We start from the raw sequence: 115,343 nt of genomic DNA, 5'->3' as shown, positions 1-115,343 counted from the left end.
AAAATGACAAGGGTTGGACCAAAGAATTGAACCGTGTGAGTTTTAATGGTGCTCCTGCTAAGTATGATATCCGGACCTGGAGTCCCGACCATACAAAAATGGGGAAAGGCATTACACTCACAAACGAAGAGTTCCAAGTCATGCGCGATGCATTTAAAAATTAAGAAAAGGGGTCCTTCAAGGACTTCTTTTTTTGTTATAGTCTAAGGCTATATAGATATCAAAGATATTAGATTATCCCAAACCCTTGTTTATCAGGTGTTGGACTGCTATAATGGTTGCATTGATGAATTAATGTAAAACTTATAGGAAAGAGGGAATCATATTGACACATACACATGCACCTTATCGCGTAGACCATGTTGGTTCATTTCTTCGTCCAGCTACTTTGGTTCAGGCTCGTGAAGATTTCGCAGCTGGAAAAATCAGTCAGGCTGACTTAACAAAAGTAGAAGATCAGGCGATTCGTGACCTCGTTGAAAAAGAAATTGCCGCTGGTCTGAAGTCAGTAACTGATGGAGAATTCCGCCGAGCTTATTGGCATTTGGATTTCTTCTGGGGCTTTGGGGGCATTGATCATGTCCAAGCTGCTCAAGGCTATCAATTCCATGATGAAACAACCAAGGCGGACTCAGCGCTTGTCGTTGGAAAAATCACAGGAGCCAATCATCCATTTGTAGAGCATTACAAGTTCTTGCGGGATCTTGTGGCAGATGTAGATGGTGTAGAGGCTAAATATACCATTCCAGCACCTGCACAATTCTATTTTGAATTGATCCGTGATGCAGAACATGTAGAACAATTGAATACCATCTATCCTGATTTTGCGGCTGTTCGTGAAGACATCAAGCAAGCCTATCTTCAAGTGATTCAAGATTTGTATGATGCAGGTCTTCGGACTCTTCAAGTAGATGATTGTACTTGGGGTGTCTTGGTAGATGATAATTTCTTGACGGCTTGGGGAGCAGCTCAAGGCAAGTCAAAAGATGAGGTTCGCCGGGAACTCGCTGATCTCTTCTTGACCTTTAACAACGATGTCTACCAAAATGTTCCAGCTGGTTTGACCGTCAATACGCACGTTTGTCGTGGGAACTTCCATTCCACTTGGGCTTCATCAGGTGGCTATGCGCCGATTGCCAAAGAACTCCTTGGAGAAGAAGCCGTTAATGCTTACTTCCTAGAGTTTGATACCGATCGGGCTGGTGGTTTTGAACCACTTGCAGAAGTAACCCCTGGTAAAGGAGTGGTGTTAGGCCTCTTGACATCTAAGAGTGGTCAACTGGAGAATAAGGACGAAGTGATTGCTCGTATTAAAGAAGCGAGTCAGTATGTACCGTTGGAAAATCTTTACCTGTCTACTCAGTGTGGCTTTGCTTCGACAGAAGAAGGAAACATTTTGACAGAAGAAGACCAATGGAAAAAAATCGGTTTGATTAAGGAAATTGTCGCTGAAGTTTGGGGCGAATAAGGAGGAAGAAACATGTCAGATTTACTAAGTATTTATAAAGAATTGCAAGCTAAAAAATGGGTGGACTTGAGTCACCAAATCAATGCGGAAAGTCCACACTTCCCAGCCCTTCCTGCTTTGCAACAAGAAGATCTTTTCACATTAAAAGATGGTTTCCATGTTCAAAAATTTACAGTGGTTGGTCAATACGGAACGCATATTGATGCACCGATTCACTTTGTAGAAGGTGGTCGTTGGTTGGATGAGATTGACCTCAAAGATCTCCTCTTGCCACTTTATGTTATCGACAAGTCTAAAGAAGTTGCTGCCAATCCAAACTTTATCTTGAGTAAACAAGATATCTTAGACTTTGAGGCAGAGCATGGACAAATTGTTGAGGGTGCTTTTGTTGCCTTCCGTAGTGATTGGTCAAAACGTTGGCCAGATCAAGATGCTATGCGTAACCTAGATGAAAATGGGGTTCAACAAAGTCCAGGATGGAGCCGTGAAGCCTTGGAATTCTTGATTCATGAACGCCATGTCAAGGCTGTGGGTCATGAAACCTTCGATACCGATGCAGGTATTCCAGCAGCAGAGCATGGCTTGGTCAATGAATACTACCTCTTGGAACAAAATATCTACCAAGTTGAAGTCTTGAACCAATTGGACCAAGTGCCAGCTGTAGGTGCTTTGATTTCGATTGCTTTCCCTCACTGGGACAAGGCAACTGGTTCACCTGTCCGTGCCATTGCCATCTTACCATAAACAAAGAAATAAGCTTGAAGTGTAAGGACTTCAAGCTTATTTTTTATCTCATTGTCACAAATTCTTCGGATCCGGTTGGGTGAATGGCGACAGTTGCGTCGAAATCGGCTTTTGTCGCTCCCATCTTGATAGCAACTGCAAATCCTTGGATCATTTCATCGACTCCGTAGCCAAGACCATGAAGGCCAACTACCCTTTCTTCGTGACCAGCAGTGATGAGTTTGAATTTTGCTTGCTGGCGGTGTTGGGTAACAGCGGTGTACATGGAAGCAAATTGAGAAGTATAGACTTTGATATTCTCTTTACCATAAGTTTGCTGTGCTTCTTCCTCCGTTAGGCCAACGGTTCCAATAGCAGGGTGAGAAAAGACAACGGTTGGGATGTTTGTATAATCCATTTTGGCATTGACTTTTCCATTGAATAGTCGTTCAGAAAGAGTGCGTCCAGCTTTAATAGCGACAGGAGTTAATTCTTTTTCTCCTGTAACATCCCCAAGAGCATAGATTCCTGGAATAACTGTATTCTGGTATTCATCTACTCCAATGAATCCTTTTTCATTTAAGGTGACGCCTGCAGCTTCTAGATTGAGATCCTGGACGTTTGGTTTTCGTCCTGTTGCCCAGATAACATGATCTGCCACGTGGCTGGTCATATCCTCAAAATAAATCTTCACACGACCGTCTTCTAATTTTTCAAGCTTCATGGGAACCTTATGTTTGTGAAGCGGAAGGTTTTGTTTTTCCATTTCTTCCATTAAGCCATCGACAATGTAGGAATCAAACTTTCTTAAGGGACGATCACCGCGAACGAAGAGATCGGTTTGAACACCAAGGGCATGGAGCACACCGGCTAGTTCCACTGCGATGTAGCCAGCCCCAATAATGGCAACGGAACTTGGCAATTCTTCCCAAGCAAAGACATCATCAGAAGTTTCGCCAAATTCAGCTCCAGGAACAGAAGGAATAAAGGGATGGGCACCGGTCGCAATCACGATATGCTTGGCCTTAATGGTTTCTCCATTGACCTCAACCGTATGAGCATCTACAAAACGAGCACGTCCTTCAATTCGTTCAACCCCGTTGCGTTTGAAACTGCCATCATAGGAATTGCGAGAACGATCGATATAGGCTTCGCGATTTTTTCTTAAGATTGCAAAATCAAATTTTGTCTGTTCAGAAGTAAATCCATAGTCTGGTCCATAATCGCGAATAGCTTCTGCAATTTGTGCACCATACCACATAATTTTTTTAGGCACACATCCTCTGTTGACACAGGTACCACCCAATTGTTTTTCTTCAATGACAGCAGCTCGAGCTCCGTGCTCCCCAGCCCGGTTCATGGTAGCGATTCCTCCACTACCTCCACCGATTGAAATAATATCAAATTCTTTCATGTTTTCCTCCTAAATGGGATTTCAGTTTGATTGTAATATCAACTGTTACAAAAGTCAAGGGTTTAGCATGTTACCAAGCATTTAAATTTCATTTTGCCGTGTCAATTTTAGATAGAAAAGTAAGGAAATATGGTATACTATGGTATAGAATAAAACGCTTTCTTTGATGGAGAAAAACGATGAAGAAATTGAAAAAATGGCAACTATTTACAGCTGCAGGTGCAGCAATTGTGGTGATTGGAACAGGAAGTGTGATGATGTTTTCGCACCCAAGTACACCTGATCAGGCAATCACGAAAGAAACTCCAATGGTGCAAACGGTCAAGGATGGCTCGATCGCTTCTTCAGTCTTGTTAACTGGGAAAGTCACTGCCAACCAGGAGCAGTATGTCTATTTTGATGGAACCAAAGGGGATTTGCAGTCGATTTTGGTCAATGTAGGAGATCAAGTAACGGCCGGTCAGCCAATTGTTCAGTATAGCAGTACGGAGGCCCAAACCGCTTATGATGCAGCCGTTCGTGCTGTCAATAAGGCAGACCGTCAGTTAAATGATCTACTGACAAATGGTGTGACCATTGATACGACAGGCGATGAAGAAGCAGATGCCAAATCAGCTTCGCAGACCCAACGAACAGTCGATTCTCAAGCTAGCGATTTACGAGATGCCAAGTCAGATGCGGTCGATAATATGAACAAGGCTAAAGCTCTTCTGGATGCGACAACAGTTAGGAGTAATACAGATGGTACCGTGGTCGAAGTCAATAAAGATGTTTCAAAATCGACTACAGGGACCAACCAAACTCTGGTTCACATTGTGAGCAACGGGAATTTACAAGTTAAAGGGGAATTGTCTGAATACAATTTGGCCAATATCTCTGAAGGTCAGGAAGTGGTCCTCACTTCTAAAGTTTATCCGGATAAAACCTGGACAGGAAAGATTTCTTATGTAGCCAACTATCCGACTGACGCGGGTCAAGCAGGTACCAATGCAGCAGGTGGAACACAAGGAAGCGGTGGAGCCAAGTACCCATTCACAGTAGATATTACTAGTGACATTGGGGAACTCAAACAAGGCTTTTCTGTCAATATTGAAGTCAAAAGTTCTACCCAACATCCCCTTGTTCCCGTGACCAGTGTCATGGCTGATGGGGATACGAGCTATGTATGGACGGTCGAAAATGGTAAGGCTAAGAAAGTAAAAGTGACGCTTGGTAACGCCGATGCAGAAAACCAGGAAATCTTGTCAGGCTTGAAGAAAGATGCCCAAGTTATTGTGAATCCTAATGAGAAACTGGAAGATGGAAAAGAGATCGGAAAATATGACAAAATTGATTGAACTAAAAGGAATCAATAAAACCTATAGAAATGGAGACCAGGAACTTCGTGTCTTAAAAGACATCGATTTAGAAGTCGAAGAGGGCGAGTTTGTGGCCATTATGGGCCCGTCTGGTTCAGGAAAATCAACCTTGATGAACGTCATTGGCCTGTTGGATCGCCCGACCAGTGGAGAGTATTTTCTAGAAGGTCAGGAGGTTGGAAATCTCAGTGAGAAAAAATTAGCGCGTGTTCGAAATGAACAGATCGGTTTTGTATTTCAACAATTCTTTCTTCTCTCCAAGCTCAATGCTTTTCAAAATGTAGAGCTCCCTCTCATTTATGCAGGAGTTCATCCTGCTAAACGGAAGGAATTAGCTGAGCAATACCTTGAAAAGGTAGAGCTCCATTCTCGCATGCACCATTTGCCTTCAGAGCTCTCAGGGGGTCAAAAACAGCGGGTGGCAATTGCCCGAGCCCTGGTCAATCAGCCCGCCATCGTCTTAGCAGATGAACCAACCGGTGCACTAGATACAAAGACGGGAGAGCAAATAATGGATTTGCTAACCAAGTTAAACCAAGAAGGAAAAACCATTATCATGGTTACACACGAGCCAGAAATTGCAGCTTTTGCCCATCGTCGCATCGTCATTCGTGATGGAGTGATTTCCTCGGATAGCAAGCTGGAAGGGAGGACCTAATGCAAAATTGGAAATTTGCGATCAGCTCGATTATGAGCCATAAATTACGGTCTTTCTTGACCATGGTAGGGATCATTATTGGGGTTGCTTCTGTCGTTGTCATCATGGCTCTGGGAGATGGTATGAAAGCTGGTGTCACCAAAACCTTCACCAAGGACCAAGAGTATGTACAAATCTCTTATTCTCCCAACAAGAGTGGCTATGTGACAGGAATCAATATTGGCCCTTCTGATGATACTGGAGAAGGAGAAGGCGGAGGCGAAAGTGGCCCTGCAGCTGAAGACCGAGGGATGGCTGCTCCATCGGATATCGATGGGGAAAACGCTGAAGATGTTGATGGTCAAGTCCAAGAAGCACCACCAGTTGTGCAAGAATCTTGGGTTAAGGAATTAACCAAGATTCAAGGCATCGATGGTTACTATGTTAGCAATACCTCCAATGCAACCATTGCTTTTCAAAAGAAAAAAGCAGACGGTGTGAACATCCAAGGGGTAAATGAAACCTATTTTTCTGTCAAAAAGGTTGAGCTCTTATCTGGACGAAAATTAACCCCTTCAGACTATAGTAATTTCTCCCGGGTGGTGCTCCTTGATGAAGGATTGGCCCAACAATTATTTGGAACGGAGAATCCACTGAATCAGGTGGTCTCTGTTGGGGACAACAATTATCGTGTCGTTGGAATTTTCAAGGATCCAAATGCAGGGACAGCCCTCTATGGAGCTTCTTCAGGTGGAAGTGCCTTGATTGCCAATACCCAGCTGGCTTCTGAATTTGGAACAGACGAGATTCAGAACATTGTCGTTCATGTTCCAAATGTGAAAGAAATCAAATCTGTTGGGATCGAAGCTGCTCAAAAGCTAACGGAGCTTTCAGGTGTTCGCCAAGGAGAATTCCAAATCTTTAATTTGGATAGCATCCTAGAGGAAACCAATAAAGTAGTAGGAATTATGACGACAGTGATTGGTGCCATTGCTGGGATTTCCCTCTTAGTTGGTGGCATTGGAGTCATGAATATCATGTTGGTTTCTGTCACTGAGCGGACGAGAGAAATTGGTCTTCGCAAGGCTTTGGGAGCAACTCGGGGTAAGATTCTGGTTCAATTTTTGATTGAGTCGATGGTCTTAACCATCATTGGTGGACTGATTGGACTTGGCCTTGCTTATGGTGTGAATAGCTTGATTACTACACTCGCAGCAGCCTCCCTAGAAGGACCACCGATTATTTCCTTAAATGTCGCCATCGGCAGTATTATTTTCTCTGCTTTTGTAGGCATCATCTTTGGAATTTTACCAGCGAATAAGGCTTCTAAGTTAAATCCGATCGAAGCCCTTCGTTATGAATAAAAAAATAGGAGCGTGTCAGGATGAATGGTTCAAGATTCTCCACGCTCCTTTTTGCTGCTGTTGTGGAATAGCTTGTCGAAATTTTTCAATCATCTCGTATTATACAGGTCAAGCTATTTAGGTAGTCAACGACAGTTTTCAGATATTATTTGAGTATAGCTTCGAGAGGTTACATTTTACCTAGCCTTATTTTTGTTTAATTGGTAAATATTAGTGAATTTCTGGCCTAAATATGATAGAATAGGGGAGAATAACTTAGGAGGTTCCAAATGACTACTGAACATATGGAAGAATTGAATGACCAGCAGATTGTCCGTCGTGAGAAAATGGCGGCCCTTCGTGAACAAGGAATTGATCCATTTGGGAAGCGATTCGAACGCACTGCAAATTCAGGTCAATTAAAAGAAAAATATTCAGAATTAGATAAAGAACAACTCCACGAATTGAACGAAACAGCAATTATTGCCGGTCGTCTCGTAACCAAACGTGGAAAAGGAAAGGTAGGCTTTGCCCATCTTCAAGACCGTGAAGGTCAAATTCAGATCTACGTTCGTAAGGATGCAGTTGGAGAAGAAAACTACGAAATCTTCAAAAAAGCAGACCTTGGAGATTTCCTTGGTGTTGAAGGGGAAATCATGCGCACAGACATGGGTGAACTTTCGATTAAGGCAACTCATATCACTCACTTGTCAAAAGCCCTTCGTCCCTTGCCTGAAAAATTCCACGGACTTTCAGATGTTGAAACCATCTATCGCAAACGTTATTTGGATTTGATTTCAAACCGTGAAAGCTTCGAACGCTTTGTAACCCGTTCAAAAATTATCTCTGAAATCCGTCGTTATTTAGATGGTCAAGGATTCCTTGAAGTGGAAACACCAGTGCTTCACAATGAAGCTGGTGGTGCGGCTGCCAAACCATTTATCACTCACCACAATGCACAAAACATTGATATGGTGCTTCGTATCGCGACTGAGCTCCACTTGAAACGTTTGATTGTTGGTGGGATGGAACGCGTTTATGAAATCGGACGGATCTTCCGTAACGAAGGAATGGATGCTACTCACAACCCTGAATTCACTTCGATCGAAGTCTACCAAGCTTACGCTGACTTCCATGATATCATGGACTTAACAGAAGGCATTATCCAACATGCTGCGAAAGCGGTCCATGGTGATGGTCCAATTGACTATCAAGGAACAGAAATCAAAATCAATGAACCATTCAAACGGGTTCACATGGTTGATGCGATCAAAGAAATCACAGGTGTTGACTTCTGGCAAGACATGACCTTTGAAGAAGCTGTAGCACTGGCAAACGAAAAACATGTACCAGTTGAAAAACACTACACAGAAGTGGGACAAATTATCAATGCCTTCTTCGAAGAATTCGTTGAAGAAACCTTGACACAACCAACTTTTGTTTACGGTCACCCAGTAGCAGTATCTCCATTGGCTAAGAAAAATCCAGAAGATCCACGCTTCACTGACCGTTTCGAACTCTTCATCATGACCAAAGAGTATGCCAATGCCTTCACGGAATTGAATGATCCGATCGATCAATTACAACGGTTCGAAGCGCAAGCGCGTGCCAAAGAATTGGGAGATGACGAAGCTACAGGCATCGACTATGACTATGTTGAAGCCCTTGAATATGGTATGCCACCAACAGGTGGACTTGGAATTGGTATTGACCGTCTCGTTATGTTGTTGACCAATGTAACAACAATTCGCGACGTCCTACTCTTCCCAACTATGAAATAAGCTAAAAGAAAACACTGATCGCAAGATCAGTGTTTTTTAGTCTTCCATATAAGAGGTATCGTTCCAAGTGTCTAAGTGATAGTGCTCAAAGTCATCTGTTGTCAGAATCGTCACGCTGGCATTATCTAGTCCGCCATTTTTGCGGAGTTCTCCTGTGTCATAACCAAGCAAGGTTCGAATAGAAGCTGTCAAATTAGCCCCATGTCCAACGATGAGAACAGTATCGAGCTCTTTTCCTTTCAGGCTTTTTACAAAATCACAGGTACGTTTGGTCGTTTCATAGACAGATTCTGCATCAAAAATTTCATTTTGAAAGCGAGCTAGGTTATGGCGAAAGGCATCCATTTGTTGGGGATAGATAGCTGAAATAGTAGAAATTTTAGCTCCTTCCAATTTTCCCAAATTCCACTCACGAAGAGCAGGCGTTGCTTGCAATTCTAGAGGTGTCTCCAATTGATCGAGGATGATCTGTGCGGTATGGACTGTTCGTGGCAGATCACTTGCAAAGGCTGCATCAAAAGGAACAGTAGCTAGGTGCTTTCCTAATTTTTCAAGCTGATGAATAGAGGCTGGTAACAGCGGAGAATCGCCATTTGATCCCTGAAAACGTCCTTCTTCATTCCATTCTGTCCGTCCGTGTCGTATAAAATATAGTTTCACAATCTTGTCTCCTTCTTTGTCATTATTCTAAAATATCTGCAAAAGTCGCTTGTACGAAGTCTGCTAGAAGTTGTGGTTTGATTTGAATACTATGGCCGATTTCCCCAGCAGATACGATCATGCTCTCTAACTGAAGGGCTGATTCATCGATAAAGATTGGGAAAGGATGCTTTTGACGAATGCCCACCGGATTATTGGCACCATGAATATAACCTGTGGTTTTTTCGAGATCCTTTTGAGGAATCATAGCCACTTTCTTATTTCCCGATAATTTGGCCAATTTTTTCTCTGAAAGATGCTCCGTAATAGGAATGATCCCAATCACGGGCCCAGTTTTATCTCCTTTGAGAGCTAGGGTTTTGAAAATAGTAGAGCGATCAATCCCTTCTGGTAAGATCCCTTCTAAAGCGTTGATTTGTAGGCCTACGTGCTCAATTTTTGCTTTTGTCAAGATCTGCTCGACCAAGGTTTTTTTTACTTTATTTTTTTTTGCCATGGCTTTCTCCTTTTCTCTTTTTCTCTACAAAATCAGATTTCATTAGACCATTATAACATATAATAGCGGCAATATTGCCTTCTCCTGAAAAATAGAAAACAGCAGAAAAAGTGAAGATCACTTGATCTGCTGTTTTAAGGCTATGAGGAAGAGTTATCTTTTTGTACCTTGAAAAGTTTCCGATAAATCGCTTCTTGGTCTTGCGTCGGAGCAATTTGGTTGAGATCCAAGTAATGTGAGAATCCATTTAATTGCCCTTGAGAGGTATATTGATGCAAGTCGTATTCCGTGTTGGTATCTGGCGCGGCATTATAGTAGCCATCATCAAATCCATAAGTAGGAATCCAAAGAGCTGTAAATTTATCAGTGGAGATACTATGTTCTTCCATGAAGTAAGTTCCGATATAGAGTCCAATATTTTTTGCACCCAAAGCTTGTAGTTTTACTCGGAAAGCTTCAACACCTGCGTTCATATCCTTCATGGTTTTTTCCTCAACGTCTAACCAATAGTAGGTCGGTTTGTAAGGAGAAGCAGCCTTGTAAAATTCCTCTGCTTCTTTTTCCATTTCTTTTTTATCCTTAGCAGCGACATAAGCATAGACTGCGACAGGGATATTTCGTTTTTGGAATTCTTGGATATGGGTTTTAAAAGATTTATCCAGACCATTTAAGTAGGTTGCTGCATTTTCCTTTTTAGCTTGAGCCCCACTATGGACACGAACGATCACACCTCCCACATTTTGGGAGAGGACATCGTAATCAATTTCACTAGGCAATTGCCAGCCTGAGATATCAATGATCGGGCGGCCAACCAGTTCTGGATTGATGTCTTCTTCTTTTTTAGAAGAAGAGCTTGCAGTAGTTGTTTTTCGAGGTGTATTGGAGTTCGGAATGGTTTTAGTTGTTTCTTGTCGCTCTCTGGCTTGAAGATCGGCAATCGTTCGTGAAAGAACGAGAAAAGAAATGATACCGATAAAAAAGACTAAGAGAACAACGGGTTTTATCCTTTTTCTCATACAGAAACATTTTACCGTAAAAAAAACGAAAAGGCAAAACTTAATGCTTAAAAGATGCTGATTTCAGCTATTATTTTCAAAAAAAAGGAATCTTTTCATCGAAAAAGGATAAAAATATATGAAAATAAGAAGAATGATCAGAATATTTCTTGAAAATAGGGAAGAAGCCGAATCTTTTCTGGCCTTTCCTTGGTTTTGCTTCTTAAAAATGATATAATGAAGGTTGAACATTAGGAATATGGTGAATTATGAAAATTGAAAAAAGACATCTTTTAAATTATTCCATCCTCATTCCCTATTTGATTTTATCCATCATTGGCTTGATTGTTGTCTATTCGACAACAAGTGCCTTGGCAATTCAAAGTGGAGTGAGTTCGATTCGGATGGTCCGGACACAGGGACTCTTTTTTATCCTTAGTCTCCTAACCATCGCCCTGATTTATAAATTTAGCTTAGATTTCCTTCGAAATAAAAAAGTACTGGCTGTTGTAATTTTTGCTGAAGTGATTTTGTTGATTTTGTCTAGGTTTATCACAGATACGGTCAACGGTGCTCACGGTTGGTTGACGATTGCAGGGATGTTTAGTATCCAGCCAGCTGAATATCTCAAGGTGCTCTTAGTCTGGTATCTTGCCTTGATCTTTTCTAAACGACAAGACGAGATACGCGATTATGATTATCAAGCCTTGACCCACAATGAATGGATCCCAAGGAATTTAAACGACTGGCGTTGGCTGACCTTGATTCTGATTGGAATCGTTGTGATTATGCCGGACTTGGGAAATGCGACGATCTTGGCCTTGACGGTCTTGATTATGATTACGGCTAGTGGAGTGGGCTACCGTTGGTTTACCTCTTTACTTGGTTTAGTTGTTGGAGCATCTACCATTGTCCTTGGTTCAATATGGATCATCGGTGTGGACCGTGTCGCTAAAATTCCAGTCTTTGGTTATGTAGCCAAACGTTTTAGTGCCTTCTTTAACCCCTTTAATGACTTGTCTGGCGCAGGTCACCAATTAGCTAATTCTTACTATGCCATGAGTAACGGTGGTTGGTTTGGCTTGGGGCTAGGAAATTCCATTGAAAAACAAGGTTACTTACCAGAAGCGCACACAGACTTTGTGTTTGCCATCGTGATTGAAGAATTAGGTTTTGTTGGAGCTAGCTTGATCCTTGCTCTCCTATTCTTCTTAATTCTTCGGATCATTTTAGTCGGTATTCGAGCAAAGAATCCTTTTAATTCGATGATGGCCATTGGGATCGGTGGGATGATCTTAGTGCAAACCTTCATTAACATCGGAGGAATTTCTGGTTTGATTCCGTCTACAGGAGTGACCTTCCCCTTCTTATCCCAAGGGGGAAATAGCTTATGGGTCTTATCCGTAGCGATTGCTTTCGTTTTGAATATCGATGCTAGTGAAAAACGGGCTAAGATGGAACAAGAAGGCATGGTTTTTGAAGAAAAAGGTAAAATCAAACCTTATTATTAAAAGGGAATTGTTGAATGGCTATTCAAAAAGGAGAAAAAATGGTCTTACAAAAATTAGAGAACTTCACAAATAAAGATATTATCAAAGAAGAAGCCGAAATCTTAACCAATTTATTAGATGATATTACGAAAAATTTGGTTCGTCCGGAAACCTTTGATAAAATTAGGCAGTTGAAGGATCTATCAAAAACACAGAACTATCGTGAGTTGAATCAAATAGTGGAACAATTGACAAATGAAGAAATGACAGTGATTTCACGTTATTTTGCCATTTTGCCACTCTTGATTAACATCTCAGAAGATGTCGATTTGGCCTATGAAATCAATCATTTGAATAACGTGGATGGTGAATACCTCGGAAAACTTTCTTCAACCATCAAAGAAGTTGCGAAAAATGAAGATGCACAAGAAATTCTTGAAAATCTCAATATTGTACCTGTTTTAACAGCCCATCCAACTCAAGTGCAACGAAAAACCATGCTGGATTTAACCAATCATATTCACGCTCTTCTTCGTCAGCATCGGGATGTTAAAGCTGGTTTAATGAATGAGAATAAGTGGTATAACAACCTTCGTTGTAATATCGAAATCATGATGCAAACGGATATGATTCGTGACAAAAAATTGAAGGTTACCAATGAGATCACCAACGTCATGGAATATTACAATAGTTCTTTCTTACAAGCTGTTCCAAACCTAATGTTGGAATACAAACGCTTGGCAAAAGAACATGGGTTAGAGCTTGAACAACCACGTCCGATTACAATGGGCATGTGGATTGGGGGAGACCGGGACGGAAATCCGTTTGTAACTGCTGAGACCTTGAAACGTTCAGCAACCATTCAAAGTGAAGTCATTTTGAACTATTACATCGAAAAGATTTCTAAATTATACCGTCATTTCTCCCTTTCAACTAGTCTTTCTAAAACAAGTGAAGCAGTAGCTGAAATGGCTGCCCTATCAAGTGATACCTCCGTCTTTCGTGAAAAAGAACCTTACCGTCGGGCTTTCCACTATATCCAATCAAAATTGATCCAAACCTTGGTCAATTTAAAAGAATGGACGATGGTGGGAGAAACCAGAGAAGATCGTTATGCTGTCGAGAGGTTATTAGGAGCAAATGCTCATCAACAAGGGCCAGTTTCTGATTATATTGGCAATCGTATCTCTGGAGCTCTAAAGAAAATTTCTGAGAAAGAAGCTCCAGCTTATGCATCAGCTCAAGAATTTAAAGAAGACCTTGAAAAGATCAAAGATTCCTTGTTAGAAAACAAATCAGAGTATTTAATTTCTGGTGAGTTTGCAGAACTTCTAGAAGCCATCAATGTTTTTGGATTCTATCTGGCCTCTATTGATATGCGCCAGGATTCGAGTGTGCATGAAGCCTGTGTGGCAGAATTGCTGAAATCAGCTGGAATTAATGACCATTATTCTGATTTATCAGAGGATGAAAAGTGTCAAGTTCTCTTGAAAGAACTTTTAGAAGATCCACGTATTTTATCAGCAACTCATGCTGAAAAATCTGAACTGCTTGAAAAAGAATTAGCGATTTTCCAAACGGCCCGTGAATTGAAGGATCGTTTAGGAGAAGAAGTCATTCGTCAAAACATCATTTCTCATGCAACCAGTGTGTCAGATATGTTGGAATTGGCTGTGATGTTGAAAGAAGTGGGCTTAGTCGATACGGAAAAAGCTCGTGTGCAAATCGTACCGTTGTTTGAAACGATCGAAGATTTGGATCATTCAGAAGAAACCATGAGAAGTTACTTGTCTCTTCCAATTGCCAAACGTTGGATTGCTTCTAAGAACAACTACCAAGAGATTATGTTAGGTTACTCTGATTCCAACAAAGATGGTGGATACTTGTCTTCTTGTTGGACCCTCTTTAAAGCCCAACAACAATTGACCGCTATCGGAGACGAGTTTGGAGTGAAGATTACCTTCTTCCATGGTCGTGGTGGTACTGTTGGTCGTGGTGGAGGTCCTACTTATGAAGCCATCACTTCTCAACCATTGAAATCCATTAATGACCGTATCCGCTTAACTGAGCAAGGGGAAGTGATCGGCAATAAATATGGAAATAAAGATGCTGCCTACTACAACCTTGAAATGCTAGTTTCTGCAACCATTAACCGAATGATTGCCGAACAAAAGAGTCCATTTTCTATGTTTGATCGTTTCGGGGAAGTCATGGATAAAGTCGTGAATCGCAGTTACGATATCTATCGTGATTTGGTCTTTGGAAATGAGCACTTCTATGATTACTTCTTTGAATCAAGTCCGATCAAAGCAATTTCAAGTTTTAATATTGGTTCACGTCCAGCTGCTCGTAAGACCATTACAGAAATTGGTGGTTTGCGTGCTATTCCTTGGGTCTTCTCTTGGTCACAAAGTCGGGTGATGTTCCCTGGTTGGTATGGAGTAGGTTCTAGCTTTAAGGAATTTATCGATGAGGATCCTGAGAATATCGAAACCCTTCGATACATGTATAAAAACTGGCCTTTCTTCCAATCTCTCTTGTCAAATGTGGACATGGTCTTATCCAAAGCTAATATGGATATTGCCTTTGAGTACGCGCAATTGTGTGAAGAAGAAGAAGTTCGCAATATCTATCAGATCATCTTACATGAATGGCAATTGACCAAGGACATCATCTTGATGATTGAGGAACAAGACGAGTTGCTCGCGGAGAACCCTTATCTGAAAGAAAGTTTGGATTATCGGATGCCGTACTTCAACGTTTTGAACTATATTCAATTAGAATTGATTCGACGTCAACGGACTGGACAACTACCAGCCGATCAAGACAAGCTAATCCATATCACCATCAACGGGGTGGCTACAGGATTACGTAATTCAGGTTAAATAAATCGGAACGACTGTTCCGATTTTTTTATCCCCTGAACCCAAAGGAGCAAAAGGTACATAAAGGCTTAAATAGCAGATTTTAAATGAGAATTTTCAAAGCTAGATCAGGATCTTTCAGCAAGATGATAAAATAAAAGAAAAGAAGAGGAATAATTAAGAAAATATAGGTAAAAGGCTTGCAATTTTATCTAAAATTCGATAGAATAGTAAGGAAAGTTAGACTGTATTGCCTACTGTCTATCTATAAAATATATTTTATTGGAGGCTTTTACTCAAATGGCAAAAGAAAAATACGATCGTAGTAAACCGCACGTTAACATCGGTACAATCGGACACGTTGACCACGGTAAAACTACCCTAACTGCAGCAATCACAACTGTTTTGGCACGTCGCTTGCCTTCATCAGTTAACCAACCTAAAGACTATGCGTCTATCGATGCTGCTCCAGAAGAACGCGAACGCGGTATCACCATCAACACTGCACACGTTGAGTACGAAACTGCTAAACGTCACTACGCTCACATCGACGCTCCAGGACACGCGGACTACGTTAAAAACATGATCACTGGTGCCGCTCAAATGGACGGAGCTATCCTTGTAGTAGCTTCAACTGACGGACCAATGCCACAAACACGTGAACACATCCTTCTTTCACGTCAGGTTGGTGTTAAACACTTGATCGTCTTCATGAACAAAGTTGACTTGGTTGACGATGAAGAATTGCTTGAATTGGTTGAAATGGAAATCCGTGACCTTCTTTCAGAATACGATTTCCCAGGTGATGACCTTCCAGTTATCCAAGGTTCAGCTCTTAAAGCTCTTGAAGGCGACTCTAAATATGAAGACATCATCATGGAATTGATGGATACTGTTGATGAGTACATCCCAGAACCAGAACGCGATACTGACAAACCATTGCTTCTTCCAGTCGAAGACGTATTCTCAATCACTGGACGTGGTACAGTTGCTTCAGGACGTATCGACCGTGGTGTTGTTCGTGTCAACGACGAAATCGAAATCGTTGGTATCAAAGACGAAATCCAAAAAGCAGTTGTTACTGGTGTTGAAATGTTCCGTAAACAACTTGACGAAGGTCTTGCAGGGGATAACGTTGGTGTGCTTCTTCGTGGTATCCAACGTGATGAAATCGAACGTGGACAAGTTATCGCTAAACCAGGTTCAATCAACCCACACACTAAATTCAAAGGTGAAGTTTACATCCTTACTAAAGAAGAAGGTGGACGTCATACTCCATTCTTCAACAACTACCGTCCACAGTTCTACTTCCGTACAACTGACGTAACTGGATCTATCGAACTTCCAGCTGGAACTGAAATGGTAATGCCTGGTGATAACGTGACTATCGACGTTGAGTTGATCCACCCAATCGCCGTTGAACAAGGTACTACATTCTCAATCCGTGAAGGTGGACGTACTGTTGGTTCAGGTATGGTTACTGAAATCGAAGCTTAATTCGATCTAGTTCCCAGATTAACAATTATATAGACAGACAGAAAACCCCGTGAAGACGGGGTTTTTATTTTGGTAAAAAGTAAAATGAGCTTGTGCAACCTTTCATTATGACGAAAATTATGGTAAAATAGATAGTATAAAATTAGAAAAAAGAGGTATGTGAAATGTCACGTAAACCATTTATCGCTGGTAACTGGAAAATGAACAAAAATCCAGAAGAAGCAAAAGCATTCGTTGAAGCTGTAGCATCAAAACTTCCTTCAGCTGACCTTGTTGAAGCTGGTATCGCAGCTCCTGCAGTTGACTTGACAACTGTTCTTGCTGCTGCTAAAGGTTCAAACCTTAAAGTTGCTGCCCAAAACACTTACTTTGAAAATGCTGGTGCCTTCACTGGTGAAACTAGCCCACAAGTTTTGAAAGAAATCGGTACTGACTACGTTGTTATCGGTCACTCAGAACGTCGTGACTACTTCCATGAAACTGATGAAGATATCAACAAAAAAGCAAAAGCAATCTTTGCGAACGGTATGCTTCCAATCATCTGTTGTGGTGAAAGCCTTGAAACTTACGAAGCTGGTAAAGCAGCAGAATTCGTAGGGGCTCAAGTATCAGCTGCTCTTGCTGGGTTGACTGCAGAACAAGTCGCTTCAACAGTTATCGCATACGAACCAATCTGGGCGATCGGTACTGGTAAATCGGCTTCACAAGATGACGCACAAAAAATGTGTAAAGTTGTTCGTGACGTTGTAGCTGCTGACTTTGGTCAAGAAGTGGCTGACAAAGTACGTGTTCAATACGGTGGTTCAGTGAAACCTGAAAACGTTGCTGAATACATGGCTTGTCCAGACGTTGATGGAGCTCTTGTAGGTGGTGCATCACTTGATCCAGAAAGCTTCTTGGCATTGCTTGACTTTGTTAAATAATGACATCTAAAAGGCGAGAGGTTTCTCGTCTTTTTTATAGTAGAAAAGACCAGCTTCAAAGCTGGTCTTTTGAGTTAGGAACGTCCTAATAGTTTCTTAATGAGAGAAATCATTTTGTATTTCAGAGGATTTGGGTAATAACGGAAGGTCCCCATCTTACGGACGATGTAACCATTGAAGTTTTGTTTGAAGCGAAGAACACCGTCTGACCCGTCAAAGATTCCTTGAATACCCAGGAAGTTATATCTTGGGATACCACGTTTGATGGTTTCAAGCATCATATATTCTTGGAGAACAGCAGGAGCATAGAACTTATTAAATTCTGTATAAGAGCCACTGAATAAATAGGTGGATTCTTGTGGCATATAGACGAAGAGGCTACCTGCAAGAATGACGTCTTGGTCTCCATATTTTTCAATATATTCTTTGGCTTCCTGTTTTCTCACTTCAAAGGTATCAAACTGACTAGAAAATTCACGAAGTTGATTTTGTTTTTTCTCTGAGTTGGGATTTACTTCAAGATCCTTCTGTAATTTCTCAATCTTCTGAGCTAGTTTTCCTTGGTCTTTTTCAAGATTCGTGTAGTATTGGTGGAAGTTCAGCGTTGCGATCATGAAATCTGCCTTGTCGCCAAAGCTATCATAGAAGGTTTGGTAATAATCCAAGGTCTTATCCTGATAGTCGCGACGATCACTAGTGGAGGAAGTAATATCCTTAAAGAGTTGCAGTTCATCCCGGTTTAATCGTTTCAGTTCAATACCGAAAGATTTGGCTTTTTTGACAAGTGGCTTTCCTTTTTTACTAAAGCTCTTGAGAAGATTTTTTTCGGTGATGTCCTCCATATCTTTCACATAGTGCCAATCACCTTCTCCGCCTGGATAACCTGTTGTTAAACCATCATGCTGATAGCCCAAGTTTTTAAGGGTATCCATAAAATGAGTTTGCTCTTCACTGGTTGGATTGCCGTCACTGTCAAAGGTTTGATAGGTATCATAGGGCTTGATAACGAGTTCAATAGCCCCATTTTCTTTCGCATAGTCTTTTAAGGCTGCATAGAAGGGTTCTAGCATAGCCTCCTCTTGGTAAAGAGGGCCAGAATTGATTTCCATATGGAGACCACCTGTCATAGGAAGACTGTACAAGATTGCTGCCACTTGGAATTGATCTTCTTGTTTCCAAGCGATAAATTGGACCGTGTTTCCTCGCTTTTCAAGCAGATATGCCATTTCAGCAGACTGGATGAAGGAACGATGGGAGACAGTATTTGCAAATGAGGTAAATTCTTCTTTTGAAATTGTCGTAAGAGTCATGTAACTTATTTACTCCTTAATTTTTTCCGGATCTTGTAGACTTTGTTTACAAGTGGATAGAGTGGACTGGTTGGGAGGTTGAATTCCCCAACAAATTCTTCAATGACAGGATTAAATTTTGATTTGAAATGATAGAGACCACCATCGAGTGAATTTTCAATGCCCCCCATATTTTGCCAAGAAGCACCACGGTCGAAAGCGTGTTGGGCAGTTTCATACCAGGTGAGGATGGCAGGTTGGTAACGGCGGAATTCTTCATCCATCCCTGCATAAACATTTTCAGACGTCCCACCGAATTCAAGGGTTAAGGTCCCAGATAAAGGAACGACCTGTCTACCTGCTTGGAGATGCTGCTCAAGAAATTGCAGTTCTTCCTCTATACGTTCTTTTTCTTTTTGATTATTCTCAACCTTGCCAGGCTTTGTTTTTTCTGTGAATTTTTCAGCCTCTGCCTTGTTTTTTTCAAGATCTTTTATAAGGGAGCTTTTCCGTTTCTCGAGATCTAGAGTAGATAAAGTAATGTAGGATTTTCCTTGGTAGGTTGTGAGTAGTTTTTCGTAGTAGTCTTTTCCACGCAAATGAATGCTTTTACGTGCCTCAGTCTTTTTCATGAGAGAAGCAAAGTCCTCTAACAATTCAGTCCCACCAAATTGAACTTGGATCCCTTTGTTTCGAGCAGTTCGGATGGCTTGTCGAGTAGATTTTGAAAGATCTTGCTCAGTGAAAAACTCTTTGTGGATATTTGCTTGAAAGCGTGGTTGGATATTTTCTGCCATATCACTGGTTCGGCCAGTCCATTCAATCCCTTCTCTTGTTAGGGTATCGATCACCGCTTGCACAGCAGGAGCTTCTGTCTGTTCTTGTCCAATCAAGTGTTTACTCAAGAAAAGACTTGGATCAAATTTCACAAACAAGGCCTTGTATTGTTTGGCTATCTTTTTAAGGGACTGGATCACATAGGAAACCAGCTCTTTGTTCTGGTAATCCATGATTGGGCCTCGAGGAATGTAGAGCATGGAAAAGCCAAGTGGCAGGGGTTGAATCAAGATGCTCGCAACAGCGACTAATTGGTCTTCTTGATAAAAACCAACCCGTTCATTTCCCCAATTATCTTTGATTTTTGCCCATGAGCTGCTTTGTAAGAGATTGGTTTGGTCACTCTGAATAACAAAGTCATCATGCTCACTAGCAGAAATTCCTAGCTGGTAATGGTACATTTCTTATAATACCCACTTTCTAATGGCGTATGCAACGCCAGATTCATCATTTGATTTGGTAATACTTGTAGCAATTTTTTTAAGAGCTGGATTGCCATTCTCCATAACGACGGCATGTCCCACGACTTCTAGCATGGAACGGTCATTTTCCTCATCTCCGATGGCCATGGTTTCTTCTTGCTGGATTCCAAGTCGTTCAGCTAGATGAAGAAGGGCAGCTCCCTTATTGGTCGTTTTTCCTAGAATTTCTAAATAAAAAGGAGCTGATTTGACCATCGTGAAGCGATCCTCGAATTCTTTAGGGATTTTTGCAATCGCAGCATCCAGAATGTCTGGTTCATCGATATACATGGCCTTGACAAATTCTTTCTCACGAACTTCTTCAGGCGTCCGGTAATAAAGGGGCATATTGACCAGTTGAGATTCATGAATGGTGTAGCGTCCAATATCTCGATTGCTGGTATAGATGCCATCTTTTGTAATGGCATGAGAGTGGATTTGGAGTTTGTTAGCAAGAGACTCGATATCGAGATAGTCCTCATAATGTAAAAGGTCTTTGATGAGTTCTTTTCCAGTAGCGGTTTCTTGGACCAGACCGCCATTAAAGGTAATGACATAGTCTCCAGGATCCATCAAATGGAGTTCTTTTAGAAGTTTTGAGACCCCTGCGATAGGACGACCGGTTGTGATCACGATTTTAACGCCTGCGGCTTTAGCGTCTTGAATGGCTTCAAATACAGAAGGTGTGATCTCTTTTTTTGAATTGAGAAGTGTACCGTCGATATCGATCGCCACTAATTTAATGGACATCCGTCTCTCCTGTAAAATAATCATTGGTAATGTAAGAAGTGAATTCCTCTACTTGCTTACTGAAAAGTCCATTAACCTCCAGCATTTCTTTTGGGAAATAGAAGCGGTTGTCCCCATAGCGAGTTCCTGCTAAAGCAGCGACGAGTGGAGACAACTGAGACAATTCAGCGAGACTCCCATCTTTTCGGATCATTTCGATCTGGGTACGCGGTTTTTCAAGCTCTGGTCGATAAATATCGTAGGGCAGATCGAAATTTTGATGAATAGCGGTGTAGTAGGTTGGATTAAAGCCAACCTCTTTAATCAGTTTTTCAAGGATTGCTAAGTCTTTTCGTTTATCTTCTGTAAATAGAATCGATTTAAAGACTTTCCGATTAATATATCGCTGAGCAAGATCAGACAAGATGGTATCCGGACTATCCATCCAGACTTGGAAATAGGTATTCATCACACCGTCATCTAGATTAAGGTAGTCTTGAATGGTGACCTCTTCTTCAAAAAATGGAATCAAGCGAGGTGAAGTCAGTTGAAAATACTCTTTCTGATCTGGATAAATGGTTCTAGCTCGTTTGAGAAGATTTTGAAGGAGGACTTCCATGGCACGAGTAGCCGGGTGGAAGTAGACCTGCATATACATTTGGTAACGGCTGACCACGTAATCCTCGACAGCGTGCATGCCATTTTGTTGGAAGGCAATGCCATTTTCAATCGGTCGAATGACGCGCAAAATACGGGTCAAGTCAAATTTTCCATAGGAAGCACCCGTAAAATAGGCATCCCGCAGTAAATAATCCATCCGGTCCACATCAATCTGACTAGAAATTAATTGCACCACTTGTTTATTGGGATAGGTATGATCAATGACGCTGGCTATACGATTTGGGAAATCAGGAGCCACTTGTAAGAGGATTTGATTGACCTCCGTCTCTGGACTGGTGATGATCAGCTGGGTCATCTTTTCATGATCGGTCCCAAACAGTCCTTCGAAGGTATGAGAATAGGCACCATGTCCAATGTCATGAAGAAGAGCGGCTGTCATGGTCAGTAAGTTTTCATCAGAATTCCATTGCTCTGCATACTTTTCCTCAAAAATGGACAGGATGCGTCTTGAAATTTCATAGGCGCCAAGACAGTGAGAAAAACGACTATGCTCCCCACCGTGGAAGGTAAAACCAGATGTCCCCAGTTGTTTGATGCGGCGTAGTCGTTGAAATTCTTTACTATTAATTAATTGATAAATGATGGGATGATCCACATGAACGTAATCATGTACGGGATCGCGAAAGACTTTTTCATTCATGGGTCTATTATAGCAAAAAAAAGCCTATTTTGCGATCTAGAGGCTAATAGGGGCAGTCAAAATGCGTAAAATTTGATAGAATAGTAAGGCAATAAAAGAAGAGAAGGAGACAAAGATGCAGATTCGCATTCAAAATACCATTCGATTTGGAGAAGAAATGGAAATCGTTGATCAGTACTATCAAGGTGAATGGAAGGAAAAAGCAGGTTTTCAATATCTCTTGTATACCAATGAAGAAGATGAAAAGGTTGCTTTGAAATTTTCCAATGATGAATTGGTCATGACACGATTCTCAAGTCCTAAATCCATCATGCGTTTCTACAAAAATGAAGATGGTGGGGCAATCATCCCAACTCCGATGGGCATTCAGCAGTTTTTGATTACAACAGACCTCTTTCAATTAGAAGCAGGTCATTTGCAAGTCTCTTATCGCTTGTTAACTCTCGATGGAGAACAGGAATTTGCCAATTATCAATTACTAGTAGAATGGGAAGAATAGACCTCATTAAATTATTAGAGATCCCGCTTGCTTTATTCTATAAAAATGGTATAATAAAACCACTCAAGGGAGTAGCTGGCGGTTTTCCGCGATAGTGTCGTCATTACGAATTATTTCCGGCACTATATTAAACAGCGAGACTTGTTTTTTTAAAAAACAGGTCTCTTTTTTTGTAAAAAGAGGCCAAAAAGGAGGAGACTGTTTTGTCAAAAGAACAAAATAAAGATTTGTTTTACACGCAATCTTCTGAGGAAGTCCTAAAGAACTTGGACTCATCTGTCGAAGGTTTGTCAACCGCCCAGGCTCAAGAACGCTTAGCGAATTATGGTCGTAATGAGTTGGAAGAGGGTGAAAAACGTAGCCTACTAGCTAAATTCCTTGATCAATTTAAGGATTTGATGATTATCATCTTGCTTGTGGCAGCGGCACTTTCTGTGATTACAGAAGGAATGGACGGTCTAACGGATGCCATGATCATCTTGGCCGTTGTTGTCTTGAATGCTGCCTTTGGGGTTTACCAAGAAGGGCAAGCAGAAGCAGCCATTGAAGCTCTGAAAAATATGTCTAGCCCCATGGCTCGTGTTCGTCGTGATGGCCATGTTATTGAGATTGACTCAAAAGAATTGGTACCCGGAGATATCGTCTTGCTTGAAGCGGGAGATGTCGTGCCTGCAGATATGCGTTTGTTTGAAGCAGCTTCTCTTAAAATTGAAGAAGCAGCTCTTACAGGGGAGTCTGTGCCAGTTGAAAAAGATGTGACAGGACTTGTTGAAGCAGATGCTGGTATTGGGGACCGCGTTAATATGGGTTACCAAAACTCAAATGTAACTTATGGTCGTGGTATTGGTGTCGTAACAAACACTGGTATGTATACAGAAGTTGGTAAGATTGCAGATATGTTGGCTAATGCCGATGAGACTGAAACACCATTGAAGCAAAGCTTGGAACAATTATCTAAAGCCTTGACTTACTTAATTGTTGTGATTGCGGTCATTACTTTCTTAGTTGGTGTCTTCGTTCGTGGAGAGCATCCATTAGAAGGCTTGATGGTTGCGGTAGCCCTTGCGGTTGCGGCCATTCCAGAAGGACTTCCTGCCATTGTAACTATCGTTCTATCTTTGGGAACTACAACCCTTGCCAAACGCAATTCGATTGTTCGTAAATTACCAGCGGTTGAAACTCTTGGTTCAACAGAAATCATCGCATCTGATAAAACAGGTACTTTGACTATGAACCAAATGACTGTTGAGAAGGTCTACACCAACGGTCAATTGCAAAGCTCAGCAGCTGAGATTGCTGCTAGCAACAATACCCTTCGTATCATGAACTTTGCCAATGATACTAAGGTGGACCCATCTGGCAAGTTGATTGGGGACCCAACAGAGACTGCTTTGGTACAGTTTGGTTTGGATCACAATTTTGATGTTCGCGAAATTTTGAAGGATGAGCCACGTGTGGCAGAATTGCCATTTGACTCTGACCGTAAGCTTATGTCTACTATCCATAAGGAAGCAGACGGTTCTTACTTTATCGCTGTCAAGGGGGCTCCTGACCAATTGCTCAAACGTGTGACACGTATTGAAGTCAATGGGGAAGTTCGTCCTATCACAGATGAAGATAAGAAAGCTATCCTTGCTACCAACAAAGACTTGGCTAAACAAGCCCTTCGTGTCTTGATGATGGCTTATAAGACAAGCAAGGAAATCCCTACCTTGGAATCTGAAATTGTTGAGTCTGACCTGATCTTCTCTGGTTTGGTCGGCATGATTGACCCTGAGCGTCCAGAAGCAGCAGAAGCTGTTCGTGTCGCTAAGGAAGCAGGTATCCGCCCTATCATGATCACGGGTGACCACCAAGATACAGCAGAAGCCATTGCCAAACGTCTTGGAATCATCGATCCAAATGATACAGAAGACCATGTCTTCACAGGGGCTGAGTTGAATGAACTGACTGATGAAGAATTCCAAAAAGTCTTCAAGCAATACTCTGTCTATGCGCGTGTATCACCTGAACACAAGGTTCGGATCGTGAAAGCTTGGCAAAATGAAGGAAAAGTTGTTGCCATGACAGGTGACGGAGTCAACGATGCGCCATCACTTAAGACAGCTGATATCGGTATCGGTATGGGGATTACAGGTACAGAAGTTTCTAAGGGAGCTTCAGACATGGTCCTTGCCGATGATAACTTCGCCACTATTATCGTAGCGGTAGAAGAAGGACGGAAGGTCTTCTCCAATATCCAAAAATCTATTCAGTATCTCTTGTCCGCCAATATGGCTGAAGTCTTCACCATCTTCTTTGCAACGCTCTTTGGTTGGGATGTGTTGCAACCAGTGCATCTTCTCTGGATCAATTTGGTAACCGATACTCTTCCAGCCATCGCTCTTGGTGTGGAACCAGCTGAGCCCGGTGTCATGACTCACAAACCTCGTGGACGTAAATCTAACTTCTTTGACGGTGGGGTCTTTGGAGCCATTCTTTATCAAGGAATCTTCCAAACCATGCTAGTTCTTGGTGTTTATGGCTGGGCCTTACTCTCTCCAGAACATGCGACTCGTGCCGAAATCCATGCAGATGCTTTGACCATGGCCTTTGCAACTCTTGGTTTGATCCAATTGCTCCATGCCTTTAACGTTAAATCGGTTTACCAATCCATCTTTAAAGTGGGACTCTTCAAGAACAAGACCTTTAACTGGTCGATTCCAGTTGCCTTTGTTCTCTTGATGGCGACCATCATTATCCCTGGATTTAACAAACTCTTCCATGTGTCTCATTTAAGCTTGACACAATGGTTAGCTGTTATGATTGGTTCGCTCTTGATTGTTGTTCTTGTTGAGATTGTTAAAGCCGTTCAACGTGCACTTGGAAAAGATAAAAACGCCATTTAAATATAAAAGAAGTCATCTCCGGATGGCTTTTTTTGCGGGCAAAATGGACTGGGCATATTTCTTGAGGTACGTGTAGATTTTTGATAAACTAGTCAACAGTTTGAAGAAAGGAAACTTAGTTATGAAAAAGTTTTTTGCTGAAGTAATCGGTACATTTATGCTTGTCTTTATCGGGACTGGCGCAGTTGTTTTTGGAAATGGAACAGAAGGTCTGGGACATTTAGGAATTGCCTTGGCATTCGGTTTATCTATTGTCGCAGCAGCTTACTCAATTGGGACTGTTTCGGGTGCCCACTTGAACCCGGCTGTTTCGATTGCCATGTTTGTGAACAAACGCTTGTCTTCAAAGGACTTGGTTAATTATATTGCAGCGCAAGTAGTGGGTGCGGTTCTCGCATCTCCAACAGTACTCTTCCTCTTGTCAAATTCAGGTATGTCAACAGCTAGTCTTGGTGAAAATGCCCTAGCGAAGGGTGTGACTCCATTTGGCGGATTCTTGTTTGAAGTAATTGCTTCCTTTATCTTTATTTTGGTCATCATGACAGTGACTTCAGCTACCAAAGGTAATGGCAAGATCGCTGGTCTTGTGATCGGTTTGAGCTTGACTTTAATTATTCTTGTTGGTTTGAACATTACAGGACTTTCTGTTAACCCAGCTCGTAGCTTGGCACCTGCCCTCTTTGTTGGTGGTGCAGCCCTTCAACAAATTTGGATCTTTATCTTGGCTCCAATTGTCGGTGGTGTTCTGGCTGCAATCGTTGCAAAAAATCTCTTGGATACTGAAGAGTAAAAAAATTGGTTCCGAAGGAGCCAATTTTTTTTATAGTTCAAGGATCGTCATAGCTTGAGAAAATTCATGAGCGAGCTGTTTTTTCTTGTATGCTTTAAATTCGGGGAGGTCTTTGATTCTGCGATAGCGTTTGTAGGGATCGTATCGTTTTGGAAAATCATATTCAGGAAAAGCTTCGAAAAATTGTTTGCAAAGCTCCCATTCTCGGACATAGCCTAAAGGTCTGGCATGATAGGTGATGGTGTCGATTGTCCTATCTGAAATTCGGTGGTGGCTGTGTCCAAATATGACATCTTTGACAGGGAATTGCCGAAAAAGCTCATGAAAGGCTTGGCTCCCTAGAAAAGCATTGAAGCGTTCAAAATAAGGGTGGCGCAGGAGAAATTGACTATGAGGCACAAAGTGCATAGCAATAATCAAGGGTTGATCTATACGCATGAGCTCTTGTTCCAGCTCTTGCAACAGACGTTGGGTAATGGCTGGATCGGACCCCCTTCGTTGGAGGCGTCTGTCAAACCAAAATAGATTCTTGGTTTGGAGATGTTTTTGGGGAGAGATAGTAGGAACAAAGCTGTAGTCATACCAGCCCGAAAAGGCAAGAAGCGTATGATTGGAGAAGGGAATCTTTTGAGATTCAAAAGGTCTTATGGCGTTTTCTGATAGTCCAAGCATATCATGATTTCCCAAGCTAAAGGTCACTGGAAGGTGACATTGAAGTTGGTCTAAAAATTCCTGTGACGTCTTTTCAAAGCCGTTGGCAATATCTCCTGCAATATGGAGATGTTGAATTTTTTTGTCCTTGAAAAGAGTGATCAGGGTCTCTAATTCATCTTTGCCGAAGTTGTTCGAATCAATATGTAAATCGGACATAAAAGCTACTGTTGTCATGCTACCAGTCTAGCATAAGAGGATCTTTTTTTCTAACAATTAGGTTACAAATGAATAGAAAAAATGCTGAAAATCAGCTGGATTGGTGGTGGTCAACCAGCAGATCCAATATTGGAAGGTGGGCAAATAGTGAAGGTTATGATATAATAGACTAGATACATAGAAAGAGGTACTTATGGACATTTCAGAAATTCGTCAAAAAATTGACGCAAATCGTGAAAAATTAGCTTCTTTCAGGGGGTCTCTTTGACTTAGAGGCGTTGGAAGAAGAAATTGCCATTTTAGAAAATAAAATGACAGAACCTGATTTTTGGGATGATAACATTGCTGCGCAAAAAACATCTCAAGAATTAAATGAACTCAAGCAGACCTATGAAAATTTCCATCAAATGGTGGATCTCTTTGATGAGTCAGAAATCTTACTGGATTTTTTGGCAGAAGACGATTCGGTCAAAGAAGAATTGATCGAGAAGTTGGAGGAGCTGGATAAACGTATGACCAGCTATGAGATGACCTTGCTATTGTCTGAACCTTATGACAATAATAATGCCATCTTAGAAATTCACCCAGGTTCAGGAGGGACAGAAGCTCAGGACTGGGGCGACATGCTTCTTCGGATGTATACTCGTTTTGGAAATGCCCACGGCTTTAAAGTTGAAGTCTTGGACTATCAGGCTGGAGATGAGGCTGGAATCAAGTCTGTGACCCTATCCTTTGAAGGGCCACATGCATACGGTCTTCTGAAATCTGAAATGGGGGTACACCGTTTGGTTCGGATCTCGCCATTTGACTCTGCTAAACGTCGTCATACCTCCTTTACATCTGTTGAGGTCATGCCCGAATTAGACGATACCATCGAAGTCGAAGTTCGTGATGATGATATCAAGATGGACACCTTCCGCTCTGGTGGAGCTGGTGGACAAAACGTCAACAAGGTTTCTACAGGGGTGCGCTTGACCCACATTCCGACAGGGATTGTAGTGGCGTCCACCGTGGATCGGACCCAATACGGGAACCGTGATCGTGCGATGAAGATGTTGCAAGCTAAACTCTACCAATTAGAGCAAGAGAAAAAAGCAGCAGAAGTGGATTCTCTAAAAGGAGATAAAAAAGAAATCACCTGGGGAAGTCAAATCCGCTCCTATGTTTTTACCCCTTATACCATGGTTAAGGATCACCGGACCAACTACGAAGTAGCGCAGGTGGACAAGGTGATGGATGGAGATATCGATGGCTTTATCGATGCCTACCTTAAATGGCGTCTCCAATAACCTTGAGGGAATCAACCAGAAAAGAATGAAAGGAATTTCATTACATGTCAATGATTGAAATGAAAGATGTTGTCAAAAAGTATGACAACGGGACGACGGCCCTTCGCGGGGTCTCTGTCCAAATTGAACCAGGAGAATTTGCCTACATCGTAGGACCTTCTGGTGCAGGGAAGTCGACCTTTATTCGACTTTTATACCGTGAAGTTAAACACGATAAAGGAAGCTTAAAAGTGGCTGATTTTGATTTGGATAAAATCAAAAAACGCGATATTCCTATGTTGCGACGCAATGTAGGAGTGGTCTTCCAAGATTATAAATTGCTTCCAAAGAAAACCGTTTATGAAAATATTGCCTACGCTATGCAAGTTATCGGTGAGCGCCGTCGCAATATTAAAAAGCGTGTGATGGAAGTTTTGGATCTTGTTGGGTTGAAACACAAGGTCCGCTCATTCCCAAATGAATTGTCCGGTGGCGAGCAACAACGGATTGCGATTGCTCGTGCGATCGTCAACAATCCGAAAGTCTTGATTGCGGATGAGCCAACGGGGAACTTGGACCCAGATAATTCATGGGAAATCATGAATCTTTTGGAGCGGATTAATCTGCAAGGGACCACAGTATTGATGGCGACCCACAATAGCCAGATTGTAAATACTTTACGTCACCGTGTCATCGCGATTGAAAATGGTCGTGTAGTGCGTGATGAAGCGGAAGGAGAGTACGGATACGATGATTAGAAGATTTTTCCGACACTTAATCGAATCGCTTAAAAGCTTGAAACGAAATGGTTGGATGACGATTGCAGCGGTCAGCTCGGTTATGATTACCCTTAGCTTGGTTGCTATTTTCGCCTCAGTTATTGCCAATACCATCAAGCTTTCAGATGATATTCAAAACAGTGTGCGGGTTGTAGTATACATGCGCAAGGATATTCAAGATCAGAGCGAGCAGATTGAAAAAGACGGTCAAACCGTGACAAATGAAAACTACCATAAGGTCTATGATGCTCTGACAGCCATGAAGCATGTCGATAAGGTTGATTTTTCTAGCAAGGAAGAACAGTATGATAAACTGATCAAAACGGCTGGGAACAACTGGAAGATTTTTGATGGAGATGCCAATCCTCTCTATGATGCTTATTATGTAGAGACAACGGCTCCTAAATATGTAAAGCAAGTTTCGGCTGATGCTAAAAAAATTGAAGGGGTCTCTGAGGTTAAAGATGGTGGGGTCGATACCCAACGCTTGTTTGCTCTTGGAACCTTCATCCGAAACTGGGGCTTGATTGGAGTAGCTTTATTGATCTTCATCGCAGTCTTCTTGATTTCAAATACCATTCGGATTACCATCATTTCACGTAGTCGTGAGATTAAGATTATGCGACTGGTAGGAGCAAAAAATGGTTATATTCGTGCACCATTCCTTTTAGAAGGTGCTTGGATCGGTCTCTTGGGAGCCTTGGTTCCTTCAGCTTTGGTCTTTTATGTTTATAATGTTGTCTATACATCTATGAACAATAACTTGGCAGACCAAAACTTGTATCTCTATAGCCCTCATCTCTTGGTACCGATCATGGTCGGTGGCCTCTTTGGATTAGGAATTTTGATTGGGGCGATTGGTTCTTCAATCTCCATGAGACGTTTTCTTAAGATATAATAAAAAAGCAAGTTCGCACTTGCTTTTTTTGTTTACTTTGATGAGGACAGGAAGGATGATAAGGATTCTTTAGGATTATCTAAAGAAGGGATTGAACATCTTCTCGTGACCAATAGAGGTTTCAGGGCCATGACCGGGATAGACAGTGTAGGAAGATGGAAGGGTAAAGAGTTCTTCTCTAATACTGCTAAGTAACTGTGTTGCGTTCCCTGTTGGAAGATCGGTCCGTCCAATGGTTTCGCGAAAAAGGGCATCACCAGATAGAACCAGGTGATCCTGAGGAAAGACGATGGAAACCCCTCCGGCAGAGTGGCCTGGTGTCTCCAGAACATAAAAGTGGAAATCAGCTATTTGGTAATCGGAGCGAATGTCATAAAGGAAGTCGGCCTCCTTGCATACAACATCTTCTAAATCCGCATGACGATCCAAACCAGATAAATTATCTACAGGAGAAGACAACCAACTGGCTTCTGCTGAATGGACATAAACAGGTGGGAAATGATAGGTCTGACGAACCTTTTCAAGACTCATAATGTGATCGTAATGCGTATGGGTTAAAAGAATCGCTACGATTGGTTTACCTATACGATCAATTTGTTTTTGAATGGTCGCCCAGTCGCTACCTGGATCGACAAGAATAAGGGAGTGTTCATTTTCAAGGTAGTAGGTATTTTCATAAGCTACAGGATTTACAGTACGATAGATTTTCATAAGGACTCCTTTCTAGAATAGTGTATCAAATTGCAAGGAAAATAACAGGATTGAAGTCAGCCTGAAAGGAGAAAAAAATCTGCAGAGCTTGCTCAAACGTGATATAATTTTAAGTGTTATGACAAGACAGAAACGGAAATATGCCATTGTGGATCTGGAAGCGACCAGTGCTGGAAGCAATGCTAAGATCATTCAGGTTGGGATTGTCATCATCGAAGATGGGAGGATTACGCAATCCTATGAGACGGATGTGAATCCCCATGAACGATTGGATGAGCATATCAAACAATTGACTGGCCTGACAGATGCTCGCTTGAAAAAAGCTCCAGAGTTTGCACAAGTGGCAAAAGAAATTTTTGAATTAATAGAAGATGCCGTCTTTGTGGCCCATAATGTCAAATTTGATGCGAATTTATTGGCAGAAGCCCTCTTTTGGGAAGGATTTGAGCTAACGACTCCTCGGATTGATACGGTTGAATTGTCTCAAATTTTCTATCCGACTTTAGAACGCTACAATTTAGGAGCGCTTGCGGCTGAACTGGAAATTGAGTTGTACCATGCTCACTCCGCTCTAGCGGATGCTATGGCAACAGCTCAGCTGCTGTTGAAATTGAGAGAGAAAATTGCGAGCTTGCCAAGAGGATTGATCGAAAAACTTCTTTCTATGGCAGATTGTTTGATTTATGAATCACGACTCTTAATAGAAGATGCGCTTGAAGACAGTAGCCTTTTTTTACCAGCTCATTTAGTAGAAGTTCATGGTCTCTATCTGCGAAAGCCACAGCAGTTTTTAGAAAGTCGTCATTTGTCTGAACAGTTTGAACTCAATATGCAGCTGTTGGGAATGGAGGCTTATCCGGAGCAGAGAGAATTTGTTGCCTATATCGAGGATAGTTTGCAACAGCCACTTCCGAGTTTTATTGAAGCACCAACGGGTATTGGGAAGACTTACGCTTATCTATTAACGCTTTTGGCGAAAACCTCTAAGCGCATTCTTGTCAGTGTTCCCACTAAAATTCTTCAGGATCAAATTATGAAGAAGGAAGGAAAGACTATCCAAGATCTTTTCCAAATTCCCTTTCATAGCCTAAAAAGTCCCAAGGATTACATCCAACTTGATAAATTTTATGAGGCCTTACAGGGTGAGTCAGATAATGGGATGATTCGACGCTTTAAAATGCAACTGTTGGTTTGGCTGACGATGACAGAAACGGGAGAGTTCAGTGAAATTGGCCAACTCTATCGTCATCTTCATTTTGTAGCTGACATTTGCCACGATGGCCAATTGTCGAAACGTTCACTTTTTTATCAGGAAGATTTTTGGCGTCTCGGCCAGGAAAAAGTGAAAACCAGCCGGGTAATTTTGACCAATCATGCTTATCTGCTAACCCGTCTAGAAGATGATAAGAGTCTACTTCAAGAGTCTGTTCTGGTCGTGGATGAAGCGCAAAAACTCTTCTTTGCTTTAGAGCAATTTTCACAGAGAGAAGAAACCTTGCAATCTCTTCTTTTAAACTTGCAACACGCTATTGAAGAGGAAAAAGATCTTCTACAACGACGTTTGCTGGAGAGTATTCAATTTGAGTTAAATGCCTGCTCCAAAGAAGTCGTGCAAGGAAAAACTGCAGTCTTATCAGATCAAACGGTGGGAAAAATTCGGCAGGATGTATCGGAATTGAAAACCGAATCCCTAGAGAATCTAAAGGAATTGTTTGATGAGCGCTACCAAACCTTTTGGATAGACAAAGAAGTGGTTGAAAGCCACCAGATTCTTCGTCTTCATGGAGGAGTGGAGGACTTACTATCCTTTAAGGAATTTGTACCTGAAGAAGTGACCGTGCTCTTTGTATCAGCGACGATCGCGATCAGTAAAAAGGTGCATTTACCTGCTCTTTTAGGATATCAAAAGCAGCAAATCTACCGGGTGCCAATAACAGTCAAACAACACCAGGAATTGTTGGTGCCGATAGATTTTCCAGATGTTGTTTCTTTATCTTCAGTGGAGTACGCAGGGGAGATTTGTCAGCTCGTCGGTGAACTCCTTCCTTTACGAAAGCCAATTTTTCTTTTGTTTACTTCAAAAGAATTGTTACTGGAGACGTCAAATGCATTGAAGTTTCCTCACTTGGCCCAGTATCGAAATGGGGATGCAGCCAATATTAAGCGACGATTTGACCGAGGAGAAAGCTCCATTTTATTGGGAACAGGAAGCTTCTGGGAGGGAGTCGATTTCTCCCAACAAAAAGAAGTGATTCAAATCATCACGCGCCTTCCTTTTGACAATCCTAAAGATTATATGGTTCAAAAGCTGAATACAAAACTCAGAGAACAGGGGAAAAATCCCTTTTACGACTATAGTCTTCCAGTCGCGATTTTAAGGCTCAAACAGGCTATTGGGAGAACCAGCCGTTTTCAAGATCAGGAATCTTTGGTGCTTTTATTAGATCAGCGGGTGGTAACCAAGCGATATGGAAAACAAATTTTGGATGGTTTGCAACAAGTGTTGCCCCTTCACACGACAGTGAGAGAGCGGCTTGTTGAGCAAGCAGCTGACTTTTTTGAAAGGAATTGAGAAAATGAAAAATAAAGGATTTGGACTTGCAATTGCATTTGTACTGGCACTTTGTGCTATGTTGTTGGGAACTTTCTTTCCCATTATTGGCTCCAGTGTTTTTGCCTTAATTTTAGGAATTGTCCTTAATGAATTTGTGGATTTGCCGGAGAATTCACGACCAGGCTTGAACTGGTCCGGTAAGAAATTGTTGCAGTATTCGATTATCTTCATGGGATTTAGTTTGCCGATTGCGACAGTTGCCTCTACAGGTTTGTCTTCTTTAAAGATTAGTCTGCCAACGATAACCGTTGCCTTTCTTGCAGCTATTATTTTTGGGAGAGTCTTCCACCTGAAATCTCATCTACGGACCTTAATTGGATTTGGAACTGCTATTTGTGGTGGATCTGCTATTGCTGCAGCAGCGCCGATCATTGAAGCAGACGAAGAGGAAATCGCCCTATCTATGTCAACTATCTTCTTCTTCAACATTTTGGCTGTCTTTATCTTTCCAGTATTAGGGCATTTATGGCATATGTCTAATTTCCAATTTGGCCTCTGGTCAGGAACAGCCATTAACGATACGTCATCTGTTGTAGCAGCAGCATTTTCGTACAGTAAAGCAGCGGGGCAAATGGCTACAATTGTTAAGTTAACACGCGCTCTGATGATTGTACCAGTTTGTTTGAGCTTGATCGGTTTAAAATGGTATCGGAGTAAACAACAAGGAAGAAACAAAGGAATGTTAAAGAAAATTATTCCTTGGTTTATTATCTGGTTTATTGTGGCTTCCATTCTTTCTTCTATTGGCCTGGTACCTAAAGTGGTCCTACCTTACCTAAATGACCTTTCTCACCTCTTTATGGCCATGGCCTTGGTTGGAATCGGAAGCAAGGTTTCTTGGAAACAGTTCCGTACTGCAGGAGCAGCCCCCCTTCTGGTAGGTTTGATTGCTTGGTTTTGTGTGGCAGGATCTAGCTTGATTCTACAGATGTTGTTCTATTAATTAATTTGATGATTCTCACAGAAAGGAACGTGAATGAAGAAAAATCATTTTTGGACGATCCACCTGGATTATTCGATCATTGGAATTGTCTTCACCCTACTTATGATTGGGATCTTATCCGTTTATGTGGCAGTTTCTCATGATTATCCCCAAATGGTGTGGCCTTTTTTGGGGCAGCAATTGGCCTGGATTGGTGTGGGATGTATCATTTGCCTGATTGTGACGATTTTTAGTACGAAATTTCTTTGGAAAATCACTCCCTTTCTTTACCTACTAGGCTTGGCCTTGATGGTTCTTCCTCTTGTGTTTTATAATCCCAACTTGGTAGCTTCAACAGGAGCTAAAAACTGGGTGGCTTATGGGAACATCACCTTATTTCAGCCCTCAGAATTTATGAAGATCCCCTTCATCCTGATGCTGTCACGCTCTATTGTCCGATTTTTGCAAAGAAATAAGGGGCGTGAGCGATTATTACGACAAGATTGGTTTTTGATTCTAGAGTTGACCATCTATACGATTCCTGTATTTGCCTTATTGGCTCTCCAGCAGGACTTGGGAACGGCCTTAGTATTCTTGGCCATTTTTGCGGGCTTAGTGCTCGTTTCAGGAGTTTCCTGGAAAATTATCTTGCCGGTCATCTTGCTTCTGGCAGGTGGGTTAGCAGGCTTTCTCTTCCTCTTTCTTTCAGAAGGGGGTCGGGCTTTTCTGCACCAGCAAGTCGGGATGCCAACCTACCAGATGAACCGTATTTTAGCCTGGTTAAATCCTTTTGACTATGCACAAACCACCACCTACCAGCAGGCACAAGGACAGCTAGCTATTGCTAGTGGTGGCCTCTTTGGTCAAGGCTTTAATGTCTCCAATTTATTGGTTCCCGTACGGGAAAGCGATATGATTTTTACGGTCGTCGCAGAGGACTTTGGCTTTGTTGGAGCTCTGGTACTGTTGATTTTATATGTGACTCTGATTTACCGCATTTTAAAAATCACCCTTCAGTCTAATAACCAGTTTTATACTTATATTTCCATCGGATTTATTATGATGCTGGTCTTTCATATTTTTGAAAATGTCGGAGCGGTAACGGGTCTTCTCCCTTTGACGGGAATTCCCCTCCCCTTTATCTCACAAGGTGGATCGTCTATTATTAGTAATCTGATTGGTATTGGTCTGGTCCTCTCAATATATAATCATAGTAGCAAAAAGAAAGAGCCAGAAGAAGGGCCTCCAATCCGTAAAAAAGTAGTCCTTAAAAAGGCGCAATAGTAGAAAGAAGGAATGAAAATGAAAAAAGTAGCAACGATTTTAGCAAACGGTTTTGAAGAAATTGAAGCCTTGACCATTGTCGATGTTTTGAGACGGGCTGGGATCGACTGTGACCTCGTTGGCATGGAAGAAACGGTCACAGGTTCTCACCAGATCACAGTGGAAGTCGATCGCCTCTGGAATGGGGACCTGTCAGATTATGATGGAATCTTCTTACCAGGTGGGATGCCAGGAGCTGCGAATTTGCGGGACAATCCGGAATTGATTGCAGCTCTTCAAGAAGAAAGTAGGAAAGGAAAAATCATTTCTGCGATTTGTGCAGCACCAATTGTCTTGGCACGTGCCGGCCTCTTAAAAGATAAACACTATACCTGTTACGATGGTTTTGAAGAAGAGATTCAAGATGGGCACTATCAGAAAGAAACAGTGGTGAAAGACGGGAATCTCTTGACCAGTCGTGGTCCTTCAACTGCGCTTGCCTTGGCTTATGCCTTGGTAGAGCAATTTGGAGGAGATGCCCAAAGTCTTCGTCAAGGAATGCTCTATCAAGATGTCTTTGGAGATGCTTAAAAAAGCTCTTTTGGACACCATATTTTCTGGTAAAAGTTTACATTCTATGACGGAAAATGACTTCTCTATGATTTAAAATGAAATGACCGTAAAAAATGGCTAAAATCCCCCCTAAATGAGGGTTTTAGCTTATTTTTTTTGTCCATTTGTGGTATAATATTGACTATGAATTATCATGATTTTATATGGGATCTTGGTGGGACGCTATTGGATAATTACGAAACGTCCACAAATGCCTTTGTAGCGACATTGAAGGACTTTCACATCAAAGCCGATCATGATTCTGTTTATGCAGCATTAAAAATCTCAACACAGGATGCAATTCAAACCTTTGCACCTCATATTTCCAATTTTCGTACGGAATACAAGAAAAAAGAAGCCTTGGGCTTGCAAGAGCCGGTCTTATTTGAGGGAGCAAAAGAGTTACTAGAAGAGATCCAAGCACATGGAGGACGCCATTTTTTGGTATCTCATCGGGATCGCCAAGTTTTGACCCTTATTGAACAGACAGGTATTGCACCCTACTTTACGGAGATTGTAACAGCAGACGAGGGCTTTCCTCGAAAACCAGACCCAGCCTCTATGCTTTATTTGAAAGAAAAATATGGCATTCAAGACGGTCTGGTCATCGGAGATCGTCCGATCGATATTGAAGCTGGGAAGGCTGCAGGGCTTTCAACCTATTTATTTGATACCATGCCCCACTTACACCAGTTTATATTTGAATAGAAAAGGGAAATTATGACAGAGGATAAACAGCAAGAAATTCAAGCGCAAGAATATGATGCCAGTCAGATTCAGGTCTTGGAAGGACTAGAAGCCGTTCGGATGCGTCCGGGGATGTATATTGGTTCTACCTCAAAAGAAGGTCTTCATCATCTGGTCTGGGAAATCGTAGATAACTCGATTGACGAAGCCTTAGCTGGTTTTGCTAGCCATATTGAAGTTTTCATTGAAGCAGATAATTCGATCACGGTTGTCGATGATGGTCGTGGGATCCCAGTGGATATCCAAGAAAAGACAGGTCGACCTGCCGTCGAAACTGTCTTTACCGTACTTCACGCAGGAGGAAAATTCGGCGGAGGCGGCTACAAGGTTTCTGGTGGTCTTCACGGGGTAGGATCATCCGTCGTCAACGCCCTCTCCACATCCCTCGATGTTCGCGTCTATAAAAATGGCAGTATCCATTACCAAGAGTATCGACGTGGACACGTTGTGGATGATTTGAAAGTCATCGGGGAGACAGATCGGACAGGGACAACCGTCCACTTTATTCCAGACCCAGAAATCTTCACGGAAACCACCGAGTATGATTTTGAAAAATTAAATAAACGGATTCAAGAATTAGCCTTTTTGAATCGTGGCTTGCGTATTTCTTTGACGGATAAGCGAGAAGGCCTGGAGCAAGAAAAGCATTACCACTACGAAGGTGGGATCTCTAGTTACGTCGAATACATTAATGAAAACAAGGATGTCATCTTTGAAAAACCAATCTACACAGATGGTGAAATGGATGATATTACAGTTGAAGTAGCTATGCAATATACCACTGGCTATCATGAGACGGTCATGAGTTTTGCGAATAACATTCATACCCATGAAGGTGGGACGCATGAACAGGGCTTCCGTACAGCTCTCACTCGTGTGATCAATGATTATGCTAAGAAAAATAAGCTCTTAAAAGAAAACGAAGACAATCTAACTGGGGAAGATGTTCGTGAAGGCTTAACAGCAGTGATCTCTGTTAAACATCCAAATCCACAGTTTGAAGGACAAACCAAGACAAAACTTGGAAATTCAGAAGTTGTTAAGATTACCAATCGACTCTTTAGTGATGCCTTTTCTGATTTCCTTTTGGAAAATCCGCAAATTGCTAAGAAAATCGTCGAAAAAGGGATTTTAGCAGCGAAAGCTCGCGTAGCTGCTAAGCGAGCGCGTGAGGTGACCCGTAAGAAATCAGGGCTTGAGATTTCCAACCTACCTGGTAAATTGGCAGATTGTTCTTCAAATAATCCACAAGAAACAGAACTCTTTATCGTCGAAGGGGATTCAGCCGGAGGATCTGCAAAATCTGGTCGAAATCGGGAATTCCAAGCGATTTTACCAATCCGTGGTAAGATCTTGAACGTTGAAAAAGCAAGTATGGACAAAATTCTAGCCAATGAAGAGATCCGTAGTTTATTTACTGCTATGGGAACTGGATTTGGTGCAGAATTTGATGTTACAAAAGCGCGTTACCAAAAATTAGTGATCATGACCGATGCCGATGTCGATGGCGCTCATATCCGAACCCTTCTATTGACCTTGATCTATCGCTATATGAAACCAGTCTTGGAAGCGGGATATGTTTATATTGCGCAACCACCAATCTATGGGGTCAAAGTCGGTAGTGAAATCAAAGAATATATCCAACCTGGTGCCAACCAAGAAGCCGAATTAGCTGCAGCTTTGGAACGTTATTCAGAAGGTCGCTCAAAACCAACCATCCAACGCTATAAAGGTCTTGGAGAAATGGATGATCACCAATTATGGGAAACAACCATGAATCCAGAACACCGCTTGATGGCACGAGTATCAGTAGACGATGCTGCGGAAGCAGATAAGATCTTTGATATGTTGATGGGGGACCGCGTGGAACCACGTCGTGAATTTATCGAAGAAAACGCTGAATATAGTACACTCGATGTATAAAATTCAACGAACGCTTCCCATTAATGGATATTTTATGGTATAATTACTAGGATTACGTTCAAGTAATACGATGAAGGAGTTTTTATATGTCTAGTGGACTAATTGTTCTCATCTTTATTGTCGCCCTTATCTTGATTGTAGGATATGTGGTTGCAGTCATTTTGAGAAAACGAAACGAGGCCTTACTGGCAGCACTGGAAGAACGAAAAGAAAAGTTATATAACCTTCCGGTCAACGATGAAGTTGAGGCCGTAAAAAACATGCATTTGATTGGTCAAAGTCAAGTTGCATTTCGTGAATGGAATCAAAAATGGGTAGATTTATCCTTAAATTCATTTGCTGATATTGAAAACAATTTGTTTGAGGCGGAAGGCTACAATAATTCTTTCCGTTTCATGAAGGCTAAACAAGCCATTGACAATATCGAAAGTCAGATCCAATTGATCGACGAAGATATCAAAGCGATTCGCCAAGCCCTTTCAGATCTTGAAGAGCAAGAACAAAAAAATAGCGGACGCGTGGTTCATGCCTTAGATATGTTTGAAGAACTTCAAAAAGAAGTCACTTCAGATCCAGATCGTTATGGCAGTGCGCTTCCTGAAATTGAAAAGCAAATTGGAAATATTCAATCTGAGTTTTCACAATTTGTCACCTTGAATTCTTCAGGTGACCCTGTTGAAGCAGCTGAAATCCTTGATACAGCTGAGAATCATATTGTGGCCTTAAAACAAATTGTTGAGCGAGTGCCAGAAATTGTCACCGCTCTTCAGTCAAAACTTCCAGACCAATTAGAGGATTTGGAAAGTGGCTACCGTAAGCTTTTGGAATCTGGCTACCACTTCACTGAAACAGATATTGAATCTCGTTTCCAACAGTTGCATGCTTCCTTGAAGAACAATATGGCAAATGTATCCGCCCTTGAATTGGACAATGCCATTTACGAAAATGAACAAATTCAAGAAGAAATCGATGCATTGTATCACATCTTTACTCGTGAAATTGAATCACAAAAAGTTGTGAAGAAGTTAGTGAAACAACTGCCTGGCTATTTGAAACACGCAAAAGATAACAATAGCAACCTTGCAGCAGAAGTGGAACGCCTTGGTAAAACATTCGTCTTGAATGAAGCTTTCAGCCAACAGTTAAAAGAGTTGGAAGCTGAGCTATCTTCACAAGAAAATGTGGTAGAAGATGCCTTGAAAGATTCATCTGAAACACAAAAAGCTTATTCTATCGTAGAAGAAGAGTTAGAAGCTATTGAGGCTCGCTTGAAAGAAATCGAAGATGAGCAAATCAGCTTAAGCGATTCCCTTTCAAAAATTGAAAAAGACGATGCCAATGCTCGCCAAAAAGTCAACATCTATGCCAACCGTTTGCATGCCATTAAACGCTATATGGACAAGCGAAACTTGCCAGGAATCCCTCAAGAATTCTTGGAATTATTCTTCACAGCAAGCAACAATACAGAGGCTTTGATGGATGAGTTGGAAGGGGATAAAATCAACATCGAATCAACCAATCGTTTGTTAGATATTTTGACCAATGATATGAATGAATTGGAAGAAGCGACTTATCGAATTGTACAAAATGCTACTTTAACCGAGCAGTTGTTGCAATACTCAAACCGTTACCGTTCATTTGATGATCATGTGCAAGCAGCTTTTGATGAATCCCTTTATATTTTCGAAAGAGAATATGACTATGCAGCTTCCTTTAAGGTCATCTCAGATGCTTTGGAGATGGTAGAAGCTGGAGTGACAGATCGCTTTGTTACTTCGTATGAAAAAACTCGGGAGCAAATTCGCTTCTAATAACAAAAAAACGACTTTTTAGGAGGTCGTTTTTTTTATCTTCAAATGATCATTGAAACTTGAAATTTAAACCCTATTTTTGTATAGTAAGGGAGAAATAAGAAGGGAAAGCGATGAAAGAAGTAACAGGTCTCCTCGTTATGGATGTAGATGGAACTTTGATCCAACAAGAAGGAATTGATTTACTAGCTCAAGAAGCTGGCGTGGGACAAAAAGTAGCAGAGATCACGGCACAAGCAATGAATGGCGAGCTGGATTTTTCAGCATCTTTAGAGGCGCGTGTCGCTTTATTGAAGGGATTAGAGGCCTCTATTTTTCCGAAAATTATAGAGCAGATGGACGTTACACCGGGAGCTAAGATTTTAATCACGGAACTTCATCAAAGAGGTTACAAGGTTGGCCTTGTTTCAGGGGGATTTCATGAAGTCATCGATCCTATCGCGAGGTCTTTAGGAATTGATCTGGTTCGTGCTAATCGTTTGCAGACTTTTGATGGCCGTCTGACAGGGAAAGTGCTCGGAGAGATTGTGACCCCTGAAAGGAAAAAAGAGTCTCTCCTGACGTGGGCGAAAGAAAATCATGTCCCACGAAGTCAGACGATTGCGATGGGTGATGGTGCCAATGATCTTCCGATGATTGAAACAGCCGGTATCGGGATTGCCTTTATGGCAAAGCCAATCGTCGCTGAGCGAGCCCCATATTGTATCGAGAAGAGGGATTTAAGCCTTGTTCTTGAAATTCTAGACCAGCATAGAAAGGAAACAGCATGCATATCCTACTAGCACCGGATTCATTTAAAGAATCCTTATCTGCCAAACAAGTAGCAGAAGCCTTGAAAAAAGGATTTCAAGAGGCTCTACCAGATGCAACTTTTGACCTCCTTCCTATTGGGGATGGTGGCGAAGGCACCATGGAAACCCTAGCTGGAGTTCTGGATGTAACGGAGTACCAAACTCAAGTAACCGGACCATTTGGACAGCCTGTTTCAATGTCTTACTACCAAAAAGATGAGATGGCTTTTTTTGAGATGGCTTCACTTGTTGGTTTAGGCTCCATTCCAGCTGAAAAACGAAATCCTCTTGAACTGGAAACGCGAGGAATTGGTGAACTTATTTTGCAATTGGTTGACCAAGGGGTTAAAACGATCTGTGTAGGAATTGGTGGTTCAGCGACCAATGATGGTGGGATTGGGATGGCAGCCGGACTAGGGGTAGCCTTCTATGATGACCAAGGTCATCTGCTTCGTCCAGTTGGTGCTTCACTCGATCGTGTGGCTAGAATAGATACCAGTGCGGTTCCAAACACTTTAAAAGACATCAAACTCCAGGTCTTAACGGATGTCACCAATCCTCTCTGTGGCAGTCAAGGAGCAACCTATATCTTTGGCGGGCAAAAGGGATTGAATTCCCTTCTGTTTCCAGCAGTTGATCAAGCTATGGAGGATTTTTATCAGCTAGTTGATCCACGAATATTATCTATGGCTGGCGCCGGAGCTGGAGGTGGCATGGCAGCAGGCTTGGTCGCTTTTGCGGGAGGTCAGATTTCCTCAGGAATTGAGAAAAGTCTCGATTTAATTGATTTTGATACCAAAGTTCAAAAAGCGGATCTGGTCGTCGTGGGAGAAGGTAGGATGGACCTCCAATCTCTGTCTGGAAAAGCTCCTGTCGGGGTAGCCAAACGAACACCAGAGAAGATCCCAGTGCTTGCTATTTGTGGTAGCTTAGCGGACGATTTGCCAGCATTCCCAAGTCATCATATTGAGGCTGCCTTCTCTATTGTACCAGGTCCTTGTGAGGTAGCAGATGCACTCACTCATGCTGAAAGAAATCTAATTTCCTGCGCTCGAAATATTGGGAACCTTTTAAAAATGCGAGCAAACTAAAAAACCAATGGAAAAGGGATGTTCCCTTCCATTGGTTTTTTCTTTAGCTAAAGAGGCGTTTCCAAAATGATTTCTTTTCAGGTGCTGTACTTTCTTCTTTCTTTTCAAACAAATTTGGATACTGGAGACTCATATCTGTTGGAGAAATTCCAGAGGGATGATCAGTATGGATGATGAGACCAAAGGGGGAGTGGCGACAGTCATCTGAAACAATGCTTGCCACAAGACCAAGATCCTTTGTTTTTTTCAAATATTGAAGTTGGCTGCTTTCATCCAAGGCAGGCGAAATCTTGACCAATACAGGTTCAAAGCGTTCTGAAATGTTCGTAAGAATTGAAGAATAGTGCTCTAAATAGAGATTGTTCCTTGCCTCCTCCAAGGTACATGAAGCAATCACACGCTCCTCATATGTCTCCAAAAATCGACGCTGTTCATCAGGATTGAACCGAGTAGGACCAGCAGCTTTTTCTAAAATCGTTTTATTAATATCTGTCATAAGTTTAGTATAGCATAAAGCATAGCAGAAGAGTAGAAGAATGCAAAAAAATTAAATAAGGAGGGGAAATGGAAGAAAATAAGATAGTGGAACCGTTTTCTTGTTAAAAACTTCTCAATTTTCGTAGATTTCCTTGTTTTTTCTTGAAAAAATAGCCTATTTACGATATGATAGAGGAGTAAAAAATATAACTCAATAAGGAGAGTAAGAAATGTCAATTATTACTGATGTTTACGCTCGCGAAGTCCTAGACTCACGCGGTAACCCAACACTTGAAGTAGAAGTGTATACTGAATCAGGTGCTTTCGGACGTGGTATGGTTCCATCAGGAGCTTCTACTGGTGAACACGAAGCAGTAGAACTTCGCGACGGTGACAAATCTCGTTACGGTGGTCTTGGAACTCAAAAAGCTGTTGACAATGTAAACAACATCATTGCTGAAGCAATCATCGGCTACGATGTACGTGACCAACAAGCTATTGACCGTGCAATGATCGCTCTTGACGGTACTCCTAACAAAGGTAAATTGGGAGCAAACGCAATCCTTGGTGTGTCTATCGCTGTAGCTCGTGCTGCTGCTGACTACCTTGAAATCCCACTTTACAGCTACCTTGGTGGATTCAACACTAAAGTTCTTCCAACTCCAATGATGAACATCATCAATGGTGGATCTCACTCAGATGCTCCAATCGCTTTCCAAGAATTCATGATCGTACCTGCTGGTGCACCTACATTCAAAGAAGCTCTTCGTTGGGGTGCTGAAATCTTCCACGCACTTAAGAAAATCCTTAAAGGTCGTGGTCTTGAAACAGCCGTAGGTGACGAAGGTGGATTCGCTCCTCGTTTCGATGGAACTGAAGATGGTGTAGAAACTATCATCGCTGCTATCGAAGCTGCTGGTTATGTTCCAGGTAAAGACGTATTTATCGGATTTGACTGTGCATCATCAGAATTCTACGATAAAGAACGCAAAGTTTACGATTACACTAAATTCGAAGGTGAAGGAGCTGCTGTCCGCACTGCTGCTGAACAAATCGACTACCTTGAAGGATTGGTAAACAAATACCCAATCATCACTATCGAAGATGGTATGGACGAAAACGACTGGGACGGTTGGAAAGCTCTTACTGAACGTCTTGGTGGTAAAGTTCAATTGGTTGGTGACGACTTCTTCGTAACAAACACTGATTACCTTTCACGTGGTATCGAAGAAAAATGTGCTAACTCTATCCTTATCAAAGTTAACCAAATTGGTACTCTTACTGAAACATTCGATGCTATCGAAATGGCGAAAGAAGCTGGTTACACTGCCGTTGTATCACACCGTTCAGGTGAAACTGAAGATTCAACAATCGCTGACATCGCAGTTGCAACAAACGCAGGACAAATCAAGACTGGTTCACTTTCACGTACAGACCGTATCGCTAAATACAACCAATTGCTTCGCATCGAAGATCAACTTGGTGAAGTAGCTGAATACCGTGGATTGAAATCATTCTACAACCTTAAGAAATAATCTAGTTTACTAGACTAAAAAGATCCTTGAGTCTTCTCAAGGATCTTTTTTGCGATTGGTATAAACAAAAACTCCTCAACTAAAGCGTTGAGGAGTAGTTCTATTAGAACAAGCCTTTGATTTTGTCCAAGGCACCGCTGACCATTTCATTTCCAGATACAAGCCCTTTGGCTTGTTCAAGGTAGTCACCGAGGTTGTCTTTGTTGTCATCAACAAATTTCTTTGCAGCGTCGAAATCTTTCTTTTCGATCATTTCTTTCACTTGGTTAAATAAGTCCAATGGATTCATGTTAGGGTCTCCTAAAATATAAGTTGTGAAGTCAGGCTCACGCCTTTTTCTCATCTATTTAATCATTTTTTTAGAGGTTTGACAACTAAAACGACTTAATGAAAAACCGTACAAACGGCCTCTGGAACATAGAAGTCGTCGGATAGAAGGGTCAATTTTCCGCTAGCAGAATCTCGTTTGAAGACGGTGGCATTAGGTGAATCTTGATGGGCTGCGATCAAATAGTTTTGATCAGGACTAAGTGTGAAATCACGTGGATTGAGCCCTTGAGTTGGAACAATTTCAATCAGTTCTAGGCTACCATCAGCCACAACTTTGAAGACAGCAATGGAATTGTGAGCACGGTTAGATGCATAGAGGAATTTTCCATCAGCTGAGAGCTTGATCGCAGAAGCCCATTTTTGACCATCGTAGTCTGATGGAAGTGTGGAAACAGTTTGGAAGTGTTCGAATTCACCCATACCGTCATAAAAGAGTACATCGATCGTAGCATTTAATTCATTGATGAGGTAAGCAGTCTTATAGTGGGGATGAAAGACCAGGTGACGAGGTCCTGCTCCTGGAGCTGTTTGATACTGATTGATCAGGGTTAGGTTTCCTTCCTCACTGACATCATAGACATGCAAACTGTCTGTTCCTAGGTCACACGTGATCAAGTACTGATCTGGTGTAAGGTCTGCATAGTGGGTATGTGGACTTGCTTGATTGGCATGAGGACCACTTCCTTGGTGGGTGTCTTGATCGACAAAGGATAAACGCCCATCTGCCTCTAGCTGATATACGAGAACTTGGCCTTTGTGATAGTTGGCTCCATAGACCAGTTGACGCTTGTCATCGACAGAGACATAGCAGAGTGGTGCTCCCTCTTCAACGACGTGATTGAGCGGCTGAAAATCAGCTGTAAAGCTTGCGATTCCTCCTTTTCCCTCTTCAGCTCCGACACTGTAGAGGTTGCCTTTTTCAGAAAAAGCGATATAGGTTGGATTGGGCTCAGCTGCCACTAGTTCAAGTTGGCTCAATGTCCCTGTTTCAGGATCAAATTGTGCCTTGTAAATTCCTTTGGATTCTTTTTTGGTATAGGTACCGAAATAAATGGTTTGAGACATAGGTCACCTCGTATGATTTGTTAGGTTTATTATATCAAAGGTCCTATTGGAAGGCAATTGCTAGTTGAAAAGGCGAGGGCCTTTCTTTCTTATTTTGCTAGTTTTTTCGTAACTTCAAGCTCAAAAAATGCTAAAATAGAAACAGATTGAAATGAAAAGGAGTTCTCTGTGGATAATAAAGAAAAACAGTTTAGTTTGTCCTGGTTTTTTAGATGGTTTTTAGACAACAAGGCCATTACCGTATTTTTAGTTACCTTGCTGTTGGGCTTGAACCTTTTGGTTTTGAGTAAAATCACCTTTATTTTTATTCCTATTTTTGAGTTTGCAGGAGCCGTCATGCTGCCTGTTATTATCTCTGGTTTGCTCTATTACCTGCTCAACCCTATTGTTGACTTTCTTGAAAGAAAAGGACTCAAGCGGATTTTTGCGATTTCCTTAGTCTTTTTCTTGATTGCAGTGCTTTTAATTTGGGGTCTAGCTGTAGTGATTCCATCCGTCCAACGACAAGTGGTGAGTTTCTTTCATAACTTGCCAACTTATTTGGAAAAGGCCAATGCAACCATCGATGATTTTCTAGATAATCGCGTCTCCTCTGATATCAAACCCCAGTTAGATGAGATCACTAAGGAACTGTCTGCAAACATTACTTCTTGGGCCAGTTCGATCTCTGGGCGGGCTGTCAATTGGGTCAGCAACTTGATCGGAGTGGCTTCGCAAGTTATTGTTGCCTTGATCATTATGCCTTTTATTGTCTTTTATCTTCTTCGAGATGGAAAAAATTTAAAGGGCCACATTGTTCGCTTCTTACCAACTAAGATTCGTAAATCGGCTGAACAAGTTCTCTCAGATGTCAATACCCAACTCTCCAACTACGTTCGAGGGCAAATTACGGTAGCCATTGTCGTCGCCATTATGTTCATCATCTTCTTTAAGATCATTGGCTTGCGCTATGCGGTGACACTGGGGATCTCTGCGGGAATCTTGAATTTGATCCCATACTTGGGTAGTTTCTTAGCCATGTTACCTGCCTTAGTATTGGGCTTGGTAGCAGGACCAGAGATGTTTATCAAGGTCTTGATTGTATTTGCAGTGGAGCAAACCATTGAAGGACGTTTTGTATCACCTTTGGTTTTGGGAAGCCAGTTAAATATCCATCCGATTACCATTTTGTTTGTGCTCTTGACGTCAGGATCTATGTTTGGAATCTGGGGAGTTTTCCTTGGTATTCCGGTCTATGCGTCTGCTAAGGTCGTTATTGGAGCTATCTTTGAATGGTATAAGGTCGTCAGTGGCTTGTATGAAGAACACAATGAAGTAGAAGAGGAAACACAGAGTGAGTCATAGTCAACAAATGGTAGAGGCTCTTGATCAGCAAGAGCTAGAAGAAGCAGAAGTTCAATTTCAACAGGCCTTGTTAGAAGATAGTGAAGCGCAACTATTGGATTTGGGTCAATATCTTGAAAGTATCGGTTTTTACCCTCAGGCAAAAGAGGTTTATGAACAGATTGCAGAAACCTATCCAGAAGTATATCTGAGTTTGGCAACCATACTTGCAGAGGAAGGGCAAACGGAAGAGGCCTTTGCATATTTAGAAGAAATTGGCCCTGAGTCTAACTGGTATGTAGCCAGTCTCTTGGTCAAGGCGGATCTCTATCAGCTGGAAGGTCTCGCAGATGTGGCGCGTGAAAAATTAGTTGAAGCAGCAAATCTGTCTGATGATCCAATCATTCAATTAGGGTTAGCTGAAATCGATCTGGAATTGGAACGCTACCAAGAGGCTATCCAAGAGTATGCCCAGTTGGACAATCGGGAGATTTTGGAAGCGACAGGGATTTCTACCTATCAACGGATTGGTTTTGCCTATGCCAATCTTGGAAAGTTTGAAGCAGCTGTGCCCTTCTTAGAGAAAGCTCTGGAGATTGAGTTTGATGACCAGATTGCCTACGAATTGGCGACCTTATTGTCTGATCAAGAAGAATACCAAAAAGCCCTGATCTACTACAAACAAATTGATACCTTGTCGCCTGATTTTGAGGGCTATGAGTATGGTTATTCTTTAGCTTTACAGGCTGAAAATGACCGTGAAAAAGCGCTTGGGATTGCTAAACAAGGGATCCAGAAGAATCCCTTTGATGCCCAATTGAAGCTTCTTGCTTCTCAGCTTTCTTATGAACTTCACCAGCCTGAACAGGCAGAAGCTTATCTATTAGAGGCTAAAGAAGTGGCAGATGATCTCGAAGAGATTGCTCTTCGCCTGACCACCCTTTATTTGGAACAGGAACGCTTTGACCAAGTCTTGGCTTGGCAAAATGAAGAAGTCGAAACAGTTGTCACTCGGTGGAACATTGCCCGTGCCTTGGCTGCCTTGGAGAAAACAGAAGAGGCCGTCTCAGCCTACCAAGAGCTCTATGAGGATTTAAAGGACAACCCAGAGTTCCTCGAAGCCTATGTTTATTTGTTGCGTGAGGCTGGAGATGTGACGAAGGCGCGTGAAGTGGCTAATCAGTATTTGGCTATCGTACCAGACGATGTGCAGATGCAAACCCTCTATGATAGCCTCTAATCAAAACCATATCGTGAAGATTCGGAATAGTTTGTGGTATACTGGTAGAAGATAGAATGAGGAGAGAAAAACATGGAACCAGTGAAACTTTTTCAATACAATACCTTAGGTGCCCTAATGGCGGGTCTGTACGGGGGTTCATTTACGATTGGAGAACTCTTGGAACACGGAGATCTAGGAGTTGGGACGCTTGATTCTATTGATGGAGAGTTGATCGTATTAGATGGTAAGGCATATCAGGCCAAGGGATCAGGGGACCATCCTGAAATAGTCGAAGTTTCTCCGGATGCCAAGGTTCCCTATGCAGCAGTCGTCCCTCACCAAGCAGAAGTCATTTTCCGCCAACGCTTTGAAATGACGGACGAGGAATTGGAAGCCCGTATTGAATCTTATTACGATGGGGAAAATCTTTTCCGCTCCATTAAGATTCGTGGTGACTTTGCCAAGATGCATGTCCGTATGATTCCAAAATCAACACCAGAGATGAAGTTTGCAGAGGTTGCAACCCATCAGCCAGAGTATACACGGGAAAATGTCACTGGAACCATCGTCGGTTTTTGGACACCAGAAATTTTCCATGGCGTGAGCGTGGCTGGTTATCATTTGCACTTTATTTCAGATGACCACACCTTTGGTGGCCATGTCATGGATTTTGTCATCACAGAAGGGATTGTAGAGGTGGGAGCCATCGATCAGCTGGATCAACGTTTCCCAGTTCAAGACCGTCAGTACCTCTTTGCCAAATTCAATGTTGATGAGGTCAAAGAAGACATCAATAAAGCAGAATAAAAAGGTTGAGCATCGCTCAACCTTTTAGAATGTAAACAAACTGTTCTAAGTATGCTGAAAAATAAAATGAGGTATACTTTTAGGCTCATTCAACATATATTGAAACTTTCCGCCGTGAGAAAAGTGCTTGAAATATAATCATTTCAAGCACTCGGGAGTTTTGGAACCTTAGGTCCAAAACTAAGTCATGGAACTTCTTTGAAGTTCGCTGACGTCCGTTCTCACCTAAGGAAAGTTTCTTAAATAACATTATCTTCAATACGAAAGGTTGAGCGTAGCTCAACCATTTTATTTTGAAATCAGTCCGTTAGTTTCATGACTTTGATTTTTTCTTCTTCTGGGGTGACCCGCAGAGTCTTCTGGCCGGTGTAGGTGACAAAGCCGGGCTTTCCACCAGTTGGTTTATTGAGTTTCTTGGCTTCGATCATATCTACTTGGACCAAGTTTGAGAGACGAGCCTTGGAATAGTAGGCGGCCAACTCTGCGGCATCGGTCTTCACTTCATCCGTCGGATCGAGATTTCCTGTAATGACGACATGGCTGCCTGGGATATCTTTGGCATGGAACCAGAGTTCGTCTTTTTTAGCGATTTTAAAGGACAGTTCATCGTTTTGCAGATTATTGCGACCCACTAAAATGATGGTTTTGCCATCACTAGCCAGGTATTTCTCAGGTTTTTTCCGTTTATGAATTTTTTCACGGTTGCGCCGTTTGATAAAGCCGGTCTGGATTAACTCTTCACGAATCTCTGCCACCTCAGCCAGGCTCGCTTGAGAAAGGGCCGTTTCAACCGTTTCAAGATAAGAAATGGTTTCCTTGGTTTCTTGAATGAGGATGGTCAAATGTTTGACGGCTTCTTTTAATTTCTGGTAGCGTTTGAAGTAGCGTTGCGCATTTTGGTTGGGGGTCAGGGCCTTGTTGAGTTGGATGGTGATCGGTTCGTTGGTATAGTAATTGTCCAGGACAACCTGGTCTTGGTCGTTTGGTACCTGATGGAGGAAAGTTGTCAGCAATTCTCCTTTTTGGCGGAACTCTTCTGCATTGTCGGTCGCTGCTAACTCGGCTTCTTGTTTGGCTAATTTTTTCCGGTTCTTTTCAAGATCGTTTTCGACCTTCCGGATCAATTCGCTGGCCTGTTGTTGCACCCGATCGCGCTCAGCCTTGTCTCGGTAATAGTCATCTAGCAGATCTGAAAGTGTCTCAAACGTTTGACTGGTCGCATCCGAAAAGGGGATAGCCGAGAAGGATTTGGTCGTTAGGCGAGGCTCAGAAGGTGTCTTGAAAAAGGCACGGAAGGTCTTTAATTTTTCATCTGTCTCAAGTCGCTTGGCTAATTCTTGAGCCGTATCTCGCCCCAAACCTTGGAAACATTTTTGAAGGTTTTTGGGACTTAACTCTTCCTTGTGAAGAAGGGCGAAGAGGGCTTCATCTCCAATTGTAAAAGGATTGACAGCGTCAGTTTTCGGAGGGGCTACATAGGTTGATCCAGGAAGAATGGTCCGGTAGCTATTTTGTGAGAAGCCGACATGTTTGATGGCTTCGATGATTTTATTGCTGGTCCGGTCTAGGAGAATAATATTACTGTGCTTGCCCATGATTTCGATCATGAGGCTGACGGAAATGGCATCTCCAATTTCGTTTTTATTGGAGACACGGATTTCGAGAATCCGGTCGTTCTCTAATTGCTCAATCCCTTCGATGACAGCGCCTTGAAGATATTTACGCATGACCATAATAAAGGTATTAGGAAAGGCAGGATTTTCAAAGTTGGTCTGGGTCCGTTGGATCCGTCCGAAAACAGAATGGGCAGAGAGTAAGAGTTTTTGGTTTTTTCGATTGCCTCGAATTTGGAGTACCAATTCTTGCTCGAAAGGTTGATTAATTTTTTGAATGCGACCACTTAAGAGTTCGGCCTTCAATTCGTGGACCATATGGTGTAAAAAAAATCCATCAAAAGACATGGGATTCCTCATCATTCTAGCGTTTATTCTAGTAAATTATATCAAAAATAGAGCGGAAATCCCAGAAAGAAGCAAGGGGATGTAATATAGAAAATGCGAACGTTTCCAAAAAAATACTGAAAAAGTATTGACTTTTTTGAAAGAAAACTTTAAAATGTAAGAAATTAGAAAAGTAGTAAATGAAAGTTTCAAGAGAGCCCACGGTTGCTGAGAGTGGGTAGCGGCAGTTTATGAAATTGGACTAATGATGAGATGAATTTGAAACAATAAAAATTCGGTTGGCACACCTTATCGTGCAACTTGTTGCTAGACAAGACAGAGATATGGGGGGAGACTATCCTTTTCCCATAAGTGAGGTGGCACCGCGATGACACGTCCTCACATAGCTTTTGCTATGTGTGGGCGTGTTTTTTGTTTTAGATGAGAAGGGAGAAAAGATATGAAGAAACGATGGCGTCGCATTCTTTAGAGGATGAAAATTAGAAGAAAATGAAAAAATAGAAGAGGTATTAAAGATGAAAAATAAACGGTTAATGGGAATTATTGGTTTGATTGCAGCTGCAGTCATTGGGACAGCGATCTATTCAGCTACAGCAGGCAAAGACAACAAGGCAGCAAGCAGCAATGAAAAGGCTAAAGTTGGGGTCTTGCAGTTGGTCAGCCACCCTTCGCTTGACTTGATCTACAAAGGAATTCAAGATGGTTTGGCTGAAGAAGGTTATGACAAAGACAAAGTGGACATTGATTTCCTCAATGCAGAAGGCGACCAAAACAAGGTTGCAACCATGAGTAAACAATTGGTAGACAAGGATAACCAAGTCTTGATTGGAATCGCAACCCCATCTGCTCAAGGTTTGGCCAGTGCAACTAAAGACAAACCAATTGTCATGGGAGCCATCACCGATCCAGTCGGTGCCAACTTGGTCAAAGATTTGAAAAAACCAGGTGGCAATATCACAGGGGTATCTGACCACAATCCAACGGAGCAACAATTGAAATTGATCAAAGAATTGACTCCGAACGTGAAAACAATCGGTGCCCTTTACTCAACCAGTGAAGACAATTCTAAATCTCAAGTAGAAGAATTTACAAAATTGGCTGAAAAAGCAGGTTTCAAGGTGATTCCTTACTCTGTACCTTCAACAAACGAAGTTGCTTCAACAGTTTCTGTCATGACTGGTAAAGTCGATGCCATCTGGGTTCCAATCGATAATACCATCGCATCAGCCTTCTCAACTGTTGTTGAAGCCAACAAAACAGCTAAAAAACCAATCTTCCCAAGTGCGACAGCCATGGTAGAAGCAGGTGGCCTTGCTTCAGTCGTTGTCGACCAACATGATCTTGGGGTAGCAACTGGTAAAATGGCTGCGAAGATCTTGAAAGGTCAAAAACCTGCAGACACACCTGTAGAAATCTTTAGCCAAGGAAAATCTGTCATCAATAAAAAAGTCGCAGATGAATTGGGCATTACTATTCCAGAATCTGTCTTGAAAGATGCTGGACAAGTCATTAAATAAAAACGTAACGAATAACAAGAATGGCAGAAGAATTTGGCTTTGGCAGGTCTTTAAATCGTGACCTTTAAAAATGTCTATCAGTGCCCACGACCAGCTATGTTACTCATGGTAGAGGAGAAAGAAGTGGAAGTCAAGATAACAGATCTTCATCCGACCCAACTATATTTATCAGAAAAGAAGTTACAAGCTATCCAGATGCTTGATCAGTCGGAAGAAATCATCAAAGTGGATCCAATTAGTATTTTGGTATTTGGAGATGGCTTCTTGATTACAGACGGCCATCACAGGGCTTATCAGGCTTTATTGGCAGGTCAGGATACGATTTCTGCTGAGTTTGATAGAGATGGTGGCGATGCCTTGTATGCTCTCTATGCGCAAGCTTGCGAGGAAAGAAAGATATCCTCTGTTTTGGATTTAAAACATCGTATCTTACCTCAAGATGAGTATGAAGCAAAATGGTATAACTGGTGTGATGGTTTTAACCAAGCAGTAACTCTTCTATTGAAAAGGAAAGCAGATGAAGCAGACCAGGCAAATAGATAATGCATTGTGTCCTGTTCCTTCTTCTATTGAAATTAGTCTCATCTAACTTGTTTTTTAACTAAAAATCTGATAAACTAGATAGTAATTGAATAGAAATCTGCAAGACTAGTACCTCAAGGGAAGTGCGACAGGGAGAAGAGCCGTGACTGAAAGCTCTTTGCATGAAAGCTGGGTGAATTCACTTGCGCAAGGATTTAGAAATTAAGGTCTGGTTTACAGATAAAAAACGGATGGTACCGCGTGTCAACGCTCCGATTAGGAGAAGGCACGCGGTTTTTTTCTATGTCTGTAGATGGACCATGATGGAGGAAATATGTCAACGATTGAAGAACAACTAAAAGCGCTTCGAGAAGAAACGCTGGCAGCCTTGAAGCAGATCTCTGCTGAAAATGAAAAAGAGATGCAAGAACTACGGGTCTCTGTTCTTGGGAAAAAAGGATCTCTGACGGAAATTCTTAAAGGGATGAAAGATGTCTCTGCTGAAATGCGTCCGGTTATCGGGAAACACGTCAATGAAGCACGTGATGTCTTGACGGCTGCCTTTGAAGAATCAGCCAAACTCTTGGAAGAAAAGAAAGTCCAAGCTAAACTAGCTAGCGAAAGCATCGATGTGACCCTTCCAGGTCGTCCAGTTGCTAGTGGTTACCGTCATATTTTGACCCAAACCAGTGAAGAAATCGAAGATATCTTTATCGGGATGGGGTATCAAGTCGTAGACGGTTTTGAAGTAGAGCAAGACTATTATAACTTTGAACGGATGAATCTGCCTAAAGATCACCCAGCGCGGGATATGCAGGATACCTTCTATATCACAGAAGAAATCTTGCTTCGGACCCATACCTCACCTGTACAGGCGCGGGCTATGGACGCGCATGACTTTAGCAAGGGGCCTTTGAAGATGATCTCGCCAGGGCGGGTTTTCCGTCGGGATACAGATGATGCGACCCACAGCCACCAGTTCCATCAAATCGAAGGCTTGGTCGTTGGGAAAAGCATTTCAATGGCCGACCTTCAAGGAACGCTTCAATTGATCGTGCAAAAGATGTTTGGTGCAGAACGTCAAATCCGTTTGCGTCCTTCTTACTTCCCATTCACTGAGCCATCGGTTGAAGTGGACGTTTCTTGCTTCAAGTGTGGTGGAGCGGGATGTAACGTATGTAAGAAAACGGGTTGGATTGAAATCATGGGAGCTGGTATGGTTCACCCACGCGTCCTTGAGATGAGTGGCATTGATCCAACAATCTATTCAGGATTTGCCTTTGGACTTGGTCAAGAGCGTGTGGCCATGCTTCGTTACGGAATCAATGATATTCGTGGTTTCTATCAAGGGGATATCCGTTTTTCAGAACAGTTTAAATAATTATGTTAGTTAGAGTAAAAATCGATCAATTAGAGACCTTACGTGACCTAGAGGTGGAAACCTATCGGGACACCTTTGGTCCCTATATTGTTGAGGAAGACTTGGAAGATTACTTCTCTACTGTGCTCTCTTTGGAGCAAATTGAGAAGGATCTGCTAGATCCAGAATCCGAAACCTATTTTGTCCTCAATGAAGAACAAGAAATCTGTGGTTTTCTCAAGATTAACTGGGGTCAAGCGCAGACCGAGCCAGTAGAGATGGACAAGTCCTTTGAGATCCAACGGATCTATGTCAAAAAGGAATTTCATGGGGCTGGTTTAGGTAAGGAAATGTTTAGCTTTGCGCTGGATCAAGCCAAGAGCCGGGGCTTTGAATGGGCCTGGCTAGGTGTCTGGGAACGTAATTTTAAAGCGCAAGATTTTTACTACCGCTTTGGTTTTGAACGATTTAGTGAACACCAGTATATCACCGGAGATACCGTGGATACAGACTGGTTGTTGAGAAAGAAATTGATCTAGAAGGAACAAGAAACTTCTATTCTAGAGAATGGGAGGTTATGAGACCTACCTATGCTAGCCTCGAGCTGGAAAACACAAAATGAAAGGATCAAAACGAGGGTGGATAGAGATCTAGGAAAGTCATCTAGATTTCAGCCTTGCCCTTGGTATCTTACATATGTTAGTTAGTTATAAATGGTTAAAAGAATTGGTGGACATTGATGTGCCATCAGAAGAGTTGGCTGAAAAAATGTCAACTACCGGGATCGAAGTAGAAGGTGTAGAATCACCTGCTGCTGGTCTCTCAAAAATTGTCGTCGGTGAAGTCTTGTCTTGTGAAGATGTGCCAGAGACACATCTTCATGTCTGCCAAGTCAATGTGGGTGAAGAAGAAGCCCGTCAAATCGTCTGTGGAGCACCAAATGTGCGTGCAGGCATCAAGGTTATGGTGGCTCTTCCGGGTGCTCGCATTGCGGATAACTACAAGATCAAAAAAGGAAAAATCCGTGGTTTAGAATCACTAGGGATGATCTGTTCACTTGGTGAATTGGGCATTTCTGACTCCGTTGTACCTAAGGAATTCGCAGATGGCATCCAAATCTTGCCAGATGATGCAGTACCAGGTGAGGAAGTATTCTCTTACCTAGACTTGGATGATGAAATCATTGAACTTTCCATCACTCCAAACCGTGCAGACGCCCTTTCTATGCGTGGCGTGGCGCACGAAGTAGCAGCCATCTATGATAAGGCAGTCACCTTCAAAGAATTTACTTTAACAGAAACTACCGAAGCTGCAGCAGATGCTCTTTCTGTCAGCATTGACACAGACAAGGCCCCATACTATGCAGCCCGTATTTTAGACAATGTGACTATCGCACCAAGTCCACAATGGTTGCAAAACCTCCTCATGAACGAAGGCATCCGTCCGATTAATAATGTCGTCGACGTGACCAACTATATCCTGCTTTACTTTGGTCAACCCATGCATGCCTTCGACTTGGATACCTTTGAAGGAAACGACATTCGTGTACGTGAAGCACGTGCTGGTGAGAAATTGGTGACCTTGGATGGTGAAGAGCGTGAGTTGGAAACAAGTGACCTCGTGATTACGGTTGCTGACAAACCAGTAGCTCTTGCAGGTGTCATGGGCGGACAAGCTACAGAAATCTCTGAAAACTCTAGTCGTGTTGTTCTTGAAGCGGCTGTCTTCAATGGCAAATCGATCCGTAAGACCAGTGGTCGCCTCAACCTTCGTTCTGAATCATCTTCTCGCTTTGAAAAAGGGATCAACGTGGCAACTGTTAATGAAGCCCTTGATGCAGCAGCAAGCATGATTGCTGAATTGGCTGGTGCGACAGTGCGGAAGGGCATCGTTTCAGCAGGCCAGTTGGATACTTCTGATGTAGAAGTTTCTTCCACCCTTGCAGACGTTAACCGTGTCCTTGGTACAGAGCTTTCCTACGCGGACGTAGAGGATGTTTTCCGTCGTCTTGGCTTTGGACTTTCTGGAAATGCAGAAAGCTTTACGGTCAGCGTTCCTCGTCGTCGTTGGGATATTACCATCGAAGCGGACCTTTTTGAAGAAATCGCTCGGATTTATGGTTATGACCGTTTGCCAGCAACCCTTCCAAAAGACGATGGAACAGCCGGTGAGTTGACAGCGACTCAAAAATTGCGTCGTCAAGTTCGTACCATTGCTGAAGGAGCAGGTCTGACTGAAATCATTACCTACGCTCTGACAACTCCTGAAAAAGCTGTTGAGTTCACTGTTAAACCAAGCAATTTAACAGAACTCATGTGGCCAATGACTGTGGATCGTTCAGTCCTCCGTCAAAATATGGTTTCAGGTATTTTGGATACAGTTGCCTACAACGTGGCTCGTAAGAATAAAGACTTAGCCCTCTACGAGATCGGAAAAGTCTTTGAGCAAACAGGTAATCCAAAAGAAGAGCTGCCAAATGAAATCAACAGCTTTGCTTTTGCATTGACTGGTTTAGTCGCTGAAAAAGACTTCCAAACAGCAGCGGTTCCAGTTGATTTCTTCTATGCTAAGGGAATTTTAGAAGCCCTCTTTGCTCGCTTGGGTCTTGATGTGACTTATACAGCAACACAAGAAATCAAGAGTCTCCACCCAGGTCGGACAGCCTTGATCTCACTGGGTGACCAAGTGATTGGGGTCTTGGGACAAGTCCATCCTGTAACAGCTAAAGCTTATGATATCCCAGAAACCTATGTGGCAGAATTGAACTTATCTGCTATTGAAGCAGCTCTTCAACCAGCCGCAGCCTTTGTGGAAATCACTAAATTCCCAGCTGTGAGCCGTGATATCGCCCTTCTCCTCAAAGCAGAAGTGACTCACCAAGAGGTGGTCGATGCCATCCAAGCAGCTGGCGTGAAACGTTTGACAGATATCAAACTCTTTGACGTCTTCTCAGGCGAAAAACTAGGACTTGGTATGAAGTCAATGGCTTATAGCTTGACCTTCCAAAATCCAGAAGATAGCTTGACAGATGAAGAAGTTGCACGCTACATGGAAAAAATCCAAGCTTCTCTCGAAGAAAAAGTAGACGCAGAAGTACGTTAAAATGTGTATAGAAAAAACCGTTGATGACTCATCAACGGTTTTTAAAATTCATTTTACAAGATGGTTTCCATGACCGTTTCTTGAGGTTTCATGCCCTGTCTTTGATAGAAGCGAAGGGCTCCTTCATTGTCATTCCAGACATTAAGAGTCAGGTTGTAGCAGCCGATTTCCTTGGCATAGCTGACAGCGAATTGATAAAGTTGATCACCGATCTTTTGTCCACGCGCTGCTTGATCGACACACAAGTCTTCGATGAAGAGGGTTTTTATCGGATGAAGCACAGGATTGTCAGAGACTTCTTTAATGGTGATGAAGAGATGTCCTAGGATCTGGTCATCCGCATTTTCGTAGACGAAAATCGGTGTCTGCTCTTGCGTCATTAACTTTTTCAATTCTTCTTCACTATATTTTCCGCCACTTTCTTTGAAAATATCGGGACGGGCTTGGTGGTGAACGGAAAGAATTTGTTCTAAGAGACCAAGCAAAGCAGGAATATCTTTTGGTTGAGCTGAACGAATCGTCATGTAGATCCTCCTTAGTAGTATTTTCTTCATTATAAAAATTTCTTACAGAGCTTGTCAATGGAAAAAGGAACGCTAAAAGGTGCGCAAATGCGGGCCTTTTATTTCTTACCTCAAATGATCTTGTCAACCATATTTTTATTTTTGACAAATATTTTTATTTTTTTGACAAATATGCTTGTCAAAAAGAAAAAGAAGTGTTACAATGTTTTTAGTTGAAAGAAGGGGAGGTTTCTTATGGGAGCCATATGGATTCTATTTATCCCTTTTCTGGTTATCGTTTATGCAAGCTCAGAAAAGAAGATAAAAGGATTGAACAGACGCATCAGACGATTAGAAAAACAAGTGAAAGGAAATCAAGACATGTCTAGACTTTTAGAAGAATTGAAAGGCCAAACGGCCACTGTTACAGTAGATGGTGTTGGATTTGAGTATGAAATTATAGATATCGATGAAGATTGGGTCAAACTGACCCGTGTGATTCATAAACAACAGAGGGAAACCAAGTTAGTCCGTATCGAAGATATTCAAGGTATTCAACTATAAGGGGGCTGATGCCATGATTTTAAAAAATCGATTGAAAGAGCTGAGGGCGCGTGATGGACTCAACCAATCCGAGCTAGCCAAGCTAGCAGGGGTCTCGCGCCAGTCCATCAGTCTCTTGGAACGTGGTGAGTATACACCTTCTGTCATTATCGCCATGACCATTGCCCAGATCTTCAATGAACCAGTGGAGAATGTCTTTAGTCTAGTAGAGGGAGAAGAATAATATGAAAAAGCAACAACAAGAACGATCCGCTCGTTACCGGTTTTGGAGAAATGTCGGAATCATTACAGTTTCCGGCTTGATTGGAGGAGTCATTGGTTTTTTGACAGGCATGTTCGGATCCGAAAAACCCCTTGAAATCCAATCCTTCTTTAGTAAAGAAGGACTCCTTTGGGGTTCAATACTTTTGTTTCTTATCGTGTTTATGGTCACGATAGCCTTACTAATAAGCGCGAGAAAAGTCCATCAAAAAATGCTCCAGATAGAAGACGAAGAGGAAGCCTATCACTATGACATCCAGAAGGAAAAACTGTTTGGGTTAGCGACCATTTTTAAAGGAGTCATGATCTTGCCATACTTTTTAGTCATCATCTTTTATAGTCAATGGGTGTATATGGATAGACCTTCCACAGGGCACTTGGCTTTTATCTTTGGAGACTTTACCATGCTCTATCTCTTTCTTGTCTTGATTGCCCTATTTTTCCTATCGGATATCTTCTTTCGCAAGACCTTCCATCTGATTTATGGAAAACCGATTCCCCGCAATGCCAATGCCAAGGAAGTGCGTGAATTTATGATGAGTATGATGGATGAAGCAGAAAAGCAGATTAGCTACGAGGAAAACTATGAAATTATCATTAAGTTAAGCAATTATATCTTGCCGATTTCCTTAATTGCGATATTCTTAGTTGGCATTGCTTTCCATACAGATATCTTGTTAGCATTAGTAGTGGTATCACTGATTTATGTCTATATCTTGGTCTCTCAGTACAAGATTACCAAACGTTATTATAAAGAGTAGAGGAGTCATCCATGTTAGAAATTAGAAATTTAGAAAAAAGCTTTGGGAATAAGCAGGTTCTCTTCGGAGTAGATCTGACAGCTCAACAAGGGCATATCCTTGGCTTAGTTGGGAAAAATGGGGCCGGGAAAACAACTATTTTCCACAGTATCTTGCGCTTTTTGGACTACAGCGGCGAGATTCGCCTAGGTGGCAAAGCGATCACCCAAGAAACCTACAAGGAAATTGGCTATTTGCCAGAAGAACGTAGTCTTATGCCAAAACTCACGATTTTTGAGCAGGTCCGCTATTTGGCTGCCTTAAAAGGAATGAGCACTGCTGAGGTCAAGGAAAAATTACCGACCTGGATGGAAAAACTCCAAGTAAAAGGAAAATTGACCGATAAAATCAAGAGTCTCTCAAAAGGGAACCAACAGAAGGTGCAACTGATCATCACCTTGATCCATGAGCCTAAATTGATCATATTAGATGAACCCTTTAGTGGCTTGGATCCGGTCAATACAGAAGTGCTCAAGCAGGTCATCTTTGAAGAAAAAGAGCGTGGGGCAACCATTATCTTTTCTGACCACGTCATGACCAATGTTGAAGAGTTGTGTGATGATATTCTAATGATCCGTGATGGTTCGGTGGTCCTTTCAGGGCCTGTCCAAGAGGTCCGGAATAGCTATGGTAAGACTCGCCTCTTTGTCTCTAACGACTTTAGCAAAGAAGAGCTAGAAGCTCTGCCACACGTGACCAAGGTCAGCATGACCAAGCAAGGGACTTGGAAGCTGATCTTGGATGATGCGTCAGCTGGACCAGAATTATTTGACCGCTTGACCAAGGGCCACTACCTTGCGACCTTTGACCACCAAGCCCCAACTATTGATGAGATCTTTAAACTTGAATCAGGAGTAGAAGTATGAAACAGATGTTTGTCGTAATGAAAGAAACCTATATCAGACAAGTGAAATCATGGAGTTTTCTCTTTATGGTCTTCGGTCCCTTCCTCTTTTTAGGGTTGGGCATCGGAATCGGTTATCTAACGGATTCTTCTACAGATGCGAAGAATCAGGTGGTCTTGGTGACCGAAGTGCCAGCTGTCAAAGAAAGCCTCAAAGGAACTGATGGCTTGACCTTAGACTACAAAGATGAAGCTGCAGCTAAAAAAGCCATCAAGGATGAAAAAGCCGCTGCTTACCTAACGGTCGATGAAAAAGATGGCCAGCTAGAAGCCACTTATGTGGGCGATCAAGCCATGAAAATGGAATTGAAAAGCCTTGTCGCTGCGAAATTAAGCCAGGTCCAACAAGGGATCAATCTAGCGCGTGCCAATCTAAACAAAGAGCAACTGACAGCCTTGTCTCAACAGGTTTCTCTAAAAGAAAAAATTGATGAGAAAAAAGAAGGCTTGAAAATGGTGCAAACCATGGTTGCAGGTGGTCTAGGAATGTTGCTTTATATGATTTTGATCTTCTACTCTAGTATCACAGCCCAAGAAGTGGCTAGTGAAAAGGGAACTAAGATCATGGAAGTGGTCTTCTCTAGTATCAAAGCAACCGACTATTTCTTCGCACGCATGCTCGGACTCTTCGGAGTGATCTTTACCCATATTTTTGTCTATGTGATTGGTTTAGTAGCTGTTTGGATCTTTAGAGCAGATATCCCAGTTGTCAAGGATATTCTCGCTCCAAACTCTCCGATTACCCAACACCTTGCAGAGTCGATCTCGCTCAATACCGTCTTCTTCATTATCCTTGGAATCTTTATGTATGTGGTGCTCTCTGCCTTCTTAGGCTCCACAGTTGCACGACCTGAAGATTCAGGAAAAGCGATTTCACCACTAATGATGTTAGTTATCTTTAGCTTCCTTGGGGTAACCACCTTGGGAAGTGCCGGTGATGTCTTCTTATTGAAGATTGGTTCTTACATTCCTTTCATATCAACCTTCTTTATGCCTTTCCGTACCATCAATGGTTATGCAACTGGTCTTGAATCTTGGGCTTCATTGGGAATTGCGGTCCTCTTTACCATCGTGGGAACAGTGCTTATCGCTCGTATCTATGCGAGCTTAATCCTCCAGACCGATGACTTCGGACCATGGAAGACCATCAAACGTGCTCTTAGCTATCGCTAATCAAACAAGCCCTCAGTTACAGCTGAGGGCTTTTAGCATGCATTGAAATTTATCAGTGGGCTATTTAAAACGATATTCCTTCATGCTGACATGTATTTTTTATTAAATTATGATATGATGGAGGGGAATAAAGAGAATAGAGAAAAGAACGAATGAGACTCTACATCAAAGGTGATTATACAAAAAGAGTACCATTTGGGTACAGAGAACTCACATGGAAGATATGGTTTAAAGAAAGAAATGGTCAAGAAATAAGTTTGTCACATGTCGGGGATGATGAGATGCTACAAGATGACTTCTATCTATCTTTGCGGTTAGATAAGTGGGGAGCATGTGGTTCTCGTTGGAAAGATGCCAAGGTTAAAGGTGGCAGTGTAATCAATTCCCAAATATATGAAAATATTGATTTGGATTATGAAGGAAGTTATGAAAGCGACGGTAGAGAAAAGGGAAAATATCTAAGAATCGCTTCGAATTATCTAGATGTATTAACAGTTGATAAACGAGCTATGTATATTATGGCACTCGAAATTGCGACTGCGATTGATGGGAAAATTAGTGAAGATGATAAGAAAACATGGCTAAGAATCGAGGAGTTCAAGGAAAAGCACCAAGATATCTTATCTCTAACTTTTGATGAAGCAAATGAGATGAGTTTGGAAGAAATTCAGACGATTGACGCTATTGATGATCCCATCTGGGAAGAATTGGATAGGAAGCGTGAAGAGTACATCAAAATCCATGGTGAACGTGTTTATGACGATGAGGACGACGAGTGAGATTATATATTAAAGGCGATTACACCAAAGAAATTCCGTTTGATTATTTAGAACTAGCGAAGAGGATGTGGTTTGAGGAAAAAGATGGAATAGAGCCAGATTTGTCGTATGCAGGGTATCTAGATTTACCAATCGAGAAACTTTCTATCCACTTAAAATTAAATAAGTGGATGCATGATAATAGATGGAGTAATGTTCAGATTAAGGAAGGGATAAAATATGATTTTTTATCCCATAAATATGAAGATATAGAGCTAGACTACGAAGATGCTATGATGTCGGACTTTCGTGAGAAAGGTGAATGTTTAAGAATCGCTACTAAGCACCTTGAACTCCTAACCGTTGATAAACGTGCTTTCTATATTATGGCGATAGAAATTGCGACTGCCATTGATGGTCAGATTAGCGAAGATGATAAAGAGAGCTGGTTAAGTGTGGAGCAATTTAAAAACCGGCATGAAAATATTCTTTCGATGAGTTATGAACAGGCTAATAAGCTGAGTCTGGAGGAAATTCCATTTATGGATGATGTGAGAGACCCGGTTTGGGCAGAAGATGACCGCAGAAATGAAGAATACATCCGAATCCATGGAGAAGTGGAGTTGGATGACGACGAATGAGGCATTCTACTTCAATCTGTAAGCCTTCAGTTGTTTCTGAGGGCTTTTTGATTTCACATTGACTTTTGCAAGCCTTTTCACTACAATAGAACTACAGAAAAGGAGGCGGACATGAAGTATATTGAGTTTACTGAAAATGAGCGTCTGTCCACGATTGTCCTTGGGATGATGCGGATCAGTGAGATGAGTGAAGATGAGGTGGAGGCCTTGGTGGAGGCGGCCTTATCGATTGGGATTAACACCTTTGACCTGGCGGATATCTATGGCGATGGCCAGTGTGAGGTCCTGCTTGGTAAGGTTCTCAAGCGTCGTCCGGATCTTCGGGACCAGATGTGGATTCAGTCCAAGTTTGGGATTCGCAAAGACGGCTTTACCTATTTTGATTTTTCTAAGGACTATATTTTAGACTCCGTCGATGGCATCCTCGAGCGTCTGCAGATCGAGCGCTTAGATAGTCTCCTCCTTCACCGACCGGATGCCCTCATGGAGCCGGAAGAAGTGGCGGCAGCTTTTGATCACTTGGAGCAAGCGGGCAAGGTCCGTCATTTTGGGGTGTCCAATCAAAATCCTATGATGATGGAATTGCTTAAAACAGCTGTCAAACAACCAATCAAGGTCAACCAGTTGCAGTTGAGTGCCGCCTTTACGCCTAGCTTTGAGGCTGGTTTTCATGTCAACATGGAAGGGCCAAAAGCAGCCGTGCGAGATGGCAGTGTCTTTGAATATTGTCGCTTAACCGATACGGTGATTCAAGCCTGGTCTGTCCTCCAGCATGGCTATTTTAAGGGGAACTTTGTCGGCAAGGAAGAGTTTGCGGCCCTCAATCATGTCCTCAATGACTTGGCGAAGAAATACCAGGTCACTCCGACAGCCATCGCCCTTGCTTGGGTCCTCCGCTATCCGGGTAAGATGCAGGCTGTCATCGGAACGACCAAACCCCAGCATGTCCTTGAAGCAGGGAAAGCAGCAACAGTCACTCTAACCCGCAAGGAATGGTACCAAATCTACTTGGCTGCAGGAAATGATTTGCCTTAGAATCTTGTTAGTAGACCAGACTTCACTTGTATCAGTGGGCTGGTCTTTTGTTTTATACTTTACGAATTTTTCTTGACAAGTCTTTCTTTTTTATGGTATTCTTTATGCAACAAGTGTTGCGCAACAAATGTTGCGCGAAAGGAGTCTTATGCCACCCAAGGTTAAATTTAGTAAAGAGGCTATCATTGGGACAGCTTTACAATTGGTGAGAGAAGAGGGCCTGGCTAGTTTGACGGCTCGAGCATTAGCGGATCAACTGGGAGCCACACCAAGGGTCATTTTTGGGCAATTTGCCAATATGTCTGAGTTACAAGCAGAGGTTGTTGTAGCTGCGGAAATGGTAGTGGTGGAGTATATTCGCAAGGCCTTAGAAGATGAAAAGCCTTTCCGATCTGTCGGGGTTGCTTATATCCTCTTCGCCTCAAAAGAACCCCAACTCTTTCAATTGCTTTTCCAAAATCCTAGCAAAGAGCCGATTCGTCGCTTTCAAGATTTTCTTCCCATGAAGGATCATAGTTACCAATTGATTCTGGATTCGATTGTCGCAGACTATCCTTTGACTGTAGAGGAGGCTAGTCGCTTGTACCAGCATCTATTTATCTACTCGCACGGGATGGCTTCAATGGTTGCTTCTGGCATTTATCAGTTCGGCATGGAAGAAGTGATTGGATTACTGACAGAGGTTTGTCAATCTCTCATCAAAGAAATGGTAGGAAAGAAATGATTCAACTAAAAAATGTGCACAAAAGCTACGGCCAAACCAAGGTTTTAAAGGGGATTGACTTGCAGATTCAAGACCAGGATGATGTGGTTATCCTCGGTCCTTCTGGATCAGGGAAATCAACTCTCTTAAATGTGCTGTCAGGATTAGAAAAGGTAGACGAGGGGCATATCCTCATTCAAGGACAAGATTTATCGCAACTCACGGATGCTCAATTGACGGCCTTTAGACGGGAGAAGATTGCCTTTATTTTCCAGCAGTATTATCTATTGCCTAATCTAACGGTCAGACAAAATGTAAAAATGGGTGCTGACCTGGCAAACAATCATGATTTTTTGCAGATCATCGAGGATTTGGGGCTTGGCGATAAGCTGGACAAGTATCCGAGTGAATTGTCGGGTGGGGAACAGCAGAGAGTCTCCATTGCTCGGGCCTTGGCCAAAAAGCCAGAGATTCTCTTCTTGGATGAGCCGACGGGTGCCCTCGATGAAGAAACAGGGCGCAAGATTCTCGACTATATCTGGGAACTGAAGGAAAAGCTGGGCTTTACCCTCATCATGGTGACGCACAACCAAAATATTGCGGATATGGCCAGAACCATCATTCGTGTCAATAGTGGCAAGATTACCCAAGTTGTGACCAATGATCAACCTCAGACTGCTTATGAGATTGGATGGTAAGCCATGTTTTCAGTAAAAGATATTCGAAAATTAGTTGTCGTCAGTATCATTGGGGCCTGTGCGGTCTTTGTGGCCAATCTCTTCTTGAATTTTTACCTGGATATCGAGCAGTTGGAGATTTCTAAAACCAATCCCATGATTCAGACCTACTATGATGCCCAGGTATCGCTTTCCTGGATGGTGGCCATGGTCAGTGGGGTCGTCTTGTCCTTGACGTCGATCCTTCTCATGTGTTTTTATATCAAACAATTTGTCGATGACCACAAGGAACAATTAGGGATATTAAAGGCTTTGGGATACAGCAATGGCCAGTTGGCTAAACGATTTTGGGCCTTTGGACTTAGTTTTGGAGCTGGAGCGCTTCTTGGCTATTTTGCTTCATTTCTCATGATGGGACATTTTTACGACTTTCGTAATGAGAAGGGGATCCTGCCAGAAATCACCATTCACTTTCACTGGCAGCTCTTGCTTGCTTTGGTGATCCTTCCAACGGCATTTTTTATGCTTCTCGCGATTGGTTATGCTAGAAGACAACTACAAACGCCAGCGCTTCGCTTATTGAAAAAATCTCCAACACCAATCAAGGTCCAAAGGAGAAAGAGGGCTCCTAAGAAAGAGAAAGACTTCTTAAAAGAGCTAGCTTCGTCACTGATTTGGGGAAGAAAATCTATCTTGTTTTTTGTAGTCTTTGGCTCCATGTGTTTTGCGGCCATGGTTCAATTGTCCTTTGGCCTCAGGGATTACACAGATGACATCATCCAAACCATGATGATCATGATTGGCTTGATCCTTTCTTTCTCGATACTCTTTTTGTCATTGGGGATTGTCGTCTCAGAAAGTCGCGAAACCTTGGCCCTCATGAAGGCTTTTGGCTACACTGATCGTGAATGCCAAAGTCATATTCTCGCTCCCTATCGTTTTTGGGCTTATCTAGGATTTGTTCTTGGGACGGTTTACCAATATGGCATCATGGAAATTTTGATCGGTGTGATCAAAGATACGGTTCCTGAAAAGATTGAGCATCACTTTGATGGGAATGTGTGCTTTTGGACCTTGCTTGGTTTTACTGTGGTTTACGAAAGCCTCTTTTATCTATCCAACAGAAAACTCCAAAAACAAACGATTAAAGAAGTGCTCTTAGCAGAATAAATAGAAAAGAGAGTGGGACAGAAATTGGTAATTCGTTAGAATTCGATTTCGTCGTCCCACCTCCGCACAGTTGAGTAGGGCTGTAAAAGCTGATGAAATCAGCGTAGTAGAGCCCACTCAACCACTGCGTCTTGCTCGACAATCTAAAGACAATTGAGAGGCCAGGACTTTTGTCCCAGCCTTTTTCTTGTAGAATCATTGACAGGGAGAGGCTTTTCCGCTATTCTAGGGGAATGAAAGAAAGGAAAGTGAATGTGATGAGACGGACTTACTGGCAGGACCTAAAGGGGGCCTTTTACTTGATATGGCGCAATAAATGGTCCTTTATCGCGATTGGGATTTTGCTACAATTTGTGGTTGGTATTGGGGCTGCGGCCTTGACTTGGCTCTTTCATCTGGCAGTCTTGCTTGCGGGTCAGGCTAATATCGATAAGAACAACCTTGTCTCTGTTATGAGCCATCCCTTGAGCTTGCTGGCTCTTTTGGTCTTTATCATGGTCTTTGCTTTCTTGTTTATGCTGGAGATGCGGACCCTGATTTCGGTCATTTACCTATCGCGAACAGACCGACACTTGTCCTTTAAAAAGGTCTTGCGGCAATCATTTGGTCGCTTGAAGGACCTAGCGGGAAGGAATCTGCTTTATTTTCTGCTCTATCTCCTTTTGACCTTGCCTGTTGCAGGTGTCTTGATAGGATCGACATTGACGGATGGGCTTTATATTCCAAACTTTATCACAGGGGAGTTTGAAAAGACCACGATGGGCTCCATCGGGCTCTTTGTGGTGCAGCTGACCTTTATCTATCTTAATCTTCGCCTCATCTATACGGTTCCCAACCTCGTGGTAGAGGAGTTACCATTTGGTCGTGCCTTGAAAAAAAGCTGGACTATGACCAAAAGAGGAGGTTTTCGTCTCTTATGGAGAATTCTGTCCTTTGAGTTTCTCTTAACCTTTCTAGGGATTTTATTGATCGTGGGTTTGGTCTTTACCTTGACCGTGATCGATAAAGAAGGCCAGTATTTCTGGGTGGAGACCATCTTTTTGGTCTTGATTCGGACCTTCCTATTTATTTTTACAGTCTTGACAAAGGTGGGGTCGCTCGGCATTATCTTGGATTCTGCATGGGAGGTACCGAGCCGATCGGTCATGCGCTCCAAAAGCAGTCGAAAGATGAAGGGACTCTTTGCCCTGACAGTGGTCTTTCTCATGGTCCAATCGGGGATCTCAGCCTTTGAACTGGCAACCCTAAAGGTGAATGACCAGATCAAGCTCATCGCCCATCGAGGGGATGTTTCTAAAGGGGTAGAAAATTCCCTGGAAGCTTTAGAAGCAGCTGCCAAGGGAAAGGCAGCTTATGCGGAGATGGACATCCTTCTCACTAAGGACCATCAATTTGTCGTCATGCATGACTACAATCTCAAGCGTCTTGCTGGGGTGGATAAGGATGTGAAAGACATGACCCTAGCTGAGGTGCAAGGCCTCAAGATTCAACAGAATGGCCACACGAGTCATATCCCTTCGTTTGAGGAATATGTCAAACGGGCCAAAGAATTGAAGATGAAGCTCTTGGTCGAGCTCAAGCCTCATGGTGGAGAACCTGCCAACTATGTGGATCTCTTCGTGCAGAAGATGCGGGAATTAGGAATTGAAAAGGACTATCCAGCCATGTCTTTGGATCTGTCAGTTATTGAAAAGGTCGAGAAGAAAGCCCCTGAGATCAAGACCGGCTATGTCATTCCGATTCAATTCGGTCGCTTTGAAAACGATTCGGTCGACTTCTTTGCCATTGAAGACTTTTCTTATCAAAAGAATTTGGTAACCCAGGCCCATGAGATGAAAAAAGAGCTCTATGTCTGGACCATCAATGACAAGCAAAAGTTGACCAAGTATTTGCAACAACCCATTGATGGCTTGATTACGGATGAATTGACAGAGGCGCAAAGACTGAAAAAGGATTTGAAACAAAACAAGTCCTACTTTGATCGCTTCTTGAATCTAGTCGCTACGTCTAAGGAAGAATAAGACAGGATACGCATAGAGAGAGTGGGACAGAAATCGGTAATTCGTTAGAATTCGATTTCGTCGTCCCACCTCCGCACAGTTTAGTAGGGCTGTAAAAACTGATAAAATCAGCGTAGTAGAGCCCCACTCAGCCACTGCGTCTTGCTCGATAATACAAAAATAATTGAGAGGCTAGGAATTTTGTCCCAGCCTCTTTTGTACTGGATCAACAGAAAAACGGATGCTGTCTAAAAATCTTGCATTTTTTTGTAATTTAGGTTACAATGAAGACTATAAAAAATGCGTAATCCCTAGGGTCTTTCCCTCAGGGAATTTTGTGTGTTTTGACCTATTTTCGGTGGAAATAAGATTTGCTTCTACCGCAGGAAAAAGTATGAATAACATTGGAGGTAATAATGATTCGATCCTTAATTTCCGAGATCAAAGAATTTAAGAAGCCCTCGATTTTGGCTTCCTTGTTCATGGTCTTTGAAGTCATGTTTGAGATTTCGATTCCCTTTGTCATGGCGAGTCTTTTGGACCAGGGTGTTCAACAAAGAAACATGAACAATATTTTGTTTTACGGTGGGCTCATGCTGGTCTGTGCCTTTCTCTCCCTCTTTTGTGGGATGCAGTCTGCCCGTTATGGCGCCTATGCATCGGCTGGTTTTGCCAAAAACCTTCGTCGGGCTATTTTCAAAAAGGTTCAAACCTTCTCATTTGAGAATATTGATCAGTTCTCATCTGGTGGTCTGGTTACTCGGATGATGACGGATGTGACCAATGTGCAAAATGCTTATCAAATGGTGATCCGGATCTGTGTGCGGGCACCGCTCAATTTGATCTTTGCCATTGTGGCTTGTTTCTTGATCAATCCGGAAATGGCCATGATCTTTGTCTATGTGACCATCTTTTTGGCAGCGGTCTTAAGCATCATTATGAAGATTGTGTATCCGCTCTTTACAGAAGTATTTGAAGCTTATGACAATCTCAACAACAGCATTCAGGAAAACATCACCAATATGCGAGTGGTGAAGTCCTACGTTAAGGAAGCAGATGAAACCGTTAAATTCAAAAAAGCTTCACGCCGGATTTATAACATGTTTATGAAGGCTATTCGTATCGTTGTCTTGAGTAGCCCAGCTATGATGCTTTCCATGTATGCTTCTTTCCTTTTGATCTCTTGGATTGGGGCTCATCTGATCGTTGGTGGCCAACTCTCCACTGGGAATCTGACTTCTATGTTTAGCTACACCATGACCATTCTCATGTCGCTCATGATGTTTATGATGATCTTTGTCATGTTGTCGATTTCCATGGCCTCTGTCGAGCGGATCAATGAAGTCTTGACGACCAAAACGACGATTGACTCTCCAGAAAATGGGATCAAAGAAGTTGCTGATGGCTCCATCAACTTTGAGGATGTGACCTTTGCTTATACCGATGAAAATGGCGACAAGACCCATGTCTTACAAGGGATTAATCTTTCTATTCGTTCAGGGGAAGTGATTGGTATCTTGGGAGGAACAGGATCAGGAAAATCAAGCTTGGTGCAGTTGATTCCTCGTCTCTATGATGTCGAGTCTGGTCGGGTGACAGTAGCAGGCCACGATGTCAAAGAATACGATCTTGATTCCCTTCGTAAGCAAGTGGCCATGGTTCTTCAGACCAATGTTCTTTTCTCTGGTACGATTAAAGAAAATATGCGCTGGGGAAATAAAGAGGCGACGGATGAAGAGATCATCGCAGCTTGTAAGATTGCCCAAGCCGATGAATTTATTCAAGATTTCAAAGAGGGCTATGACACCATGATTGAGCGTGGGGGATCCAACGTCTCTGGTGGTCAACGCCAGCGTCTCTGTATCGCGCGTGCCCTTCTCATGAATCCGAAGATCTTGATCTTGGATGATTCGACGTCTGCGGTTGATACCAAGACGGATAGTTTGATCCGTCAAGGATTAGCAACCAGCTTGAAAGAGACCACCAAAATCATCATTGGTCAACGGATTTCCTCTATTCAAGATGCAGATCGTATTATCGTGATGAATGATGGCCAAATCGATGCGATCGGTCGTCACGAAGAATTGCTTGCGACCAATGCCATCTACCAAGAAGTATATGAAATGCAAACACAAGGGAAAGGAGAAGCAGATGAAAACTAAGAAAAAAGCAAATCTAGGCTCTATCCTTCGCCTGCTCGACTTCCTTTGGAAAAACTACAAGCTATCCTTGATTGTTTCCTTTATCTTAATCATTCTATCGTCACTTGCGACGGTCAATGTAACAGCTTCGATTCAGTCCTTGGTTGACGTCTATGTGGAGCCCATGCTGACAAGCAATAGCCATGATTTTGGACCGCTCTTGTCCTTCTTGACACGGGTTGGTTTGATCTGTTTGATCGGGGTCCTTGCCAACTATGGCTTTACCTTGATTATGGCAACTGTTTCACAAGACTCACTTAGAAGTCTTCGAAATCAGTTGTTTGCTCGCATGCAAAAACTGCCCGTTCGTTACTTTGATACCCACCAACACGGGGACATCATGTCTATCTATACCAATGATATTGATGCCCTTCGCCAAGCGATTGAACAATCCATTCCGCAACTCTTATCCTCAGCGATTACCATCCTTGGGGTAACGATTACTATGCTGACGGTTAGTCCACTCTTGTTCTTGATTGTTCTTTTCATGGTCATCGTCATGGTCTTTATCATCAAGGATGTTTCTGGCAAGTCAGGTCGTTACTTCGGGGCCCAACAAAAGAACTTGGGGATTGAGAACGGCTTTATTGAAGAAATGATGTCTGGTCAAAAAGTGGTTAAGGCCTTTGTGCATGAAAGAGAAAGCATTGAGGATTTTGATCGGATCAATGATCAACTCTTTGAATCCTCTTACCAAGCCAACCGCTATGCCAATGTCCTCATGCCGATTCTTGGGAACTTGGGAAATGTTTCCTTTGTTCTGACAGCCTTGATCGGGGGCCTCTTTGCGCTAAACGGCGTCGGTGGTTTAACCATTGGTGGTCTCATGGCCTTTCTGCAATTGAACCGTTCCTTCACAGGTCCCATTGCCCAAGTTTCTCAACAATTGAACTTTGTCCTCATGGCCTTGGCTGGTGGAGATCGTGTCTTTGATCTCTTGGACGAAGAAGAAGAAGTCGACCAAGGAAAAGTGACGCTGGTCAATTATGAACTAGTCGATGGAGAAATGGTCGAAACCGATCAGAAAACCAACAAATGGGCTTGGAAACACCCTCGTCCAAATGGAGATTACCAGCTTGTGAAGATGGTCGGAAATGTGGTCTTTGATGATGTTGATTTCTCTTATGATGGGAAGAAACAAATCCTTCATGGCATCAACTTGTACGCGGATAAGGGGCAAAAAGTGGCCTTTGTCGGAGCGACTGGTGCAGGAAAAACAACCATCACCAACTTGATCAACCGCTTCTATGATATTCAGTCTGGAATGATCACCTATGATGGGATCGATATTAAATTGATCGAGAAAGATTCTCTTCGTCGTTCCCTCGGAATCGTTCTTCAAGATACCCACTTATTCACTGGTACGATTGCGGAAAACATCGCTTATGGCCGTGCTGATGCAACACGGGAAGAAATCCTTGAAGCAGCTCGGATTGCCAATGTGGATTCCTTTGTCAAGCACTTGGATCAGGGCTATGAAACGGTCTTGACGGATGATGGGGCTGGCCTATCAAATGGTCAACGACAATTGATCGCCATTGCCCGTGCAGCCCTTGCCAATGCGCCTGTCTTGATTCTGGACGAAGCGACGTCTTCGATTGACTCGCGGACAGAGAAGATGGTGCAAGAAGGGATGGATCGCTTGATGGAAGGTCGGACGGTCTTTGTTATCGCCCACCGTCTATCGACGATTGTCAATTCCGATGTCATCATGGTGATGGACCACGGACGCATCATCGAGCGAGGCAACCATGCTTCCTTGATGGCAGAACGTGGAACCTATTACCGCTTGTACACCGGTGGACTTGAAATTGATTAAAGAAAAAAAGCTTGAGCATTGGCTCAGGCTTTTTTGGCTTATGGATAATGACTTCTTAGAAACTTTCCTTAGGTGAGTACGGACGTCAGCGAACTTCGAAGAAGTTCCATGACTAATTATTGAGCCCCTTCGCTCTTTAATTTCTGGGCTCAGGCTAAAACAGTTTCCCAAACTGTTTTACTCTCAAAATTCCTGAGTGCCTGAAACGTTATTGTTTCAGGCACTTTTCTCACAGCGGAAAGTCTCGAAAATAAATAGCCATTCATCAAAAAGCCTGACTTCACTTTCAGGCTTTTTGCTTATTTCTCAAGTAATTCTTGGATCAAGTCTTCCATGGCAGCTGGCTCTGTTTTGGAGGAGAAGCGTTGGACGACTTGGCCTTGTCGGTCGATGACAAATTTTGCGAAGTTCCATTCGATGCGTTTGCCCAGTGGCCCAGCTGCTTGGCTTTTGAGCCAGTCATAGAGAGGAAGGGCTTCTTTACCATTAACCTTGGCTTTAGCGAATCGTGGGAAGCTGGTCTGGTAGTTGAGGCTGCAGAAGCTATTGATTTCTTCTGCCGTTCCTGGTGCCTGCCCCATGAATTGGTTACAGGGAATGTCTAGGATTTCCAGCCCCTTTTCCTGGTAGCGTAGGTAGAGATCTTGCAGTCCTTGGTATTGCGGGGTTAGGCCACAACCTGTCGCCGTATTGACCACGATAAGAACCTTACCTTGGTAGTGGGAAAGGGGAATTTCCTCCCCATTCTGGTTTTCTAAAGAAAAATCATAAATGCTAGTCATAGGTGGTATCCTTTCTGTCTCTTCAGTTTTTATTGTAGCACAAATGTCCTAGAATTGGGCCAAAAGGAGCATGACTTCTTGCTTTAGTCCCTCCTGTGAAAATGATATAATAAGAAGATAACAAGCTCTCAAGAAAATGCCAAAAGGAGAACGGATCGGATGAAATTACTCTATACGGATGTTCGGACCCCCTTGACCCAGGTCCTGACACAAGAAGCCGTAGGGATAGTAGAACAGGGCAAGCGTGTGTTTTACATTGCGCCCAACTCTCTTTCCTTTGAAAAAGAAGCCAAGGTCTTGTCCTATTTAGAAGGTCAGGCTTCTTTTGCCATTACCGTCACGCGCTTTGCCCAAATGGCTCGTTATTTCATCCTGAATCAGGTCTTTGAGGAGCAACCCTTGGATGATATCGGTCTCGGCATGTTATTTTTTAAAGCTCTTTCCCAGATGAAGGAGCAGGATCTTAAAGTTTACGGGGCCCTGCGCAAGGATCCTCAGTTTATCCAGCAACTGGTCCAGCTCTATCATGAATTGCAGACAGCTCAGATGGATTTTACAGATTTAGAGTTGCTCGAGGAAGCTGAAAAAAGAGAGGACCTCTTGGCGATTTTTGAAGCGGTCTCTGAGATGCTGGTCAAGCACCGGTATGAATCCCAGTCCAAGATTGCCTTTTTCCTCAATCAGGTCGAAGAAGGGCAGCTGGAAGAGCAATTAAAGGATGTAGCGATCGTCGTCGATGGCTTCACGCGTTTTTCTGCGGAAGAAGAGGCCTTGATCAGTCTCCTTCACCGAAAAGGAGTGGAGATTGTCATCGGAGTCTATGCCAGTGAAAAAGCCTATCGGGCAAGCTTTAGAGAGGGAAATCTTTACCAAGCCAGTGTTGACTTTCTCCTCCAACTGGCAAAGACTTTTGAGGTACAGCCTCAGTATTGTGGGCAAGCGATCGAAGACTCCTTTAGTCGCATTACCCGCATGTTAGAAGCGCGCTACGATTTTTCACAAGTGGAAAATGAGCTGGAGGACCAAGATCGAACAGCTGTCCAACTCTGGCAAACCAACACGCAAAAAGAAGAGTTGGAATTTGTCGCCAAATCCATCCGTCAGCGTCTTCATGATGGGGCCCGCTATCGGGATATTCGGGTCTTGTTAGGCGATGTAGAAGCTTATCAACTACAGCTCAAGACCATTTTTGACCAGTATCAGATTCCCTTTTACTTGGGACGAAGTGAGGCCATGGTCCACCATCCCTTGATTCAGGTCATTGAATCATTAGGTCGGATCAAGCAGTTCAATTACCAGACGGAAGACGTCATCAATCTGTTGAAAACGGGTCTGTATAGTGATCTGACGCAAGAGGAAGTCGATGCTTTTGAGCAATACCTTCGCTTTGCGGAAGTAAAGGGTGCTAAAAAATTTCACAAGCCTTTTACTGGCAATCGTCAGGGCAAGTTTAATCTGGAAGAGCTCAATACTCTCCGGGAACGCGTCGTCGAACCTCTAGTTCCTTTCTTTTCACAGCGCAAACAAAAGGTGACTCATCTCTTAACCGCCTTTACAGAGTTTCTGCAAGAGGCCCAACTTTCTCAGAATCTCCAAGCTTTGATCAAGGATCTAGCCTTGGAGGAGCAGGAGCGCTATGACCAGGTCTGGAAGGCCTTTCTCCATGTCTTAGAGGAGTTGAACGTGGTCTTTGAGGACCAAGAGCTGACAGTTGATGACTTTCTAGCTCTCCTCTTATCGGGGATGCAATTGTCTCAATACCGGACAATTCCTGCTACGGTCGATGTGGTGACGGTTCAGTCCTATGACTTGATTGAACCCTTGACAGCGCCTTATGTCTATGCGATCGGGCTGACCCAGGAGCGTTTTCCAAAGATCGCTCAAAACACCTCTCTGCTCAGTGAAGAAGAGCGCCAGCAGTTGAATGAGGCTACCCAAGAAGGAGCAGAGCTCCAGGTGGTGACCAGTGAAAATCTCAAGAAAAATCGCTTTGTGGCAGTTTCGCTCCTCAATGCGGCGACCACCCAACTAGTTCTATCGGCTCCTAGCTTGGTCAATGAAATGGAAGATAGTGTCTCTCCTTACCTTGTCGAATTGGCCAAGGAGCCCATTGCCATCGAATGGACGACCAAACAAGCCCAAGCTTCGAGTGATGATATCGGGACCTATCGAGCCCTTTTAGCGCGCGTGATCGAACTCTATCAAGAAGAGATCACTAGTGAGCTGTCTCCTGAAGAAGCTAGCTTTTGGGGTGTGGCGGTACGGGTCTTGCGCAAAAAATTAGCCGCTGAAGGCATCCAGATTCCTCAGATTTCAACGGAATTAAAGAGCCGTCAGCTTCAGTCGGATACGCTTCAAGCACTCTATCCTAAAGGAAAAGCCTTGACATTATCCGCTTCTGCCTTGAATGAATACTACAAGCACCAGTATGCTTTTTATCTGCGCTATGTCTTGGGCTTACAAGAGGATGAAACCATCCGGCCAGACGCCCGCAGTCATGGGAATTTCCTGCACCGAATCTTTGAAAGAGTCTTAAAAGATAGCTCCGATCAAGCGTTTGATCAGCGTTTAAACGAAGCGATTCGAGAAACCAGCCAAGAAGCGGAGTTCCAGCAATTGTATGGAGAAAATGGAGAGACCGAGTTTGTTCGCAACTTGCTTCTTGATACCGCGAAAACAACGGGGCGTGTCCTCGCCCAGCAGAATGGCATCGAGACCATCGGTGAGGAGACCCTCTTTGGCGGAAGCGCCCATACCTCTTATCTATTGTCCGATGGCAGGCTCTTACAGCTACGAGGCAAGGTGGACCGCATTGATAAATTGAGGGATCGGGGAGCCCTCGGAGTCGTGGACTATAAGTCTAGTCTGACGCAATTTCACTATGATAAGTTCTTTAATGGACTGAATTCTCAATTGCCGACCTATCTCTCTGCCATTCAGGATTTGAAGGAATACCAAGAGGAGCAGGGGATTTTTGGAGCCATGTATTTGGAAATGGGAGATCCCATAGTGGATCTGAAAAAGACCAAGACAGTAGAGGATGCCATCAACCAAACCATGAAAAGTCAACAGTACAAGGGGCTCTTTATGGCAGAACAGGCACCTTATCTAGGCGAGGCTTATGATAAGAACAAGGCCATGATGCTGAGTAAGGAAGAACTGGACTTGCTCCTCTTGTACAACGCTTATCTCTATAAAACAGCAGCAGAAGGGATTCTCAAGGGACAATTTGCCATCAATCCCTATAGTGAAAATGGGCGCAATATCGCACCATTCGTGGAGCAGTTTAAATCCATTACGGGATTTGAAGCGGATCGTCACCTGGGTCAGGCACGGTTCTTGACCAAACTAGACCAAAAAGGAATACGCGGTGAAAAGGTGAAAGCCGCTTGGATCGAGAAGATGAAGGAGGTCTTGAACAAATGATCAAACAAGCATTTTTGACAAGAGAAGAAATCAAGGCCCTTCAGGCCCAAGAGGCAGCTTCTACCAAAGAGCAAAAGCGGACGCCAGAACAGATTGATGCCATCTATAGTTCGGGGACCAATATATTGGTGTCGGCCTCTGCTGGTTCAGGGAAGACCTTTGTCATGGTGCAGCGGATACTGGATCAGATCCAGCGAGGCATTTCTATTAAGGAGCTCTTTATCTCGACCTTTACAGTCAAGGCAGCAGGGGAGCTCAAGGAGCGTTTGGAAAGTGAACTTGGAAAAGCCCTGCAAGCGAGCGATGACCCAGAGCTCAAGCAACACCTGGCCCGTCAAATCGCAGATGTCGCCACCAGCGATATCGGAACCATGGACTCCTTTACCCAAAAGGTCCTAACGCGCTATGGCTATTTGCTTGGGTTGGCGCCTCAGTTTCGCATTTTACAAAACGCTAGTGAGCAACGCCTCTTACAAAATGAAGTCTTTCAAGCTGTTTTTGACCGCTATTACCAGGGGGAAAACCAAGAAGCCTTTGTGCAGATGGTCAAGAATTTCACGGGGCAGCGCAAAAATTTGACCTTGTTTAAAGAACAGGTCTACCAGATCTATGACTTTCTTCAGTCGACCAGCGATCCGGAGAAATGGCTGGAGGAGCATTTCCTAAAAGGCTATGAGGAGACCGATTTTGACCAGGTTGAAAGTGATCTGATGGAGAGCATCCAGCAGGCCCTTTATGAGGCAGAAAGCTTTTTTGCCTTTCATTTGTCCAATGAAGGCCAAGCATTTGGCAAGGCCAAATATTTGGAAGCTGTAGAAGAGGTGCTCGATCAGATTGGAAGCCTGACGGGGCGCACCAATAAAGAGCAAGTGACCTCTGTCCTAAAGGCGGTCGTGGCGATTAGTCGGGCTTCAAATGGGGGAGCCTTGACCAATAGAGCCCGAAAAGAAGAGTTGAAAGACTTAGTCACGGCTTATAACCAGGATAAGAACATTCATATCAATCGCCTTAGAGACTTGGAAAATCAGCTCTATCAGCTGGAATTTCAACAAACCTTCCACCAAGAAGAAGGCCCCATGCTCTCCTTGCTGCGGGACTTTATCAGAGACTTTGCTCGCGCTTATCTGGAGCGAAAAATCCAAGAAAAAGCTTATGAATTTGGGGATATCAGTCATTTTGCGATTCAAATTTTAGAGCAATTCCCAGAGGTGAGACAAGCCTTTCAAGAGCGTTATCATGAGGTCATGGTCGATGAGTACCAGGATACCAACCACACCCAAGAGCGGATGTTGGACTTGTTGTCAAATGGCTACAATCGCTTCATGGTGGGGGATATCAAGCAATCGATTTACCGCTTCCGTCAGGCAGATCCACAGATTTTCAATGATAAATTTAAGGCTTATCAAGAAGAAGGGGCGAAAGGGCGGTTGATCCTCCTCAAGGAAAATTTCCGGAGTCATGTGGAAGTATTGGACGCGACCAATGATGTCTTTCGCCATTTGATGGACGAAGAGGTGGGCGAGATTGACTACAATCAAACCCACTATCTGGTCGCAGGAAGCGACAAGCAGCGGATGGCCTTGCCACAACATCGGGCAGAATTTTTGCTTTATGATGGCTCCCAAGACCAGGAAGAAAAGACCGAAGACGAGGAAGCTCCTCTTGGAGTAGAGACGATTTCCAAGGGAGAAATTCTCCTGGTCATCAAAGAAATTTTACGTCTCCATCGGGTAGAAAAAGTGCCCTTTAAAGAGATCACGCTCTTGACTGCGACTCGAACGCGAAATGATGCGATTCTGGAAGCTTTTGACCAGTACCAGATTCCGATTGTGGCAGATAGCGGACAGGCGCATTATCTTGAGTCACTGGAAGTGATGGTCATGTTGGATACCTTGCGGACCATTAACAATCCCTTGCATGATTATCCCTTGGTTGCTCTCATGAAATCACCCATGTTTGACTTTGATGAAGATGAATTGGCACGGATTTCCTTGCAGACCCTTCCAGAGCAAAAGCAAGTGGCCTTCTACCACAAGGTCCAGTTAGCCCTTGAAAAGACTGCAGAGCATGCAAATCTGATTGATGCCAAGCTCTCAGCTAAAATCGAGAACTTCCTCAAGGTTTTATCTACTTGGAGAGCTGCTGCCAAGACCCATTCGCTCTATGATTTGCTGTGGAAAATCTATGAGGATCGCTATTACTATGACTATGTCGGCGCCCTTCCAAATGGGGCCCAGCGCCAGGCCAATCTCTATGCCTTGACGCTTCGGGCCAATGATTATGAAAAAGCCAGCTTTAAGGGCTTGTCGCGCTTCAATGCCATGATCGACAAGGTGATCGAAAATGAACACGATTTGGCCAGCGTCCCTCTTGCAGCACCAAAAGATGCCGTCCAGCTCATGACCGTCCATAAGAGCAAGGGGCTGGAATTCAAGTATGTCTTTATTCTCAATATGGACAAGGTCTTCAACCGTAAGGATCAATCGGGGCCTATTATCCTCAGTCGTCAAAAGGGGATTGGCTTTAAATATGTTGCGAACCTGCCGGTTGAGACAGAGAATCCAGTTGCTCCAGAGACTATTCGTCTGCAGATCGAAACGCCTTGCTACCAACGAAATGTGGAAGAAACAAAATTGGCCACGATTTCGGAGCAGATGCGTCTTCTTTATGTCGCTATGACACGGGCTGAGCTCAAGCTCTATCTGGTCGGAAAAGGCCGAGAGGACAAACTGCGTGATACCGATTGGGGGACTAGTCGCAATGGCAAATTGGATCCGGAAAAACGAAAAGAATGGACCTCTTATCAGGACTGGCTCTTTGCTATTCAAGATGTGTTTACCAAGAATACCCTGGCCTATGACACACGTTTTGTGACAGATGAAGACCTGGCACCAGACCAGCTGGAGCAACTAGAGGAGGAGAAGGATTCCAGCCTTGATCAGCTCAAGGATGTCCGTCAGTCAGAGGATATTCGTCGGGCCTTGGATATCTTGGAAAATGTTGATCGTCTCAATCAGCTCTATGCTCCGGCCATTCATTTGCCAAGTGTCCGTACACCAAGTCAGATCAAGAAATTCTACGAGCCAGTCATGGATGCCAATGGCGTCCAGATCATGGATGCAAAACTTGTTTCGCCTGACTTTGAGCTTCCAACTTTTGGGCAAGAAAAAGCCGTGACAGGAGCCCAGGTCGGTAGTGCTGTCCATGAACTCATGCAGCGCATGCCTCTTGAAGATAAGATCACCCTAGACACACTTCGTCAGGCTTTGGAGCAAGTTCAAGCGGAGCCAGCGGTCAAAGCCCGTATCAAGCTAGAGGCCATCCTTGCTTTCTATGAGACGCCTTTGGGGACCTTGCTTCAAAAAGAAGCTTCTCGAGTCCGGCGCGAAGCTCCCTTTGCCATGCTGAAGAAAGATCCAGCCAGTGGAGAGGACTTTGTCGTGAGGGGGATCTTGGATGGTTACGTGGTGCTAGAAGACCGGATCCTGCTCTTTGATTATAAGACGGATCACTACAAGGTCCCCAGTCAATTGGTCGAACGCTACCGGGATCAGCTCGATCTCTATGCAGAAGCTCTTCGCCGTTCCTATGGCCAAGAGCACGTTGAAAAATATCTGGTGCTTCTAGGTGGCCCCCATCTAGAAGTGGTGAAAGTGGAGTAAATCATGGCAATTGCACAGAAAAACATCGAACGGATCCAACGAATGGAAGGCTATTTGAATGACTATGCCAAGACTTTGGAAGAAACAAAAAAAGCAGTGGATCAGCTAAGAGAGCATCAAGAAAGCTATATCCAACTGCGCGATTATTATAGTAGTCAGGCTTATTTTGATGACTTGGACTTGTCCAATCAGGCTGACTTTCCAGAAGATCTTCCTTGTGGTGTCTTGTCCGAAGATGCCGTCTATGATTTGTTAGACGAGCATTTTCAGATGGGAGTGGAGCTCTTGGAGATCGCAACGAAAATGATCAAAGAACGGTGAAATTTCAATCTAAAAGCTCCGGTTTCCCGGGGCTTTTAGATTGAAGACAAACGTCATCATAGAAACTTTACTTAGGTAAGTACGGACGTCAGCGAACTTCGAAGAAGTTCCATGACTTAGTTTTGAACCTAAAGTTTCAAAACTCCCGAGTGCTAGAAACAAAAGTGTTTCTAGCACTTTTCTCACGGCGGAAAGTTTCAGTATATGTTTGAATAAACATAATATATATCATTCTAATTCTTTTAGCATTACTTGTGTTAGCATATCGTGACAAACCCTACCAGTAAAAGAAAATTTTCCAAAATGGACTTTTTCTTCAGCAAAAAAAGCTCCGGTTGCCCGGAGCTTTTTGAATGATTAGTGTGAGACACGGCGACGTGCTGCTTTTTTGCGGTTTTCTTCGATGAAAGCTGCTTTTTGTTCTTCTGGTTCGATTACTTTTTTCTTGAATGTGTAAACTGCACCTGCGACAGCAGCAACTGTACCAGCAACACCAGTAACAAAACCTTTACCAAATCCTTTAGCCATGAGAATTTCTCCTTTTCTGAACTTTAAATATTTATGTTATAATATATGGTAACGAAAAAACGTGAATTTTGCAAGGAAAAACGATGAAAACCAAGATAATTGTGATTGTGGGACCGACTGCTGTTGGAAAAACTGCTCTTGCGATCGATTTAGCGCAAGCCCTCAATGGTGAAATTATCAGTGGCGATAGTCAACAAGTCTATCGCAAGCTAGATATTGGAACAGCCAAGGCGACACCAGAAGAGCAAGCAGCAGCTCCCCATCATTTGATCGATGTGCGGGAGGTGACCGAGTCTTACTCGGCTTTTGATTTTGTAAGAGAAGCTAAGACAGCGATTGAGGATATCACAGCTCGAGGCAAGCTTCCTATCATTGCAGGTGGGACGGGTCTTTACATCCAAAGTCTGCTCGAAGGTTATCATCTAGGTGGTGAAGTTCCTCATGAAGAGATTTTGGCCTATCGTGGTCAATTGGACGTGCTGTCGGACGAAGACTTGTACCAAAGGGTAGCGGAGCAAGGACTTGTGATTCCTCAGCTCAATCGCCGTCGGGCCATGCGGGCTCTTGAAATTGCGCATTTTGGGCAGGACCTCACAAACGAAGAAACCGATTATGAACCCTATCTCATCTGTCTAGATGATGACCGGTCCTTGATCTATGATCGCATCAATCGCCGAGTAGATCGCATGCTAGAGGAGGGCTTGCTGGATGAAGCTCGGTGGCTCTATGATGACCATCCGGAGGCTCAGGCAGCTAAAGGGATTGGTTACAAGGAACTCTTTCCTTACTTTAAGGGAGAGCAGAACCTTGAGGAAGCCAGTGAGATCCTCAAGCGCAATACGCGGCGCTTTGCCAAACGGCAGCTGACCTGGTTTCGAAATCGAATGGAAGTAAAATTTTACGCCATTTCTGCCCCGCACTTCAAGGAGCAGGTTCTTGCAGATGTAAAGGAGTTTTTAGAGCATGATTGAAACAGAAAAGAAACAAGAACGCATCCTTTTGGTTGGTGTGGAACTTCAAGGCATGGACAATTTTGATATGTCGATGGAGGAGTTGGCCAGTCTAGCTAAAACAGCCGGTGGAGATGTCCGGGGCTCTTATACACAAAAGCGGGAGAAGTACGACACCAAGACCTTTGTCGGCTCAGGAAAATTAGAAGAAATTGCTCAGATGGTCGAAGCAGATGAGATTACGACAGTGGTGGTCAATAATCGCCTGACCCCTCGGCAAAATGTCAATTTAGAAGAAATCCTTGGGGTTAAGGTCATTGACCGGATGCAGCTGATTCTAGATATCTTTGCCATGCGGGCTAGGAGTCATGAAGGGAAGTTGCAGGTGCACTTGGCCCAGCTCAAATACCTCTTGCCACGTCTTGTCGGTCAAGGGATCATGCTCAGCCGTCAGGCTGGGGGAATTGGTTCTCGTGGTCCAGGGGAAAGTCAGCTGGAGTTGAATCGTCGGAGCGTTCGCAATCAAATCACCGATATCGAGCGCCAGCTCAAGGCTGTTGAAAAGAACCGGGAAACCCTTCGTGAAAAACGCTTGGAATCACCTGTCTTCAAGATTGGCTTGATTGGCTACACCAATGCAGGGAAGTCAACCATTATGAATGCCTTGACCAGTAAGACCCAGTACGAAGCAGATGAACTCTTTGCGACCTTGGATGCGACAACCAAGAGCATTCATCTAACAGGGAATTTGCAAGTAACTCTGACAGATACGGTTGGCTTTATTCAGGACTTGCCAACAGAGTTGGTATCGAGCTTTAAGTCGACTTTGGAGGAAAGTAAGAATGTGGATCTTTTGGTCCATGTCATCGATGCTTCTGATCCTAATCATGAAGAGCATGAAAAGACCGTGCTCTCTATCATGAAAGATTTAGATATGCTGGAGATTCCTCGCTTGACCCTCTACAACAAAGCGGATAAAGTAGCGGACTTTACCCCAACCCAGACACCTTTTAGCCTGATTTCAGCTCGCTCTGAGACAGCTCGAGAGGATCTGCAGGCTTTGTTCCTAGAAAAACTGAGAGAACTCTTTGTTCCTTTTACTATTCGCGTTCCCTTTTCAAAATCTTATCGGACACATGACCTAGAGACGGTCGCGATCATTGACCAGCGCGAATTTGAAGAAGATGTCGAGGTCATTCAAGGCTATATCGCAGAGAAAAATAAGTGGAAGTTGGAAGAATTTTATGACGGATTACGTTGATTTAGCAATAAAATATGGGGGCTATACCAGTCTCGATCGGGTCTATCTGAAAAACCTATTAAGCACGATCCCTGAGGACTTGCGTCTCCGTGTGATTACACCTCCGCCAAGTGTGATCAATGCTTATTTCGCAGAGCTCTACCAAAAGAAGAGTCCCAAGGAGGCCATGGATTATTTCTTGGACTTGAGCCGAGCATTTGACTTATTCACAGCTCAGCAAAGTTTTGATGAACAAAAACCTTTTATCCGCCTCAACTTATCAGGTCAGTCTTATGGCTTGGCCTATGTAAATGGAGAGATCGCCTGTGTCTTTGCTGAATATCCAGCGGCGGAAATCACCCCTTCGATTTTATTCGAAATCGCAGAGATCTTTCCGCATTGTTTGGTCTTTGAAAAAGATGGCAAGATCTGTCTGCAAGAGGCCGGCCCAGAAGTGGTCACCAAAACGGAGGCCCTCACAGCTCTGACTGACTTGATAACCTTGGAAGATGGACGCTTGAAACTGTCAGGTTATAACCAGGAGGAGCTGCTTGAGCAGGCTCAAGCCTATCCTTTCAACCTTTCGTTCCGTTCAGAGAACCGGACGGCCATGATTTATATAGATAGAAAGTAGACAATGGACATTCAATTTTTAGGAACGGGAGCTGGGCAACCCTCAAAAGCCCGGAATGTATCGAGCTTAGCGCTCAAATTACTAGATGAGATCAATGAAGTCTGGCTCTTTGATTGTGGCGAGGCGACACAGAATCAAATTTTAGAAACGACCATTCGTCCGCGAAAGGTTAGCAAAATCTTTATTACTCACCTACACGGTGACCATATTTTTGGTTTGCCAGGTTTCCTCTCTAGCCGGGCTTTTCAGGCTAATGAAGAGCAGACGGATCTGGATATTTATGGTCCAGCTGGCATCAAATCTTTTGTCATGACCAGTCTTCGCGTATCGGGTTCTCGCCTGCCTTACCGCATCCATTTTCATGAATTCGATGAAAACTCTCTAGGAAAAATTTTAGAAACCGATAAATTTACGGTTTATGCGGAAGCTTTGGACCACACCATTTTCTGTGTAGGTTACCGGATTATGCAGAAGGACCTCGAAGGAACACTGGATGCTGAGAAGTTGAAGGCGGCAGGAGTTCCTTTTGGACCGCTCTTTGGGAAAGTCAAAAATGGGCAAGATGTCACACTGGAAGATGGCACTAAGATCATTGCAGCTGACTATATTTCAGCCCCTCGACCTGGTAAGATTATCACGATCCTAGGAGACACCAGGAAGACTGATGCCAGCGTTCGCCTTGGAGTCAATGCGGATGTCTTGGTCCATGAGTCCACCTATGGCAAGGGAGATGAGAAGATTGCTAAGAAACACGGCCACTCGACCAATATGCAGGCGGCAGAAGTAGCGCGTGAAGCTGGCGCCAAACGCCTTCTTTTGAACCACATCAGTGCTCGCTTCTTATCAAAAGACATCAGTCAATTGCGCAGGGATGCGTCCAGCATTTTTGAAAATGTCTATGTCGTCAAAGATTTGGAAGAAGTGGAGATCTAAGATGCGAACCATTCTCATCACAGGAGCAAGTGGAGGCTTGGCACAGGAAATGGTCAAGCTCCTCCCTGAAGACCGGCTGATTCTCTTAGGCAGAAATCAAGAAAAACTGGAAAAACTCTATGCCAATCATCCTCAAACCGAGTGCATCGGGATCAATATCACAGATCCATCAGCTGTTCAACAGCTAGTCGAAGAGCTGACTCAGCGCTACGGACAGATCGATATCTTGGTCAACAATGCTGGCTATGGGATTTTTGAGGCCTTTGATAACATTTCTGACCAGCAGGTGCGGGAAATGTTTGAGGTCAATACATTTGCCCTCATGCAGCTTTCACGCTTGATTGGTGCGCACATGAAGGCGGCAGGCAAGGGGCACATTGTCAACATCGTCAGCATGGCTGGCTTAGTTGCAACAGCCAAATCCAGCCTTTATTCGGCCACCAAGTTTGCAGCCATCGGCTTCTCCAATGCCCTACGCTTGGAACTCATGCCCTTTGGTGTCCATGTGACGACAGTCAATCCAGGACCAATTCGGACTAGTTTCTTTGACCAGGCAGATCCTGACGGAAGCTATGTCAAGGCTGTGGACCGTTATATTTTGGAACCAGACTTTGTGGCTAAGAAGATCGTGAATAACTTTGGAAAACCAAAACGCGAGCTTAATTTGCCTTGGCTCTTGAACCTGACCCACAAGCTTTATACCCTTTTCCCACGCATCTCGGACAAACTCGCCAGCAAGATGTTCAACTACAAATAGGAGGAGCCAGATGGCCGCCAATATTCAAGCTTATTTAGAAAATCTCCAGCAACCCTGGGGACAGATCTATTATGATATCCTTTTTGAACAATTACAGGATGTCAAAGGTAAGCACGTGCTTGATTTCGGCAGTGGTTTTGGCCTTGTAGCCAATCACCTAGCGAAAGAAAATCAAGTCCTTGCTGTGGAGCCCAATCAAGAAATGGTGGACTTGCGGGCCCAGGACTATCCCTACCAGCAGATCGTCGGAAGTTTGGACCAGTTGGCAAGCTTTGAAGATGCCAGTTTTGAGGTCATCCTCTGTCACAATGTCCTGGAGTATGTAGAGGATCGCAAGCTGGTTCTCAAGGAATTCACCCGCCTCTTGAAATCAGGTGGCCTACTCTCTATCGTCAAGCACAATGAGGTTGGCCGCGTCCTGCAGACCGTTGTTTTTGAAAATAATCCTCAGAAGGCCCTCGATTTACTAGCAGGCCAAGATTTGGAAACCCACTCCATGGGCTTGGCTCAGGCCTATGACCTAGATAGAGCAGTCGAAGACCTAGCCCTTGAAGTTCAGGACTACCAAGGAATTCGTGTCTTTTATGGCTTGCAGGACAATCGCTTTAAAGGACAAGAAGGCTGGCGAGAGTCTATGCTCAAGATGGAGCTGGCCGTTTGCCAAGAGTCCCCATACAGAGATATCGCCTTCTTCCAGCACCATAGCTTAAAAAGGAGTTAAGATGTTACATTATAAAAAAGAAATTCCAGCGATGACAGACCTACTCGCACTCTACAGCTCGGTCGGCTGGACCAATTATACTAACAATCCAACCATGTTGGAAGAAGCTGTCAAAGCCAGTCTCTGGAACTTGGCGGTCTATGATGAAGAAGCGTTAGTCGCCTACATTCGCTTGGTAGGAGATGGGCACTCTGTCCTGTTGGTGCAAGACCTCCTGGTGCGACCAGATCACCAGCGCCAAGGCATCGGAAGGAAACTCTTAGAAGAGGCTTTAGCGACCTTTCCTAATGTCTATCAACGGCTCCTTGCCACTGAACGTAGCGAGAAAAATCTAGCCTTTTACCAGTCTCTCGGCTTTGTCGAACTTTCAGAGCAAGCCTGTACAGGGATGATTTATATGAAATAGAGAGTGGGACAGAAATCGGTAATTCGTTAGAATTCGATTTCGTCGTCCCACCTCCGCACAGTTGAGTAAGGCTGTAAAAGCTGATGAAATCAGCGTAGTAGATCCCACTCAACCACTGCGTCTTGCTTGACAATCCAAAAACAATTGAGAGGCTAGGACTTTTGTCCCAGCCTCTTATCTATTTGACTGACAAAAGGGGGGATTGATGGTAAAATGAGGAAGAGATTAGGAGGAGATGGGATGAAGAAGAAAATAAAATGGGGCCTTGTCTTATGTTCGGTACTTATACCAGTATGTTTGAGTGCCTGCAAACAAGGAACTGTAGAAAAACAAGGTTCTTCGAATAAAGAAGTACAGAAGAAAATCGATCGAAAAAACATTCATTTTGATAAGACAGGACCAGCTGCATCATTTGATTGGAATGCTAAGAGTGGTAGTAAATACATAACGTTTGAAAAACTTCCACAATATATGAAGCCAGATGATAGCGATGGTATTTCTATATATAGTCTGCAACAGAATGAAACTCCTCTCGATGAAGAGGGAAAAGTCCAAAAGGCTTTGCAAGTAGTTGAAGCGATTTATATTGACCAAGATGAAATGGACACAGTAGTCAAGGCTAGTGGAGTAATGAGTCAGGAAGAAATGTATAACCGGATCTGGAAGGACTATATTGTTCCTAAAATAGAAGAAAGTAATAGGACCTTTGATTCAAATACTTATTTTGAGTACCTAGGAGAAAAATATCCCCTCAAAATCTATGGTCCCATGTATTTAAAATTAATGACCAATGCTCTCCCTACTGAAAAGAGTTACGAATTAAAGGGATATGCAGTTAAGGGGAATAAGGTAATCCTTAAAATTCAAACACCAGCCTATAGTCCAAATCAATTACCAAGAGGAAAAGGGTACAGATTGAGTGTTGATCCCAATAATCCAAATGAGACCATGTATGCTTGGTTAGATGAACTACACGAGAACTATGCTGAAAAAGACAACCGAGGAGACCATCTTTCTTATATAATGCTTTCTACCATCTTACAACATTTAGTTAAGGAAAATTTTAATGCGAGTTTTTCAACAGGTAATATGATTGGTAGTACGGAAATGACGATCGAAATGGAGGTGACCAACCAAGGTCAAGTCCAAATTGATACTAAAAATTTGGCACTCTTGTTACAAATTCCTCAACAAATGCAGAAAGCTAATCAATCTGGAGATGGAAATGATAATAGTATCTTTTGGCCCATCAATACTGATAGTGCTACTGATGAAGGAAAGAAAAGTGAAAAACTAAAAGATTTTAACCCACAAAATCCAGTCAAAAAATATGCAATTGGAGAGCCAGTTGTATTTGCAAATGGCTTAGAAGTTACACTGAATAGTGTAACAGACGATCCAAATTTGGATGTTCAGGATGATCAAGACCGTATCGATACAAGGAAAAAACAACATCGATTGATCGTCGAATTCACCCTATCGAATACAACACCTCTCCGTATTGAAAGTAGCCCGAATTATTCAAATGTAGATCTCTATGATGGCCATGGCAAATCTGCTTATATGTTGAATAATACTTTAAATTACAAACAGCCAACAGTCCTTGAGGCAGGAGAGTCGGGTAAATATAAAATTAATTATTTAACAGATGGGGATGGACCATTTACGATCGTTTATGGTGATGCAAAATGGGTCGTTCAAAAATAGATAAAAATCCAAATCTTTAATCAGCTTATTTTAAAAGCTAGTGAGTTTAAGAAATTCTAAGAAACTTCAGCGGTCAATAAATTATTAAAGAAATTTATTCATATGTGGTTGGAAAAGTCGGAAGACTTTTAAAGAAAACTGACGAACAAATAAGGGAAAAAATGCGGACAGGAAGTAGAAAAGAGAGAATGAAGAAGGTTTTTAAATCAATTAAGTTTTGGATATTTGTATTACTTGTTACTCTAGCAGGTGGATGGTTTATCCAATATGAAATTCATAAGCGTGATATATCACAATTTGTAACTTGGAAACCTCGTCCAAACATAGTTGACTCCCAATTTATTGCAGGTGGGAAAGCAGTAGCCATTCAATGGGATAATAAAGAGGAAGTGGATGAGGCGCTGGAAGCATATTCGTATAATTCAAAAGTTAAAGTAGAATGGTTTATAAATGGTGGAAATAGTGAACGGTACATTGCACAAGAAAGTTACAAATTAAAATCTGACCCACGTCTCTATTTTCAATATTATATTCGTGGTAATCAAGTTCCTTACCTCACTACAAATAAAGCACAAAAGGGAGAGTACTGGCTCATTGATGTCTATGATACCAAGGACAAGCGCTTAGTGAAGAAGACATATGATGTTTTTAAGTTGGTACGAGACATGAATAAAAATTATATCCCTTTATCTGTTACAGTTTCTTCTATGTTGTTGGATACAGATGATGGAGAAACATACATTCCGATTGATATTCTTGTCGATAAGAAAGACAAATACATTGTAGGTCCTGGAGATATCCATGTTGAAACAGACTATAATTTGCAAACTGGCTTGATGAATGTTAAAAGTGGAAAGATCGCTTGGAAAACCTCATCAGGCAAAGATTATAAACAAGTTCAAAAAGAAAGTCTAGAAAGTTATAAAGAGTCGCATCCATTTGAATACAATTTTGAAGGAGGACGATTGCAGCTCCAACATTCACGTTTGTTATTTACAGATCGTAGTGATGAGGCTAAGGACATCCCATTGAAAACACTCTATCCGAAAGTATATTCGATTTTAAGCAAAGGGAATAATCCAACTACTGTAAAATGGGGTGAAGAATATACAAAAGGGGAGAATGCCTACCTATACTTTCTCGGACCAGAAGATCTCAACTTTGATATTTCATTTTTGGAACTGCTTTATAAAGTTCCAGAGCAGCGTTCAGGTGGATGGTATGATGTCCTACAGTATCATAAGATACCAGCAGAGCTTTCAAAAGATGGTCAAGAACATCTTGCGAATAATAAAAAAGAATTTTTCCAATATTTTAAAAAGGAATTAAATCAAAGTAAGGATACTACAGAGTTCTCATTGCTGAGACGCTTGTATGAAGTACAGAACTACGTGGTCTCTAGAGATTTTGGTCAGTCCTTCGCTAATCTGACCATACCAGCTGAGTATACTAAAGATGGGAAGGTTCATGTCGTTCAAAATGATGAAGAATTCTTCAAATATATGGATTTAGAGAAAATTCCTAATAAAAAGATGAAAGAAGATATTAAAAAAATGTTCCCATATGATGTAAATAATTAATCGATTAGGTCGGATTTAACAAGGAGGTCAGGCTATGAAGCTCAACTATTTCAAACTATTCGCAGGAATTCCACTTATTCTATGTTGCCTGTTTCTTTCCAGTTGTAAGATCATGAAACCGAGTGATTATAAAAAGGCGAAGGAAGTAGTCAGCAGTGAGCTTGCTAAGGTTGGTCTGCATGGGGATGTGGCCATAAACAAACTGGATTGGACTGCTTTGGAAATCCCAACTTATCATGTGTCTTATACCTACTCTGAGAAAACCTATGATGGACAAACAGTGACATTAGAAACGGATACGGTGTTTCATAATGATTGGACAGATACAACTAGCGACCATTTTCCAGAGTATAAGGAAGCGTACTTGAAGCAGCAATCTGTCCAAAAGAAGGAGAAGGAAATTGAGAGTCAATTAAAGAAGCAATCTCTAGGTCTTCCTATTAATTTCTTTGGTTTTTTATCTAACTCCAACCGTGATGAGAAGGAGCAAATTCTAGATAGTATCGCAAGTCAAAATCTCAAAGAAGGGAAAAAGGACTTTGCTGGTTACTATCAAATCCCTTTTCAAACCTTAATCGATCAAGAATTAATCACTATGACCATTTATATAAAGGATGGTGTATCCGTTAAGGAAAAAGACTTAAAAGCAGCTGCAAAAAGATTAGACGCTAGCAAACTACCGGATGGTGCCTATGATTTCTACTATTCCAAAGGCAGTTATGCTGATTCCATCAGTTACTCATTCAAGGTTAAAGATGGGAAAGTTGTTTTTTATGAAGATCAAAATATTCAGAATTGAGTAACCGAATACAAGAAAAAGATCTAGTCGTGTTTGACTAGATCTTTCATGTTGCTTAGAAGTCTTCCTTCTTCTTAAGTGTCATAGAAGCAATAGCTGTAGCGATGAATGTCAAACCAGTTACAAGAAGTCCTAAATGATCTTCCGTTCCTGTTGAAGGAAGGGATCGTTTACTTTCTTTAGGCTTGTCACTAGATTTAGGAGTTTCACTAGATTTAGGTTTGTCACTAGGCTTAGGCTTATCTCCATTTGGTGATGGAGTTTTAGGTTTGCTATTACTTGGTGTTGGTATATTTGGAATATCTGTTGATGGTGGAGGTGGAAGAAGTTTATTCACCACGTTTCCTTTATCAACGACAAGGTTTGTAGCTGAAGCAAAGTCACTTGCAGAAACCTTGATGGCTGTATCTGAAAGTTGATAACCACTAGGAGCAGAGAGCTCTTTGATGACATACTCTTTAGCTTCAAATCCAACAAAGCTTGCAAGTCCATCTTGTCCAGAAATCGCTTGCGCTTGGCCTTGTCCATATGGGTTTGCAACAGGTGTGACACCATCTGCTTCAAAGAGTCCAAATACTGCACCGGCAAGGTAATCACCCTTTTCATCCACTTTACGAACCTTAAGGGTATAAAGTTTCAATTCAGGATTATTCACTGTTGGTGGAGTTGGTGGGATGACCTTATTGATAAAGGTTTTCTTCGCACCGTATGAAACAACTGCTTGGATAGAGTTTGCCGCTTCATCTTTTGTGACGGTAACTGTGACATCCACTTGACCTTCGTCATATTGGATATTTGCCTGATCAGCTGGTACGACTTCTTTAATGGTATATTTATGAGTACCAATCATCGCTTCCGTGTAGGCGATCGCATCAAATGTCACCGTGCCATCAGCAGCATTTTGTTTTGTTTGAAGAACAGTTCCATTTTCGTCCAAGAGGTTAAAGCTAAATTCACCACCTTGAAGGTCACGACCTTCTAAAATCTTGCTTGTGGTAATTTGTTTTTCACTTGGAGTTGGAGGTGTCGGAGGTGTATAAGTGTTGGTAAAAGTAGGAGTATCTTTCTTACCGTCGTATTGCACATCCGCATTCAATTGTCCAGTTGCATCCTTTGTGACAGTCACTGTTACAGTATGAACAGATTCATCATAAGTGATCGCTGATTCTGGTGTAGCTGGTTTTTGTTCAACAATTGTGTAGGTGAACGTACCAGCTTCATTAAAGCTTACTGGATCGAAGAGAATATCACCATTCTCACCATTTGTCTTAGTATCAACGAGCGTACCATTTTGATCCTTGAGAAGGAAAGTATACTCATTCGCTTTCAATGTACGATCGCTTGAACCATTGATCGCCAATACTTTTTTAGCTTTGAATTGAGCTGACGTTGGTTTCACTGTTGGAGGAACAGGCGTTGGAGGTGTCGGAGGTGTTTTCGTATTTGTAAACGTATCACCTTTCTCAGTATCTCCACCTGAGTAAGTGACAGTAGCGACGAGTTTGTCGTTTACTTTCTTCACCTCAACAGTAGCCGTGATGCTTTGTGTGCTATAGTTGATAGAAGCATCCGTACCTTTATTTTCGGTAATGGTGTAGGTGTGGGTTCCTTCTGCAGTATAAGAAAGTTCCTTAAAGGTTACAGTACCATTTGCCTTGTTCTTGGCAGTTTCAAGGGTATTGTTTCCTTCTTTCAAGACAAATTCAAATTGATCGTCTGTCAACGGTAAGGTTGTTTCACCTTCTTTAAGAAGTTTTTTCACTTGAAGAGTAGCTTTTGTACTTTCTGTTTTAGGAACTTCTTTTTTGTTGGTAAACGTATCTGTGTCAGTTTGACCATCAGAGTAGCTGGTTTGTTCTACAACCAAGGCATTGTCTTTTTCAACCACTACAACGGTAGCCGTGATAGTTTTATCACTGTAGGTAATGGTTTTGTCCGTACCTTTTGTTTCAGTGATGGTATATTTGAATGTACCTGCTTTGTCTACAGTGATGTTATCAAAAGTAATCGAACCATTTTTTTGGTTCTTAGCTGTACCAACAACTTGATCGTTTGCATCTTTTGCAACAAATTCAAAGTCATCGCCCTTGAGTTCCCCACCTTCAAATGCTTTTTTAAGGTTTAAGGTCACCTTAGCATTTGAAACTTTTGGTTTGTTTTGAGTATTGGTGATCGTATTTTTTTGTTCACCATCTCCACCTGAGTAAGTGACAGTAGCGACCAGTTTGTCGTCAGTTTTCTTCACATCGACAGTAGCCGTGATGCTTTGTGTACTATAGTTGACATTAGCATCCGTACCCTTGTTTTCAGTGATGGTATAAGTATGAGTACCTTCTTTATTGAAAGTCAGTGACTTAAAGTTAACAGTGCCGTCTGCTTGGTTCTTGGCAGTTTCGACTACTTTTTTGTTTTCGTCTTTCAAGACAAATTCGAATTGACCTTCTGTAATCGGAAGTTTTGTATGTTCCTGATCACCGGCTACTTCGAAAGCTTTTTTTACAACAAGATTTGCAGTAGTTTCAGTAACTTTTGGTTTGTTTGAAGTGTTTACAACTTTGATAACATTCGACTCATTGATTGGTTCAACTTTTGAAGTATAACCATCAGGTGTATTCGTTTCTTCTACTGAATAAACAATCGGTTGTCCGTCTTTAATCCCTGGTAATTTAGAAAATTCAGCAGTCCAACCAGAAGCCTTTGTCAAGGTCTTAGTCATTCCATCTAATTTTTGACCATTGGCCAATAATTGAACCGTAATATCTTTACGGTCAACTTCCTCATCACCAACCCATTCTTTTTGAACAGTGATAGTTTTGTCACCGCTCACCCAGAATTTCAATTCAGTGTTGTTCCAGAATGCTGGGTCAGTTTGAGGTGTTGTGATTTCATCAGCTGTCAATGTTGCGTTGTTATCAACACGGATGGTTGTCTTAGGAATTAATGTTTGGTATTCAACGATCAATTCATCGCTAGATGCTGTTTTAAAGACATCACTGACATCTGATAAATTCACAGTAAATCCATTGCCGTCCGCATCGAATTTCACATGTTTCCAGAAGTCCCAACCAGAAGCAACCACTTGTCCACCTTTTCTCAAAGTAAAGGAAGGTTTCAAGTAAGTTCCCACAAAGAATTCATTTGCAGCGTGGTTTGCAGCAGGAGCAAAAGTGATTTTTGAGTAATCGACTGCTGGAGCTTGGATTTTATCTGACACAACAGGGTTTGTGATGGCTTGTTTCTTACCATCCCCGTTGATACGGATGAACCATTTTGTTAGATAGTAGTCATCTCCAACATTCATCCAAGCATAGTTTTCAGATACATCTAATTTGAATGTCTTAGCTACATAGTCACCTGTAAGGTTGTATTTATTTAAAACTGATTCAAATACGCCAGGACCATCAGGACGTGTGATGACAACGGATTCGGAACCAACCTTAGAAGTGGCAGTTTTGTTGCCAGGATTTCCTGGTGTGCTATCCCATTCTGCTTTGTATGAGAAACCACCCTTAACGTTTTGGTTCATGGATTCGATTGCTTTTTTAAAGGTGAAAGTAATCTTTTTGTTTGTCATCGAAATGGTTGCGACTTCAGCTCCATTTGCTTGGAGTGATTGAGTTGCAATTTCAGTGATATTAACACCTTCTGGAGCGTCAATAGTAAATGTATCACCGTCTTTAACTGATTTACCAGTTAAATCCCAGTCAAATGAAAAGGTAACCTTTTGTCCACTTGCTTGGGCCTTTAAATTGGTGACAGTAGGTGTTACAGTGGCGGCGCTGACGGGTTTGATGACAGACAAGCCTAAGGCTACCACACCGATGATAGCTACAAATGCAACTATCTTTTTATAAAGAGATTTCAATTGGCCTCATTTCCTTTCTTTTGCACGATCTTTTCGGTATTTTTTCTATATAGTGATATATCCTAAAACTAAAAAGCTTCTGATTTTTGCTCCTTGGAACCAGTTGCTTTATTTGAACATGTATTTAGAGAAGAAGGACCTTACCTCTATTGAGAAAATATGGGGGCATACCTCAATATCCTATCTTTAGTCTGTCCATACTAGAGGATTGGTTGGACCTGAAACAAACTTTCTAAAAACAATGATTCGATAGAAAAACGGAAGAAATTTACGCTTCATAATATAAAATGATAATAAGCAGTGCAAACTTAACAGAATAATCATCCCATTACATTTTTAAAAGATTATTATCAACATTATTATATTCTTTTAGTGTGATAAGTCAAGTTAAATGCAACAAAAATAAGGCAAAATGTTGATTTTGGTTTTTGTATAAGTCGACCTTTTATTTCCCGCCATTTTAGCCTTTCATGTTATAATATTCAGATAGGAAAAAGAGGAGACCAAAAGCTAGATGATCACTTCAAAATACGATTGGCAGTTAGCTTCGCCAAGTGCAGATGAGGCCTTTTTAGCCCTTGCCAAAAAAGCAGGCCTGGAAGCGTCCGTAGCAACCTTGCTGTATGAGCGTGGCATTCAGACCAAAGAGGATTTAGAAAACTTTTTAGAGCCCAAGTTAGAGAAACTTCATGACCCTTATTTGCTCCATGATATGGACAAGGCAGTGGAGCGCATCCGACGGGCCATCGAAGATTATGAGCAGATCCTCATCTACGGAGACTATGATGCGGATGGGATGACCTCGGCCTCTATTATGAAGGAAACCTTGGAGCAGATGGGTGCAGAGGTGCAAGTCTACCTACCCAACCGCTTCACAGACGGCTATGGTCCCAATGAGAGTGTCTACAAATACTTTATCGAGCAGCAAGGCATTTCCCTGATTGTTACGGTGGACAATGGTGTGGCGGGTAATCAAGCCATTGCCATGGCCCAAGCAATGGGAGTCGATGTCATCGTGACCGACCACCACTCTATGCCGGAGGTTTTACCGGATGCATATGCGATCATTCATCCGGAGCATCCAGATGCGGATTATCCCTTCCATTATCTAGCAGGATGTGGTGTGGCCTTTAAGTTGGCCTGCGCCCTCTTAGAGGAAGTACCAGTCGATCTCTTAGACCTGGTCGCGATTGGGACCATTGCAGACATGGTCAGTCTGACGGATGAGAATCGGATCCTGGTCAAATACGGTCTGGGTGTTCTCCAACATACCCAGCGCATGGGTTTGCAGGAGCTCTTGGAGATCGCAGGGATTCGTCCGGAGGATGTCAATGAAGAAACAGTTGGTTTTCAGATTGCTCCTCGTCTCAATGCCCTTGGCCGCCTCGATGATCCCAATCCTGCCATTGAACTCCTAACAGGATTTGACGATGAAGAGGCGCACGAGATTGCCCTTATGATTCATCAGAAGAATGAAGAACGAAAAGAGATTGTCCAAGCCATCTATGACGAAGCTAAAACCATGGTCGATCCGAGCTTATCCGCCCAAGTCTTGGCCAAAGAAGGCTGGAATCCAGGGGTCCTTGGCATTGTCGCAGGTCGTTTATTAGAAGAGCTTCATCAGCCGGTCGTTGTTTTAAGTATCGAAGATGGACGGGCTAAAGGAAGCGCTCGGAGTCCTGAGTCGGTCAATATCTTTGATGCCCTCGATCCCCACCGGTCGCTCTTTGTCGCATTTGGAGGACATGCTGGTGCAGCAGGAATGACGCTCGAGGTGGACCAACTTCCTGCCCTGTCTCAGGCTCTTACGGATTACATTAGAGAGCAAGAGATTGACCTTAGTAGCAAGTCCACCCTAGCCATCGACGAGGAACTGCATCTAACAGAACTAACGCTTGAGACCTTGAAAAGCTTTGATCGCTTGAGTCCATTTGGCATGGACAATAAAAAGCCAGTCTTTCTGGTCCGTAATTTCAAGGTAGAAGGGGCACGCTCGATGGGAGCTGGCAATACCCACTTGAAACTCAAAATTTCTCAAGAAGATGCGACCTTTGAGGTGGTTGCCTTTGGTTTGGGAAGCTTAGAGGCAGAGTTTGCACAGGCGCAAGACCTAGAGCTAGCTGTTCAGTTGTCGGTCAACCAATGGAATGGTCAAACGACTCTCCAGCTCATGCTGGTTGACGCGCGTGTGGATGGTGTACAGCTCTTTAATATCCGCTCTAAAAATGCCAGCCTCCCCGCAGGTGTTCCCGTTCTTGATTTTACCCAAGAACTGCCAGATCTATCTGGAGCACCCGCTGTTGTAGTTGGAAATATCCCTGAGGATTTAGAGCAACTACGGCAAATCTTCCAAGAGCATGATTTTCAGGCCGTTTATTTCAAAAATGAGATCGCCAAAGCCTACTATCTGACAGGATACGGTAGCAGGGACCAGTATGCCAGGCTCTATAAGACCATCTATCAGTATCCAGAGTTTGATGTCCGCTACAAACTCAAAGACCTAGCGGCCTATCTCAAGATCCAGCAGATCCTCTTGGTCAAAATGATTCAGATCTTCCAAGAGTTGGGCTTCGTGACCATTGAAAATGGTATCATGAAGGTCAATAAAGAAGCAGAAAAACGAGAGATCGCAGAAAGCAACATCTACCAAAACCTCAAACAAACGGTGAAAGAGCAGGAGTTGATGGCTCTTGGAACGGTTCGTGAAATCTACGACTACCTGACAGGTCAGGCCTCATGAAAAGATACCTAAAAAAATCTCTCTGGCTCACTCCTATCCTACTTTTTTGCCTTTATTGTTTGGGAATCTACCTGAGCCTAAATAATCCCATGGAAGAAATCAACTATGCCGAAAATGGTGGATGGATGCGCTATGTGATGTTTAAGCCCTTTACAGAAACGATAGGAAATGATGGTATCTGGAAAGAAGATGAGGGATTTCAAATCTACCCTATTCAGATAAAATCGTTAGTGGTCAGGAAGACCTATCCGTCATGATGTTTCGAGACAGTTCTGAATGGGTTTACTGGTATGAATACCATCTAAACGAAAATGCATACGTTCGTATGTCTTTCAAATACGATTCTGCAAATAAGGTGTTTCTCCAAAGTGATGTCTATCTTTATGCAGATGATCAAGAAGTAGAGGGTAGTGATTTTCTAAAGAAACTTTCTGACTACGGCAAAGATCGTGCTTGGTTGAAAAAGCAAAGTAAGAAGGTCGCTGAGCAATACATTCTTGACACCTGGTTTAAGAATGGAAGTTCACGTTATTCCATGAAAAACTTGGGCAATATGAAAATCCAGTACAATGAATTGTTAGAAGAGAAGTAATAGATTTTTTTCGAACCCAATCCCACATCTTTTTTGAATGTGGAATTTTTGCTTTTGACGCGGGAGCTTGGGAAAATGATTTGGCAAAAAATGATGCAAGTTAGTGGAATTCATGATATAATGGAATGTAAAAAATTTTTTATGAAAGAAAGTTAACCATGAATTTAAAAGATTACATTGCAAGCATTGAAAACTATCCACAAGAAGGAATTACCTTCCGTGATATTAGCCCTTTGATGGCAGATGGCAATGCTTATAGTTATGCGATTCGTGAAATCGTTCAATACGCGACAGATAAGAAAATCGATATGATCGTTGGTCCTGAAGCGCGTGGCTTCATCGTTGGATGTCCGGTCGCTTTTGAGTTGGGAATTGGATTTGCGCCTGTTCGTAAGCCTGGTAAATTGCCACGTGAAGTCATCTCTGCTGACTACGAAAAAGAATACGGTGTTGATACCCTCTGCATGCACGCAGATGCCATCAAACCAGGTCAACGCGTCCTTATCGTTGATGACCTCTTGGCGACTGGTGGTACGGTGAAAGCAACCATCGAAATGATCGAAAAACTCGGTGGGGTCGTTGCAGGCTGTGCCTTCTTGATCGAGTTGGATGAATTGAAAGGTCGCGAAGCGATCGGTGATTACGACTACAAAGTCTTGATGCATTACTAATATAGTCTAATACTATAACTGGCTACAGAAAAACCATAATTGAAAACTATAAGCTCCTATCATATAATGTTAGTTAAGAACTTGTAAGATGGGAGCTTTTTATGCCAATTACTCTAGATAAAAAATTACCAGCAGTCGATATCCTTCGTTCAGAAAATATTTTTGTCATGGATGATGTTCGGGCGACTCACCAGGATATTCGGCCGATGAATGTTCTCATTCTTAATCTGATGCCGACCAAGGTTGCGACAGAAACCCAGCTCTTACGGCTCCTTGCCAACACGCCCTTGCAGATCAATGTTGATTTCCTCTACATGGCGAGCCATGAATCCAAGAATACGGCGGCTGAGCATTTGGAGAGCTTCTACAAGACCTTTGAGGATATCAAGAATAATTACTATGACGGCTTGATTGTGACAGGAGCGCCTGTCGAAAAGATGGACTTTGAGGAAGTAGACTACTGGGAAGAATTGACCCAGGTCTTTGAATGGTCCAAGCGGCATGTCTTTTCTACCTTGCACCTTTGTTGGGGAGCCCAGGCTGGACTGTACCACCGTTACGGGATTCAAAAAGTAGAACTCTGTGACAAGCTATCGGGTATCTATGACCAAGCAGTGGTGCGTCCCGATAGTCTGCTCATGAGAGGCTTTGACGATCGCTTTCTTGCCCCTCATTCTCGTTATACAGATATTCCTTTGAAGGAAGTCCTTGAAAAGAGCAATCTTCAAGTGATCGCTCAGGGAAATGAAGTTGGGCTTTCCATCATTGCCAGTCCAGACATGCGTGAGGTCTATAGCTTTGGCCATCTGGAGTATGATCGCGATACGCTGGCAAAAGAATACCACCGAGATGTCAAGGCGGGCTTGGATCCGGACGTTCCCAAGAATTATTTTGATGGGGATGACGCTAATACAGAGCCTCGCATTCGTTGGAATCTAGCTGCGACGACTTTCTTTAGTAATTGGATCAACTATGCGGTTTATCAAGAAACACCTTACCGCTTGGAAGAATTGGAAAAAGATATTTCATTTTATGGTTACCTATAAAGGGGAATTATGACATATTCACAAGCATTTAAGTATGGCAACTTGGTTCTTCCAAGTGCCTTGCTTTTTCATTATCATGAATTGTTTGACCAAGCAGATGACTACTTGGTTTGGCAGTTTTTCTTCCTTCAAAATACGACTGGTCAAGAGGCCTTGACTCCTAATCAGATTGCTAGTCATCTAGGAAAAACGGTGACAGAAGTCAATCGGATTATGTCCAATTTGACCACCAAGGGACTCCTTCAGTACCGGACCATTGAGCTCAATGGCGAGATTGAAGCCATCTTTGATGCGACCATTGCCCTGGAGCGCTTGGATGAGATTTTAGAAGCCCAGACACAAGGGAAGACACAGAGCGCGCCTGCTAAGGGAAATGTCATCAAGGACTTGGTGGAAACCTTCCAACAAGAACTGGGACGACTCTTGACGCCTTTTGAGATTGAAGACTTGACCAAGACTGTGCGCGAGGATCAGACAGATCCAGATGTGATCAAGGCAGCCTTACGAGAAGCCGTCTTTAACGGTAAGCCTCACTGGAAATATATCCAAGCTATTTTACGCAACTGGCGCAGTGAAGGCATCAACAGCCTGGCCCAAGTAGAGGCGAAACTACAAGAACGCGAGCAAGCCAACCCACGCAATGTGACCGTTTCAGACGATTTCTTGAAGGCCATGGATTTGTGGAAGGATTAAAAAAACTAGCACTTATTTGAGTGCTAGCTGCAGATGGAAGGTTAAGTCTTCCTAGAAACTTTCCTTATGTGAGTACGGACGTCAGCGAACTTCGAAGAAGTTCCATGACTTAGTTTTGAACCTAAGGTTTCAAAACTCCCGAGTGCCTGAAACAATAGTGTTTCAGGCACTTTTCTCACGGCGGAAAGTTTTTAGTTTATACTTGAATAGTTTTAAAAATAAGACATTATTTTTACTGAAACAAATAGGTTCTTAATTGAAAAAATAATTTTTAACCATACAAAAAGCTAGCAGTCATATATTGCTAGCATTTTTCGTTTATAGATAGTCCGCGTAAGCTTTTTCTAGTTTGGTAAGGAGTTCTTGTTTTTCCTCCTCACTAGCAAAGGAAGCCTGGATGGCATGGACATTGTGCTGGTAAAAGTCAGTTTCCTTGGTTTGGAAATGCTGATGATAGAGGGCGTATTCCTTGGTGAGGTCGGTATCAGATACAGTCCGATTATCGGTATTGATACTGATTCGAGCACCTGCTTCCTTCATTTTCAAATAAGGGAAATCCTCTAAAGTCGGCGCTGCTTTTGTCTGTAAGTTGCTGGTCAAGCAGAGTTCACCAGTGACCCCATTTTCAATAAAGGATTGGAGTAAGGCTGGTTCATGAGATAGAGCCGTCACGTGCCCATTGCGTTTGATGCCAAATGCAATCGATTGGGCAACAAAGTGTGGGCAATGACACTCACCTGCATGAAGCGTCATAGGCCGATGGTAACTCTTGACTTGCTCGATTAAAGTTCGAATATCTTCTGGAGAGTAGTTGTGCTCATCTCCGGCAAAGTCAAAACCAACAAAATCCTGATCACTAACTTGGTTGGCTTCTGCAAGAATGCGAGAGGTGACCTCTTGATCGGACTGGCGCATGCCACAGACCAAGGCTTTTGCAACAATGCCAAATTCCTCCTGGGCTTGGCGTAGACCATCGCAGACAGCATCGATGGTTTCTGGAACGGTGAGGCCTTGGTCCATGGACAATTCTGGTGCGAAGCGGACTTCGATGTAGACGACATTTTCAAGAGCAGCTTGCTTGGCCACATCGTAAGCAGCAAGCGTCAAGGCTTCTTTAGTTTGAAGGAGAGGGCGAATGTAATCAAAGGCCTCCAAATAATCCAAGAGATTCTCACAGTGGGCAGGGGCAGTGACATGGTGTTTGAGCTCTTCATCGCTAGCAGGTAGGTCAATATTGGCCAGGGCTGCCAATTGACGAATAGTCGGAAGAGACAAGGAACCGTCTAAGTGACAGTGAAGTTCCGTCTTTGCCAAACTATGAAAATCGATCATGGACATGGTTTTCTCCTTAAAATTGTATTTTTTCTATACTATCATTTTGACCAGAAAAGTCAAGTAAAGCTAGCGTAGCAGATCTTTGAAAGGGAGCCCAATATTTGATATGCTAGGAGTAGCGAATTAAAGGAGAAGAAAGATGTCAGACTATCAATTACCAGAAGTATGGAAAGCACCGAGCCAAATGGGAGGAGCCTGGGGTGGCTTGAACCAACCAACAGCAGGTGCCCGCTTTGAACAAACTCTTCCAAAAGGGGATCAACCTTTCCAACTCTATACCCTTCCAACACCCAATGGGATCAAGGCCACCATTATGCTGGAGGAATTGAAAGAGCTGGGAGTGGATGCAGGCTATGACGCTTATCGGATCAAGATTGGTGAGGGAGATCAGTTTGGTAGTGACTTTGTAGCCATCAACCCAAACTCGAAAATTCCAGCCATGTTGGATCAATCAGGCGATCAAGCCATTCGTGTCTTTGAATCGGCCAATATCCTCCTGTATCTAGCAGAGAAATTTGGCAAATTAATCCCTACTGATCTGGCTAAACGGACAGAAGTGCTCAACTGGCTCTTCTGGCAGACGGGGGCTGCACCTTTCCTAGGGGGAGGCTTTGGTCATTTCTTCCACTATGCACCTGAGAAAATCGAGTATGCCATCAATCGCTTTGCCATGGAAGCCAAACGCCAATTGGACCTACTGGACAAGGAATTGGCTACCAAACCTTATATTGCAGGAGATGACTATACCATTGCAGATATTGCCATCTGGTCTTGGTATGGCCGTCTAGCCCAAGACAAGGTCTGGGACCGGGCAGGAATTTTCCTAGATGTGAAGGAATACAAGCATTTGCAGGCTTGGACAGAGAAAATCGCCAATCGCCCAGCTGTAAAACGTGGCTTGGAAGTAGAATATAAGGAAATTGATGCATAATGAAAAGGCGCCGTTGCGCCTTTTTTTAATGGTGCAAACATGGTATACTAAAGGGTGGAATAAAAGTTTAGAAAGTAGCACATGGAATTTACAAAATTATCAAATCGCTTGGACTTGGTGGCTAGCTTCGTCCCAGCTGGAGCGAGTCTGTTGGATGTGGGGAGTGACCATGCTTATCTCCCAATCGCCCTCTTACAAGAAGGCAAGATCGAGGCCGCTATTGCTGGTGAAGTGGTAGAGGGACCCTATCAGTCTGCCCTGCAAAATGTCGCCGATAATGGCTTAGAGGACAAGATTGAAGTCCGTCTGGCCAATGGCTTGGCTGCCTTTGAACCAGCAGACGGCATTTCCTGTATCACCATTGCTGGCATGGGCGGACGCTTGATTGCAGATATCTTAGCGGCAGGTCTTGAGAAATTAGCCAATGTCTCTCGCTTGGTTCTGCAGCCCAATAATCGAGAGGATGAACTGCGGGCTTGGTTAGTCGACCATGATTTCCACATTGTTGATGAAGCTATCTTGGAAGAAAATGAGAAGTTTTATGAGATCCTTGTGGTGGAACACGGTTCTCAAGAGTTGACAGCCAAGGAACTACGCTTTGGTCCCCATTTGATGCGGGAACAAGCTCCAGCCTTTGTCCAAAAGTGGTCCAAGGAAGTGGAGAAATTAGCCTTCGCCTTGGAGCAGGTCCCAGTTGAGAATCAATCTGCCAGAGCATCGTTAGAAGAGCGCATCGCTCACATCAAGGAGGTTCTACATGTTAGCAAGTGAAGTCATCAAACGCTATGAATCCTATTGTCCTCAGGAATTGTCTATGGAGGGAGAAGTCCGTGGCCTACAAGTCGGCACGCTACAAAAAGACATCAAGAAGGTCATGGTAGCCCTAGATATTCGGGAGCAGACGGTGGCAGAAGCAATCGCTCATGGGGTGGACTTGATCATCGTCAAGCACGCGCCTATTTTCCGTCCCATCAAGGATTTGGTAGCTGATCGGGCCCAAAATCAGATCTATATCGATTTGATCAAGCATGATATCGCAGTCTACGTCAGCCATACTAATATTGACATTGTCCCAGATGGTCTCAACGATTGGTTTTGCCAGCTCTTGGAAATTGAAGATACAGAGCCCCTCAGTATGACAGGGGAAGGACTTGGAATCGGCCGGATCGGTCGGGTAGCTACACAAACCTTTGGACAGTTGACTAGCAAGGTTAAAGAAACCTTTGGCTTAGATGCTTTGCGCATAGTCAGTTATGATCAGGCGGATTTGGATCGGGTTATCAAGCATGTCGCAATCTGTGGAGGAAGTGGCCAGTCCTTTTACAAGGATGCTCTCGCCAAGGGAGCAGATGTTTATATCACAGGAGATATCTACTACCACACGGCTCAGGACATGCTGAGCGATGGCCTCTTGGCCTTAGATCCCGGGCACCATATCGAGGTTCTCTTTGTGTCAAAACTAGTAGAAAAGCTCAATCAGTGGAAGGCTGAGGAAGCCTGGGAGATTGAAGTGATTGGCAGTCAAGCCAGCACCAATCCTTTTTACCATATCTAAGGGGTCATGATGAAAGTTGCGATTATTGGTGCAGGGATCGTGGGATCCACTGCAGCCTATTATTTATCCAAAGAAGCACAAGTGGATGTGACTGTCTATGACCATGGAGTCGGCCAAGCAACCAAGGCGGCGGCAGGCATTATTAGCCCTTGGTTTTCTAAACGGCGTAATAAGGCTTGGTATCGCCTGGCTCGTCTGGGGGCTGATTTCTACCAAGAATTGGTAGAAGACCTGGCCAAGGACGGAATTAATACAGATTTTTACCAGCAGACCGGCGTCTATCTCCTCAAGAAAAAGGAAGAAAAATTAGACGAACTCTATCAGTTGGCGCTGAGTCGTCGGGAAGAATCTCCCTTGATCGGAGACTTAGCGATTTTAAACAAAGAAGAAGTGTGCCAACAATTCCCAGGTCTACAAGGCTTTGAACAGCTCCTTTATGCCTCAGGTGGGGCCCATGTAGAGGGAGCCCTTCTAACGGAAACTCTCCTTGAAGCCAGTGGCGCAAGACTGATTAAGGAAGAGGTTGCTTTGGCTATTACAGAGGATGGTTTTCAGATAGCAGGAGAAAGCTATGACAAAGTCATCCTGGCAACAGGAGCCTGGTTGGGTCAAATGCTCGAGCCACTTGGCTACCAAGTTGATGTCCGGCCTCAAAAAGGACAGTTGAGGGATTATCAGCTAGACCGAGATATTGCTGATTATCCAGTGGTCATGCCGGAAGGAGAGCTGGATATCATTCCCTTTCAGAAGGGCAAGATCAGTATGGGAGCCACTCATGAGAATGAGATGGGCTTTGACCTGACGGTGGATCAGGCTTTGCTGAATCAGATGGAAACAGAAGCCTTGGCCTACTATCCAGAACTCGCTCAAGCAGAAGTTATCGGGGAGCGCGTGGGAACCCGTGCCTACACCAGTGACTTTTCACCATTTTGGGGAGCTGTTCCTGATCAAGTAGGCCTCTATGTCGCCAGTGGACTTGGTTCGTCTGGCCTCACAACTGGTCCCCTCATTGGGTGGCACCTATCCCAACTCGTGGTAGGAGGAAACCTGCGCTTAGATCCAGCAGATTATCCAGTTGAACAGTATGTGAAGAAGTAGGCTGGGACAAAAGTCCTAGCCTCTCAATTGTCTTTGGATTGTCGAGCAAGATGCAGTGGTTGAGTGGGCTCTACTACAAGGTAAGATTTTCAGACGGCTCAGTCAAGGAGCAGTAATCTATTTGAATCATGAGTAAGACCAATGTTAACAATTCTACAACTCTCATCTCCTGTCATCACCTTGTAACACAAATGCAAGGTGACTTTTTTATATAAACATGATAAAATAAGGGTAATGACTACGTAGAAAGGCCTAACATTATGAAAGGTATTATTTTAGCAGGGGGCTCAGGAACTCGCTTGTATCCATTGACACGTGCGGCTTCTAAGCAGTTGATGCCCATTTATGACAAACCAATGATCTACTATCCGCTGTCAACCCTTATGTTGGCTGGGATCAAAGATATCCTGATCATCTCGACTCCTCAAGACCTTCCTCGTTTTGAAGAGCTTCTTGGAGATGGCTCTGAGCTAGGAATTTCTCTCTCTTATGCAGAGCAACCAAGTCCAGATGGTTTGGCGCAAGCCTTTATCATTGGAGAAGACTTTATTGGGGACGATCACGTTGCCCTCATCCTTGGGGACAATATCTTCCACGGAAATGGCTTAACCAAGATGTTGCAACGGGCAGAAGCGAAAGAAAAAGGAGCGACTGTCTTTGGTTACCAAGTCAAAGATCCAGAACGCTTTGGTGTGGTAGAGTTTGACGCGGATATGAACGCTATCTCTATCGAAGAAAAACCAGAACATCCAAAATCCAACTTTGCAGTGACCGGACTTTACTTCTATGACAATGATGTGGTAGAAATTGCCAAAAACATCAAACCAAGCCCTCGTGGAGAGCTTGAAATCACTGATGTTAACAAGGCCTATTTGGAGCGTGGAGATCTCTCTGTTGAGCTCATGGGCCGTGGCTTTGCATGGTTGGATACTGGAACTCACGAAAGTCTCTTGCAAGCATCTCAATATATCGAAACTGTTCAACGCTTGCAAAATGTCCAAGTGGCTAACCTTGAGGAAATTGCCTATCGCATGGGTTATATCACTAAAGAACAAGTCCATGAATTAGCGCAATCATTGAAGAAAAACGAATACGGACAATACTTGCTCCGTTTGATTGGAGAAGCATAATGACGGAACAATTTTTTGATAAAGAATTAGCAGCCCGCAAAATTGAAGCCATCCCAGGCTTGATGGAGTTTGATATTCCAGTGCGCGGGGATAACCGTGGTTGGTTTAAAGAAAACTTCCAAAAAGAGAAAATGCTTCCCCTTGGATTCCCTGAAAGCTTCTTTGCAGAAGGCAAGTTGCAAAACAATATTTCATTCTCTCGTAAGAATGTTTTGCGTGGCTTGCATGCAGAGCCATGGGACAAGTACATCTCTGTAGCAGATGAAGGTAAGGTTCTTGGAACTTGGGTAGACCTTCGTGAAGGCGATAGCTTTGGGAACACCTACCAAACTGTGATCGATGCTTCAAAAGGCATCTTCGTCCCTCGTGGTGTAGCCAATGGGTTCCAAGTTTTGACAGACAAAGTTGCCTATACATACTTAGTCAACGATTACTGGGCACTGGAACTCAAACCAAAATATGCTTTTGTCAACTATGCAGACCCAAGCCTAGATATCCAATGGGAAAACTTGGAAGAAGCAGAAGTCTCAGAAGCAGACAAGAACCACCCATTGCTCAAAGACGTCAAACCCCTAAAAGCAGAAGATTTGTAGAATATAAATCTTAAAACAATCAAGAACATCATTATATAGTTTTTAGCTTTGCTATAAACGAGCGAAGCGAGCTATGTACTTAGCTTTCCGCAGTGAGAAAAGCACCTGAACTACTTTTGTTTCAGGTGCTCGGAAGTTTTGAGATACTAGGCTCAAAACTAATTGAACACGGGCTACGGATTGTGTCAAAAAGATAAGTTTTCCTAGAATCGAAAAATTCTGCGTCAAACTTCCTATTTTGACTTTATCCGCAAACGCCCTTTGTATCTTAATTTAGTCATGGAACTTCCTGGATTGCTGAAATCATCCACTGGATAATTTCACCTAACTTCCGTACTCACCTAAGGAAAGCTAAAAAAAGATTGATTTAAGGAACAATCAAAACTAAAAATTATTTGGAGAAAAAATGTCAGAATATAAACATATCATCGTAACCGGTGGAGCTGGTTTCATCGGTTCAAACTTCGTTCACTATGTCTACAACAACCATCCAGACGTGCATGTGACTGTCCTTGACAAACTCACTTACGCTGGTAACCGTGCCAACATTGAAGAAATCCTTGGGGATCGTGTTGAATTGGTTGTGGGAGATATCGCAGACGCTGAATTAGTTGATAAATTGGCTGCTAAGGCTGATGCTATCGTTCACTATGCGGCTGAAAGCCACAATGACAATTCATTGAATGACCCATCACCATTTATCCACACAAACTTTATTGGTACTTACACACTTTTGGAAGCTGCTCGTAAGTACGATATTCGTTTCCACCATGTGTCAACAGACGAAGTGTATGGGGACCTTCCATTGCGTGAAGATCTTCCTGGACATGGGGAAGGTCCTGGTGAAAAATTCACAGCAGAAACAAAATACAACCCATCATCCCCTTATTCATCAACCAAGGCTGCTTCAGACTTGATCGTGAAGGCTTGGGTTCGTTCCTTTGGTGTCAAAGCAACGATTTCAAACTGTTCAAACAACTACGGGCCATACCAACACATCGAGAAGTTCATCCCACGTCAAATCACCAATATCTTGTCTGGTATCAAGCCAAAACTATACGGTGAAGGGAAGAACGTCCGTGACTGGATCCACACCAACGACCACTCAACGGGTGTTTGGGCCATCCTTACTAAAGGCCGTATCGGTGAAACTTACTTGATCGGTGCTGACGGTGAAAAGAATAACAAGGAAGTGCTTGAACTGATCCTTGAAAAAATGGGCCAACCAAAAGACGCTTACGACCGTGTAACAGACCGTGCTGGTCACGATTTGCGTTACGCCATCGATTCAACAAAATTGCGTGAAGAATTGGGTTGGGAACCACAATTCACCAACTTCGAAGCAGGTTTGGAAGACACCATCAAGTGGTATACAGACCACCAAGACTGGTGGAAAGCTGAAAAAGAAGCTGTAGAAGCTAATTACGCAAAAACACAAAAAGTTTTGAAATAAGGAAGAAAGTCCAAGTGGAAAATTGCTTGGACTTTTTCTTTTATTTTCTGAAAATGAGTGAGAGATCTTCCATGTATGGTATAATAGGATCAGTTTGAAAACAGTTATCGATTAGGAGGAATAGATGAATCAAAAAGATTGGGTTGACTATTTTGAAGCACTCCATAACCGGAAGCCGAGTCTGCAAGAGTTTCAAAATGCACGAGCAAATGGTGAGTTTGTAGTGGAACGAAAAGAAATTAGCCTAGAAGAGCCAGCTACTTCTACTGCAGTATCACAAAAGAAGGGAGTTCAATTGACTCCTTCAACTCCAAGTGCTAAACGGTTTCGTGTGAACTGGAACAAGCAAACAAAATGGGGAGTTACCATAGCAGGAATCGTAGCTGTCGTCGCCCTAGTGTATTTCTTTTTCCTACAGCCAGCACCGAGCTTAGATGGTGTTTGGGTTGGACCTGCAGATTCAACAGCAGTAGTTTATGAATTAAATCAAGAAGAGCCACGATCTAATGGTAAGTATAAGATTGAAAAAGTTTATAAGGGGAAGGAAGCGAGTCAAGAGTTTCAGAAAGCTTTAAACCAGTTAAACTACTCCAAGCTGAAAACCTTAGCTGATGTTGATAGAAAATTTGACCTCCACACGAGGGAAGTTGTCATCATTAAAGACGAGCATGGGCTTGTTTATAATCTACTCCAAAGCAATGGGACCAATGTGATTTTAGCTAATGACTTGATGGATTTGGTGACCTATAGTGATCATTCAGAGAGCTTTAAGAAAAATGCTATTTTTCACAAGACAGAAATTCCTAAAGTGCTCCTTGGGAAATGGAAAATTGAGCGTTCTTATAACGATGAAACCAATTACCTTGAATTAAATGATCGTGGTATTCTTACTTATAGTGAATTTGATGGCAGCGAAGGTACGGCTTTTTATACCCTAGAAGAGCTCCAAAAGATGCCTTCAACTAAGTTTGACCAAGAAAAGACAGCTGACAAAGCGAAAGAGGTCTTTGAGGATCTTCAAGATGCGGTGGATTCTCAAGATTATCAGCTAAATAGTATGAAAGACGTGTACAAGCAACTAGGATCTGATTTTTATTATATCCCTGTAAATGGAGGAAAGACAGTTCTTGTTTTCACAGAAGACTATCATTTAGTTGAAAAATTGGAAAAAGTGAACTAAATCAGAAGGACCGGAAGGTCCTTTTCTTTTATTTTCTGAAAATCACAAAATTAACCATGGATTTGTGGTATAATATGGTTAGTTTTTATAATGAATCAAAGGGGGATATGATGAATCAAAAAGATTGGGTTGAATACTTTGAAGCGATCAATGGTCGTAAGCCAAGTATGCAAGAATTTCAAGAAGCGCGTGAAAAAGGAGAGTTTGTCGTAGAGCGCAAAGAAGCGCCGACTCCAACAACTGAGGCATCATCTCCAGCAACTGAAGCGCAGGCTCCAGCTCAAGAAGCACCTGTTGCACCTAGCGCACCTCTTTCACAAGAGCAGACTGCTTTTGTCCAACCACAACCATCTGCGAAAACCTTGCAACCTGTTCCAAGACCGAAAAAATTGACATTTTCTTTCAATAAACAAGCACAGATTGGGGGCGCAGTTGGAGGACTTGTCGCAGTGATTGCTTTTGCTTGGTTCTTTTTCTTTTCAGGTGGACCAAGTGTAGATGGCGTTTGGTTGCGAGATACGGATTCAAGTCCGGTCACTTATGAACTAAGCGGAAAGAAACAAAGAGTCAATGGCGATGAGACCATCAAAAAGGTTCTCAAGGGCAATGAAGCGAAAAAAGAATTTAATACAGCACTTTCTTTGTTGAATGCATCTGACTTGCATTCACTTGCGGATGTCGATAAGAAATTTAACCTGAAGACGACAGAAATAGTTGTTATTAAGTCTGGTGGGAACACACGCTATAACTTGCTCCAAAAAGACGGAAGCAATATTATTTTAAGAAATGATTTATTCGACTTGAAAACTTATAAGTCATACCAAGGAAACTTTGAAGATAATTTGGTCTATCACAAGGTTGAAACACCAAAGGCCATGGTTGGAAAATGGAAGAATGTGACAGAAGGAGATAATACAACTGTTCAGATTTCAGATCACGGAATTATTAGTGATAAGTATTACGATAGCAAGGCTTACGCATTCTATTCTCTAGCTGATTCAGAAAAGTATGATGGAGACACGACTTCTAAAGAAGAGATCGAACACACATTTGAAGTAATTCAAGAAGCGGTGAAATCACAAGGCTATCAAGTGAAGAGCGCTAAGGAAGTCTATATACAAGCTAATTCAAATTATTGTTTCGTACCTGTCAACGGTGGAAAAAATATACTCGTCTTACATGGTGGGAATGAATTTGCCGCAAAATTAGAAAAAGTGAAATAATGAAAGGACCGCAAGGTCCTTTTCTACTTCAAATTTCATCGGAAAAAATGATTCAAGTCTAGGCAAAAATATGGTAAAATGGATAAGATGTAGTGGAGAGGTTAGGACCTTTTCAAGCGATTAGAGGTAATGGAGTAGAAAATGCAAAATAGACCTATTATTATTGGTGTTACTGGTGGTTCTGGTGGTGGAAAGACCAGTGTGTCTCGTGCCATTTTGGCTAATTTTCCGAATGAAAAGATTGCCATGATTGAGCATGATTCTTATTACAAGGACCAGAGTCATTTGACCTTTGAGGAGCGGATCAAGACCAACTATGACCATCCTTTTGCCTTTGATACGGACTTGATGATTGCGCAGATCAATGAACTCTTGGCAGGTCGTCCAGTGGATATCCCAACCTATGACTATGCAGAGCATACACGCAGCAGCAAGACCTATCGTCAGGAACCTCAAGATGTCTTTATCGTGGAAGGAATCTTGGTCCTTGAAGACAAGCGCCTTCGAGACTTGATGGATATCAAGATCTTTGTGGATACGGATGATGATGTTCGGATCATTCGCCGGATCAAGCGCGATATGGAGGAGCGTGGACGGAGTCTCGATAGCGTCATTGAGCAGTACCTTGGAGTGGTGAAACCCATGTACCATCAGTTCATTGAGCCAACCAAGCGCTATGCGGACGTGATCATTCCTGAAGGAGTGACCAACACGGTAGCGATTGATTTGATCACAACCAAGATTGAAAAAATCCTCAACGAAGCGCGTGAGGGAAAATAAAAAAAGGAGAAAGAGAGCAAGTGATCTCCAAGTGTCTATGGATATGAGGAGTGACGGAATGTCTCAGTAGTTGGTGAGACTCTTCATTCGCTAAAAGACTCAGAAGAGTTCTCAATCAATTTTGTGGGGGTGGTATGAGAAATGTTTATTTAAACATTTTCTACCACTCCCTCTTTTTCCTAAGGAGAATGGAAATGAAAAGGGAGTTTCATTCGCGGACTAAGGCGTTCGCTTGTTTATTGACCATGTGTGCTGGTTTTTCAGATGCTTAAACCTTTATTTGTCGGGGTGGGACCTTGGCGGCAGGCCAGACGGGGAATGTGGTCTTTCTATCGGTTGGTTTGATCGGCCAGCAGATCTCAGATGTAGAAGTGAAGATAGCCACGATGCTGGCCTTTATGCTGGGGATCTTTTTAATGACGGTCTTACGTCGCTTGATTGATAATTCAGTCTGGCGCTTGAGTACCCTAGTGCCCTATATCCTCACAACTTTGGTGACGGGATTTTTGCCAGCATCGGTAAAAAATGTCTTCATCGTGCCTTTTTTTGGCCTGAGTTTAGGAATCGTAGCGACCTCATTTGGAGAAGTAGATAGCTATGCCTACAACCACTCTTTTATGACCGGAAATCTCAAGAAAACCATGGTAGCTTATGGAAATTTTGTTAGAGACAGGGAGATGAAATTCCTCTGGGAAGCCATCTTTATGACCTGCTTGATCGGGAGTTTCGTCTGTGGGGCCATTTTTTCGACCTACTTGATCCAGTTTTATGGATTAAAGACGATTTGGCTGGTGGCCATCATCTTGACCATCTTTTTAATCTACCGGGCCATTCAATATTTTGAAGTCTTTCACTTCAATCGGCGGCATGAATAGATAAAATAATTTTTAGAAGAATGAGTTAAATGATTCTGCAAAGAAATAAAACTGAGATTTCATTTTTAAAATGAATCAAGAAAATATTGAAACTTTCCGCCGTGAGAAAAGTTTTAAGATAACTTTATCTATATTCCAGAGGCTGGGACAAAAGTCCTAGCCTCTCAATTGTTTTTGGATTGTCTAGCAAGACGCAGTGGTTGAGTGGGCTCTACTACGCTGATTTCATCAGCTTTTACAGCCCTACTCAACTGTGCGGAGGTGGGACGACGAAATCGAATTCTAACGAATGACCGATTTCTGTCCCACTCTCTTTTCTTTCACTGTTTGAAGCTTAATTTTTGGGCAAAGATTTGGTATAATGGAAGGTATGAAACAATCGGAAAAAGAATCACAATACCAACTTTTACTGGCACAGTTAGACGCTCTCTTAACAGGAGAAAGCAATGCCTTGGCCAATTTGTCTAACGCCAGTGCCCTCTTAAATCAAGCCCTGCCTCGTTCGGCCTTTGCGGGTTTTTATTTGTATGACCAGTCAGAATTAATCTTGGGACCCTTTCAGGGTGGTGTCTCTTGTGTCCACATCGCACTTGGAAAGGGTGTCTGTGGAGAAGCGGCCCAGAAGCAAGAAACCATGATTGTCGATGATGTCCGCCAACATGCCAACTATATTTCCTGTGATAGTCGGGCTATGAGTGAAATTGTGGTGCCTATGGTCAAGGACGGCCAGCTCCTGGGGGTTTTAGACCTGGATTCGGAGTGTGTCTCTGACTACGATCAGCTGGATCAAGAGTATTTGGAAGAGTTTGTCACCATCTTGATCGAAAAGACAAATTGGGACTTTAAGATGTTTGGAGTTAAGAACTAATGTATCAAGCTTTATATCGGAAATACCGTAGCCAGACCTTTGGTCAATTGGTCGGCCAGCAAGTGGTGGCACGGACTTTGAGACAGGCAGTGGAGCAGGACAAGATCAGCCATGCCTATCTCTTTTCTGGACCTCGTGGAACTGGGAAAACGAGTGTGGCCAAGATCTTTGCTAAGGCCATGAACTGTCCTAATCAAGTCAATGGGGAGCCGTGTAACGACTGCTATATCTGTGAATCCATTACCAATGGGAGTCTTGAAGATGTTATCGAGATCGATGCAGCCTCTAACAATGGGGTCGATGAAATTCGCGATATTCGCGACAAGTCGACCTATGCTCCAAGTCTAGCCAAGCACAAGGTTTACATTATCGATGAGGTCCACATGCTCTCGACAGGGGCCTTTAATGCCTTGTTGAAGACGCTGGAAGAGCCAACGGAAAACGTGGTCTTTATCCTCGCTACGACAGAGTTGCACAAAATTCCTGCAACTATTCTCTCTAGGGTCCAACGCTTTGAATTCAAATCCATCAAACTGCCGGATATCGTTCACCATTTGGAAAGCATCCTAGCTACAGAAGGGATTGCCTATGAAGCAGATGCTGTGCAGATCATCGCTCGACGCGCTGAAGGTGGGATGCGGGATGCCTTGTCCATTTTGGACCAAGCCCTTAGTCTGACTGCAGGTAGTGAGTTAACGACCGCGATTGCCGAAGAGATCACCGGCTCCATCAGCCTAGCTGCGCTCGATCAGTACGTGGCTGCCATCCTGGCTCATGATGCGACAGCTGCGCTGGATCAACTTGCGATTATCTTTGATAATGGCAAGAATATGGCTCGTTTTGTCGCGGACTTACTTCAATACCTGAGAGATCTCTTGATTGTCCAAACAGGTGGAGAAAATACCCATGCTAGTGATTTATTCGCGGCCAACCTTTCAGCCGATCAAGCTCGTCTCTTTGCTCTGATTGATCAGGCGACGACTAGTCTAGCGGACATCAAAAATAGTCTGCAACCGCGCATCTATACTGAAATGATGACCATTAAATTGGCTGAAAGCACGGGTCAAGTTTCTAAG

97 protein-coding genes, 2 pseudogenes and 1 other annotated feature (2 of these 100 cut by a window edge) are annotated in these 115,343 nt (G+C 42.9%); of the genes and pseudogenes, 80 read left to right on the top strand and 19 right to left on the bottom strand.

Annotation, left to right across the window (positions count from 1 at the left end; all coding sequences use genetic code 11):
• The 3 genes from K1I56_RS02225 to K1I56_RS02215 all read left to right on the top strand — a co-directional run.
• On the top strand, positions 1 to 164 hold the 3' portion of the coding sequence (locus tag K1I56_RS02225) for a YdbC family protein (protein WP_223325078.1). Its footprint begins 49 nt before the window's first position; only the last 164 of its 213 coding nucleotides appear in the window; its start codon lies beyond the left edge, outside the window; it ends in the stop codon at positions 162 to 164.
• Positions 165 to 325: 161 nt separating this feature from the next.
• On the top strand, positions 326 to 1,468 hold the full coding sequence (locus tag K1I56_RS02220) for a 5-methyltetrahydropteroyltriglutamate--homocysteine S-methyltransferase (RefSeq protein WP_021153584.1): 1,143 nt from the start codon (positions 326 to 328) through the stop codon (positions 1,466 to 1,468).
• Between the two features lie 12 nt (positions 1,469 to 1,480).
• Positions 1,481 to 2,212 (top strand): cyclase family protein, encoded by a 732-nt coding sequence (locus tag K1I56_RS02215; RefSeq protein ID WP_013903883.1) that lies wholly within the window; start codon positions 1,481 to 1,483, stop codon positions 2,210 to 2,212.
• Positions 2,213 to 2,255: 43 nt separating this feature from the next.
• Here K1I56_RS02215 and gorA read toward each other — a convergent pair whose 3' ends face one another.
• On the bottom strand, positions 2,256 to 3,605 hold the full coding sequence (gene gorA / locus K1I56_RS02210; protein WP_223325075.1) for a glutathione-disulfide reductase: 1,350 nt from the start codon (positions 3,603 to 3,605) through the stop codon (positions 2,256 to 2,258).
• A gap of 179 nt (positions 3,606 to 3,784) precedes the next feature.
• Here gorA and K1I56_RS02205 point away from each other — a divergent pair, with 179 nt between their 5' ends.
• The 4 genes from K1I56_RS02205 (at position 3,785) to lysS (ending at position 8,724) form a co-directional block, all read left to right on the top strand.
• On the top strand, positions 3,785 to 4,942 hold the full coding sequence (locus K1I56_RS02205; RefSeq protein WP_223325073.1) for an efflux RND transporter periplasmic adaptor subunit: 1,158 nt from the start codon (positions 3,785 to 3,787) through the stop codon (positions 4,940 to 4,942).
• Positions 4,926 to 5,621: an ABC transporter ATP-binding protein gene (locus K1I56_RS02200; protein WP_223325072.1), complete on the top strand. Its 696-nt coding sequence runs from the start codon at positions 4,926 to 4,928 to the stop codon at positions 5,619 to 5,621. The genes K1I56_RS02205 and K1I56_RS02200 overlap by 17 nt, the downstream gene beginning before the upstream one ends.
• Complete coding sequence (locus tag K1I56_RS02195) at positions 5,621 to 6,964, top strand: ABC transporter permease (protein WP_223325070.1); 1,344 nt, start codon at positions 5,621 to 5,623, stop codon at positions 6,962 to 6,964. Before K1I56_RS02200 ends, K1I56_RS02195 begins: the two co-directional genes overlap by 1 nt.
• 269 nt (positions 6,965 to 7,233) lie before the next feature.
• Positions 7,234 to 8,724 (top strand): lysine--tRNA ligase, encoded by a 1,491-nt coding sequence (gene lysS, locus K1I56_RS02190; protein ID WP_070588811.1) that lies wholly within the window; start codon positions 7,234 to 7,236, stop codon positions 8,722 to 8,724.
• A gap of 36 nt (positions 8,725 to 8,760) precedes the next feature.
• On the opposite strand, the gene K1I56_RS02185 is transcribed toward lysS, so the two are convergent.
• The 3 genes from K1I56_RS02185 to K1I56_RS02175 all read right to left on the bottom strand — a co-directional run bounded on the left by K1I56_RS02185 (position 8,761) and on the right by K1I56_RS02175 (position 10,896).
• Positions 8,761 to 9,384: a histidine phosphatase family protein gene (locus K1I56_RS02185; protein WP_223325068.1), complete on the bottom strand. Its 624-nt coding sequence runs from the start codon at positions 9,382 to 9,384 to the stop codon at positions 8,761 to 8,763.
• A gap of 22 nt (positions 9,385 to 9,406) precedes the next feature.
• The gene (locus K1I56_RS02180) at positions 9,407 to 9,880 is read right to left on the bottom strand and encodes an aminoacyl-tRNA deacylase (RefSeq protein ID WP_049497416.1); all 474 of its coding nucleotides are present in this window, start codon (positions 9,878 to 9,880) and stop codon (positions 9,407 to 9,409) included.
• A gap of 140 nt (positions 9,881 to 10,020) precedes the next feature.
• A complete protein-coding gene (locus K1I56_RS02175) occupies positions 10,021 to 10,896 on the bottom strand; it encodes a GH25 family lysozyme (protein WP_223325066.1) in 876 nt (291 codons plus the stop codon).
• A 248-nt stretch (positions 10,897 to 11,144) separates the two neighbouring features.
• Between K1I56_RS02175 and ftsW the strand changes: the two genes are divergently transcribed.
• The 4 genes from ftsW (at position 11,145) to tpiA (ending at position 17,649) form a co-directional block, all read left to right on the top strand.
• Positions 11,145 to 12,386 (top strand): cell division peptidoglycan polymerase FtsW, encoded by a 1,242-nt coding sequence (ftsW, locus tag K1I56_RS02170; protein ID WP_223325058.1) that lies wholly within the window; start codon positions 11,145 to 11,147, stop codon positions 12,384 to 12,386.
• 38 nt (positions 12,387 to 12,424) lie between these two features.
• Positions 12,425 to 15,250 carry a phosphoenolpyruvate carboxylase gene (gene ppc, locus K1I56_RS02165; RefSeq protein WP_223325057.1) on the top strand — a complete coding sequence of 942 codons (2,826 nt, stop codon included), beginning with the start codon at positions 12,425 to 12,427 and terminating at the stop codon, positions 15,248 to 15,250.
• 279 nt (positions 15,251 to 15,529) lie between these two features.
• Positions 15,530 to 16,726 (top strand): elongation factor Tu, encoded by a 1,197-nt coding sequence (gene tuf / locus K1I56_RS02160; RefSeq protein ID WP_003008055.1) that lies wholly within the window; start codon positions 15,530 to 15,532, stop codon positions 16,724 to 16,726.
• Between the two features lie 164 nt (positions 16,727 to 16,890).
• Complete coding sequence (gene tpiA / locus K1I56_RS02155) at positions 16,891 to 17,649, top strand: triose-phosphate isomerase (RefSeq protein ID WP_003002560.1); 759 nt, start codon at positions 16,891 to 16,893, stop codon at positions 17,647 to 17,649.
• Between the two features lie 74 nt (positions 17,650 to 17,723).
• On the opposite strand, the gene K1I56_RS02150 is transcribed toward tpiA, so the two are convergent.
• The 4 genes from K1I56_RS02150 to K1I56_RS02135 are packed head-to-tail and all read right to left on the bottom strand — an operon-like array spanning position 17,724 to position 22,286.
• Positions 17,724 to 18,959, bottom strand: coding sequence for an aminoacyltransferase (locus tag K1I56_RS02150; protein ID WP_223325055.1), 1,236 nt, complete (start codon positions 18,957 to 18,959; stop codon positions 17,724 to 17,726).
• A gap of 5 nt (positions 18,960 to 18,964) precedes the next feature.
• On the bottom strand, positions 18,965 to 20,176 hold the full coding sequence (locus K1I56_RS02145) for an aminoacyltransferase (RefSeq protein ID WP_223325053.1): 1,212 nt from the start codon (positions 20,174 to 20,176) through the stop codon (positions 18,965 to 18,967).
• Positions 20,177 to 20,179: 3 nt separating this feature from the next.
• Complete coding sequence (gene yidA, locus K1I56_RS02140) at positions 20,180 to 20,986, bottom strand: sugar-phosphatase (RefSeq protein ID WP_223325051.1); 807 nt, start codon at positions 20,984 to 20,986, stop codon at positions 20,180 to 20,182.
• Entirely contained in the window at positions 20,976 to 22,286 is a 1,311-nt protein-coding gene (locus tag K1I56_RS02135) for an HD domain-containing protein (RefSeq protein ID WP_195529114.1), read from the bottom strand. Before K1I56_RS02135 ends, yidA begins: the two co-directional genes overlap by 11 nt.
• A 115-nt stretch (positions 22,287 to 22,401) precedes the next feature.
• Here K1I56_RS02135 and K1I56_RS02130 point away from each other — a divergent pair, with 115 nt between their 5' ends.
• From K1I56_RS02130 to K1I56_RS02120, 3 genes are all read left to right on the top strand, one after another.
• Positions 22,402 to 22,785: a YwiB family protein gene (locus tag K1I56_RS02130; RefSeq protein ID WP_003008038.1), complete on the top strand. Its 384-nt coding sequence runs from the start codon at positions 22,402 to 22,404 to the stop codon at positions 22,783 to 22,785.
• Positions 22,786 to 22,988: 203 nt separating this feature from the next.
• Complete coding sequence (locus tag K1I56_RS02125; RefSeq protein ID WP_223325049.1) at positions 22,989 to 25,673, top strand: cation-translocating P-type ATPase; 2,685 nt, start codon at positions 22,989 to 22,991, stop codon at positions 25,671 to 25,673.
• 121 nt (positions 25,674 to 25,794) lie between these two features.
• Complete coding sequence (locus K1I56_RS02120; RefSeq protein ID WP_223325047.1) at positions 25,795 to 26,463, top strand: MIP/aquaporin family protein; 669 nt, start codon at positions 25,795 to 25,797, stop codon at positions 26,461 to 26,463.
• Positions 26,464 to 26,493: 30 nt separating this feature from the next.
• Here K1I56_RS02120 and K1I56_RS02115 read toward each other — a convergent pair whose 3' ends face one another.
• Positions 26,494 to 27,351, bottom strand: a complete 858-nt coding sequence (locus K1I56_RS02115) for a metallophosphoesterase (protein WP_223325045.1) — start codon at positions 27,349 to 27,351, stop codon at positions 26,494 to 26,496.
• A gap of 175 nt (positions 27,352 to 27,526) precedes the next feature.
• Between K1I56_RS02115 and prfB the strand changes: the two genes are divergently transcribed.
• From prfB to ftsX, 3 genes are all read left to right on the top strand, one after another.
• Positions 27,527 to 28,622 (top strand): peptide chain release factor 2 gene (gene prfB / locus K1I56_RS02110; protein ID WP_100209015.1). Its coding sequence is split into 2 segments (ribosomal slippage): positions 27,527 to 27,598 and positions 27,600 to 28,622, totalling 1,095 coding nucleotides; the frame shifts between segments, so codons are not numbered across the junction.
• A 44-nt stretch (positions 28,623 to 28,666) separates the two neighbouring features.
• Positions 28,667 to 29,359, top strand: a complete 693-nt coding sequence (ftsE, locus tag K1I56_RS02105) for a cell division ATP-binding protein FtsE (RefSeq protein ID WP_003008021.1) — start codon at positions 28,667 to 28,669, stop codon at positions 29,357 to 29,359.
• Positions 29,352 to 30,278, top strand: a complete 927-nt coding sequence (ftsX, locus tag K1I56_RS02100) for a permease-like cell division protein FtsX (RefSeq protein ID WP_042759907.1) — start codon at positions 29,352 to 29,354, stop codon at positions 30,276 to 30,278. The genes ftsE and ftsX overlap by 8 nt, the downstream gene beginning before the upstream one ends.
• 75 nt (positions 30,279 to 30,353) lie before the next feature.
• Here ftsX and K1I56_RS02095 read toward each other — a convergent pair whose 3' ends face one another.
• Positions 30,354 to 30,989 carry an MBL fold metallo-hydrolase gene (locus tag K1I56_RS02095; RefSeq protein ID WP_223325043.1) on the bottom strand — a complete coding sequence of 212 codons (636 nt, stop codon included), beginning with the start codon at positions 30,987 to 30,989 and terminating at the stop codon, positions 30,354 to 30,356.
• A 118-nt stretch (positions 30,990 to 31,107) separates the two neighbouring features.
• Here K1I56_RS02095 and K1I56_RS02090 point away from each other — a divergent pair, with 118 nt between their 5' ends.
• From K1I56_RS02090 to K1I56_RS02050, 9 genes are all read left to right on the top strand, one after another.
• Positions 31,108 to 33,561 carry a bifunctional DnaQ family exonuclease/ATP-dependent helicase gene (locus K1I56_RS02090; RefSeq protein WP_223325041.1) on the top strand — a complete coding sequence of 818 codons (2,454 nt, stop codon included), beginning with the start codon at positions 31,108 to 31,110 and terminating at the stop codon, positions 33,559 to 33,561.
• Between the two features lie 4 nt (positions 33,562 to 33,565).
• Positions 33,566 to 34,546, top strand: coding sequence for a YeiH family protein (locus tag K1I56_RS02085; protein WP_223325039.1), 981 nt, complete (start codon positions 33,566 to 33,568; stop codon positions 34,544 to 34,546).
• 33 nt (positions 34,547 to 34,579) lie between these two features.
• Positions 34,580 to 35,809: an FtsW/RodA/SpoVE family cell cycle protein gene (locus tag K1I56_RS02080; protein ID WP_023918634.1), complete on the top strand. Its 1,230-nt coding sequence runs from the start codon at positions 34,580 to 34,582 to the stop codon at positions 35,807 to 35,809.
• 18 nt (positions 35,810 to 35,827) lie between these two features.
• Positions 35,828 to 36,379 carry a DJ-1 family glyoxalase III gene (locus K1I56_RS02075; RefSeq protein WP_049486074.1) on the top strand — a complete coding sequence of 184 codons (552 nt, stop codon included), beginning with the start codon at positions 35,828 to 35,830 and terminating at the stop codon, positions 36,377 to 36,379.
• 165 nt (positions 36,380 to 36,544) lie between these two features.
• Positions 36,545 to 37,108, top strand: coding sequence for an HAD-IA family hydrolase (locus K1I56_RS02070; RefSeq protein WP_223325038.1), 564 nt, complete (start codon positions 36,545 to 36,547; stop codon positions 37,106 to 37,108).
• 12 nt (positions 37,109 to 37,120) lie between these two features.
• Positions 37,121 to 39,070, top strand: a complete 1,950-nt coding sequence (gene gyrB / locus K1I56_RS02065; protein WP_023918630.1) for a DNA topoisomerase (ATP-hydrolyzing) subunit B — start codon at positions 37,121 to 37,123, stop codon at positions 39,068 to 39,070.
• 86 nt (positions 39,071 to 39,156) lie between these two features.
• The gene (gene ezrA / locus K1I56_RS02060) at positions 39,157 to 40,881 is read left to right on the top strand and encodes a septation ring formation regulator EzrA (RefSeq protein ID WP_223325029.1); all 1,725 of its coding nucleotides are present in this window, start codon (positions 39,157 to 39,159) and stop codon (positions 40,879 to 40,881) included.
• Positions 40,882 to 40,994: 113 nt separating this feature from the next.
• Positions 40,995 to 41,663 carry a phosphoserine phosphatase SerB gene (serB, locus tag K1I56_RS02055; protein ID WP_223325026.1) on the top strand — a complete coding sequence of 223 codons (669 nt, stop codon included), beginning with the start codon at positions 40,995 to 40,997 and terminating at the stop codon, positions 41,661 to 41,663.
• Positions 41,648 to 42,763: a glycerate kinase gene (locus tag K1I56_RS02050; protein WP_223325024.1), complete on the top strand. Its 1,116-nt coding sequence runs from the start codon at positions 41,648 to 41,650 to the stop codon at positions 42,761 to 42,763. Before serB ends, K1I56_RS02050 begins: the two co-directional genes overlap by 16 nt.
• A 43-nt stretch (positions 42,764 to 42,806) precedes the next feature.
• Here K1I56_RS02050 and K1I56_RS02045 read toward each other — a convergent pair whose 3' ends face one another.
• The gene (locus tag K1I56_RS02045; protein ID WP_223325022.1) at positions 42,807 to 43,259 is read right to left on the bottom strand and encodes a DUF1694 domain-containing protein; all 453 of its coding nucleotides are present in this window, start codon (positions 43,257 to 43,259) and stop codon (positions 42,807 to 42,809) included.
• Between the two features lie 211 nt (positions 43,260 to 43,470).
• Between K1I56_RS02045 and eno the strand changes: the two genes are divergently transcribed.
• Positions 43,471 to 44,775, top strand: coding sequence for a surface-displayed alpha-enolase (eno, locus tag K1I56_RS02040; protein ID WP_223325020.1), 1,305 nt, complete (start codon positions 43,471 to 43,473; stop codon positions 44,773 to 44,775).
• A 103-nt stretch (positions 44,776 to 44,878) separates the two neighbouring features.
• Here eno and K1I56_RS02035 read toward each other — a convergent pair whose 3' ends face one another.
• On the bottom strand, positions 44,879 to 45,064 hold the full coding sequence (locus K1I56_RS02035) for a hypothetical protein (protein ID WP_003002861.1): 186 nt from the start codon (positions 45,062 to 45,064) through the stop codon (positions 44,879 to 44,881).
• A 95-nt stretch (positions 45,065 to 45,159) separates the two neighbouring features.
• Positions 45,160 to 46,170: a lactonase family protein gene (locus K1I56_RS02030; RefSeq protein ID WP_155124746.1), complete on the bottom strand. Its 1,011-nt coding sequence runs from the start codon at positions 46,168 to 46,170 to the stop codon at positions 45,160 to 45,162.
• Between the two features lie 168 nt (positions 46,171 to 46,338).
• Here K1I56_RS02030 and K1I56_RS02025 point away from each other — a divergent pair, with 168 nt between their 5' ends.
• The 3 genes from K1I56_RS02025 to budA all read left to right on the top strand — a co-directional run bounded on the left by K1I56_RS02025 (position 46,339) and on the right by budA (position 49,522).
• Positions 46,339 to 47,514, top strand: coding sequence for an AI-2E family transporter (locus K1I56_RS02025; RefSeq protein ID WP_223325019.1), 1,176 nt, complete (start codon positions 46,339 to 46,341; stop codon positions 47,512 to 47,514).
• The gene (locus K1I56_RS02020) at positions 47,504 to 48,733 is read left to right on the top strand and encodes a tetratricopeptide repeat protein (RefSeq protein WP_223325017.1); all 1,230 of its coding nucleotides are present in this window, start codon (positions 47,504 to 47,506) and stop codon (positions 48,731 to 48,733) included. The genes K1I56_RS02025 and K1I56_RS02020 overlap by 11 nt, the downstream gene beginning before the upstream one ends.
• Before the next feature lie 72 nt (positions 48,734 to 48,805).
• Complete coding sequence (gene budA, locus K1I56_RS02015) at positions 48,806 to 49,522, top strand: acetolactate decarboxylase (RefSeq protein ID WP_021153550.1); 717 nt, start codon at positions 48,806 to 48,808, stop codon at positions 49,520 to 49,522.
• Between the two features lie 299 nt (positions 49,523 to 49,821).
• On the opposite strand, the gene K1I56_RS02010 is transcribed toward budA, so the two are convergent.
• The gene (locus K1I56_RS02010) at positions 49,822 to 51,483 is read right to left on the bottom strand and encodes an Rqc2 family fibronectin-binding protein (protein ID WP_223325015.1); all 1,662 of its coding nucleotides are present in this window, start codon (positions 51,481 to 51,483) and stop codon (positions 49,822 to 49,824) included.
• Positions 51,484 to 51,633: 150 nt separating this feature from the next.
• Positions 51,634 to 51,866: a binding site (T-box leader), on the top strand.
• A gap of 132 nt (positions 51,867 to 51,998) precedes the next feature.
• On the opposite strand from K1I56_RS02010, the gene trpX reads away from it, so the two are divergent.
• The 5 genes from trpX to pheT all read left to right on the top strand — a co-directional run bounded on the left by trpX (position 51,999) and on the right by pheT (position 57,984).
• Positions 51,999 to 53,000, top strand: coding sequence for a tryptophan ABC transporter substrate-binding protein (gene trpX, locus K1I56_RS02005; RefSeq protein WP_223325009.1), 1,002 nt, complete (start codon positions 51,999 to 52,001; stop codon positions 52,998 to 53,000).
• A gap of 123 nt (positions 53,001 to 53,123) precedes the next feature.
• Positions 53,124 to 53,543 (top strand): chromosome partitioning protein ParB, encoded by a 420-nt coding sequence (locus tag K1I56_RS02000; RefSeq protein ID WP_223325007.1) that lies wholly within the window; start codon positions 53,124 to 53,126, stop codon positions 53,541 to 53,543.
• A gap of 313 nt (positions 53,544 to 53,856) precedes the next feature.
• Positions 53,857 to 54,903, top strand: a complete 1,047-nt coding sequence (gene pheS, locus K1I56_RS01995) for a phenylalanine--tRNA ligase subunit alpha (protein ID WP_223325005.1) — start codon at positions 53,857 to 53,859, stop codon at positions 54,901 to 54,903.
• Positions 54,904 to 54,905: 2 nt separating this feature from the next.
• Entirely contained in the window at positions 54,906 to 55,421 is a 516-nt protein-coding gene (locus K1I56_RS01990; protein WP_223324997.1) for a GNAT family N-acetyltransferase, read from the top strand.
• A gap of 157 nt (positions 55,422 to 55,578) precedes the next feature.
• Entirely contained in the window at positions 55,579 to 57,984 is a 2,406-nt protein-coding gene (gene pheT / locus K1I56_RS01985) for a phenylalanine--tRNA ligase subunit beta (RefSeq protein WP_223324995.1), read from the top strand.
• A 53-nt stretch (positions 57,985 to 58,037) separates the two neighbouring features.
• Here the strand turns inward: pheT and K1I56_RS01980 are convergent, their stop codons facing one another.
• A complete protein-coding gene (locus K1I56_RS01980; protein WP_049472354.1) occupies positions 58,038 to 58,508 on the bottom strand; it encodes a GNAT family N-acetyltransferase in 471 nt (156 codons plus the stop codon).
• 234 nt (positions 58,509 to 58,742) lie between these two features.
• On the opposite strand from K1I56_RS01980, the gene K1I56_RS01975 reads away from it, so the two are divergent.
• The 14 genes from K1I56_RS01975 (at position 58,743) to K1I56_RS01910 (ending at position 73,193) form a co-directional block, all read left to right on the top strand.
• Complete coding sequence (locus tag K1I56_RS01975) at positions 58,743 to 59,051, top strand: PH domain-containing protein (protein ID WP_024056335.1); 309 nt, start codon at positions 58,743 to 58,745, stop codon at positions 59,049 to 59,051.
• A 13-nt stretch (positions 59,052 to 59,064) separates the two neighbouring features.
• The gene (locus tag K1I56_RS01970; protein WP_024056334.1) at positions 59,065 to 59,274 is read left to right on the top strand and encodes a helix-turn-helix transcriptional regulator; all 210 of its coding nucleotides are present in this window, start codon (positions 59,065 to 59,067) and stop codon (positions 59,272 to 59,274) included.
• Between the two features lies 1 nt (position 59,275).
• Positions 59,276 to 60,073, top strand: a complete 798-nt coding sequence (locus K1I56_RS01965) for a DUF3169 family protein (RefSeq protein WP_045759650.1) — start codon at positions 59,276 to 59,278, stop codon at positions 60,071 to 60,073.
• A gap of 11 nt (positions 60,074 to 60,084) precedes the next feature.
• Complete coding sequence (locus K1I56_RS01960) at positions 60,085 to 60,978, top strand: ABC transporter ATP-binding protein (RefSeq protein ID WP_021153540.1); 894 nt, start codon at positions 60,085 to 60,087, stop codon at positions 60,976 to 60,978.
• Positions 60,975 to 62,189 (top strand): ABC transporter permease, encoded by a 1,215-nt coding sequence (locus K1I56_RS01955; RefSeq protein WP_223324993.1) that lies wholly within the window; start codon positions 60,975 to 60,977, stop codon positions 62,187 to 62,189. Before K1I56_RS01960 ends, K1I56_RS01955 begins: the two co-directional genes overlap by 4 nt.
• Positions 62,190 to 62,341: 152 nt before the next feature.
• Complete coding sequence (locus tag K1I56_RS01950) at positions 62,342 to 62,968, top strand: hypothetical protein (protein ID WP_223324991.1); 627 nt, start codon at positions 62,342 to 62,344, stop codon at positions 62,966 to 62,968.
• A complete protein-coding gene (locus K1I56_RS01945; RefSeq protein WP_223324989.1) occupies positions 62,965 to 63,588 on the top strand; it encodes a hypothetical protein in 624 nt (207 codons plus the stop codon). Before K1I56_RS01950 ends, K1I56_RS01945 begins: the two co-directional genes overlap by 4 nt.
• 111 nt (positions 63,589 to 63,699) lie before the next feature.
• Positions 63,700 to 64,623, top strand: a complete 924-nt coding sequence (locus tag K1I56_RS01940) for an aldo/keto reductase (protein WP_223324980.1) — start codon at positions 63,700 to 63,702, stop codon at positions 64,621 to 64,623.
• 148 nt (positions 64,624 to 64,771) lie between these two features.
• Positions 64,772 to 65,347: a TetR/AcrR family transcriptional regulator gene (locus tag K1I56_RS01935; RefSeq protein WP_223324978.1), complete on the top strand. Its 576-nt coding sequence runs from the start codon at positions 64,772 to 64,774 to the stop codon at positions 65,345 to 65,347.
• The gene (locus K1I56_RS01930) at positions 65,344 to 66,024 is read left to right on the top strand and encodes an ABC transporter ATP-binding protein (protein WP_155124756.1); all 681 of its coding nucleotides are present in this window, start codon (positions 65,344 to 65,346) and stop codon (positions 66,022 to 66,024) included. Before K1I56_RS01935 ends, K1I56_RS01930 begins: the two co-directional genes overlap by 4 nt.
• 3 nt (positions 66,025 to 66,027) lie before the next feature.
• Entirely contained in the window at positions 66,028 to 67,173 is a 1,146-nt protein-coding gene (locus K1I56_RS01925) for an FtsX-like permease family protein (protein ID WP_223324976.1), read from the top strand.
• Between the two features lie 233 nt (positions 67,174 to 67,406).
• Positions 67,407 to 69,194, top strand: coding sequence for a glycerophosphoryl diester phosphodiesterase membrane domain-containing protein (locus K1I56_RS01920; protein ID WP_223324966.1), 1,788 nt, complete (start codon positions 67,407 to 67,409; stop codon positions 69,192 to 69,194).
• Between the two features lie 395 nt (positions 69,195 to 69,589).
• Positions 69,590 to 71,335 (top strand): ABC transporter ATP-binding protein, encoded by a 1,746-nt coding sequence (locus K1I56_RS01915; RefSeq protein ID WP_223324964.1) that lies wholly within the window; start codon positions 69,590 to 69,592, stop codon positions 71,333 to 71,335.
• Positions 71,325 to 73,193 carry an ABC transporter ATP-binding protein gene (locus tag K1I56_RS01910; RefSeq protein ID WP_024054982.1) on the top strand — a complete coding sequence of 623 codons (1,869 nt, stop codon included), beginning with the start codon at positions 71,325 to 71,327 and terminating at the stop codon, positions 73,191 to 73,193. The genes K1I56_RS01915 and K1I56_RS01910 overlap by 11 nt, the downstream gene beginning before the upstream one ends.
• A 299-nt stretch (positions 73,194 to 73,492) precedes the next feature.
• Here the strand turns inward: K1I56_RS01910 and K1I56_RS01905 are convergent, their stop codons facing one another.
• Entirely contained in the window at positions 73,493 to 73,975 is a 483-nt protein-coding gene (locus K1I56_RS01905; RefSeq protein ID WP_070661978.1) for a glutathione peroxidase, read from the bottom strand.
• Positions 73,976 to 74,134: 159 nt separating this feature from the next.
• Between K1I56_RS01905 and rexB the strand changes: the two genes are divergently transcribed.
• Genes rexB through K1I56_RS01890 form a run of 3 tightly spaced genes read left to right on the top strand, consistent with a single transcriptional unit; the run spans position 74,135 to position 81,384 of the window.
• Positions 74,135 to 77,401, top strand: a complete 3,267-nt coding sequence (gene rexB / locus K1I56_RS01900) for an ATP-dependent nuclease subunit B (RefSeq protein ID WP_223324955.1) — start codon at positions 74,135 to 74,137, stop codon at positions 77,399 to 77,401.
• Complete coding sequence (gene addA, locus K1I56_RS01895) at positions 77,398 to 81,063, top strand: helicase-exonuclease AddAB subunit AddA (protein WP_223325167.1); 3,666 nt, start codon at positions 77,398 to 77,400, stop codon at positions 81,061 to 81,063. The genes rexB and addA overlap by 4 nt, the downstream gene beginning before the upstream one ends.
• Before the next feature lie 3 nt (positions 81,064 to 81,066).
• Positions 81,067 to 81,384: a DUF4298 domain-containing protein gene (locus K1I56_RS01890; RefSeq protein WP_223324954.1), complete on the top strand. Its 318-nt coding sequence runs from the start codon at positions 81,067 to 81,069 to the stop codon at positions 81,382 to 81,384.
• Between the two features lie 357 nt (positions 81,385 to 81,741).
• Here the strand turns inward: K1I56_RS01890 and K1I56_RS01885 are convergent, their stop codons facing one another.
• Positions 81,742 to 81,912 carry a DUF3042 family protein gene (locus tag K1I56_RS01885; protein WP_003002781.1) on the bottom strand — a complete coding sequence of 57 codons (171 nt, stop codon included), beginning with the start codon at positions 81,910 to 81,912 and terminating at the stop codon, positions 81,742 to 81,744.
• An 83-nt stretch (positions 81,913 to 81,995) separates the two neighbouring features.
• Here K1I56_RS01885 and miaA point away from each other — a divergent pair, with 83 nt between their 5' ends.
• From miaA to K1I56_RS01835, 10 genes are all read left to right on the top strand, one after another.
• Positions 81,996 to 82,883, top strand: coding sequence for a tRNA (adenosine(37)-N6)-dimethylallyltransferase MiaA (gene miaA, locus K1I56_RS01880; protein WP_223324951.1), 888 nt, complete (start codon positions 81,996 to 81,998; stop codon positions 82,881 to 82,883).
• A complete protein-coding gene (gene hflX, locus K1I56_RS01875) occupies positions 82,876 to 84,123 on the top strand; it encodes a GTPase HflX (protein ID WP_223324943.1) in 1,248 nt (415 codons plus the stop codon). The genes miaA and hflX overlap by 8 nt, the downstream gene beginning before the upstream one ends.
• Positions 84,107 to 84,736 (top strand): cystathionine beta-lyase, encoded by a 630-nt coding sequence (locus K1I56_RS01870; RefSeq protein ID WP_223324928.1) that lies wholly within the window; start codon positions 84,107 to 84,109, stop codon positions 84,734 to 84,736. Before hflX ends, K1I56_RS01870 begins: the two co-directional genes overlap by 17 nt.
• Before the next feature lie 3 nt (positions 84,737 to 84,739).
• The gene (gene rnz, locus K1I56_RS01865) at positions 84,740 to 85,669 is read left to right on the top strand and encodes a ribonuclease Z (RefSeq protein WP_223324926.1); all 930 of its coding nucleotides are present in this window, start codon (positions 84,740 to 84,742) and stop codon (positions 85,667 to 85,669) included.
• Between the two features lies 1 nt (position 85,670).
• Entirely contained in the window at positions 85,671 to 86,426 is a 756-nt protein-coding gene (locus K1I56_RS01860; RefSeq protein ID WP_223324917.1) for an SDR family NAD(P)-dependent oxidoreductase, read from the top strand.
• Positions 86,427 to 86,436: 10 nt separating this feature from the next.
• Complete coding sequence (locus K1I56_RS01855; RefSeq protein WP_223324915.1) at positions 86,437 to 87,147, top strand: class I SAM-dependent methyltransferase; 711 nt, start codon at positions 86,437 to 86,439, stop codon at positions 87,145 to 87,147.
• Position 87,148: 1 nt separating this feature from the next.
• Positions 87,149 to 87,553, top strand: a complete 405-nt coding sequence (locus K1I56_RS01850; protein WP_223324909.1) for a GNAT family N-acetyltransferase — start codon at positions 87,149 to 87,151, stop codon at positions 87,551 to 87,553.
• Between the two features lie 240 nt (positions 87,554 to 87,793).
• Positions 87,794 to 89,260 carry a hypothetical protein gene (locus tag K1I56_RS01845; RefSeq protein WP_223324893.1) on the top strand — a complete coding sequence of 489 codons (1,467 nt, stop codon included), beginning with the start codon at positions 87,794 to 87,796 and terminating at the stop codon, positions 89,258 to 89,260.
• Between the two features lie 104 nt (positions 89,261 to 89,364).
• Positions 89,365 to 90,840 (top strand): hypothetical protein, encoded by a 1,476-nt coding sequence (locus tag K1I56_RS01840; RefSeq protein ID WP_223324891.1) that lies wholly within the window; start codon positions 89,365 to 89,367, stop codon positions 90,838 to 90,840.
• A 112-nt stretch (positions 90,841 to 90,952) separates the two neighbouring features.
• The gene (locus K1I56_RS01835) at positions 90,953 to 91,639 is read left to right on the top strand and encodes a hypothetical protein (RefSeq protein WP_223324889.1); all 687 of its coding nucleotides are present in this window, start codon (positions 90,953 to 90,955) and stop codon (positions 91,637 to 91,639) included.
• A gap of 55 nt (positions 91,640 to 91,694) precedes the next feature.
• Here K1I56_RS01835 and K1I56_RS01830 read toward each other — a convergent pair whose 3' ends face one another.
• Complete coding sequence (locus tag K1I56_RS01830; RefSeq protein ID WP_021153515.1) at positions 91,695 to 95,504, bottom strand: Spy0128 family protein; 3,810 nt, start codon at positions 95,502 to 95,504, stop codon at positions 91,695 to 91,697.
• A 514-nt stretch (positions 95,505 to 96,018) separates the two neighbouring features.
• On the opposite strand from K1I56_RS01830, the gene recJ reads away from it, so the two are divergent.
• From recJ to K1I56_RS01805, 5 genes and pseudogenes are all read left to right on the top strand, one after another.
• A complete protein-coding gene (gene recJ, locus K1I56_RS01825; RefSeq protein ID WP_223324887.1) occupies positions 96,019 to 98,244 on the top strand; it encodes a single-stranded-DNA-specific exonuclease RecJ in 2,226 nt (741 codons plus the stop codon).
• Positions 98,241 to 98,836 (top strand): annotated as a pseudogene (locus tag K1I56_RS10005) (TipC family immunity protein). Before recJ ends, K1I56_RS10005 begins: the two are co-directional and overlap by 4 nt.
• Positions 98,837 to 98,994: 158 nt before the next feature.
• Positions 98,995 to 99,507 carry an adenine phosphoribosyltransferase gene (locus tag K1I56_RS01815; RefSeq protein WP_003007878.1) on the top strand — a complete coding sequence of 171 codons (513 nt, stop codon included), beginning with the start codon at positions 98,995 to 98,997 and terminating at the stop codon, positions 99,505 to 99,507.
• Between the two features lie 101 nt (positions 99,508 to 99,608).
• Positions 99,609 to 100,553 carry a homoserine O-acetyltransferase MetA gene (gene metA / locus K1I56_RS01810; RefSeq protein WP_201037506.1) on the top strand — a complete coding sequence of 315 codons (945 nt, stop codon included), beginning with the start codon at positions 99,609 to 99,611 and terminating at the stop codon, positions 100,551 to 100,553.
• Between the two features lie 9 nt (positions 100,554 to 100,562).
• Positions 100,563 to 101,246: a DnaD domain-containing protein gene (locus K1I56_RS01805; RefSeq protein ID WP_049483308.1), complete on the top strand. Its 684-nt coding sequence runs from the start codon at positions 100,563 to 100,565 to the stop codon at positions 101,244 to 101,246.
• Between the two features lie 318 nt (positions 101,247 to 101,564).
• Here the strand turns inward: K1I56_RS01805 and add are convergent, their stop codons facing one another.
• On the bottom strand, positions 101,565 to 102,584 hold the full coding sequence (add, locus tag K1I56_RS01800) for an adenosine deaminase (RefSeq protein WP_223324885.1): 1,020 nt from the start codon (positions 102,582 to 102,584) through the stop codon (positions 101,565 to 101,567).
• A 136-nt stretch (positions 102,585 to 102,720) separates the two neighbouring features.
• Here add and yghU point away from each other — a divergent pair, with 136 nt between their 5' ends.
• From yghU to dnaX, 13 genes and pseudogenes are all read left to right on the top strand, one after another.
• Positions 102,721 to 103,512: a glutathione-dependent disulfide-bond oxidoreductase gene (gene yghU, locus K1I56_RS01795; protein ID WP_223324883.1), complete on the top strand. Its 792-nt coding sequence runs from the start codon at positions 102,721 to 102,723 to the stop codon at positions 103,510 to 103,512.
• An 81-nt stretch (positions 103,513 to 103,593) separates the two neighbouring features.
• Positions 103,594 to 104,283, top strand: a complete 690-nt coding sequence (locus tag K1I56_RS01790) for a tRNA (adenine(22)-N(1))-methyltransferase (RefSeq protein WP_223324874.1) — start codon at positions 103,594 to 103,596, stop codon at positions 104,281 to 104,283.
• A complete protein-coding gene (locus K1I56_RS01785; RefSeq protein ID WP_223324873.1) occupies positions 104,270 to 105,067 on the top strand; it encodes a Nif3-like dinuclear metal center hexameric protein in 798 nt (265 codons plus the stop codon). The genes K1I56_RS01790 and K1I56_RS01785 overlap by 14 nt, the downstream gene beginning before the upstream one ends.
• 6 nt (positions 105,068 to 105,073) lie before the next feature.
• Positions 105,074 to 106,165, top strand: coding sequence for an NAD(P)/FAD-dependent oxidoreductase (locus K1I56_RS01780; RefSeq protein WP_049472308.1), 1,092 nt, complete (start codon positions 105,074 to 105,076; stop codon positions 106,163 to 106,165).
• 260 nt (positions 106,166 to 106,425) lie between these two features.
• A complete protein-coding gene (rfbA, locus tag K1I56_RS01775; RefSeq protein WP_003002772.1) occupies positions 106,426 to 107,295 on the top strand; it encodes a glucose-1-phosphate thymidylyltransferase RfbA in 870 nt (289 codons plus the stop codon).
• A complete protein-coding gene (locus K1I56_RS01770; protein WP_023918495.1) occupies positions 107,295 to 107,888 on the top strand; it encodes a dTDP-4-dehydrorhamnose 3,5-epimerase family protein in 594 nt (197 codons plus the stop codon). Before rfbA ends, K1I56_RS01770 begins: the two co-directional genes overlap by 1 nt.
• 406 nt (positions 107,889 to 108,294) lie before the next feature.
• Positions 108,295 to 109,341, top strand: coding sequence for a dTDP-glucose 4,6-dehydratase (gene rfbB / locus K1I56_RS01765; protein WP_223324871.1), 1,047 nt, complete (start codon positions 108,295 to 108,297; stop codon positions 109,339 to 109,341).
• 124 nt (positions 109,342 to 109,465) lie between these two features.
• On the top strand, positions 109,466 to 110,521 hold the full coding sequence (locus K1I56_RS01760; RefSeq protein ID WP_223324863.1) for a hypothetical protein: 1,056 nt from the start codon (positions 109,466 to 109,468) through the stop codon (positions 110,519 to 110,521).
• A 110-nt stretch (positions 110,522 to 110,631) separates the two neighbouring features.
• On the top strand, positions 110,632 to 111,744 hold the full coding sequence (locus K1I56_RS01755) for a hypothetical protein (protein WP_223324861.1): 1,113 nt from the start codon (positions 110,632 to 110,634) through the stop codon (positions 111,742 to 111,744).
• A 141-nt stretch (positions 111,745 to 111,885) separates the two neighbouring features.
• Positions 111,886 to 112,524: a uridine kinase gene (gene udk, locus K1I56_RS01750; RefSeq protein ID WP_003007856.1), complete on the top strand. Its 639-nt coding sequence runs from the start codon at positions 111,886 to 111,888 to the stop codon at positions 112,522 to 112,524.
• Between the two features lie 194 nt (positions 112,525 to 112,718).
• Positions 112,719 to 113,399 (top strand): annotated as a pseudogene (locus K1I56_RS01745) (YoaK family protein).
• 370 nt (positions 113,400 to 113,769) lie between these two features.
• Positions 113,770 to 114,267, top strand: a complete 498-nt coding sequence (locus K1I56_RS01740; RefSeq protein WP_317627919.1) for a GAF domain-containing protein — start codon at positions 113,770 to 113,772, stop codon at positions 114,265 to 114,267.
• A protein-coding gene (gene dnaX, locus K1I56_RS01735) for a DNA polymerase III subunit gamma/tau (protein WP_223324851.1) crosses the window boundary here: on the top strand, positions 114,267 to 115,343 show its 5' portion. 600 nt of this gene lie beyond the right edge of the window; the window shows 1,077 of its 1,677 coding nt (coding positions 1-1,077); its start codon is at positions 114,267 to 114,269; the stop codon falls past the right edge of the window. The genes K1I56_RS01740 and dnaX overlap by 1 nt, the downstream gene beginning before the upstream one ends.

The organism is Streptococcus parasanguinis, assembly GCF_019929185.1.
GTDB lineage: Bacteria > Bacillota > Bacilli > Lactobacillales > Streptococcaceae > Streptococcus > Streptococcus parasanguinis_O.
The sequence above is the reverse complement of the archived record's forward strand: the minus strand, read 5'-3'. Positions and strand labels throughout refer to the sequence as shown.

Excerpts from the sequence above, each read along its gene's own strand:
- K1I56_RS02215 (WP_013903883.1), top strand. The coding sequence starts at position 1,481 with ATGTCAGATTTACTAAGTATTTATAAAGAATTGCAAGCTAAAAAATGG.
- gorA (WP_223325075.1), bottom strand. The coding sequence starts at position 3,605 with ATGAAAGAATTTGATATTATTTCAATCGGTGGAGGTAGTGGAGGAATC.
- K1I56_RS02205 (WP_223325073.1), top strand. The coding sequence starts at position 3,785 with ATGAAGAAATTGAAAAAATGGCAACTATTTACAGCTGCAGGTGCAGCA.
- K1I56_RS02200 (WP_223325072.1), top strand. The coding sequence starts at position 4,926 with ATGACAAAATTGATTGAACTAAAAGGAATCAATAAAACCTATAGAAAT.
- K1I56_RS02195 (WP_223325070.1), top strand. The coding sequence starts at position 5,621 with ATGCAAAATTGGAAATTTGCGATCAGCTCGATTATGAGCCATAAATTA.
- lysS (WP_070588811.1), top strand. The coding sequence starts at position 7,234 with ATGACTACTGAACATATGGAAGAATTGAATGACCAGCAGATTGTCCGT.
- K1I56_RS02180 (WP_049497416.1), bottom strand. The coding sequence starts at position 9,880 with ATGGCAAAAAAAAATAAAGTAAAAAAAACCTTGGTCGAGCAGATCTTG.
- K1I56_RS02175 (WP_223325066.1), bottom strand. The coding sequence starts at position 10,896 with ATGAGAAAAAGGATAAAACCCGTTGTTCTCTTAGTCTTTTTTATCGGT.
- ftsW (WP_223325058.1), top strand. The coding sequence starts at position 11,145 with ATGAAAATTGAAAAAAGACATCTTTTAAATTATTCCATCCTCATTCCC.
- ppc (WP_223325057.1), top strand. The coding sequence starts at position 12,425 with ATGGTCTTACAAAAATTAGAGAACTTCACAAATAAAGATATTATCAAA.
- tuf (WP_003008055.1), top strand. The coding sequence starts at position 15,530 with ATGGCAAAAGAAAAATACGATCGTAGTAAACCGCACGTTAACATCGGT.
- tpiA (WP_003002560.1), top strand. The coding sequence starts at position 16,891 with ATGTCACGTAAACCATTTATCGCTGGTAACTGGAAAATGAACAAAAAT.
- K1I56_RS02150 (WP_223325055.1), bottom strand. The coding sequence starts at position 18,959 with ATGACTCTTACGACAATTTCAAAAGAAGAATTTACCTCATTTGCAAAT.
- K1I56_RS02145 (WP_223325053.1), bottom strand. The coding sequence starts at position 20,176 with ATGTACCATTACCAGCTAGGAATTTCTGCTAGTGAGCATGATGACTTT.
- yidA (WP_223325051.1), bottom strand. The coding sequence starts at position 20,986 with ATGTCCATTAAATTAGTGGCGATCGATATCGACGGTACACTTCTCAAT.
- K1I56_RS02135 (WP_195529114.1), bottom strand. The coding sequence starts at position 22,286 with ATGAATGAAAAAGTCTTTCGCGATCCCGTACATGATTACGTTCATGTG.
- K1I56_RS02130 (WP_003008038.1), top strand. The coding sequence starts at position 22,402 with ATGCAGATTCGCATTCAAAATACCATTCGATTTGGAGAAGAAATGGAA.
- K1I56_RS02120 (WP_223325047.1), top strand. The coding sequence starts at position 25,795 with ATGAAAAAGTTTTTTGCTGAAGTAATCGGTACATTTATGCTTGTCTTT.
- K1I56_RS02115 (WP_223325045.1), bottom strand. The coding sequence starts at position 27,351 with ATGACAACAGTAGCTTTTATGTCCGATTTACATATTGATTCGAACAAC.
- ftsE (WP_003008021.1), top strand. The coding sequence starts at position 28,667 with ATGTCAATGATTGAAATGAAAGATGTTGTCAAAAAGTATGACAACGGG.
- ftsX (WP_042759907.1), top strand. The coding sequence starts at position 29,352 with ATGATTAGAAGATTTTTCCGACACTTAATCGAATCGCTTAAAAGCTTG.
- K1I56_RS02095 (WP_223325043.1), bottom strand. The coding sequence starts at position 30,989 with ATGAAAATCTATCGTACTGTAAATCCTGTAGCTTATGAAAATACCTAC.
- K1I56_RS02090 (WP_223325041.1), top strand. The coding sequence starts at position 31,108 with ATGACAAGACAGAAACGGAAATATGCCATTGTGGATCTGGAAGCGACC.
- K1I56_RS02085 (WP_223325039.1), top strand. The coding sequence starts at position 33,566 with ATGAAAAATAAAGGATTTGGACTTGCAATTGCATTTGTACTGGCACTT.
- K1I56_RS02080 (WP_023918634.1), top strand. The coding sequence starts at position 34,580 with ATGAAGAAAAATCATTTTTGGACGATCCACCTGGATTATTCGATCATT.
- K1I56_RS02075 (WP_049486074.1), top strand. The coding sequence starts at position 35,828 with ATGAAAAAAGTAGCAACGATTTTAGCAAACGGTTTTGAAGAAATTGAA.
- K1I56_RS02070 (WP_223325038.1), top strand. The coding sequence starts at position 36,545 with ATGAATTATCATGATTTTATATGGGATCTTGGTGGGACGCTATTGGAT.
- gyrB (WP_023918630.1), top strand. The coding sequence starts at position 37,121 with ATGACAGAGGATAAACAGCAAGAAATTCAAGCGCAAGAATATGATGCC.
- ezrA (WP_223325029.1), top strand. The coding sequence starts at position 39,157 with ATGTCTAGTGGACTAATTGTTCTCATCTTTATTGTCGCCCTTATCTTG.
- serB (WP_223325026.1), top strand. The coding sequence starts at position 40,995 with ATGAAAGAAGTAACAGGTCTCCTCGTTATGGATGTAGATGGAACTTTG.
- K1I56_RS02050 (WP_223325024.1), top strand. The coding sequence starts at position 41,648 with ATGCATATCCTACTAGCACCGGATTCATTTAAAGAATCCTTATCTGCC.
- K1I56_RS02045 (WP_223325022.1), bottom strand. The coding sequence starts at position 43,259 with ATGACAGATATTAATAAAACGATTTTAGAAAAAGCTGCTGGTCCTACT.
- eno (WP_223325020.1), top strand. The coding sequence starts at position 43,471 with ATGTCAATTATTACTGATGTTTACGCTCGCGAAGTCCTAGACTCACGC.
- K1I56_RS02035 (WP_003002861.1), bottom strand. The coding sequence starts at position 45,064 with ATGAATCCATTGGACTTATTTAACCAAGTGAAAGAAATGATCGAAAAG.
- K1I56_RS02030 (WP_155124746.1), bottom strand. The coding sequence starts at position 46,170 with ATGTCTCAAACCATTTATTTCGGTACCTATACCAAAAAAGAATCCAAA.
- budA (WP_021153550.1), top strand. The coding sequence starts at position 48,806 with ATGGAACCAGTGAAACTTTTTCAATACAATACCTTAGGTGCCCTAATG.
- K1I56_RS02010 (WP_223325015.1), bottom strand. The coding sequence starts at position 51,483 with ATGTCTTTTGATGGATTTTTTTTACACCATATGGTCCACGAATTGAAG.
- trpX (WP_223325009.1), top strand. The coding sequence starts at position 51,999 with ATGAAAAATAAACGGTTAATGGGAATTATTGGTTTGATTGCAGCTGCA.
- pheS (WP_223325005.1), top strand. The coding sequence starts at position 53,857 with ATGTCAACGATTGAAGAACAACTAAAAGCGCTTCGAGAAGAAACGCTG.
- K1I56_RS01990 (WP_223324997.1), top strand. The coding sequence starts at position 54,906 with ATGTTAGTTAGAGTAAAAATCGATCAATTAGAGACCTTACGTGACCTA.
- pheT (WP_223324995.1), top strand. The coding sequence starts at position 55,579 with ATGTTAGTTAGTTATAAATGGTTAAAAGAATTGGTGGACATTGATGTG.
- K1I56_RS01980 (WP_049472354.1), bottom strand. The coding sequence starts at position 58,508 with ATGACGATTCGTTCAGCTCAACCAAAAGATATTCCTGCTTTGCTTGGT.
- K1I56_RS01975 (WP_024056335.1), top strand. The coding sequence starts at position 58,743 with ATGGGAGCCATATGGATTCTATTTATCCCTTTTCTGGTTATCGTTTAT.
- K1I56_RS01970 (WP_024056334.1), top strand. The coding sequence starts at position 59,065 with ATGATTTTAAAAAATCGATTGAAAGAGCTGAGGGCGCGTGATGGACTC.
- K1I56_RS01965 (WP_045759650.1), top strand. The coding sequence starts at position 59,276 with ATGAAAAAGCAACAACAAGAACGATCCGCTCGTTACCGGTTTTGGAGA.
- K1I56_RS01960 (WP_021153540.1), top strand. The coding sequence starts at position 60,085 with ATGTTAGAAATTAGAAATTTAGAAAAAAGCTTTGGGAATAAGCAGGTT.
- K1I56_RS01955 (WP_223324993.1), top strand. The coding sequence starts at position 60,975 with ATGAAACAGATGTTTGTCGTAATGAAAGAAACCTATATCAGACAAGTG.
- K1I56_RS01950 (WP_223324991.1), top strand. The coding sequence starts at position 62,342 with ATGAGACTCTACATCAAAGGTGATTATACAAAAAGAGTACCATTTGGG.
- K1I56_RS01940 (WP_223324980.1), top strand. The coding sequence starts at position 63,700 with ATGAAGTATATTGAGTTTACTGAAAATGAGCGTCTGTCCACGATTGTC.
- K1I56_RS01935 (WP_223324978.1), top strand. The coding sequence starts at position 64,772 with ATGCCACCCAAGGTTAAATTTAGTAAAGAGGCTATCATTGGGACAGCT.
- K1I56_RS01930 (WP_155124756.1), top strand. The coding sequence starts at position 65,344 with ATGATTCAACTAAAAAATGTGCACAAAAGCTACGGCCAAACCAAGGTT.
- K1I56_RS01925 (WP_223324976.1), top strand. The coding sequence starts at position 66,028 with ATGTTTTCAGTAAAAGATATTCGAAAATTAGTTGTCGTCAGTATCATT.
- K1I56_RS01920 (WP_223324966.1), top strand. The coding sequence starts at position 67,407 with ATGAAAGAAAGGAAAGTGAATGTGATGAGACGGACTTACTGGCAGGAC.
- K1I56_RS01915 (WP_223324964.1), top strand. The coding sequence starts at position 69,590 with ATGATTCGATCCTTAATTTCCGAGATCAAAGAATTTAAGAAGCCCTCG.
- K1I56_RS01910 (WP_024054982.1), top strand. The coding sequence starts at position 71,325 with ATGAAAACTAAGAAAAAAGCAAATCTAGGCTCTATCCTTCGCCTGCTC.
- K1I56_RS01905 (WP_070661978.1), bottom strand. The coding sequence starts at position 73,975 with ATGACTAGCATTTATGATTTTTCTTTAGAAAACCAGAATGGGGAGGAA.
- rexB (WP_223324955.1), top strand. The coding sequence starts at position 74,135 with ATGAAATTACTCTATACGGATGTTCGGACCCCCTTGACCCAGGTCCTG.
- addA (WP_223325167.1), top strand. The coding sequence starts at position 77,398 with ATGATCAAACAAGCATTTTTGACAAGAGAAGAAATCAAGGCCCTTCAG.
- K1I56_RS01890 (WP_223324954.1), top strand. The coding sequence starts at position 81,067 with ATGGCAATTGCACAGAAAAACATCGAACGGATCCAACGAATGGAAGGC.
- K1I56_RS01885 (WP_003002781.1), bottom strand. The coding sequence starts at position 81,912 with ATGGCTAAAGGATTTGGTAAAGGTTTTGTTACTGGTGTTGCTGGTACA.
- miaA (WP_223324951.1), top strand. The coding sequence starts at position 81,996 with ATGAAAACCAAGATAATTGTGATTGTGGGACCGACTGCTGTTGGAAAA.
- hflX (WP_223324943.1), top strand. The coding sequence starts at position 82,876 with ATGATTGAAACAGAAAAGAAACAAGAACGCATCCTTTTGGTTGGTGTG.
- K1I56_RS01870 (WP_223324928.1), top strand. The coding sequence starts at position 84,107 with ATGACGGATTACGTTGATTTAGCAATAAAATATGGGGGCTATACCAGT.
- rnz (WP_223324926.1), top strand. The coding sequence starts at position 84,740 with ATGGACATTCAATTTTTAGGAACGGGAGCTGGGCAACCCTCAAAAGCC.
- K1I56_RS01860 (WP_223324917.1), top strand. The coding sequence starts at position 85,671 with ATGCGAACCATTCTCATCACAGGAGCAAGTGGAGGCTTGGCACAGGAA.
- K1I56_RS01855 (WP_223324915.1), top strand. The coding sequence starts at position 86,437 with ATGGCCGCCAATATTCAAGCTTATTTAGAAAATCTCCAGCAACCCTGG.
- K1I56_RS01850 (WP_223324909.1), top strand. The coding sequence starts at position 87,149 with ATGTTACATTATAAAAAAGAAATTCCAGCGATGACAGACCTACTCGCA.
- K1I56_RS01845 (WP_223324893.1), top strand. The coding sequence starts at position 87,794 with ATGAAGAAGAAAATAAAATGGGGCCTTGTCTTATGTTCGGTACTTATA.
- K1I56_RS01835 (WP_223324889.1), top strand. The coding sequence starts at position 90,953 with ATGAAACCGAGTGATTATAAAAAGGCGAAGGAAGTAGTCAGCAGTGAG.
- recJ (WP_223324887.1), top strand. The coding sequence starts at position 96,019 with ATGATCACTTCAAAATACGATTGGCAGTTAGCTTCGCCAAGTGCAGAT.
- K1I56_RS01815 (WP_003007878.1), top strand. The coding sequence starts at position 98,995 with ATGAATTTAAAAGATTACATTGCAAGCATTGAAAACTATCCACAAGAA.
- metA (WP_201037506.1), top strand. The coding sequence starts at position 99,609 with ATGCCAATTACTCTAGATAAAAAATTACCAGCAGTCGATATCCTTCGT.
- K1I56_RS01805 (WP_049483308.1), top strand. The coding sequence starts at position 100,563 with ATGACATATTCACAAGCATTTAAGTATGGCAACTTGGTTCTTCCAAGT.
- add (WP_223324885.1), bottom strand. The coding sequence starts at position 102,584 with ATGTCCATGATCGATTTTCATAGTTTGGCAAAGACGGAACTTCACTGT.
- yghU (WP_223324883.1), top strand. The coding sequence starts at position 102,721 with ATGTCAGACTATCAATTACCAGAAGTATGGAAAGCACCGAGCCAAATG.
- K1I56_RS01790 (WP_223324874.1), top strand. The coding sequence starts at position 103,594 with ATGGAATTTACAAAATTATCAAATCGCTTGGACTTGGTGGCTAGCTTC.
- K1I56_RS01785 (WP_223324873.1), top strand. The coding sequence starts at position 104,270 with ATGTTAGCAAGTGAAGTCATCAAACGCTATGAATCCTATTGTCCTCAG.
- K1I56_RS01780 (WP_049472308.1), top strand. The coding sequence starts at position 105,074 with ATGATGAAAGTTGCGATTATTGGTGCAGGGATCGTGGGATCCACTGCA.
- rfbA (WP_003002772.1), top strand. The coding sequence starts at position 106,426 with ATGAAAGGTATTATTTTAGCAGGGGGCTCAGGAACTCGCTTGTATCCA.
- K1I56_RS01770 (WP_023918495.1), top strand. The coding sequence starts at position 107,295 with ATGACGGAACAATTTTTTGATAAAGAATTAGCAGCCCGCAAAATTGAA.
- rfbB (WP_223324871.1), top strand. The coding sequence starts at position 108,295 with ATGTCAGAATATAAACATATCATCGTAACCGGTGGAGCTGGTTTCATC.
- K1I56_RS01760 (WP_223324863.1), top strand. The coding sequence starts at position 109,466 with ATGAATCAAAAAGATTGGGTTGACTATTTTGAAGCACTCCATAACCGG.
- K1I56_RS01755 (WP_223324861.1), top strand. The coding sequence starts at position 110,632 with ATGAATCAAAAAGATTGGGTTGAATACTTTGAAGCGATCAATGGTCGT.
- udk (WP_003007856.1), top strand. The coding sequence starts at position 111,886 with ATGCAAAATAGACCTATTATTATTGGTGTTACTGGTGGTTCTGGTGGT.
- K1I56_RS01740 (WP_317627919.1), top strand. The coding sequence starts at position 113,770 with ATGAAACAATCGGAAAAAGAATCACAATACCAACTTTTACTGGCACAG.